The organism is Streptomyces sp. NPDC048057 (assembly GCF_040653095.1).
Taxonomy (GTDB): domain Bacteria; phylum Actinomycetota; class Actinomycetes; order Streptomycetales; family Streptomycetaceae; genus Streptomyces.
The window spans coordinates 1-115,343 of the sequence record NZ_JBEZNF010000014.1; the positions used below are offsets into that span (position 1 = coordinate 1).

Here is a 115,343-nt window from a genome sequence, read left to right on the forward strand (position 1 = left end):
TGGATGAGGTCCTCGGCCTGTTCGGGGGTGAGGATGAACCCCTTCCCCAGCACGTTCGACCCCTGGAACGACCTGCCCTTGTTCGCTACCAGACGATTGCCGGTTGCCAAGAGCGCAGGTCAGGACGATTTAGGGGCGGATCTCGCCAAACTCATCGCGTCACGGTAAGCGCTCCACGACCAGGCACATGACGTTCCCCATGACACTCGACAAGTTCACTGAGGCTCAGCGAGCGGACGGCTACTCGACCAACACCATCGGAGCCCGAGTACGTTGCATCAAGGCCATAGCCCGCTCTGCCGGCGTAACCGCAGGCCAGCTCAAGGTCGATCATGTCATCGCGTACTTCGCTGCACGCCCTTTACGCCCATGGTCGCGCAGAACCTACCTGAACCATCTCCAGGCGTTTGGAAAGTGGCTGGGAGTGGACCTCATAGAGGGCATACGCAAGCCCGCAGCACCCCGGTCAACACCTCATCCGCTCCCAGAAGATGAACTCAAGCGGCTTACCGCAGTCACACGTGGAGCGCACAAGACCTGGGTCCTGCTAGGGGCCTTCTGTGGCCTCCGCGCGCACGAAACGGCCAAACTTGCCAGGGAAGACCTATCAACTCTCGATGACGGCACAGCGATACTCCGCGTGACAGGCAAGGGTGGACGTACGGATACCATCCCGGTGCCACCGGTCGTCATGAAGACACTCGACCTGACGGGAAGCGGCAGATTTTGGGAAGGAACGCGTGCCGAATCCGTCTCCCGAACTGTCGCCGGGATCGCTGCAAAGATCGGCATCCGCATGCGCTACCACCAGCTGAGACACCGATACGGAACGATGGTCTACCGCTCTTCCGGCAGAGACCTGCTCATGACGCAACGCCTGATGCGCCACGCGTCTCCAGCGACCACAGCTGGGTACGCAGCCGTCGCGGACGACCGTGTTCACGTGGTCGTGCTTGATCTTCCAGGAGCTGACCCGGGCGCATCACGGCCAAAGGGGCGGAGAACAAGCTCGCACCAATGCCTGTCGTGCCGCCATGAAGCCCGAGTCTGAAGTGGTGTCCCACCGCTGGGCTTGCGGTAGCTCTGCGAGTCCACGAAACCAGCTGGGCCCTCGAGGCGGCTTTGAGTCGTTGCCGAACCGGCACGGCCCTGTGCGGCTCACCGGGACCCCACCAATGTCAGTGGGTCCCCCTATCGTTGTTCGCGGGTGCTGGTTCGCGCCCAGGGAGGGATACGCGCATGCCGTCGTCACCACAGAACGCCCCCGTTCCGGAGCCGGGCGTTCCCCACCCCGTGGACGAGGTCCCGCAGACCTTTCGGTCCGGGACGTCGTACGACGTCAGGGAGGAGCTCGGCGATCTGATCTCACGGGATCTGCTGGGGCCGTGGGCGGACGAGACCGAGGCGCTGGCGCCGCATAGTGCGGGGCCCCGTGACCGCTACCTCGTTGGGCTCCTTGGGCCCCGGCCCGCACCGACCGACGCGCCCGTGAACGTCGCGGCGGGCCAGGCGGAGACCGAGGTCAGCGCTGAGGGGGTCGGGCGGGACCCTGAGCTCGCGGAGCGACTCACCCCGCAGGCCGCCGGACGACTGTGGGCGTCGTCCATGGGGCTGAGCTTCCTGGTGCCGGCCGATGTTGGCATTCTCAGCGTCGTCGCGTCCTGGGGCCGATACCGGCAGAGCGACAGTAAGACCGACGACGGCCGGGCTGTGCGCGCGTGGTCGCGCGAGCCCGTCCGGTACGCGGTGGACATTCACGTCGACTCGCCGGGCACCGTCCGCAAGGTTCTGGAGGGCGTCGACGACACCGACCCGGACCTCCCCTGTATCCGGCTCGACGTGCACGTGCGGGAGCGCCCCGGCACGGTCGACGGCGCGGACAACCTGCGCTTCGTCGACGTATCGCTGATCAACGCGCTGGAGGAGTCCCGTGAACTGCGGGACGGGCAGTGGCTGTTCCAGACGAAGCTGGAAGTCACCTCCTTCGACGGGCAGTCCAGCGTCTTCCTGCCGATCGACGACCCGTTGTCCGACGAGCCTGGCCACATCCTGGAGAACCCCGAAGAACAGCATCTGCGGCTGCTGTACCGGCAGGAGTTGAAGCACGCGCACGGGCGGAACGTCGCCGCGCATGCGAGTGTCCTGCCGAAGGGGCGGCGCGCGGTCAAGTTGGAGACGACCTGGCTGCCGGTGAAGGACGTACCGGCCACGGTCGCGCCGAACACGGCTCGGCAGCCGCTGCTCGCCGGTCTTGAGGTGAGCATGGACAAGCTCGCCGAGCTGGCCGTCTGGGAGCGGCGCGACGAGCTGCTGAAGGCTCTGCAGCCGCTGGCCGACGGCTACGACGGCTGGTTGCAACAGCAGGCCGCCAAGGCGGAGTCGCTGTCGGGCGAACTGCGGACCACCGCGCTGCGGGCGGTCGACGAGGCCCGCGATGCGTGCGGCCGGATCGCCCTCGGCATCGAGTTGCTGCACACCGACCGAGACGCGCTGCGGGCGTTCCGGTTCGCCAACCGGGCCATGGCCATGCAGCGGCGGGCCACGGCGACGGCCGCGCTGCGGGCCGAGGGCGGCGAGAAGCCGCCCACGTACGCGGCGGCCTACGCCGAGGTCGATGCACGCGGACCCGTGGCCGCGAGCTGGTACCCCTTCCAGCTGGCGTTCGTGCTGCTCAACCTGTGCTCCCTTACCGACCCCGCGCACAAGGAGCGCAGGGCGGACAGCACCGCCACGGTTGACCTCCTGTTCTTCCCGACCGGTGGCGGCAAGACGGAGGCGTATCTCGGTCTCACGGCCTACACATTCGCTATCCGGCGGCTACAGAAGGCCGTCGGGGAGGGCGAGGACGCCCGCGAGGGACGGGACGGCGTCGCCGTACTGATGCGTTACACGCTGCGGTTGCTGACGGCCCAGCAGTTTCAGCGAGCATCCGCCCTGGTGTGCGCCACGGAGGTGCTCCGCAGGGAAGACGAGGAGGTTTGGGGCAGCAGGCCGTTCCGCATCGGGCTGTGGGTCGGTGCCGGTGTCTCGCCGAACTGGTACGGGGACGCGGCGCAGCAGATCGCCGAGGCCAACGAGTCCGCCTCGGGACGGCACGCGAACGTCCTCCAGGTGCTGTCCTGCCCGTGGTGCGGCGAGGAACTGCGCGCGTGGCGGGATGTGGCGCCTGATGACGTACGGCGGCGCGTCATCGTGTACTGCCCGCGCGGCGAGGACGCGGAGCCGTGTCCGTTCTCCCGGATACGAGCGCGGGGCGAGGGGCTGCCGATCCTCACGGTCGACGAGGAGATCTACCGGCTGGTGCCGAGCCTGCTGATCGCGACTGTGGACAAGCTCGCCCAGTTGCCGTGGCGCGGCTATGCGGGAATGTTGTTCGGGCGCGTGAGTGCCTACTGTGATCGGCATGGCTACCGCCACGACGACCTCGACGAGGAGATCGGATGCGGGTCCCGGCATAACGCCAAGGACCGGCACAAGGCCGTGACCAGCCGGCCTATGCCGCGGCGGTTGCGGCCCCCGGATCTCATTATCCAGGACGAGCTGCACCTGATCTCCGGGGCGTTGGGCACCACAGTGGGGCTGTTCGAGTCGGCCGTCGACCAGCTGTGCACCTGGCGGGCGAAGGACTCCCACGGGCAGCTCCGGGACACCGGGCCGAAGATCGTCGCGTCGACGGCCACCACCCGCAACGCCCGTGCGCAGGTGCTTGGCGTGTTCGCCCGGGACCTGGCGATCTTCCCGCCACAGGTGGTCGACGTCAGCGACACCTTCTTCTCCCAGCAGGTCGACGTCACCCGTGACAACCCTGGGCGGCGCTACTACGGCGTCTGCGCGCACGGGGTGCGCATGAAGGCCGCCGAGATCCGTGTCGCGGAGATCCTGTTGCTCGCCGGGCAGCATATGTTCGACCTCTACGGTGCTCCCGCCGATCCGTACATGACGGTGGTCGGGTACTTCAACGCGACCAAGGAACTCGCCGGTATGCGGCGCGTCCTGGACGACGACGTGCCTAGCCGACTCCGGGCCAACGGACGCCGCCGGGGAATCGCCAACCGGCTGCTGCGCGACACCGACATGCTCAACCTCCAGGAGCTGACCTCCCGTATCTCGTCGGCGGAGATCAGCGCCACCCTCAAGCGGCTGGAGATCGGGTTCAATCCGGAGCACGACACATCGGAGCGCAAGAAGGCGATCGTCGACGAGCTCCGGGACGCCGGAAGGGCCCGTCAGCCCCGGGTCCTGCCCGCCCCACTGCACCGCAGGCCGGTCGACCACGTACTGGCCACGTCGATGCTCCAGGTGGGCGTGGACGTTTCCCGCTTCGGCCTGATGGTCGTCACCGGGCAGCCGAAGAACACCGCCGAATACATTCAGGCATCCTCCCGTGTCGGACGTCAGGCCAAGCGGCCCGGCATCGTGATCACGCTCTACAACTGGGCGCGGCCCCGGGATCTCGCCCACTTCGAGGACTTCGAGCACTACCACGCGACGTTCTACCGGCAGGTCGAGGCGCTGTCGGTGACCCCGTTCACGCGGCGGGCGCTCGACCGGGGCACCACCGCCACGTATGTCTCCGCCGTACGGCAGGCGTGCGATGAGTTCTCCGACAACGCGGACGCGGAGGGGGTGGATCTCGACGATCCGCGTGTGCGGGACGTCGAGCGGCGACTGCTGGAGCGCGCGGAGGCCGTGGACGGGGACCGGGCGCGCGGCTACCTCGCCGAGCGCATCGACGCCCTGCGTGATGCCTGGACGGTCAAGAAGGGTGAGCAGGGCCGGCTCGGCTACCGCGGCCAGACCCGGCAGAAGCAGACGGTGCTGGGCCTGCTGCGCAACGCGGACGGCAGCGGATGGGACGTGCTCACCGTCCCTCAGTCGATGCGCGAAACGGAGAATGAGATCAACATGCTGTTGTCCGCCGACACCGTGCTGTCGGCCCCGGCCGGCACTGCTTGGGAGTTCGGACCACCCACGGAGAACGGCGACGGCCCGGATACGGCGAGCGGCGACGAACTCGGCGAGGTGCCGGACTCGGACGGGAACGGCGACGACAACGGCACGGCCAGGGGGCGGCGGTCATGAGCGGCGGCGGATACTTCAGGCGGGTGGGGGCGGTACGGCCGAGCCACCTCATGTTCACCGGCGGCGTCGGCGCCCTCGTCGACCTGCCCAACTTCTCCGTCATGGTCAAGGGCCTCGACCACTGGAGTTACGCCGGTGTGCCCGATCCGGTAATCGAGGAGCCCCGGCTCCGCGGGGCCGTCAACCGGGCCCTGCGACGCTACGGCCCGAACCAGGTGGGCGAACTGCGCGCCGCCCCGTGGATCCCCGGCACGGACACCGACCCGAAGGGGAACGCGGCACGGATCGGCGTGCCCGTAACCCCCTTCCCGCAGTGGCTGCGCTGCACGGCTTGCAATGAGCTTGCCTCCCTGGGCTCAGGCAAGTGGGGATTCGAGAACAACAACGCCCGCCGCCCCGACGAGGCGCGCTTCTACCACGAGAACTGCTACCGGAAGAAGAAGGGCCGCAAGCCCCTCGCCGTGGCCGCCCGCTTCGCGCTCGCCTGCACCAAGGGCCACCTCGACGAGTTCCCCTACACGGAGTTCGTGCACGAGGGTCGCGCCTGCCCCGACACGACGTACCCGACTCTGCGGATGCGCGACAACGGCGGCAACCTTGCGGCCAACGTCTCCCTCGAATGCCTCGTGTGCAAGAAGGCCAAACGCAACATCCGGGACGCGATGGGCGACAAGGGCCGCGAGAACCTGCCCCGATGCCGTGGCCGGCACCCTCAGTTCGACGGCGTCTACGACACCTGTGACGAGACGCCGTATCTGCTGGTCGTGGGCGCGTCTAACCAGTGGTTCCCCGTGACGCTCAGCGCACTGGCACTGCCCGATACCGGCGCCGACTCGCTGCGCAAGCTCGTCGAGGAACGCTGGCCGGACCTGGAGGACTTCGAGGACGAGGCGGAGATCGCCATGTTCGCCAAGAAGTCAAAACACCACCGCTACCTTCGCGATTACGAGCCCGCACAGGTCTGGCAGGCCATCTCCGCCTACCGCTCGGCCCTGTCGGGTGATGCGGGCGAGACCGAGCAGCCGCCGGGCCCTCCGGACCTGCTGACCCCCGAGTGGCAGGTGTTGTCCGCGGCGAAGACCGCCGACCCGACCGAGGACTTCGCGCTCGTGGACGCCTCGCTCAGTGGGCCGCTGTCCACCGTCTTCTCCCAGGTGCGGCAGGTGGAGCGGCTACGCGAGGTGCGGGCCCTCATCGGCTTCACCCGGCTGGACGCCCCCGATCCCGAGGACCCCGGCCTGGTCACCCGCGTCGACCTGGGGCGGCGCGAACGCGACTGGGTGCCGGCCAGCGAGGTGCGTGGTGAAGGTCTGTTCCTGCGGGTGGACGATCACCTGATCGAGCAGTGGGAGCAGCGGATCGCGTCGAGCGACGCCCTCGCCGCACATGCCGCGGCTTTCGGCCGGTTCCGTGAGCACCGCAGGTCGGAGCGGATCCAGGACGGCTCCGACCTGATGCAAGGCTGGCCAGGCAGTCGCTACATCGCCCTTCACACGCTCTCCCATCTGCTCATCCGCACCATCGCGATGGAGTGCGGCTACAACTCGGCGAGTCTGGCCGAGCGGATCTACAGCGGCGACGCCGAGGAACGGCGGACCGGCATCCTCATCTACACGGCCGTCCCGGACTCGGAGGGCACGCTCGGCGGGCTGGTCTCCCTCGCCGATCAGGACCCGAGCACCGGTGGGAACCGGCTGGCCAGGATCGTACGGACGGCGCTGTACAAGGCGGGGCGGTGCTCCTCGGACCCGCTGTGCGGCGAGCGTCTTCCCAAGGCGCCCGAGGACTTCCTTCACGGTGCCGCCTGCCACTCCTGTCTGTTCGTGTCCGAGACGACGTGCGAGCGCGGCAACCGGTTCCTGGACCGGCGGTTCATCACTCACCTGGCAGGCGACCCGAAAACGCTGGCCCTCATCCCGGACTTCGGGTGAGCGGATCGACCCGGTGAGCCGCAGACGCTTCGAGGCGGCGGCAGCGATGGCCGCCGCCTCGCTCGGGCCCACACGGACTAAGGCGCTGGCCACGCTCCTCTCCCAGGGCCGCTCGCCCGCGTACATCCTCGGCAGGCTCCAGACGCCGGCCGCGCTGGAAGCCGTATCGGCGCTGCTGGCGTCGATGACGGAGGACGGTGTTCCTTCGGCGGAGACTGCGGCGTATCTGCGGGGTTACGCGGCGGCCTGGACCCGGCAGCGCGAGGACACCGAGGCCCGTGCGGTGTGGAGTGGCCCTTCCACGCCTGGGACACCCGGCCGCGCCACCGCCCAGGTGCTGACGGAGGTGGTCGGCGCCGCTGAGCACCGGCTCGTCGCCGTGACCTACTCGGCCCGCTCGTACGCACCGCTGACCGCAGCGCTGTCCGAGGCCGTGGCCCGGGGCGTCACAGTGGACATCGTCGTGGAGACGCTGGAAGGCGCGGGCGGGCTGCTCTCTGGGAACGAACCGGCCGACGCTTTCTCCCGTATACCGGGCTTGCGGCTCTGGCACTGGCCGAAAGGCCAACGCCCCGCTCCTGGCAGCCGGTTGCACGCAAAACTTGCGGTGGCCGACGACCGGATCCTCTTCCTCTCCAGCGCCAACCTCACGGCAGCCGGCGCCGAGCGCAACATCGAGGCGGGCGTCCTGCTGAATGGCGGTCCCATGCCAGGGCGAATGGCGGACCACATACGGGAGATGCAGCGTCGGGGGGTTCTCGCGCGGTGGCCAGGAGCTTCATGAGGTCCCGCCACCGTCGAATGATCGCCATTCACATGACCGATTGACAGCCACTGTGCCCGGACAGCCGGAAACTGACCAACAATTGAGCCTCCAAGTTTCGCGAAATGCAGGAGGTCGCTGATGGTCGCCGTCGCTCTAGTACACAGCACCGCGCTGATGACTGAGCGCCTCCCTGAGAAACCTCCGGCATGGCTGACCCGGGGTGAGCGGACCTTCGCGTACCCGTACAAGGACTGGAGGAAGCCGCGTGTGTGGTGCCTCGCCTTCTTCACGGACCGTCACGCCCGCTATGAGCAGCGCAGGATCATCGCGGTGGGCGGCGTCTTCCCGGGCAGGCGGTCGGGTACATACGAACGTGCTCTGCTCGCCCGTGACTTCACCGCACTCCAGGTTCCGCTGCCGCTCGTCGACCTTGAGGGCGCCATGGGGGCCAGCCGCCGGTTCCTCAAGGACGACGGTCGTTTGTCTCCCGCGGCCGGCGACAACCTGCTCGCCGCAATCCGGCATCTGCGGCCGGAACTGAACGAGACGCTGGATGGCCTGGAGAACAGCCTGGGGGCCAATCCTCCGACAGGTCGGGAGGGAGAACAGCGGAGCTTTGAGAAGGACGCGGTGGGCACCGTCATGGAGACATTCGGCGCGGACCGCGATCAGCTCGAAGCGTGGCAGCAGCCGCTCGGTGGCGACGATCCCCGCTCCCGGTCCGTCCCCTTCATCGAAGGGATGCCCGCCCTCCGGCAGATCGAGGACCAGCAGATCGTCCATGACTACCTGCGCTTCCCTGGCATGGAGGGCGAAGACGCCGTGCAGGTCGGCTGGCGGATCTACCGCCGCAGCTCCGAGTCCCGCCATCGGCTGTTCGTGTACAACGCCAACCGCACGAACGCCGAGACCGTCATGGGCGTCGACATGATCTACGTGAACGAGCACGCCCGCAGCGTGGCCATGGTCCAGTACAAGCGGATGCGTCAGAGCGGGCCCAGCTGGGTGTATTGGCACGACGCTACCGGCGAGCGGGAGTTGAAGCGGATGGAGACCGTCGACGAGGAGTGCAAAGCCGAGGACCGGTGGGCTCGGAGCAGCCAGGAGGGGCCGACGGCGCTCGGGGATCCACGCCTGGTACCCACGCCCAGCATGGTCAAACTGTGCCGAACTACTCCCTTCATGATGAACTCCGCCGCCCTCATCCCCGGCATGTATCTGACGCGGGAGCACTTTCAGGACCTGCTCCAACGCCCGGAGGCCGACGGGCCGTCCGGCGGGACACGCATCGTCGAGGAGTCGGTTCCCCGGTACCTCAACAACACCACCTTCACCACGCTGCTCAGGGACGGATGGATCGGCACGCGCGGCACAGGCTGGGACTACGTCATCGACCTGATACGCGAGAGCCTGTCCGCCAGCGGGCCGGGCTCCGTGGTTGTGGGGATGCACCGGAGCGAGGTTCCGCCCGGCAACCGCCGAGTTAACTGACCCGTGCCGCAGGCGGACGGAGATCGAGGCGATCCGGCTGCCCTGGCACGTACGGACCGGTCTCGCGAATCGGAGCCGGTCAGTAAGGTGATCGTAGTCTTCTGGAGGGGCACGGATGGCGACGCTGGGGATGCACCGGGACTTCCTGCTGGAGTTCGCGGCGTTGGAGAAACCCGTCCAGAAGCGGGTCTTCGAGGTGTTCGAGAAGTTCGCTGCAGCCACGCACACCGGGCTGCACCTGGAGAAGCTGACTCACCAGAAGGATCCACGGCTGCGGACCATCCGCATCACCGGCTTCTGGCGTGGCGTCGTCCTCAAGGGCGAGTCGGGCGACAGCTACCTGCTGCTCAAGGTGCTTCCCCATGACAAGGCCAACGACTGGGCCGCCAAGCACCGCGCGTCGGTGAACGAGGCGACGCAAGGCATCGAGATACGCAACGACGTGGCCCTGGAACGGGCCACGGCGGGGCTGCGTGCGCTGGCTGCCGAGGAACCGACCCGCCTGTTCCCTGCCTCCGACTATCCGGACAAGGCGCTGCGCAGCCTCGGTGTGGACGAGGATCATCTGGAGGCACTGCACAAGGTGCTGCCGGAGCATCAATACGACGTACTGCTGGGGCTCGCGACCGGCATGAAGCCCGAGGCGATCGACCGGGAACTGGTGCAGGCGTACGCCCGGACAGCCTCGCGGACCCCAGCGGCCGACGACGGTGACGAGCTGGGCACCGCGATGGCCCGTTCCCGCGGCCGGGTCGCGCTCGTGTCGGGCCCCGTCGAACTGCAGGGAATCCTGGAGCGGCCGTTCGACGCCTGGCGGGTCTTCCTGCACCCGAGCCAGTACCGGGTGGCGTACCACGAGGGCTACGCCGGTCCGGCCCGCGTTACCGGCGGGCCCGGCACGGGGAAGACGGTGGTCGCCCTGCACCGGGCGTACCACCTGGCGCGGCAACTGCCCGAAGGCGCCCCCGACGGGTGCGTCCTGCTCACCACTTTCACCAGGGATCTGGCGGCCGAACTGGAGCGCTGTCTGACGCTGCTGGTTGAGGAAGAGGAGGTCCGGGCGAGGATCCGGGTAGTCAACGTCGACGCCCTGGCCAACGAGATCGTACGGGCGGAGCGCGGCGGCGCCCCGCTGAAACTGGTCTTCGACCAGAAGGAGATCACCGCCCGCTGGACGCACATCGCGCGGCGGCTGGGGATCGACTTCACGGACGTGTTCCTCGACCAGGAGTGGCGCCAGATCGTCCTCGCGCAGGCCCTGACCGAACCGGAGGAGTACCTGAAGGCGCCGCGCACCGGCCGCGGTACCGCGCTCCCACCGCTGAAACGCCTTCAGGTGTGGCGGGCCGTCTCCGCTTTCGAGGAGCAGTTACGCCAGGCCGACGAGTGGACGTTCCTTCAGGTATGTGCGGAGGCGGCACGTGTCCTGGACGGCCGGGAGCAGCGGCCGTACCACCATGTCGTGATCGACGAGGCGCAAGACCTGCACCCCGCGCAGTGGCGGTTCCTGCGGGCCCTGGTCGCTCCCGGTCAGGACGATCTGTTTCTCGCCGGGGACACCTACCAGCGGATCTACGGGAACCGGGTGTCGCTGCGCTCGCTCGGCATCCAGGTCGTCGGCCGATCGCACCGACTGCGGATCAACTACCGCACCACACAGGAGATCCTGGCCTGGTCGGCCTCGCTGCTGACCGGTGAGGAGCCGGACGACATGGACGGCGGGAACGAGACGCTGGCTGGATACCGCTCCACCATGCACGGAGAGCAGCCGGAGACGGTCGGGTATGCCACCAAACCCGAGGAGATCGAGGCACTGGTGGCCCGGGTGCGGGACTGGACCAGCGCAGGGGTCCAGGCGGAGGACATCGGGGTGGCGGTGCGCTTCGTCCAACTGGGGCGGGACATCGCCCAGGCCCTGGAGCAGGCCGGCCTCGCCGCGTGCGTGCTCGGCGCCGGGCATGGTGGCCCCGGTGTCCGGATCGGCACCATGCACCGGATGAAGGGGCTGGAGTTCCGCTGCGTCGCCGTGGCCGGAGTGAACGACGGCACCATGCCGATGAAGTCGGCCGTCACCGCGGTCGACGTCGACGCTCAGCAGCATCAGGAGGACCTGAACGGCGAGCTGAACCTGCTCTTCGTGGCGTGCACACGGGCGCGCGAGGCGCTGCGGGTGTCCTGGCACGGGACGCCGAGTCCATTCCTGGCGCCGGTCGTCAACCCGCGCCCGTGATGTCCATGGGCTCCGCACGCCGTTGCTACAGGCCCCATGCGTGACGTGGCGTGGGGCCGCAGGATGCCGTCGCCCCACGCTCCACCAAAGGGGTCAAGGAGGGTGTCAGGGAGTGTCGGGGTCCTTGTCCACCATACGGCGGGCCTCCGCGAGAGCCACTGTATGCGCGAACCACTCCAACACCGCGCAGATCTCCTCGCTGTGCGCGGCGAAGACCTCCACCGCGAAGGACGGGCGCAGGTCCAGTTTTGCCTCGGCCAGGTCGATGCCCTCGATCTTGTTCAGGCGGTTCATCAGCTCGCGCCGCAGCGGCTCGTCATCGAACGGGGGACGCCTCTTCAGATACTGGAAGACGACCTCGACGGTGCCGGAGACCGGGTAGAGGGCCAGAGGCCACAGCTCTCGCGAGCCGGGGGCGTTGCCGAAACGCACTGTGGGGAAGCAGCTGGTCTCGCTCGCTCGGCCGTAGGCGAGATGACCGCCCTGCTGCTCCCAGAAGCGCAGGGCGTCCAGGACGCCGTCGATGGTCTGCTCTGTCTGGTTGTCACGTAGCTGCGTTTCGAACCGGCTGGCCGCCGACTGCTGCTCGTCGCCGTCGGCCCGCGGCGACGGCTCGGCCTCATCGGCGACATCCTTGCCCAGCAGGGCCGCCAGGTCGGAGGTGGTCAGCCGGTGGGATCGGCGGCCCCGGCCCGCGTCATCGAAGGAAACTCCCTCGGCCTCCAGACGGGTTTGCACATCACCGAGGTCCTGGCCGTCCGGCCACCTGAAGCCCGCCGAGACGCGGCCGTCCGTCGTCAGCACCCGGTAGGCGCCGTGCAGGCCCACCTTGGACGCCAGATGCTGGCCGACGGGGACGGCGTGGGTGCCGATGAGCGCGGCGACATCGCCGTACGTCGTCCAGGTCCCGGCCGGCATGGCGAGAAGCGCGGCCCGCAGCTCCTTCCATCCGGACCACTCGTCGTCCACCGGGACCGTGCCCGCGACGGGCCCGGGCCACAGCCGCACCACCCGGTCGGCGAGGGCGGCGCCGCGTTCGAGGATTTCCGCCTTCCCCCAACGTTCCCGCCCTGCGATCTCCTGGTTCATCCGCAGGGAGCTGAAGTCCAGGATCTCCTGCTTGCGGCGGAACGGATGGTTCGAGAGCTTCGCGTTGTCAGCGGAAAGAGTCAGGTTGCCAAGCGTGTGGACGAGTAGGGCGTGGAGTTCCTCGGCGCCCTGTCCGTCCTCGGTCTCCTCGGCCAGCAGGTCCAGCCACTGGTGTGCGGGGCTCTGTGGCAGCACGTGCTCGACGGTCAGGCGTGCCTTGGCGAAGTCGACCGGTTCGCTCGCTCCGTAGCTCTCCTCCAGCCTCCGCAGCACCTGGAACCGCTGGTTGCTGCGGCCCGCCTTGTAGAATGGCCGGGTGCGGATCGCCTCGCGGACGGCGTCGTCGTCGGGCCAGACACGGGCACCCGTCTTGCTCTTCGACAGGAAGCGGCTTACGGCCTCGGCCGGGTCGTCGTCCTTCTCCATCTCCTTGGCCATCTCCATGAACACCCGGTTGCTGCCCGTGGTGGAGTGTCCGGTGAACAGGCGCCGCACCATGTAACTCTCGGCGTACGCCAGTGCCCGGGCGGCCTGGTGAGGTGTGGCCTGCCCGTCGTCCACGCGGTCGAGCAGATGGAGCGCCAGCGGGTAGTGGGTCTGACCGCCCCACCGGGAGAGCCTCTCCAGCACTTCGCGCAGCTCCGGGTCGGCCTCCCTCTCTGGTTCCAAGATCCGCATCAGACGTTCCGCCCGGCGGGCCAGGGAGGCGATCTCGGCCTCCAGGGCCGCTTCGTCGGAGCTCAGAGGCTCCAGGCGTTTCTTCTGGTCCCGGTAGATCTCGCTCTGCTTCGCCCGGCTGTTGCCGGCCACCACCAGGTCGAGCCAGACGAGGAGTTCGAGGTTGGCGGGGCCCAGCCGTTCCTGCATGGGCAGCCAGAGACTCTGGTAGACGGACTCACCCCGGGTCGGCAGGCACATGAAGAGGTAGTTGCGCAGCAGGTCGCTCTGGCTGAGTCCGACCCCAGTGTTGTTGATCGACTCGAAGATCCGGTAGACGTTGTCACCCTCCGACGCGGTGATCTCCACGATCGACAGCAGACCGCTCAGCACGGTCTCCACCGCGTCCGTCCACGTCTCACCAGCATTTTCCTCGCCCTCTGCGAGGGCGCCCAGGAAGAACCGGTAGGCGGCGCCCACGTTGCCGGGGCCACCGGCCCTTGGCGAACTCTCGACACAGGCGGTGAAGGCGTCGCGGTCCGCCTGCGTGGGCAGGAGCCGGTAGTGGTCGTCGCCGCTTCGGTACTTGTTGACGAGCACAAGGTCGTGGATGCGCTCGGCCTTCTGCTCCGCGCCGCGTTCCCGGTGGCGGTCGCGCAACGCCGTGAAGGCGAGCATGAGAGTGGTGAGCCGCTGCTGGCCGTCGACAACGAGCCAGCGCTGCATGCCGCCGGCGGTGATCCGGCCCGGGGCCAGCACCACGGAGCCGAGGAAGTGCGCCGCGGGGGGCCGTCCTTCCAACTGCTCCTCGACCAACTCCTGAACGTCGTCCCAGAGTTGCCGCAGCTCGTCCCGCTGCCAGCTGTAAGTGCGCTGATAGAGCGGCACTTGGTACTGCTTCTCGCCCTGGACGAGTTCGTTGAACGTGGTCTCCTGAGCGTGCACGCGCGTCTTTCCCCCTGCCGAGTCCCGGACGACCCATATTCCACCATCGGGGCGGGGGTGTCCTCGTCCTCGACTGGATCAGTAGCGGCGACGTGTCTTTCGGGGGCCGGGCCTCCCGGCTACACGAGGGCGCGCTGCCCTACACATTTTCGGTTCCAGCATCGTGACGGTGCTCCAGAAGGACACCGGCGGTGAGTTGCCGACGCCCCACTTTCGGTAGCCCGAGGCGAAGGTACGGGCCATCGCGTGGTCACTGATGGCGCAGAGGTCGGTACTCAGTCCGAGGATGCGGAAGTCGCCCATCGCCCGTGAGTCGTCGGAAAGATGGGCCCACCGGCTGCCGGTAGGGCGGCACTCGAAACTGCCGCCGTGTATCTGCTCTCACTCGCGGACCATCCCGATCAGGACGGCATCCGTCTTACGGCCGTCCGTGAGCCGTCTCTGCTCAGCGGGCGCCTTGGGCCAGGATGCGGCTGATCGTGTCTTCGGCCTTCTCGGTGTTCTGCGAACCGGAGCCTGCCCTCGGGTGCGATGAAACCAAGCAACACACCTCTCACAACGGCGCACGCAATGCCGGGCAACCGAGGGCATTGTCTCGCCCCTCGCTGCCGGGAAACCACGCGCCGACGCAGAAGGCTCATTTCAATTCCATGTGGAAACAGGGGAATTCGCGTGGTTACGGGCCGAGGAGCGTCTGGTCAAGCCCGTGTTTCTGGTGACACCCCATGTTCCAGATAGGCGGTCAGGCCGTCTGTGCGCGCCTGGATGCCAGCGGTGATTCGTCGTACGAGGCGGGGAATCGTGAGCTCTGGCAGTCGCTCGGCGTGATGGAAGTCGTAGCTGCGGAGCTCGTCGGCTTGCAGCGCGATCTGCTGGCGCTGTTCCGCACTGAGACGGCCGCCGTCGAAAAGGTAGAGGACCTTGTCTCCCTCTCCCGGATTCGGTGCCCAGTCCACGACGAGCAGGCGGCCGATGTCCGGCTTGATGCCCAGTTCCTCCTGGACTTCGCGCACACACGCTTGTCGGGGAGACTCCCCGTGCTCGACGTATCCGCCAGGGACGTCGCGGTAGTCCTTGTAAGAGGGTTCGACGAGCAGGACTCGATCAGCGTCGTCGAAGAACAGCGCGCCGGCTGCCATGCGCGGGTGGGCCATCTTCGCTTCGTGCTCGTTCTCGCTCACGGGACGGACTCTAACCGCCGACGACGCCGAGCCTGCGCGCCAGGTCTGCCACGGGCTGGGACGGGCGGCCTCGGGTGCCCCGGATCCAGCCGATGACCAGTTCTCGGCTCAGGTAGTGGTGGCGCACCTGCTCGGGGGCGGCTTGCTCGGCGTCCAGCAGGGTGGCCAGGGCTTCGTCGGTCCGGTTCCAGGCGCTCAGTGCTCGGGCGACTTCCAGGTTGTGCCTCACGCGCCGTTCCACGGGTAGGTCGCTGGTGTCAATGCGTTGCCCGAGGTCGGCGGCTATCTGGATGTCTCCGAGCTCTCCGGCGGTGGCGACGCAGTGGATGGCCACGTTGGTGGGGCCGAAGGCAGTCCACAGGTGGTTGGCGTCGGCGCCCAACCGCTGCGCGGCTTCGTCGGCTTCGCGAAGGAAGGTCTGTGTCGTCGCCCGGTCCTCCGCTCGGGCGGCCGCCATGGCGCCGGCGAGGAAGAGGGTGCCGTAGACCGAGAGGTACTCGTCGTTCGCGGTGGCCAAGCCGGGCTGCATCACGGCCGCCGCATCGTTCACCAGCTGGACCGCCGGGACGAAGCGCCCGGTGGCCAGTAGGCAGTGTGCGACCGCCCGGAAGAGCGAGCCCGTCACCGCGCTCTGGCCGCTGTGCTGTGCGGCCGCCAGGCCGCGGTCGGCTGCGATCCATGCCAACTCCGACTCCCCGACCTTGCCGAGCACCATGGCCGCGCCTTGATAGGTCAGGGCGAGCAGGGCATGAGCTTCTTCCCCCTTGCGCCCCGAGTACGCGCGGGCTGCGGCGAGGGCATCGGACAGTACGAGGGGAAGGCGTCGCGTGGCGAAGCCGTAGCGGGACGCCTGATAGGCGTCGAGGATCTCCTCCACGTTGGCCCGGAGGTCTATCAGGGCGGGTGGTTCATCATTGGTCGCAGGCCCCAGTAGCGGTGTGAGCTGCTTGTAGTCCATGAGGGCTTCACGCAGGGCGGGGACCGTGCGGCGGCCGCTGTCGTTCGACCACTCCATGAGGGTCGGTTCGGCAAGCAGGTCTCCGAGGGAGACGTCGAGGGCCCCGGCGAGTGAAGTGATCACTGAGAGCCGGTCGAGCTCGATCCGATTGTTCTCCGCTTTGCTCAGCCAGTCCGTGGTCCGGCCGACAAGGCCGGCCAGGACCTCTTGGGAAAGGCCGCGTCGGCGCCGGTACCAGGCGACGCGCTCGCCGATGGTCAGGTTCTCTGTCATCCCTCGCATGTCCTGAGCATCACCTCGTGGCCGGAATCGACCCCGGAAGGATTTTCCGGGGTGCTGCGGGGTGCCGTACCTACTGTCGCAGTAGATCGAAAAAGCCGCCGGGCAATGTGGTCAACTCCCGCCGCCTCGGGTGGCTTTGGCGATCGGTCCTGCTTCTTGCATGGGAGTAGGGCACGGCTCGCTGATACGGACTGGAGGTGTGGAGGGTGCGCAGCACGAAGACAGCGGAGCCATGGATCGAGCAGGGTCTTGGCCCGTTCGGCCCGGCAGCTCTCAAGCCGTACTCCAGAACGAGCTTCGCCACGGACGGCAGTACCTTGCTGAAGATCTACGTGGGCATCGACCCCGAGGGCCGGCGCCGACGTGAGGTTGCGACGGTCGAGCGCGCTGCCCTGTGGGGTATCTCGGTCCCGGCCGTCCTGGCCACGGGAAACGATGAGCCCGGCTCTTGGACCGCATTCCGGGCCGTGGATGGGACGCCGTGCTCGGTGGGCACGCACACAGCGCTTGAGGAGTACATCGGTCATGTCGTGGCTGTGGGCGGCAGGCTGCACCGGCCTGTTGCCGGCGTTACTCCCGGCTCTGGCTGGGAAGCCCGGCGAGCCAGTGGCGTTTCCGCACGCCAGTTCCTGCTGGATCAGTTCTCTCCTCGCTGCTGGTGGCTGCCCTGGTGGGTGGTACTGAGCGAGGCTCTCCAACCCATCGATTCCCATCCGGTCGTTCACCTGCATGGTGACCTCAAGCCCGAGCACCTCCTCCTCGACGGCGATCGCCTGCACGTCGTGGACTGGGAGGCGAGTGCCTGCGGACCGGCCGTCGTCGACTACACCGACGTGGTCTTCCACCTCGTACGCGACCTGCTGCACGGGGGCGTGCCGCCCGGACGCATCCCGGTCGATCTCCTGACCCGGTTGCCGTTCAGCGGTCCGGTCCTGGCCTGGCGCCTGCTCCTCTGGCTCGATCGCCGTGGGACGCAGGACATAGACCTCATCACCGCCCACGACATCTATCGACTCGCTACCGAGGAACAGGCTGCTTCCGCGTACCGGTCACTCGCTCAGACGGTCGCGCTCCTCCGCGCTGCCGGCGTGCCTCGCTGAATCCTCCGCTCCACCGCTGGTCCAGGCGTGCTGACGCCTGCGCTCATCCCCTTTTCTATCCACCCCTGAACGGGAGTTCGTGATGCCTCGTACGAGTACGACCATCGACAACAGTCACATCGTCATCGACACCGGCATGGCCCAGCCGGACGCGACGACCATCGTGGAACGCAAGGGCCTCGGCCATCCGGACACCCTGGCCGACCATCTCGCCGAGCGGTTGTCCCGCGCCTACAGCTGCTACACCGTTCAGCGCTTCGGTGCCGTACTGCACCACAACTTCGACAAGCTCGCCCTCCTCGGTGGAGCCAGCGAGGTGCGGTACGGGGCCGGCCGGATGACGTCGCCGGTGCGGGTCCTGGTCAATGGGAGGGCCGCGCCGTTGTGCGGCGGCGAGTCGATTCCGGTCGAGGACATCGTGGAGGCCGAGGTCCGGGCGTTCTTCGCCGAGCGACTGCCCGAGGCCTCGGCCCACCTCGACATCGTCTTCAACATCACCAGCAATTCGAGCCCGGGTGCCGTCCTCACCGGCGACGGGGTGCCCGACCGCACCCGCTGGTTCAACCCGCGCTCCGTCGAAGATCTCCGCGAGCGGCGGGTACGGCTCTCCAACGACACGTCCCTCGGCACCGGCTGGGCGCCGGAGAACCCGTTCGAGTCGTTCGTACGGGAGCTGGTGGACCACTTCTCCGGGAAGAACGAGTTCACGCTCGCCCACGCCTGGTGTGGCTCTGACGTGAAACTCATGGGCTACTGGGACGGAGCCCAGGCCGACATCGTGTTGTGCGTCCCCCAGAAATCGCGTCACGTCGCCAGCCGGGCGGAGTACGTCCGCAACGCGGAGACCGTCCTCGCCGAGTGCCACCGCATCGCTGGCCTCCGGCTGCCTGGAGCGGAGGCGCGCTTCCGGCTGAATGCTCGCGACGTTCCGGAGAAGGACGAGCTGTACCTCACCTACACCGGCAGTTCGATCGAGTCGGGTGACGAAGGCGTCGTGGGGCGAGGAAACCGGGTCAACGGGCTGATTACACCGTTGCGGCCGATGAACCTTGAGGGCGCCAACGGCAAGAACCCCGTTTACCACGTCGGCAAGCTGTACAACGTCGCCGCGCAGCGACTCGCCACCCGGCTCCACGAGGCGACCGAGGGGCACGCCGAGGTTCACCTGGTGAGCACGACCGGGCAGCGACTCGATCAGCCCTGGCGCGTCCTCGTCCGCCTGTCCTCTCCTGACGTTGAGGTGGACAAGGTGCAGGCCCTGGTCACCGAGGCGCTCGGCGAGTTCCCGGCCCTGACAGACGAGCTGGTCTCCGACGGGATCGTGCTGAGCTGATGGTGATGCGGACGCTCGGAGAGGTTCCCGCAGAGTGCCGACAGCGGCTGCTCGCGCACTACGGGCCGGAAGCCCAGGCGTGGCTGGACGCAGCACCGGACCTGCTGGAACAGGCCGCCGAACGCTGGCAGTTGTCCCTCGGCGACTACCACGACGCCGGACACGCCTCGGTGATCGCGACAGCGACCACCCTCGACGGGCGTCCGCTACTCCTCAAGGCATGGGCCGACCCCACCCGGTATCGCCACGAAGTGAGTGCACTGAGGCTGTGGGTGGGCGGGCCGACGGCGGACGTCATCGAGGCCGCTGACGACCTGGCGGTAGCCGCCCTGGAGCTGGTGGGAGGACGCCCTGGTGGCGCCGAGCGGCCAGAGCGCGAGGTTCAGATGGTGGCGGCTGCCCTTCAGGGGCTGCACACCCTCGGCCAGCGCCGAAGGCGACCGTACAGCTTCCCGCTGCTCACCGACCACCTCGGCACGGAGATGCTGCCGCGGATCCGGCGACGGATGGAGACGCTCGACCTCGACGCATGGCATATCCTCGTCGACGCCGCGCTCCCAGCGCTCGCCGGACTGCAGGAAGACCCAGGCAGGACGACTGTCCTGCACGCGGACCTGTATCGGGAGAACGTGCCATTCGACTGGCTGGGACACCCGCGCCTGCTCGATCCACTGCCCATGCTGGGCGACGCGGCATTCGACTGGGCCTTCTGGACCATCTACTACAACCTTGGGCACGGGACCGACGGGCGGCTGGCCGCGGCCGCCCGGATCTCGCGGATCCCCATTCCCGTACTCGCGCCGTGGTGCAGAGCGCTGGCCCTCGACGGACTCCTCTACTACCTGGAGGCCGGGGACCCGAGAGCACCGCAGATGGCGGAAGTGCTCGCCGACCTTTCCGCGTCGACCCCGAGGAGGGGCTCGTGACCACCTACGTCCTCCGCCACGGCCAGACGAACTACAGCAAGCGATACCTCGTCAACGGTGACCCGTCCCAACCCATCCACCTGACCGAGGAGGGTCGGCAATCGCTGAGCCTGGGCTGGTCCACCCTCCCTCTCCACACAGTGCGGACATGGCTGACCAGCGAGTTCCCGCGTGCCCAGCAGACGGCTTCGCGGCTGATGGGTGTGCCGGCTGGGGAGCTGGTCATCGACCCTCGTCTGAACGAACTCGACTACGGGGAGTTCGAGGGCCGCCCGTTCCTGGAGTACGCGGTCTGGCTAGACGGCCAGGGTCCGAACAAGCGGCCTGCGGGTGGCACCGAGTCCCAGCGCGACGGCATCCGGAGGATGCTGACCGGATTGCTCGCCACCCTGGAGCGACCCGGACCCCGCGTTCTCGTAGGCCACGGCCTTTTGGCCTCAGTGCTCCTCTGGCATCAGAACCGATCTCTGAAGGAGGCCATGCCGCTCTTCTTCCCGGAGGCGCCGTACGTCGAGCCGATCGCCATACCCGACGACGAGCTGCCGAACTGGGTCACGGCGCTGATGAGTGATCTCGACAGGGACGTTCTCGGAGGTCGCGCCGACCGCGGTGGCGCGGACATATTTCGGATCGGTGAGTGCTCGGCGGTTGCTACCGTCGATTCCGTATCCCACCAGCCGGATCAAAAGGATCTTCCTCATGCATGATGCCCGCGCCCTAATCGAAATGGGTGCCGAAGCGGTTCGTCGGCTTGCTCGTCGCGGTTACTCTCTGGACCTGTCCGAGCTGGAGTCCCTCCAGTCCCGGCGCAACCAGAACATCCGCTCGGCCGACGAGCTGCGGGCTGAGTCCAAGCGGGTGGCGAGTGAGGTCCAGCAGACGGCCAAGCAGGGCGGCGACATCTCCAAGCTGAAGGAGCGCGCCCGCGAGCTGAAGGACCAGATCCGGGACATCGAGGCCGGGCAGGTGCAGGTCGAGGAGCAGCTCCGCGACCTCCTCCTCAGCATCCCGAACCTGCCGGACGACGCGGCCCCGGACGGCGACTCCGAGGACTTCGCGGTCGAGATCCGACGGGTCGGCACTCCGCCAGCCCTCCCGTTCGAGCCGAAGGACCACGTCGACCTCGGTGAAGCCATCGGCATTCTCGACTTCGCTCGGGCGACGAAGCTGTCCGGCCCGCGCTTCGCGGTCTCGCGCGGCGCCGGAGCGGCGCTGGAGCGCGGCCTGGCCACGCTCTTCCTCGACCTGCACACCCGTCGGCACGGGTACGTCGAGCACGCGGTCCCGTACCTGGTCACCCGCAAGACGATGACCGGCACGGGGCAGCTGCCGAAGTTCGAGGAGGACCTGTTCAAGACCGGCGTCGCCGACCGCGAGCTGTTCCTCATCCCGACGGCCGAGGTGCCGCTGACCAACCTCTACGCCGACGAGATCATCCCTCCGGCAGAGCTGCCACTGGCGCTCACCGCGCACACGCCGTGCTTCCGATCCGAAGCCGGGTCGTACGGCCGCGACACCCGGGGCCTGATCCGTCAGCACCAGTTCGCCAAGGTCGAGATCGTCCAGATGGTCGACCCGGCGGACGCGGACGCCACGCTGGAGACGATGGTCGGCCACGCCGAGGCATGCCTGAAGGAACTCGGCCTCGCCTACCGCGTCGTCAAGCTGGCCGCCGGCGACACGGGCTTCTCTGCCCAGCTCACATACGACATCGAGGTCTGGTTCCCGAGCCAGAACACGTACCGAGAGATCTCCTCGGTCTCCAACTTCGGCACTTTCCAGGCCCGTCGGGCGAACATTCGGACCCGTGGCGAGGACGGCAAGCCCAAGCTCGTCGCCACGCTCAACGGCTCCGGTCTGCCTATCGGCCGCACTCTGGCCGCTCTCCTTGAGCAGTGCCAGCAGCAGGACGGTTCCATCCTCCTGCCCGAATCTCTCGTCCCGTACCTCGGCTTCCGCCGTATCTCGGCGGACGGAACACCGGAGGCATAGTGCTCGTCGGCGTCTGCGACTTCCCCGGTAGCTACGCATTTCCACCTGCCGGATACGGCGGAATCGAACGATGGCTATGGGCGGTCGCCACAGGCGCCCGGGCCGCAGGCGCCGACGTACACCTCCTCGGGCCGGGCTGGCTCACGGACCTGGAACACGACTGGGTCCGCAAGCCGGTCCGCCTGGAGGACATCCAGCCGGGAACCCTCGCCGAGCGCGAGCTGCGGGACAGCGGCTACGACCTCCTGGTCGTCGGCCACGAGTACCCGTCGCTTCCCGCCTGGACCCGCGCATGGAGCGAGCTGGACTGCGACGTCGCCACGTTCCAGCACTCGCCGGTCTTCCAACACACCGCCACCGCCTTCGACGGCCAGCGGTCGCGGCTCTACTGCTACTCGCCCGAGATGACCGAGCGCTACGCCGACCACCGGCCGATACCCGAACTCGCTGTTCACCTGGGCCTCCACGAGGAGGAACCTCCAGCCACCGCCGGTACCGACCTCATCTGGCTCGGCCGGATCGACGAGGACAAGGCCCCACACATCGCGGCGCGGGCGGCACAGATCCTCGGCCGCCGGATCCGAATCGTCGGCCCGGTCTTCGACAAGGAATATGTGCGCCGCCACGAGGACCTCCTTGGCGCCGAGCACGTGGAGTGGGTCGGGGAACTCGGCGGCACCGCCAAGACTGCCGCGATCGCCGAGGCGTCCGTCTTCGTCTACACGTACGCCCGTGCGTACGTGGAAGCCGGTGCCGCTGTCTTCGGTGAATCCCTTCGCGCCGGCACCCCCATGGCGGCTCTGACCTGGCGGGAAGGGACATGCGCCCAGGCGGCCCTGTGCGACGAGACCGGTGGGGTCGCCGTTGCTGACCCGCTGGAGGACGACGAGACGGCAGCGCGAAGGCTCGCCGATTCGATTCAGCAGGCGGAAGACCTCGACCACCGCCGAGTCCAGGCGATCGGGATGCAGCGCTTCGACCCGGTCCGCCACTTCCAGGCGATGGCGACGCGATCGTGCTGACCCGCGCGAACACCGTGCTCGGGGCTGATCTGGCCCAACAGATACCCGGTGTATTGGGTGCTGCGTTAGGGCCTCACTGGGAGTTCACGGTCGACCGCCGTCACATCCAGGTCCGCCACCCGAACCGCGATACCCCCTACAGGCCGCCGCGCAGACCGCCATCATGGAGGGAGCTGCTCAATTCCCTGGAGACTGGCTTCGCGCGAGTTGGGGCCCCACGCGATGCCTGCCTTCCCCTCCGCTGGGGGCGGGAGACCGAACTGACCATCTCCGCGGTCCAGGCACTTGACCCACTCCTCAAGGACGGCCAACTCCGCACGCACCGAAGCGGGTTCCTTCCCCAGCCAGTCGTCCGCGTCACAGGCCAGCGTGATGCCACAGGCCAATTGAAGGACGGCTTCCTGACCTCCTTCGTCAACGTGTCCCGGGTCCAACCCATAGGCGGCCTGGACGAGTACGGCGTAATTCTCGACGGCTGGCTGACAGTCCTATCCCAACTTGGCTTCCACGCGCGGCACCTGAGCATCGATGGCGACCTGACCTCGTGGCGCCGGCGTCAGGTCGAGGGCATCACACTGCGCTTCCGCCATCTGGGCCACACCTTTGGCGACATCGTCCTCCTGTGGAACACCGAACACCCCGGCCGGATGGCCGTAGACCTCGGTAGCGGCCTGGAACGCCTGGCATGGGCTCGCACCCAAGAGCGCTGGTACCAGCTGATCTACGGCAACTTCGCCGGGACTGCGCCGCCGCCCACGCTGGATGCCATCCGCACGGCCACGCTCCTCCTCGGACACGGGATCACCCCAGCTGCCCGAGGAGCGGGAGGAATCACCCGACGTGTCATAGGCACCATCGACCGAGGTGCCGCACGTCTTGGCGTTGGGGCTCTGGTCCGGGACATGTACGCCTACTGGTCGCTCGTTGGTGCGTTGCGCGCACCGTGGCCAGAGATCGCCCGTGCCATCGAGGAAGAGATGCGTCTGTAGGTGCGAATCCCGTTGCCTGTCAGCCTGATGATCGAGAAGTACGAAGGCGCGCATTCTCCGCCTCCAAGGCGGCCACACGACGTTCGAGCTCTGCTCGTGTTGGCTTTCTCGAAGGCGGAGGCGATGACGGTGTTGGTGGCGAGGATGGCTCGGCGACGAGGCCGATGGGCTCGAACGCGACAATGGCCGATGGGTCCTGCCCACACTCTGGGCACCGCATCTTGGAAGATCCATGGAGCGTGGGCTGGGCGTTCTCCGCGTGGCGTGTGGTTTCGGTGATGTGACCGCAGTAGAGGCGTACCCGCCAGCGCATGATCAGGTGGTCAGGTGTCCTGCACGAAAGGATCTCCTGCAGGACTCGTGTCCGAGCCTCCTGATCGCGCGCTGCCATTTCCGGGTCCTCGCGCAGCTGGGCGAAGTGTTGTTCGACTTGCCGTCGTGCTGCCCGGCAGATGGCCTCCAAGTCCTTCTGCCAGCGGTGATCCCGCCGAGTGAGCTGGTAGTCCTCCAACGGCACACCGCGGCTCTCGTATTCGACCTCGCGCACCCGCCGCACGGTAGTCCCGACGATGCGGCACCTGGTCCGAAGACCGGTCTTGTTCCCGGGAGGAGCAGACGTGTCCCCGGCACACTCGTGGCTGAACGGGCTGCGTCGACATTTGTTCGCGCATGAGGCGGCCATGGAGTTCCGCGACGTCGCGGAACAAGCCTGCGGCTTCCGCGTTTGGCTTCAAGCCGGGCTCTCTCAGAGCGGCGACCAAGCCCGCCGTGAGCCACCTGACCGCAGCGTCTCGACTCGCTTCTCGATTTCTTCGGCGGCGCGTGGATCGGCGCTGGCGTTCCGCGCGAGCCAGGTGACCATCAGCAGTTCGCGGACGCTCCGGAGCACGGTGGACCCGGACCACTGCTCCCGTGCACAGGCAGAGTGAACGCGATCCACCCCCGCATACGAGGGTAAATGCGTCCCGCTTCTTTTCAGTTCGCCCGGGGCAGACAGGAAAGCCCAGGAAAGGCCTGTTGCCCGGCCGCAAGCCATGTCAACGTACAACGCCCTGCCCGAACACCCACCCCCGAACCCACGGAGGCGCCCCTGTACCCGCACCACCCCAGCGATCCCCTCCGCCCCGACTCGCAGGAGCCGTTGTACTGGGTCACCCCGCGCCACTTGGCCGGTGACGACAGCGCTCTAGCCGAGCAGATCGGGACCACCCTGACCGGCCTCGGCTGGCGCATGTGGCCCACCTCCCGCAGCACCTTGCTGTACGTGAGCCCGGACGGGCTGTGCGGCGCCGAGTGGATCCTCTCGGCCTACCCGTCCGAACTCGGCGGACTGCCCGTGGCCTGGCAACTGAGCGCCCGCCCGCATGCCGACTCCGCCATGACGGAGTGGAACGCCTACTTCACCGCCAGCATCCCGTACGAGGCACTCGCCGACCTCCTCGTGGCGATCGACGCCCGCGAGGCACCCGACATCGGCTTCGAAGGCCCCGAGACGGTCCTCAACGCGCTCAGTGCCCAAGGCTGGGTCCGTGACCCGGACAGCCCCCACACCACCGCTATGGACCCCGGGTTCTCCGCCACCGTCTCCCTGGGGCTGCAGCCGCCACTGGTCCAGGACGCGGATCCACGCCCTGATTTGATGGGGTGGCAGGCGTGGGCGGAACCCGTTCTCGGCGCCCCATATCTGTGGTGCGCCAGCTTCAGCGCCAGCGTCCCCCATGACCTGGTCGCCGCCTTCGCCTCCTCTCTGGCCTCGCCGGCCCTGGTGGCCCGCCGGACCCTGCCCAAGGACGCCGAGAGCCGGCTCATGGTCGTCCGTCGCAGCTGACGACCCGCGTTCCGGCAGTGGCTGCTGTGCCGCTCCCGCCGCCCGCCATTTCCCTGGGCGGACCGACCCCCGAACTCGCCAGATGGCAGAGATGGAGACCCATATGCTCCGAATCTTCCAGCGACGTGCCCGCGCCGACCGTAGGTTCCGGGATGCGCAGCGTGCGGGCCAAGCGCTGCTGCAGATGCACGCCGAAATGCCCTGGCCCGATACGCCCGACTCGGTCGCCACTACCGCTGAGGCTGCTACGGAGGCTGCGAGGGAACCCGACTTCCTACCGCCGGAATTCAAGGCGCCGTCCCGCCAGGACGTCGCCGGGTTCATGATGCGCTGGGACCAGCCGCTCGTCATTGACGGTGAGGTCCGCGAGTGTTCCGAGTGCGGCGAGTACCGGAACTGGGCTGTCCTCCGCATGCGCGACGACTCGGTGTGGCTGCGATGCCGTGCTGGCCATACGACGAGGGAATTGGGCTTGGACGCGGCCTGGTACAACCGCCATTCCGGTCCGGCCGACCGCTGGCACCCCACCCTTGAGGACGGGCTGCGCCACCTCGGCCACTGAACCAAGAAGCCCACTTGGCCCCGCTTCCCGCCCGGCGCTGGAGAGCCGGCCTGGTCAACCTGTCCGCTCCGCAGATCACCAAGGGGTTCGCATGCGCCTTCGCACCACGACCGTCCTCAGCCTCACAGCCCTTGCCCTGACAGGGGGTTCGACCAGCAGGGCTGATTCCATCGGCCCCACTCCCTCGACGGCCCTCTCGGCGAGCGCAGAAGATGGGAGGGCCTCGGTGTCCGTTCCACTGTCGTCGTCGGCTCTGACGAAGCGGCTCCTGGACGAGAGGGATCTGGGTGAGGGCTACGTCCGCCAGCCGCAGCGCGCAGAGCGGCACGATGACGTGTCCGTGATCGGCTGTCCGGCGCTGGAGGAGCTCGATGGCGAGGCTGCGGTTGGCGGCAGCCTCGACTTCTCCCACAGGGCGAAGGTGTCCTTCACTACATCGGTGACGAGGGTTCCGAGGTGTCCGAGGAGCTGTACAGCGACGCCGAGACCAGGCTCTCGAGGGGCGTGGCCTGGATATTCGAGGCGATGACCTCCTGCCCCACGTACCGGGTCCTCGGCGGCAGTACCTCCGTCACGGTCACGGCTCAGAAGGCGCTTGCCGACCGTTTGGGCGATGAGCAGTGGAGCCAGTGGCTGACGTTCTCCTTTGGCGGGCGCAGCAGCGTGGTGAAGCAGACGGCCGTCTGCATCGGGACAGTGGTCGTGGTCGTTTCCGGAAGCCCTGGCTTGGTCGACGCCCACCTGGCGAAGGCCGTGGACAAGGGCCAACGCGGGCGCTGACCTCAGCAGTGCGAAGGGGGCGGTGGCAGGGATGAATCCCTGCCACCGCCCCCTTCGTCATATCGGTGTGCGGACTACGCCGCTGTCTGTCAGAAGGTGTACGGGGTGAATGGGCGCAGCGGTTCAGCCACCGCATCGACCAGTTGCTGGAACTTCGCTAGCTCGTCCACATTCATGATGTCGATGGCGTGACCGAAGGGCTTCTCGTCGAGCTGGTCCAGGAACGGTTCGAGGAACCGGTCTAGAGCCTCGGGTGCTTCGAGCCACCTGAGCCGGTACTTGTAGTAGCGAAATGTCTGCGCGTCAGCCTCACGGATCTCTTCGAGTGTGGCCTCGTGAGCGATGTTGTACTCCTCCTCGGTGATGGGCCTTCCGTCGAGGTGGAACCAGTCACCAGAGCCGTAGTCCTGGTACAGGTCGCACAGCAGGGTGACGACTTGGGGGAGGGGTTCTTTGGCGGGAATGCGAGGTGCTCCTTGCCAGCGGTTGGTGGGGGTGGGCCATACAGAGGGTCCGGAGAATCCCCGGTTTCGGTAACCGGGGGCGTACGGCTACGATCCGTCGCCCTCCTACCGGGACCGGTCTGTGCGGGATGACGGCGGCGTGTACGCCTTTGGGATCCCAGCGCCGGTCTGTGAGGCGGCCTGAGCACGAGCGCTGCGGGCCTGCGCGGCTCGGGCACTCGGACCGGGGGTGTGCCGCTCACTGAGGCGTTGGATGCGCCAGACGAGGACTTCGGAGATCGACTTGGCGTCGTCCAAAGGGCGTTGCTGGGCGGCTTGTTGGAGGACGGTGGCGGGGTCGTGGCCGACGGCTTCGGCGGCGGCGAGGGCGGTGGTGAGGGCTGGCCAGGCGTTCTCGGTGAGGATCTGCTCGGCGTGGGCGGGCAGGACCTCGTGCAGGGTGCGGACGTGCTGGTGGACGGTTCCGTCGGTGGGGCGGTGCCGGGCGAGTGCGGCGAGGCTGATGGGGGCGATCTGGTCGTAGGCGGCCTGGAGATGGATGAGCGACTGGCGGGCGGCGGGCCACCTGCCGGTCATGGTGGCGCAGGGTGCTACGGCGCTGGGTGGCCAGGACGACGAGGATGGCGGCGTCCAGGAGCATGGCCAGGGCGGTGTGGTCGGCGGGCTGGTAGAGCATGCCCTTCAGAGCGCCGCGCAGGGCGCGAGCGTGCTGGTGGTCGACCTGGGCACGGCTGTGAGCGGCGTGCTCAAAGGCGAGTGCGGCCCGTTGGAGTTCGGCCTTCAGGTGGGCGGGGGCGTGGGCTGGCAGGGCGTAGAGGACTTCGCCGAAGACCGTCAGGTGGGCCTGGGCGATGTCCTCGTCGGCGTGGTCGAGGTGGTGCGGGATGCGCTCCGCGGCGGCGGTGGCCTGGTGCCATGCGTTGGGGCGGCGGTGCCCGGCCGGTGAGTCCGCGGGCGCGGCGGGCGCTTCGGTGGCGGCCAGGCGCTGTCGGATCTGGGGAAGGGAGAGGTCAGTCGCGAGTTTGGAGCCGGAGTACCAGACGGGCTCGCCCTCACTGTTGGTGTCGCCGGGCAGGGCGACCTTGTAGCCGGCCAGGTCGCCGGAGGGCAGGGTGCGGGTTTCGACCTGGAGGCCGGCGTCGGCGAGCAGGTTGAAGAAGTCGTCCAGGTCCTGGGCGATGGAGAGCGCGGCGCGCGCGGTGTGCCGCAGCCACTCGCGCGTCGTCATGCCACTGCCTTGCCGCTTGGCCTTCTCCTGCTCGGCGCGGGTGGGGCGCTTCGCGGCCGGGGTGTCGGCGGCTGCTTCGGTGCCACGCGGTACCTGGGTGAGTCCGAAGTCCTTCTCGATCGCCGTGAGTTCGGTCATGGCGTGGTGGTAGTCGTTCCAGTTCCGCGGTGGGCGCAGGTCGCCTCGGACCTTGGTGGCGACGATGTGGATGTGGTCGTCCGCGTGGCGCACAGCGACCCAACGGCAGCCGTCCGGATCGCCTTCTGGGGCGATGCCGGTCGCGTGGAGAATGCGGCGGGCGATCGTCGCCCACTCGGCGTCGTTCAGGGCGCGGTCCTGGGGTGCGGCACGCACCGAGCAGTGCCACACATGCCCGTCCGGAGCCTTGTCGCCGGCCTGCTTGACCCGCAGATCCAGGGCCCTGGTGAGCTGGTCGAGGCGTTGCTCGTGTCCGGGGCTGTCCCAGGGGCCGGGGTCGGGGATGAAGTCGTCCCAGGAGGCGACGATGTGCTGGTTGGTGTGCTCGTTGGCGCGGCCCTTGTCGAAGAGGTAGGCCAGTACACCGTACGTGTTGCTGCCCGGCTTGACGATGTTCGCGATCACTCAGGCCGCTGCCTTCTGCTCGGCTGCCCGGAAGGCGGCGTCGTCGATCGCCCGGACCGTGTCGTGGGCGGTGGCGAGCAGCCGGTCGGTCCGTTGGAGGATCGCGGCGTCCACAGGGTGGGGATTGCCGTCGATGTTGAGACGGCGGGCGATCTGGTTGACGTTGTTGCCCATCCGGGCGATCTGCGCGCGCAGGGAGACGAGTTCGTCGATCGCGTCGTCGTAGACCGTGCGCACGGGGGCGACGGTGATCTCACCTCGTACGCGGGCCATGGTGGCGTCGGCGATGTAGGTGGCCATGGTCACGTGCTCGGTGTCCGCCGCCGCCTGGATGTCGTGCTTCTCGTGCGGGGCGAAGCGGACGGTGACGGGCTTGGCGCGCCGCGTTTCGAGGTTCGCGCGGCGGTGCGGCCGATGCTGCTTGGCCCCCACCGGGGTGGGGGCCGACAGTTCGCCGACGCCCACCCCCTCCTGCTCCGGCGCGCCCTCGCGCCGGAGCAGCTCCTCCGCCACCCCCGTGGCGGAGGAGTCCGCGATGGACCGGCCCGTGGACGGTCCATCGCCATTGCTTGCTGCGCTGTCAAGGCCGGTGATCATCTCCTCCTGGCAGGTGGGGAGTTCGTGGTGCGATTCGTGCATTGAGGGGTTTTCCTTGGGCGTTGGGGGTGGTCTCAGTTGGGGGTGGCCGACGGGTGCCGTAGGCAGCTCGGCCTTGACGGTGCGGACCACCTCGCCTGCGGTGTCGCTGGCCACGCTGTAGCCGTCCTTGCGTACGGCCTCCTCCAGCAGGTCGCGGGAGAGACGTCCGTGCTCGCGGAAGAGGTCACGGGCGTATTTGTTGAGGAAGTCCCGTGTCGCGCGCGGTTTGGAGCTCGGGCGCTTCGACTCCGCCCGCGGGGCGGTGTGTGGGTCGTTGCCCGGCGGTTCCTCGCCCGGTTTTGGTTCCGGGTCGACGGTGGTGCGGACGGGCTGTTGCGGGCGGTTTTCGGGCAGGGGGCGGGCTGCCAGGTCGGCGGCGTCATCGCCCGCGACTTTGGAGGGTGAGGCGCCCGAAATTTCTGCCCGCTCTCTTGCCGTAGCCCGCGGGCGAGCCGTCGCGGAGCCGCCCCTTGTGCGTGCGGCGGTGTCCGGCCAGCGGGCGGGCAGCGGGACGGTGGTCAGGGCGAGGACCTGTTGGCGGGTGGCGAGCTTGCGCAGCAGCAGCTCGTCCTGGCGTTCGTCGCGGTCGACGTCAGCCTGCTCCAGGGCCTGGTGCAGGTGCCGGGTGAGGCGTCGGCCTCGCCACTTGGTGCGTTTGTCGGGTGTCATGGTCTCTGCCCGGAGGATCAGGGTGACGGCCCGATCGAGGGCGCGGTCGCGGATGATTCGGGCGGCATCCGCGTCCCGGTCGGCAATCCCCAGACGAGCCAGCAGCCGTTCGCGTGCCTGGCGGGTGAGGAGGGCGGTCAGGCTGCGGGAGTCGGCGTCCGGGCTGCGGTGGCGCAGTTCGATGCCCATGGCCAGGTGCCAGAGCACTGCCGCCAGGACCGGGCCGACGATGGCCCGCACAGTTCCGCCGACCAGCCCGGACTCGGCGTAGGCGGGCACGATCTGCACGCAGGTGATCACCCAGGTGAGAGTGCCGGGCACCCCGGGCGCCTGCTTGGGGCCGTTGAGGTTCGCCCGCGCCATCAGCGCGGTGGCGAACAGCGCCAGTTCGGCGGCGGCGAACATCGCGGCGCGCTCGACGGCGCTGCCCATGTCGAGGTAGTCGGCGGCGAAGCGCCAGCTGGTGTCCGCGCTGTAGGCGGTGCAGCCGATCGCGGCGACGGCGGCGACTGGGATCGCGGCGGTGCTACGGCGCTGTCCAGCGCTCGGCTTCCGTTGGTATTTCCGCAGGAACCATGTGGCGGACAATGCGGCGACGAGCAGAGCCGCGATGGCAGCAGGCGCAGGGGACCAGTGCGGCAGGGCGGGCATGCCGACGTCGTTGGCGCTGATGGGCGTGGTGGTGCCAGGGGGCATGCAGAGGCTTTCCAAGGGACCCGCGTGTTCGAGGGCAGGCGGAAGCCCACGCGGGTGAGGTGGTGGGACGGGGAGGGACCGCGGGCCGTTCAGGCAGTGGGCGCGGTGCGGCGTCGGTCGGGGCCGGTGAGGATGACGCGTTCGGTCATCTCGGCGAGGCGGGAGGCGACGCGGTCGCCGAGTGCGGTGCGCAGCTCGGCGGTGGGGAGGTTGGTGGTGATGAGGGTGGGGAGCATGCGCTCGTACCGGTGGTTGATCAGCCGGTAGGTGAGCTCCTCGGTCCACTCGCTGGTCTTGGCCGCGCCGAGGTCGTCCAGGAGCAGTAGCGGGCATCGGGCGAGCGTCTGCAGTTCCCGTTCGCCGTCGTGGCCAGCGCGGGGGCGGAGCCGTGCGTGGAGGTCGGCGGAGGTGGTGGCTTCCCAACGCAGTCGGACGCCGCGGGTGAGGAGGGCGCGTACGGCGCCGTACGCCTGGTGGGTCTTGCCGGTGCCGGTGGGGCCGGCGATGAGCAGCGACGAGCCCTCGGCGATACCGGGTCCGGTCGGGCCGGGGCGTCCGGCGCGGGCGATCTGGTCGGCCCAGGCGGTGATCTGGGGGTGGTCGGCCAGGGCGCGGCGATAGCGGGCGGGGATACGGGCGTCGGCGAGTTCCAGGGCGGTGACGGTCTCGGGCGCCGGCTCGTGGGCGGCAGCGGTGGTCGGGTCGATGCCGCGGTTGGCGAGGATCGTGTTGAGCCGGTCGGCGATCTGGCCGACGGGCTGGGGTGCGCGGGTGAGGGTGGCGGTCAGAGCTCATCTCCGTAGGCGGCGACGACGTCGGTGGGGTTCGTCCACGTCCGGTGGGCGGTGGTCGTGGCGAGGGCGGAGGCGTTCATGACCTCGTGGACGAGGCTGGGCAGGACGCCCGGGGACAGGCCCTTGGCCCGGTGGCGCTCGAGGGCGGCCCGGAGGTGGGCGGGGGCGATGCCCTCGTCGAGCAGCTTGCGCACCTGTTTGCCGAGATGGCCCAGGAAAGCATCTGGCGGGCGGTGGTTGCACGCGGCGATGTACTCGCCGAGGAGTTGCTTGGCCGAGACGGTGTCGGGCGCGTGGGCGCTTGCGCCCCCCGAAGGGATATCTCCTAGATCCACGGTCCTAGGTCTTAGATCCGGACCGTGAGACGTCACTGCTGCCTCACCGACCGCTCCCTGATCCCTCACGGAGGACTCCGTGAAGCGCTCCTGAACTGCGACTTCGCTCTCAAGGCCCGGATTCAGTGCAGACTCCCGGACCTCGCCGGAGCACTCAGTGAGGACTGCGTGAGGCGGCAGTGAGTACTCCGTGACACCGGTGCTCACCGCAGGAGCGGCAGCGACCGAAGCCTCGTGGACCGGGCAGCCCGGGAGCCGGCTCTTGCTCGGCCGGTTGATCTTCTGATGCTGATGCCAGGTCACGACGTGCAGGTACCGCTTGTGATCCGGCGCCTTGTACCGGCAGATCAGTCCGGCGTCGGCGAGCTGGGCGAGGTCCGTCTCGACGTCGGACGGGGTGTGCTCCGGACGTAGCGCCCACAACTGCCCGGCGATGATCGCGGCGTGGTCCCGGTGGCGGCCCTGGTCGTCGGCCTGGGTGAGCAGGCCGAGGAAGGTGCGCTCGGCGGTCAGGGAGACGACGGCCAGAGACTCGGAGACGAAGGCTTCGGGCTTGATGGTGCGGATTCGTGCCAAGTGCGGGGCGGTCCTCACTCGGTGGCCTGTGCGTGGACAACGCGGCGCACCGTCGGTCGGGGCGGAATTCGAGGGGGTGTTGGCGCGGACGCGCGCCGGGAAGCGATTGCGTTTCCGGCGGTGTCGTCAACATAGCCACACCCCAGTCGCGCAAGTCCAGCCCGATCCGGCGCAATCTCTCACGGCAGAAAGGCCGCGAGAAATGGGGCTCGGTGGCGGGCGGGAGGAAAACCGTAAGGCACGATCCGCTGTTGACCAAATAGTTGCCCGGACCGCAGAGCCAGAACCATCACATCGGCAAGCCGTTGACGAGCCGCAGGCGGGGAAGCTACAACACAACACCGCACGTCAGAACCATGATCGGTGCGCTGTTCCGTGCCTCTTCCCGACTCCCGGGAACCCCATCCCGGCGAACGACGCGAGCGCAACATAGACCACGATCGCCGGTTACCGAAACCGGCGAATGCACCTTTCAATTGGAGCCATGCCCCCACGCCCACTGGAAGTCGGACCCGCAGGAATGCAGGCGGCCCGCGCCATCGAAATTCTCCGAACCGAACGCGGCCTGTCACAACGCCAGTTGGCCGGCCGCGTGACCTCCCTCGGCCACCCGATGTCCAACACCATGCTGTCCCGCATCGAACGCGCCCAACGCCGATGCGATACCGACGACCTCGTCGCGATCGCCCAAGCCCTCCTGGTCTCGCCTCTCGTGCTGCTGCAGGGGCCGACCGCCACGTGACGAGGACCGCTCAGCACCGTTGACCGAGCACGCCCCCACCCAGTAAGGACCCGCCCTTCTTGCACCACTCCGACATACCCCCTGCCCTCGTACGACGCCTTCCCGGTACCGAGGGCGGAGCCCCCTTGTCCCGTCTCTACCGCCCCGAAGAAATCGCCGAAGCCCTCGGCTGTTCCGCCTGGTGGGTCAAGGACCGGGCTCGACGCGGAGTCATCCCGCACACCCGCGTCGGCCGCGCCTACCGCTTTACCGCCGCGCACCTCGCCGAGATCGTCCGCCTTTACGAAGAGCGCCCGAAGCGATCCGTCAGCAGCGAGCCGGCGAGTCGGGCAACGACAAGTCCTCTCGCGGTACGAACTCGTGCCCCGCGGTCTCCTGAGCCGACTACAGCCTCGACGCCAGGGCGTCTGCGGGCTCGACCGCCGCACCGTACCCAGTACGAGACCGTCGCGTAGCACGCCCGCACCCAGTCACAAGCCGAGAGCAGGGGAGGAAGACGGAAGTTGGGTTTCGCGGAGAAGCGCGGAAACTACTGGCGCGGCCGGTACAAGACCGCGCCCGGCAAGCACCTCACGGTGGTCGACGACAACGGCAAAGCGATCCGCTTCGCCACCAAGGGCGAGGCCCAGCGCGCCGCGAGCGAGGCCGAGAACAAGTACCGGCGCGGCGACTGGCGCGACCCGGCACTCGGCCAGGAGACCTTCGGCGAGTACGCGAACCGCTGGTACGAGGCCCAGGACCTGGCCGCCTCGACCATGCAGAACTACAAGCGCCACATCGAGGAGCACCTGCTCCCCAACTTCGAGGACAAGGCGCTCGCCGGCATCCTGCGCACGGACGTCGACCTGTGGGAGAAGAAGGAGAAGGCCGTCTACGCGGCCTCCAGCGTCAAGACCTGGCGCTCGACGCTCCACCTGATCTTCGAGGACGCGATCGACGAGGGCCTGATCACCTCGAACCCGGCCGCCCGACGGCGAGGACGCGGCAAGCGCGCCGGCCGCTCCCGCGACCGCGGTCCGGAGAAGGTTGTCACCGATCCGCTCGGCATCCTGCTGACTGCCGAACGGGCTGCCCTGCTCTCCGGCCGCGACGACGAGTTCGTCGCCGTCGTCCTCAAGGGGTACACCGGCATGCGCTGGGGCGAAATCGTCGGCTTGGAGACGGAGTTCGCCCGCCCCGGGGCCGTCCGCGTCGAGTGGCAGCTGTACGAACTCGACACCGGCGAGCTGGTGCGCTGTCCGCCCAAGGACGACAGTTACCGCACCATCGACGCGACGGACTGGCTGTCGGCCCTGGTCACCAACCACGTCGCCCGTACGAAGCCGAAACCCTGCTCGTGTCACGGCAAGACCTACGTCTTCCGGGGCCAGGGCACGGCCCGCACCGGCGGCCACCACGGCGCGAAACTCGTCGACGTCGCACGCCGAGCCGAAGTCTCCACCGGCACGGTGTCCAACGTCCTCAACCACCCCGACCGCGTCACCGAAGCCAAGCGGATCAGGGTGGAACAGGCCATCGCAGACCTGGGGTTCGTGCGCGGCGGCGCGGTCTCGCAGCACGCAGCCCACTGGCGCCGAAACGGCTTCGCCACCTGGCTGTTCACCCCGGCGGTCTCTGGCTGGTACCCGAGGAAGGCACCGCAGGAGGCCCGCCCCGTACCGCTCCTCGGCGACCCGTGGCCCGGCGTCCCAGCCCGAGGGCGTGGCGCCAGCGACCGGGCCGATGCCTGCTGGCTCCCGATCGCCAAGGGCCTCACACCCCACGGCCTCCGCCACACCCACCGAACGGTGATGGAGGACCTCGGCACCGAGAAGGTCCTCATGGACGACCGCATGGGCCACATCGACAGCTCGGTCTCAGCACGCTACGCCCACGTCACGCCCGGAATGCGCAAGCGCCTCATGCTCGGACTGACCGAGCAGTGGGAGGCGGCACTCGACACCCGCCTGGCGATGAGCCCCACGTCACCCGTGCGCGTACTCGATGATCTCCTACGTGCGCGCAGGGAATCACGTAAGCCTGCGGAGTCCCAGCGATGACTGCTGCTGCACCTCTGATGGTCACCACCAGAGGCACAGCCGCCTCCGGCGACACCTTGCAGGGGCAGCGTCAACCTCGTGGAGGTCACCTCGCTCCGGAGGTTATGGCAAACGACCGGTGAGAGGGCCAAGAGACCTGGCTCAATAGGCACATGGAGATTGGCGAGCACTGGGCGTACCGCGCGAGGCCGAAGGACCTGGGTAGCGAGGTCCGCCAGGTCGAGGTCGTACGCGTGGGCAGCTCCGGCAGGTCTGGCTGGATCCACGTGCGGTTTCTCGAAGGCGATGCCGCTGGCCTGCAGGAGTGGGTCAGTTCCGGCTCTCTCGTAGCGCCGTGGGCGGATGTTGATACGTTCCGCGCGGATGACGCGGCGGAGCTGGCGCTGGCGGAGTCCTCTCGCCACGTCCGGGGCAGCACGGATTTCGAGGCCGCCCGCATGATCCTCGGCTTCGTCCGTCCGAAGAACAGGCTCCGCCTGCGCCGAACAGTGGCCGACGCCGGGGTCCTGGAGCTGAGCCGCCTCGATGAGACGGCACCGCTCATCGGCATGGACGCAGCCGAACTCCGCAGCGACGCCATGGTCTATGAGAACCGCCACGGCATGTGCCTGGCCGGGTGGCCGGTCACCGAGCGCGTCGCCCGCCAGGTCGCCGGCCGCCTCGCTGACGAGATCCTTCCGGAGGTGGACCGCAAGCAGCAGGGCATCGAGCAGGAGCGCGCCCAGTCCTCCTGGTACTCCTACAGCCGACGGGACGACCGGAAGCTGGACGCGGAGGCAGCTGTCTTGCGAGCCGTCCGGGCCTGGTGTGGCGAAGACAAGGCCGACCGCTACGACGAGTTGGTCGCCCTGCGCGCCGAGGTCATCCGGCTCGGAGAACTCGTCGACAAGGCGGTCAAGGCCCTACGCGACCGAGGTCACGGCGTCATCGCCTCCACCATTGAGCGCGACCTTGGCGTCCATATCGCCACCCTTGATCCTGATGTGCGTCGATGACGCCGCGCCACGGGTCTGGCTCCGACTTCGGAGGCGTTGGCTGAGACGGAGGCTCCTTCTCCGGCCGGTCCGGCCGCCAGCCGTCGAGGAACGGTCGCAGCTGCTCCTTCGTCGGCTCCGCGTTGAAGTCGCGGATGGCCAGGCCCTGGCCGTTCGTGGTGGGGTCGAGCTGATCGGCCTCCGCGTTCCCCCAAGCCGACCACTCACGCAGCCGCTCAGCTTCGGGGGCATCTTCCGACGCAGCGGCGACTTCATCCAACGCGGCGCAGAATGCCCGGATCTCACCCGCGGCCCGCCACTGCTCTAGGGCCGTGCCGAAGTGATCGGCCCGTACCGCGTGAACCGCTTTGACCAAAGCCGCACTTACCGCGGCCTCCCACTCCCGCCGCTCGCGCTCCTCCCGCTCCTCCGCCAGTCGTCGGCGCTCGGCCTCCTGGCGCTCCCGCTCCTCGCGCAGACGCCGTTGCTCCGCCTCTCGTTCTAGCCGGGCCTGCTCCTGTTCCTCCGCGCGTGCCTTCAACGCCCGGAAGATCGAGGCGATCTGCTCCTCCAACGGCCTCGTGGCCGTGTCGGCCCATTCCTTCTTCCAGCCGTAGTTGTAGCTGTAGCCCGAGTTCTCGCTGACCAACAGCTCCAGTTCGCCGGACGGCTCGAACTTGTGGGCCGGCGTGACCCGCTGCCAGTCGTACGTGCGCCGACCCGGCTGCTTGGGGACGTAGCGGACCTGCTTCTGCCGCTCACGGAAGCCGACCTCGTACGTCCTGCCGTGGACCGTCAGCAGCGGCCTCGGCTGCTTACGCTTCTTGGAGACCGCGATCTCGCCGTACCGCGCAAGCGCCTGCTCGGCGAGCAGCCGGATCAGGGCGAGCACCCTCGGCAGGACCTCTTCGGAGATCTCGAAGGCACTGTGGTCCTTGGTGACCGCGGCGAGCACGTCCTCGACGTCGGTGATCACACGGCTGCGCGCCAGACGGATCCGGTTCCACTCGGTGTCGTCCTCGCCGGACACCCTTAGCAGACCGAGGAAGAAGTCCCCCTTCGCCCGCCCGCTGTATTTCAGGTGGTACCCATCCGGAGCGCACTGCCGTGCTGCGTCGAACGCCCTGCGATACCGCGCCCGTTCCTCCGCGCTGGGGTCCGGGATCCGAAGGAATCGTCCGGCCTCTTGTACCTGCGCGATGAGCGCTGGCCCGACTGCCGCTGGCGACGGGCGCGGAGGTTTCACGGCCCGTTTCGGGGCGGGCTTCGTCTCGGTCGGAGGATCGGCATCCTGCGACGGACCAGCTGCAACCGGCGCCCGGGCTTCAGACGCCGCCACGCGAGGCTGGCGTGGAGCCAACTCCGGACGGTCGGGATGATGCCCGTGCTCCAGATAGAAGCGCCCCGCGTCAGTGATCTCCGCCTGCCACCTCCCCTTCTTCCGGGGCATGGTCACCAAGCCCCGGTCCCTGAGCGCGCGAGCCGTGACGGCGAGCTCGGGGCTGTCCGACGTGACAGGGTCGGTTCCGCCCCCGATACGGGTGAGGAGTGCGAGTTGCCGGTCATTTAACGGAGACCAAGGGTGCATGGCGATGGTCGTACCGTCTCAGGTCTGCTCGGCACAAGCCGTGGAGTGACTCATTCGGGGCTCGATGCGTATGCCCGCGCCGAGAGGGGGCAGAAGGCCGCTCCTCGGGGGAGCCGCCGGGAGCCGGATCTCGAAGATCACACCCAGTTGGCTCCCAAATGGCTCCCAAAACAGGGTTGCAAAGCAAATCAGGCCCGGCGCTGATCTCTCAGCACCGGGCCTGACCTGGTGTTTCTCTGTCGGGGTGGCGGGATTTGAACCCACGACCTCTTCGTCCCGAACGAAGCGCGCTGCCAAGCTGCGCTACACCCCGATGCCGCCACTGTAGCGGCGACATCGATTACTTTAGCCCACCCGCGCGCTCACGCGAAATCCGCTTTTCGCGAGGGTGGGCGCGGTCGGCTACGGGCGTTCCGTCAAGGTCAGGAGGGTGGCCTCCGGGGGGCAGGCGAAGCGGACCGGGGTGTAGCGGTTGGCGCCGCAGCCTGCGGAGACGTGGAGGTAGGAGGTGCGGCCGGCGGAGTCGTGGGTGGAGAGGCCCTTGACGCGGTCCGTGTCCAGGTCGCAGTTGGTGACGAGGGCGCCGTAGAAGGGGATGCAGATCTGGCCGCCGTGGGTGTGGCCCGCCAGGATCAGGGGGTAGCCGTCGGCGGTGAAGGCGTCCAGGCAGCGCAGGTAGGGGGCGTGGACGACGGCCAGGGAGAGGTCGGCGTCGGGGTCCGGGCCGCCGGCGACCTCGGGGTAGCGGTCGCGCTTGATGTGGGGGTCGTCCAGGCCGGTGAAGGCGATCTCGCCGGCGTCGAGCTTCAGGCGCCCGCGGGTGTTGTTGAGGCCGACCCAGCCCGCCGCGTCGAAGGCGTCGCGGATGTCCGTCCAGGGGTTGTGGATCGCGCCGACGACGGGGGCGTTGCCGTTGAGGCCGTGGCGGCCCTGGACCTTTTCGAGCAGGTAGCGGGCGGGGTTGCGCGGCTTGGGGCCGTAGTAGTCGTTGGAGCCGAAGACGTAGACGCCGGGGAACTCCATCAGCGGGCCCAGGGCGTCCAGGACCTCGGGGACGGCCTCGGGGTCGGAGAGGTTGTCGCCGGTGTTGACGACGAAGTCGGGGCGCAGGCCGGCCAGGGACTGGAGCCAGGCCCGCTTCTTGCCCTGGCCGCTGACCATGTGGATGTCGGAGACCTGGAGGACGCGCAGGGGGCGCATGCCCTTCGGGAGCACGGGGGCGGTGAGTCGTCGGAGGCGGAAGAAGCGGGATTCGAACGCCGCTGCGTAGACGATGCCGGCCGCGCCGACTGCCGTGACTGCCAGGGGGACTCCGTACCGTGCGCGCATGCGCCCATCGTCGCAGACACGACATGCCCCTTCCGACCGCGGGCAGGGCCGCCCGGAGCAGCGATGTCACGGAGAGTGGCGCGAAGGGTGCCGGGGGTAGTCGTACGGGAACGGCGGCGTCCGAAATGGGCGGGCGGGACCCGACCCGTACCTGTCACACTTTCCCCATGACGCTCAAGGCCAAGCTCAAGGACGACCTCACCGAAGCGATCAGGGCGCGTGACGAGCTGCGCTCGGCGACTCTTCGACTGACCCTCGCCGCCATCGCCAAGGAAGAGGTGGCGGGCAAGACCGCCCGTGAGCTCTCCGACGACGAGGTGCAGAAGGTGATCGCCCACGAGGCGAAGAAGCGGCGGGAGGCCGCCGAAGCCTTCGCCAAGGGCGGGCGGGACGAGCAGGCCGAGCGGGAGAAGGCGGAGGGCGTGGTGCTCGGCGAGTACCTGCCGAAGCAGCTCGGTGACGACGAGCTCCGGCAGATCGTGGCCGAGGCCGTCGCGGAGGCGAAGGCCGGTGGGGCCGAGGGGCCGCGGGCCATGGGGGCCGTCATGAAGATCGTGAACCCGAAGATCGCCGGACGGGCGGAGGGCGGTCGCGTCGCCGCGGCCGTGAAGCAGCTCCTCGCGGGGTGACGTGACACGCTGCTCACGCCTCCCTGAAGCAGCTGCGCCGGGTGAGGTGACACGTGGCCCACGCCGCAGTGGAGCGCCTCCCCGCCTCGTACGAACAAGAACAGGGCCCGGGTCGGATGACCCGGGCCCTGCTCGTACCGCTCGACTACGACGCGGCTAGAAGCCGCCGCCTTCTCCCTCTCCGCCGCCGTTGCTCGTCCGGCCCCGGCTGTCGCCGCTGCCGCCGATCACGCCCGGCGGGATGGTGATCCCGGGGATGGAGTCCTCGCCGCCGTTGGCACCGCCGTCGCCACCGCCATTGGCGTTGTTCCAGCCGCCGCCGCTGTCGCCGCCGTCACCCCGGCTGTCGCCCTCCCCGTCACCGTCGCCGTTGTCGCCGTTGTCGCCGTCGTCACGGCGCCCGTCGCCGCGGTCGCGGTCGCGGTCGGCGTCGCCGTCCTGGTCCGGCTTCTGCGCGTCGGGGATGGGCACCCGGTTGAAGCTCGGGGCGTTCTTGCCGTCCAGCGCGCCGGTCATCGCCATGCGCCAGATGGAGCCGGGGACCTCACCGCCGAAGACCTTGGGCTTGAACCGGCCGCCGATGTTGATGTTGAACATCTTCACCTGCTGCGTCGGGCTGCCGACCCAGACCGCTCCGGCGAGGTTCGGTGTGTAGCCGACGAACCAGGCGTTCTTCCGCTCGTCCGTCGTACCCGTCTTGCCCGCGTTGTCACGGCCGCTGAGTCCGGCCTTCGCGCCCGTGCCCTCGTCGGACACCACACCGCTCAGCAGCGAGCTGATCGTGTCGGCGGTCTTCTCGCTCATCGCCCGCTGGCAGTCGGTCTTGGGCACGTCGAGGTTCTTGCCGTCCGCCGTGCGGATCGACTCGATGGCGACGGGGGTGCAGTACGTGCCCCGGTTGGCGAAGGCCGCGTACGCGCTCGCCATCGTCAGCGGGGACATGCCCTCCGAGCCGAGCGTGAGGGAGGAGGGCGCGGCGCGCAGCTTCTCGCCGTTGCCCACGACCAGGCCCAGCTTGTCGGTCATCTCCTTCACCGGGCAGAGGCCGATGTCGGCGATCATCTGGACGAAGTAGGTGTTGACCGACTTCTCCATCGCCTCCTTGAGGTTGTACGGGCCGACCTCCGACTCCATCTCGTTCGTGAGCTTGGCGCCCTCGGTGTTCACCCACGGCTTGCCGCTGGAGCAGCCCTGGATCGGGCTCGGGTACGCCATCTCGTACGGCGCCGCGTACGACTGCGAGGCCGGCCGTCCCTGCTCTATGGCCGCCGCCGCCACGAACGGCTTGAAGGTCGAGCCGACCGGGAAGCCGAAGTTGGAGCCGTCCATCTTCTTGTCGACGGAGTAGTTGATCTGGGTCTCGTTCTTCCCGAAGCCGTACGGCTTCGACTGGCCCATGCCCAGGACCTTGCCCGTGCCCGGCTCGACGAGGGTCACCGCGGTGGCGACCTTGTCGGACTGGTAGACGTACTCCTTTATCGACTTCTGGACGGACGCCTGCGCCTTCGGGTCGAGCGTCGTCTTGACCGTGAGGCCGCCGCGGTTCCAGAGCTTGGCCCGGTCCTCCTTGGTCTTGCCGAAGACGGGGTCGGTCAGGAAGACGTTGCGCACGTAGTCGCAGAAGAAGCCCGCGCCCTTCACGGCGGTGATGCAGCCGTTCTGGGGCTTGCTGACCTTGAGTTCGATCGGGGTCGCCTTGGCCTGGTCCGCCTCGGCCTGGGTGATGTCGCGGACGTCGGCCATCCGCTGGAGGACGATGTTCCGGCGCTTGCGCGCCTCCTCCGTGTCGTTGACCGGGTCGTACCGGCTGGGGGACTGCACGATGCCGGCGAGCATCGCCGACTCCTGGAGGTTCAGGTCCTTGGCGGGCTTGGAGAAGTAGCGCTGCGACGCGGCCTCGATGCCGTACGCCTGCTGCCCGAAGAACGTGATGTTGAGGTAGTTCTCCAGGATCTTCTTCTTGCCCAGCTCCTCCTCGACCTGGATCGCGTACTTCAGCTCCTGGATCTTGCGGCCGAGCGTCTGCTGAGTGGCCTGGGCGACCTTGTCGGGGTCGTCGCCGGCCTCCTCCACGAAGACGTTCTTCACGTACTGCTGGGTCAGCGTCGACGCGCCCTGCGCCACCCCGCCCGACTGGGCGTTGCGGTTGAGTGCGCGCAGCACGCCCTTGAGGTCGATCGCGCCGTGCTCGTAGAAGCGCGAGTCCTCGATGGCGACGATCGCCTTCTGCATGTACGGGGAGATGTCCGCCAGCGGGACCACCGTGCGGTCGCGGGAGTACACCGAGGCGATCAGGTCGCCCTTGGAGTCCAGGATCTTGGTGCGCTGGCTGAGCGGTGGCGTCTTCAGGTTGGCCGGGATCTCGTCGAACCCCTTCACCGTGCCCTTGGCCGCCAGGCCCAGCGCGCCGGCGGCCGGGAGGGCGATGCCGGCCAACACCGCTCCGGAGAGCACGCTGACACCGAGGAACTTGGCGGCTTGCTGGGTCGCTGACAGACCCCCGCCGGAGCGCGTCTTTGGCATGGAAACAGCCTACGTTCTCATTCGCCGGACACGGGTGCATCCCTTGGCCTAAGCTGCTCCCAACTGTCACAGCAGTACGGTTGTGCATCAAGCCATTCCCGGAATTCGTCGAAAGTCATTCCTCGCGGTGTGGCGTGTCCCGTAGTCATCGGGGCCCGACGAAGGCCAAAGTGGAATCCGGCATTCCGCACCTTGTTCATGTACTGCGGTGCCCGATTTCGCACCAAATTTGCACTATGTTCCGCCCGATGTGCATCGTGAACTGTCCGATGTGTCTGACTCCGTCGGGTTCGTTTCGCATGTCCCCAGGTCACTCCCCTGGGTGATCTGCCGCGTACGCATAGTCCGTTCGGGCCATTCGAGATTGGGCCCGCAGGGGGTGTTGCACCGCGCCCGCCTTCCGTAACGTCCTCAACTGGCAGCGGTGAATATGCCGCTACCGCCGTGGGGGAGCCTCGATTCGGGAGAGGACGGCAGCCGGGATGGGCTGGGTAACCGACTGGAGTGCGCAGGCAGCCTGCCGCACTACCGATCCGGATGAACTGTTCGTACAAGGGGCCGCGCAGAACAGGGCAAAGGCGGTGTGCACCGGATGTCCGGTGCGGACCGAGTGCCTGGCGGACGCCCTCGACAACCGCGTGGAGTTCGGCGTGTGGGGAGGGATGACCGAGCGGGAACGACGTGCGCTGTTGCGCAGGCGACCCACAGTCACCTCCTGGCGCAGACTCCTCGAAACCGCACGCACGGAGTACGAGCGCGGGGCGGGCGTCCTGCCCGTCGGGCTCGACGACGACGAGACGTACGCGGCCTTCGCGGCCGTGGGGTAGGTCACTCCTGCGGGGTGGGTCGCCCCGCAGGCGCGATCGAGTCCGCCGGCTCCCGCGGGAGTCCGTCGGGCGGGTACGGAGCTGGCCCGGCCACGACTGCGGGTCGGCTGCGGAACGGGCCGGAGCGCGGCCTGCCGTGCCCGGTGCAAGGGGCCGGTGCGTGCCTGCGGCGCGCCCTGCGTCACGCCTCCGGGTCGCCGGCCGCCGCCAACTGGTCGCCGATGGCGCGCAGACCGGCCAGGTCGTGCACGTCACCGGGTAGTGCGGTCACCTGTGCCACCGCGACCTCGGGATGGAGCGCGGTGAAACGGTCCCGTGTGCGCTGCTCGCGCGAGAGCACCTGCATGCGCTCGGCGTGCAGGCGCAGCAGACCGGCCGTCAGCTGCGCCGTGGTGTGCTCGCTGTCGGCTTCGGGGCGTGCGTCCTCGGCGAAGACGTCACGGGGGGAGACGTCTTCGTACTCGGGTGGTGCGGAGTGCTCGGGGGGGCTGGGCGAGCGGTCCACGGGCGGGGTTTCGGGAGAGACGTCCGTGGCCTCACGAACACCAGTCTTCCCGTCTCCATGATCCACAATGCCGGCCGCGGCAAGATTTTCTGAGGATTCGGATTCCACATCAGTCTGACTGGTCGGCTCGGCCGGATCGCCCAGGTCGGCGGGGGCGTCAGGGCCGGAAGGGCCTACGGAGTCGACCGGGTCGGCCTGGGCGGCCGGGTCCAGGACGTCGTTCAGCTCGGACTCCAGGGTCTCCGCCGCCGTCAGCGCCCGCTCGGCCGTCAGCCGGGCCGCCCCGCTGTCGTGGACCCGGTTGAGGACCAGCCCCGCCAGCGGCATGTCCTCCTCCGCCAGCCGTTCGACGAAGTACGCCGCCTCCCGCAGCGCGTCCCGCTCCGGCGCCGCCACCACCAAGAAGGCCGTGCCGGGGGCCTGGAGCAGCCGGTACGTGGCGTCCGCCCGGGTGCGGAAGCCGCCGAACATGGTGTCCATGGCCGTCACGAACGTCTGCACGTCCCGCAGCAACTGCCCGCCCAGCAGCTTGCCCAGCGTCCCCGTCATCATCGACATGCCGACGTTCAGGAACTTCATCCCGGCCCGGCCGCCCATCTTCGCCGGGGTCATCAGCAGCTTGATGAACGTCCCGTCCAGGAACGACCCCAGCCGCTTCGGCGCGTCCAGGAAGTCCAGCGCGCTGCGCGACGGCGGGGTGTCGACGACGATCAGGTCCCACTCGTCCCGGGCCCGCAGCTGCCCCAGCTTCTCCATCGCCATGTACTCCTGCGTGCCCGCGAAGCCGGCCGACAGGGACTGGTAAAAGGGGTTCTCCAAGATGGCGCGGGCCCGCTCGGGGTCCGCGTGCGCCTCGACGATCTCGTCGAAGGTGCGCTTCATGTCGAGCATCATGGCGTGCAGTTCGCCGGCCGGTCCGTCGCCGTCGGGCTCTATACCCTTGACCCGGCGCGGGGTGTTGTCGAGGGAGTCGATGCCGAGCGACTGGGCGAGCCGGCGGGCCGGGTCGATGGTGAGGACGACCACCCGCCGCCCGCGCTCCGCCGCCCGTACGCCGAGCGCCGCGGCCGTGGTCGTCTTGCCCACGCCGCCGGAGCCGCAGCACACGATGATGCGGGTGGCCGGGTCGTCGATGAGCGTGTCGACGCGGAGGGGAGTGGCCGACGCGTCCAGGGTCATGAATCGGTCCCTTGCTTGGCACGTTGCTGCTGTTGGTCCGTCCGCTGTTCCGCCTGTTGCTCCGGCTGCTGTCCCTTGCGCTGTTCCGTCTGGGCGCGCAGTTCCTTCGACAGCCGGTAGAGCCCCGCCAGGTCCACGCCCTCGCTCAACAGCGGCAGTTCGTACGACGGCAGTTCCAGGCGGCCGAGCGTCGCCCGCTGCTCGCGCTCCAGCTCGACCCGGCGCGCGTGGTCCGACGCCTGGTCCAGCAGCGGGGTGACCAGCTCCGCCGCCCCGCCGACGCCGGCCGCGGCGAGCGCCCGCACGATGTCGGCGCGCTTGCCGTTCGCCGCGAGGTGCAGCGCCTCCTCGTCGAGGATGTGCGGCCGGACCATGTTCACGATGACCCGGCCCACGGGCAGGCCCGCGGCGTGCAGTTCCGCGACGCCGTCGGCGGTCTCCTGGACCGGCATCTCCTCCAGCAGCGTCACCAGGTGGACCGCGGTCTGCGGCGACTTGAGCACCCGCATCACGGCCTGTGCCTGGTTGTGTATCGGGCCGAACTTCGCGAGCCCGGCGACCTCGTCGTTCACGTTCAGGAAGCGGGTGATGCGCCCGGTGGGGGGCGCGTCCATCACCACGTAGTCGTACGCGTACGAGCCCTGCTTCGTCCGGCGCCGCACGGCCTCGCACGCCTTGCCCGTCAGCAGCACGTCCCGTACGCCGGGGGCGATGGTGGTCGCGAAGTCGATCGCGCCGATCTTCTTCAGCGCGCGCCCGGCGCTGCCGAGCTTGTAGAACATCTGGAGGTAGTCGAGGAGGGCCCGCTCGGCGTCGATGGCGAGTGCGTACACCTCGCCGCCGGCGGACGAGACGGCGATCTTCCGCTCCTCGTAGGGGAGCGCCTCCGTCTCGAAGAGTTGTGCGATGCCCTGCCTGCCCTCGACCTCGACGAGGAGGGTCCGCTTTCCCTCGGTCGCGAGGGCGAGCGCGAGTGCGGCGGCGACCGTGGTCTTACCGGTGCCGCCCTTGCCGCTGACGACCTGGAGCCTGCTCACGCTTTCGAGACTAACCAGTCGGGCCGCGGGCTACGCACGAGGCCGTGTGCGGGCTGCGTCACGTGTGCCCCGACACGTGCGGATACAGTCGGCCCATGACGAAGTGGGAATACGTGACCGTGCCGCTCCTCGTGCACGCGACCAAGCAGATCCTCGACACCTGGGGCGAGGACGGGTGGGAACTTGTCCAGGTCGTGCCCGGGCCGAACCCCGAGCAGCTCGTGGCGTACCTGAAGCGCGAGAAGTCGTCGTGAGCGGCGCCGTCGAGGCGCGCCTGGCCGAGTTGGGGCTGACGTTGCCGGAGGTCGTGCCGCCGATCGCCGCGTACCAGCCGGCCGTGGTGTCCGGGCCGTACGTCTACACGGCCGGCCAACTGCCGATGGTGGAGGGCAAACTTCCGATCACCGGCAAGGTGGGCGCGGAGGTGACCGCCGAAGAGGCCAAGGAGCTGGCGCGCACCTGTGCGCTCAACGGCCTGGCCGCCGTGAAGTCGGTCGTCGGCGACCTGGACCGGATCGCCCGGGTCGTGAAGGTGGTCGGCTTCGTGGCTTCGGCGAGCGACTTCACCGGGCAGCCGGCCGTGATCAACGGCGCCAGCGAGCTGCTGGGCGAGGTCCTGGGGGAGAAGGGCGTGCACGCGCGCAGCGCGGTGGGCGTCGCGGTCCTCCCGCTGGACGCACCGGTCGAGGTCGAGTTCCAGATCGAGCTCGCGCCGGACGCGTAAGGCGTACGGGGCGCAGGGCTCCTTCTTCGTGGCCTTCGCCACGGCTCCCGCCGGCACGGCTCGTTCCGCTACGGCTCCTTCCGCCATGGACGGGAACACCGGTCGGTGCGTTGGGCGCCGCCGATGGCCTGACGCCGCGATCGGCACTGGAGCGCCGGTCAGCACTCGCGAGGCCCCGTGCCTGCCGGAGGAATCGGCAGGCACGGGGCCTCGTGCGTCTGCGGCAATCCGTGCTCTCGCTGCCCGAAGGGCTGGGGTCGGGCTGCGCGGCCCCGGTCTCGGTCGCGCAGGCGCAGCCGGTCAAGCCGATGTAGGGGCCACCTTCGTTCCACGTGAAACACCGCATTCGACCGCGGCACTGTGATCCGGCACTCTCGAACATCCCGCTGGATGCGCATAGCATCCGGCCATGTCCCAAGGTCAGTGGTATCCCCCGGAGTGGCCCGACCGGATCCGTGCGCTCGCAGCCGGTGAACTGACCCCCGCGCCGCCGAAGCGCGCCGCAACCGTCATGCTGCTGCGCGATGCGCAGGACGGCCCCACCGTGCACATGCTGCGCCGCCGCGCCTCCATGGTCTTCGCCGGCGGTGCGTACGCCTATCCCGGCGGCAAGGTGGACGCCCGCGACTCCGGACCGGTCCGGTGGGCCGGTCCCTCGCCCGCCGAGTGGGCCGAACGCCTCGGCGTGGACGAGGCGTCAGCCCGGGCCATCATCTGTGCGGCGGTCCGGGAGACGTACGAGGAGTCCGGCGTCCTGCTCGCCGGTCTCACCCCCGACACGGTCGTGGGAGCGGCGGACGGCGACTGGGAGAGCGATCGACAGGCGCTGGTCGACGGCGACGCGGCCTTCGCGGACTTCCTGGAACGGCACGGGCTCGTCCTGCGCTCGGACCTGCTGGGCGCCTGGGCCCGCTGGATCACCCCCGAGTTCGAACCCCGCCGCTACGACACCTGGTTCTTCGTCGCGGCCCTCCCCAGTGGCCAGTCCACCCGCAACGACTCCACCGAAGCCGACCGCACGGTGTGGATCAGACCCGCCGACGCGGCGGCCGGCTACGACCGGGGCGAACTGTTGATGATGCCGCCGACCATCGCCACCCTGCGGGCCCTGAGCGGGTACGAGACGGCCGCCGCCGCGCTCGCCGCGGCCCACGAGCAGGACCTGACGCCCGTCCTGGCCGAGGCGCGGCTGGACCAGGGCACCCTGGTGCTGAGCTGGCCTGGACACGATGAATTCACCAAACGCATCCCCACCGGGGGGACCCGATGACCGACGCCGCGGCCCTTCCGGGCCAACCGCGCGGAGGCGTCCACTCCGGACCCGCCACCGCCCGCGCGGTCAACGTCCTCGCGCCCAACCCGTCCGCGATGACCCTGGACGGCACGAACACCTGGATCCTCGCCGAACCGGACTCCGACCTGGCGGTCGTGGTCGACCCCGGCCCGTTGGACGACGCCCATCTGCGCCGGGTCATCAGCACCGCCGAGCAGGCCGGCCAGCGGATCGCCCTCACCCTGCTCACTCACGGCCATCCGGACCACGCCGAAGGCGCCGGCCGGTTCGCCGAACTGACCCGCACCAAGGTGCGAGCCCTCGACCCCGCGCTGCGGCTCGGCGAGGAAGGGCTCGAAGCGGGCGAGACCATCGCCGTCGGCGGGTTGGAGCTACGGGTGGTGCCCACCCCCGGGCACACCTCGGACTCGCTCTCCTTCCACCTGCCCGCGGACGCCGCCGTCCTGACCGGCGACACCGTCCTGGGACGCGGCACCACGGTCGTCGCCCACCCCGACGGCCGGCTCGGCGACTACCTGGACTCGCTGCGGCGGCTGCGCTCGCTCACGGTCGACGACGGGGTCCACACCGTCCTGCCCGGTCACGGGCCCGTCCTGGAGGACGCGCAGGGCGCCGTCGAGTACTACCTGGCGCACCGCGCCCACCGGCTGGCCCAGGTGGAGACGGCGGTTGAGAACGGCTACCGCTCGGCGCCGGAGGTGGTCGCCCAGGTGTACGCGGACGTCGACCGGTCGTTGTGGCCGGCGGCGGAGCTGTCCGTACGGGCGCAGTTGGAGTACCTGAGCGACCACGGGCTGATCTGACCCCGGCCTGCCTCGGGGACGGGCCGTACGTACGCGGAAGGGCGCCCCGGATCGTTCTCCGGGGCGCCCTTCCGTACGTCTCGACGCAGGACGCCGCTATGCGAGGGGGCTCAGCGCGAGCGCTTCGCCAGCCGCTCCACGTCCAGCAGGATCACCGCACGCGCCTCCAGCCGCAGCCAGCCGCGCTGTGCGAAGTCCGCCAGGGCCTTGTTCACCGTCTCGCGGGAGGCGCCGACCAGCTGGGCCAGCTCCTCCTGGGTGAGGTCGTGGACGACGTGGATGCCCTCGTCCGACTGCACGCCGAAGCGGCGCGACAGGTCGAGCAGGGCGCGGGCGACCCGGCCCGGCACGTCGGAGAAGACCAGGTCGGACATCTGGTCGTTGGTCTTGCGCAGCCGACGGGCGACGGCGCGCAGCAGCGCCGATGCCACCTCGGGCCGGGCGTTCAGCCACGGCTGGAGGTCGCCGTGGCCCAGGCCGAGGAGCTTGACCTCGGTCAGCGCGGTCGCGGTGGCGGTGCGCGGGCCCGGGTCGAAGAGGGACAGCTCGCCGATCAGCTCGCCGGGGCCGAGCACCGCGAGCATGTTCTCGCGGCCGTCGGGGGATGTGCGGTGCAGTTTGACCTTGCCCTCGGTGACCACGTAGAGGCGGTCGCCGGGGTCGCCCTCGTGAAAGAGCGCGTCACCCCGGGCGAGCGTCACCTCACTCATCGAGCCGCGCAGCTCCGCCGCCTGCTCGTCATCGAGCGCCGCGAAGAGCGGGGCGCGCCGCAGAACGTCGTCCACGAGTTCTCTCCTTGTCGACCTGCTCAGGGACCGTGGCCCCCATGATGCCGGACCGTACAGTGCCCGTCCGGGGACACCGCGCACGAGACGCGAAGGACAGCTTCGCTGCGTCGGACCTGGCAAGTAAATATTCGTGCGATCAATCACAACAAGTTTGACGCACCGAAGCGCGTGTTCGTGCGTGAGGGGCCCGATTGGGTCCGGATCAGCGGTGACCGGGGCGGATGTCAGTGGTGGACCGTAGGCTGGCCGGGTGTCCAATTCGCCGGTGAGAACGCAGGCCGAGGGGGCCGAAAGAGTGTCCGGTAAGCAGAATTCCGCTGTGGGCGAACACGCTCCCGCGAGTGCCCGAAATGTCGCACATGTCGAAAATTCCGGCAGTGTGGCGGGCTCGGTCGTGGCCGGAAAGCGGAGGGGCGCGAAGGGTTCCGAGGAGTCGGTGACGGGGGAGGTCGTGGCAGAGGTGAAGGCTCCGACGGGCGCCAAGCGGACGCAGGAGAGCGTCACGACCCAGCAGGCCGCAAAGTCGACCAAGCAGATGAAACCGACCAGGCGGGCCGCAGTGAAGCCGGCCGGGACGGCGAAGGTCGCACCGGTGAAGAAGGCGACGGCGAAGAAGGCGACGACGAAGAAGGCGACGGTGAAGAAGGCTGCGGCGAAGGCCACGAAGCCGGCCACGAAAGCCGCGACGGTCCAGCGGGCCAGGACCGTCAAGTCCGCCAAGCCCGAGTCACGGCTCGCCATGGTCCGCCGCGCCCGCCGCATCAACCGGGAACTCGCGGACGTCTATTCGTACGCCCACCCGGAGCTGGACTTCCGCAACCCCTTCGAGCTGCTGGTGGCCACGGTCCTGTCTGCCCAGACGACCGACCTGAGGGTGAACCAGACCACCCCCGCACTCTTCTCGAAGTACCCCACCCCCGAGGACATGGCCGCCGCCGTGCCCGAGGAGATGGAGGAGGTCATCCGTCCCACCGGCTTCTTCCGGGCCAAGACCAAGTCCCTGCTCGGCCTCTCCGCCGCGCTGCGCGACGACTTCGGCGGTGAGGTCCCCGGCCGGCTGGAGGACCTGGTGAAGCTGCCCGGAGTCGGCCGCAAGACGGCCTTCGTCGTCCTCGGCAACGCCTTCGGAGTCCCCGGCATCACCGTCGACACCCACTTCGGCCGGCTCGTCCGCCGCTGGAAGTGGACCGAGCAGGAGGACCCGGAGAAGGTCGAGGCGGAGATCGCCGCGATCTTCCCGAAGTCGGAGTGGACCATGCTCTCCCACCGGGTGATCTTCCACGGCCGCCGGATCTGCCACGCCCGCAAGCCCGCCTGCGGCGCCTGCCCCATCACCCACCTCTGCCCGTCGTACGGCGAGGGCGAGACGGACCCGGAGAAGGCGAAGAAGCTCCTGAAGTACGAGATGGGGGGCCAGCCCGGGCAGCGGCTGAACCCGCCCGCGGACTACCCGGGCCGCCCCGCCCCGCCTCTGGGGGCCGCCTGAGCCACCGGGGCCGCCTGATCATCGGCGGAACGATCTGAGCACCCCGGTGCGTTGTCGGACGAGGGGGTGCCATGCGCGCAGGTGAAGAGACATCCAGCAGGCTCTGCGAGGCCGATGTGCACGACGGTCAGGCGTACGACGCGGACGCGTCGGGACGCGCTCCCAGCGGCGGGACGCCCCCGGGGACGTACCCGGCGGCGCCCACGGGAGTCCCCGCGGGCCCGCTCCCGCCCCCGGCCCCCGGCGGCCCGCCGAGCCCCGAGGTGACGCTCTCCACCGCGGGCCTGCCGTCCTGGCTCGACCCCGTCGTGAAGGTGCTGGACACCGTCCAGGGACGCCAGCTCAGCCGCTTCCTCCCGCCCGAGGGCGGCAGCGGCCGGCAGTCCGCCGTGCTGATCCTCTTCGGCGAAGGCGCCACCGGGCCCGAGCTGCTGCTCATGGAGCGCGCCGGCAGCCTGCGCTCGCACGCGGGACAGCCCGCCTTCCCCGGCGGCGCGCTCGACCCCGAGGACGGCGACCCGAACACCACCGGACCCCTGCGCGCCGCCCTGCGGGAGGCCCAGGAGGAGACCGGACTCGACCCCGCCGGCGTCCAGCTCTTCGGCGCCCTCCCCCGGCTCTACATCCCGGTCAGTCGCTACGTCGTGACGCCCGTGCTGGGCTGGTGGCGCACCCCCAGCCCCGTCGGCGCGGTCGACCCCGCCGAGACCGCCCGCGTCTTCACCGTCCCCGTGGCCGATCTCACGGACCCGGCCAACCGCGCCACCGCCGTCCACCCCCTCGGCCACAACGGCCCCGCCTTCCTGGTGGAATCCGTCCTGGTCTGGGGTTTCACCGCCGGAGTGATCGACCGCATCCTCCACTTCGCCGGCTGGGAGCGGCCCTGGGACCACACCCGGCAGGTCCCGCTGGACCGTCACGCATGACAGGCTGGCCCTGCTCCGGAGCGCCCGCCGTGCCCCGCCACGGCGCGCCGCCCGGCGTCGTGACCGCCGCCACCGACTCCCCGTACGGCCGGATCGCGCTTCCGGGGCCGAAGCCGGGACCCCCACTGCGACTGCGAGGCAAACGACGGTGAACGTGCTCGACATCCTGTTGCTGCTCGCGGCCGTGTGGTTCGCGATCGTCGGCTACCGACAGGGCTTCGTCGTCGGCATCCTGTCGGTGATCGGCTTCCTGGGCGGCGGTCTGCTGGCGGTCTATCTGCTCCCGATCCTCTGGGACGAACTGACGGACGAGTCGCAGGTGTCCACCGGCGCCATCGTCGCCTTCGTCGTCGTGGTCATCGTCTGCGCCTCGATCGGCCAGGCGTTCACCACCCACCTCGGCAGCAGACTCCGCCGGCACATCACCTGGACCCCGGCGCGCGCCCTGGACGCCACCGGCGGCGCGCTGGTCAACGTGGTCGCGATGCTGCTGGTCGCCTGGCTGATCGGCTCCGCGCTCGCCGGCACCACCCTGCCCACCCTCGGCAAGGAGGTCCGCAGCTCCAAAGTGCTGCTGGGGGTGTCCCGCGTGATGCCCGAGCAGGCGTCGACCGTCTTCGACGACTTCTCCAACGTCCTCGCGCAGAACGGCTTCCCGCAGGTCTTCAGCCCCTTCTCCAACGAACCGATCAACGACGTCGCAGCGCCCGACCCGACACTCGTCGGCAGCCCGGTGGCCGCAGCCGCGAAGAAGTCCATCGTCAAGGTCGTCGGCACGGCCAACAGCTGCGGCAAGGTCCTCGAAGGCACCGGCTTCGTCTTCGCCAAGGGCCGCGTGATGACGAACGCGCACGTCGTGGGCGGCGTCGACGAGCCGACCGTCCAAATAGGCGGTGAGGGCAGGCTGTACGACGCCGAGGTCGTCCTCTACGACTGGCGCCGGGACGTCGCCGTCCTGGAGGTGCCCGGGCTGAACGCCAAGCCGTTGAAGTTCGCCGACGCCGACGCCCGCACCGGGGACAGCGCGATCGTCGCCGGCTTCCCGGAGAACGGCGCGTACGACGTCCGCTCCGCGCGCGTCCGGGGCCGCATCGACGCCAACGGACCCGACATCTACCGCCGCGACACGGTCCGCCGCGACGTCTACTCGCTGTACACGATGGTCCGCCAGGGGAACTCGGGCGGACCGCTGCTCACGCCCGAGGGCGAGGTGTACGGAGTGATCTTCGCCCGCTCGCTCGACGACAAGAACACCGGCTACGCCCTGACCGTGGACGAGATCGCCGACGACATCTCGGCGGGCCGTACGGCGAACCGTCAGGTCGACACGGACAGCTGCGCGCTCTGAGGGCCCCGGGGCGGGGCCTCACGGCCTCCGCCCCGGGGCGCGGTCAGTCGCGCGGATGCCGCAGCCGGGCGGACATCCACCGCGCCCGGCGCCGCAGGATCCGGGGAATCCCCATGTCCTGCGCCCCGTGCTGATGGGTCCGGCCCTGCGGACCGTCACCGTCGGGAGAGCCCGGCCCACCGGCCGGGCGGCGGTTGCGTGCGGCGTCACCGTAGTCGTACGTCCAGCCCATACCGGGACGTCTGCCCGGGCCCCAAGGTCGGTAACCGCTTTGGGTGCGGTCAATCGCGGTCAATTGTCCTATGCATCAGGCAATTGGCCGTTCGACGCACATCTGTGCGTCACCGGTCCGGCTCGGGGTCCTTCAACCAGTTGACCAACTCCGCGGAGAACGCCATCGGGTCCTCCTCGTGCGGGAAGTGCCCGAGGCCGTCGAAGAGCCGCCAGCGGTACGGCGCCTCCACGTACTCACCCGAGCCCGCGGCGCTGCGCGTGCGCATCGCCGGGTCGAGCGAGCCGTGCAGATGGAGCGTCGGGACCCGCACCGGCCGCTTCATGCGGCGGTTGAACTGGATCCCGTCGGGGCGCGCCAGCGAACGCACCATCCACCGGTACGGCTCGATCGAGCAGTGCGCGGTCGACGGGATGCACATCGCCCGGCGGTAGGTGTCCAGCACCGCGTCGTCCGGCGGCTTCGGCCCCGACCAACTGCTGATCAACTCGCCCACCAGCGCCCCGTCGTCCGCGACGAGCCGACGCTCCGGCAGCCAGGGGCGCTGGAAGCCCCACACGTACGAGCCGGCGCGGGTCTGCGCGAAGTCCGAGAGCATCGCCGAGCGCCACCGCCGCGGGTGCGGCATCGAGACGACGGCCAGCCGGCGCACCAGCTTCGGCCGCATCACCGCGGCCGTCCACGCCAAGTAGCCGCCCAGGTCGTGCCCGACGAGCGCCGCGTCCGGCTCCCCGAGGGAGCGCACCACGCCCGTGATGTCGAGCGCCAGGTTCGCCGGGTCGTAGCCGCGGGGCGTGCGGTCGCTGCCGCCGACGCCCCGCAGGTCCATCGCCACCGCACGGAAACCGGCGTCGGCGAGCGCCGGCAGTTGGTGCCGCCAGGCCCACCAGAACTGCGGGAAGCCGTGCAGCAGCAACACCAGCGGCCCGTCGCCCATCTCCGCGATGTGGAAGCGCGCGCCGTTGGCCGCCACGTGGCGATGGGTCCAGGGGCCGTCGATGCGCACGGGGCTGCCGGGACCGGAGTCAGGGGCCGTCATGCCCCGAGCGTGCCACACCGGGGCGCCCGACGCGGCGTCGACAAGGGCGCGACGCCGACCCGGGGCCGGTTCGACACCCGATTCAGCGCCGGCTGAGCTCGCGCTCCGTTGCCGCCGGCAGCGCCGGCTTCCGGTCCAGCTCCGGCCGGGGGTGCGGCTTGACGTTCTGGAGCACGGCCGCCGTCTGCTTGGCCGAAGCGATGGACTTCTCCGGCGGCTTGACCTTCTTGAACTTGGCGACGGCCAGCAGCGCCAGCACCACGGCGAGCAGCACGAACGCGCCGCCCACGATCAGGAACGACCAGGCCAGGCCGAGCCCCAGGTTGTGGATGCCGTACGCCGCCGCGAAGCTGAACACCGGCAGCGAGAAGAGCAGGAACACGCCCGCGATGCTGATCGCGATCGCACCGGTGGCACCCCGCTTGACGTCCTGTCGCAGTTCCGCCTTCGCCAGGGCGATCTCGTCGTGCACCAGTGCGGACATCTCGGCGGTCGCCGTGGCGACCAGCTGTCCGATGCTGCGCTCGGCACTGCTGCCGGGGTCGCTCATCGCTGCTCCCTCTCTCTCCTGCGGCTTCCGGGACGCCCCCTCCGTACGGCGCCCACCTGCATCATGCCGGACGGTCGCTGCCCGTGCGCGGTGCCCCTGCGCCCGTGCCGTCGAGGAGTGCGGCCTCCTCCGCCAGGCGCCGGTGCTCGGCCGCCTTCTTCTCGTAGATCTCCGCCATGCGCGCGTGGTACGCGGGGTCGCCCTCCTCGTACACGTCGGGGATGCCGTCCTGGTCCTCGTCGCGCTCCTCCGCCTCGTACAGCGCCTGGTACTTGCGTACGCGCAGCTTGAGCAGGACCGCCGCCATCACCGCCGCTATCAACGAGCCGATCAGCACCGCGGCCTTCACCTCGTCGGTGAGCGCCGGGTCGCCGGCGAAGGCGAGTTCGCCGATGAGGAGGGAGACCGTGAAGCCGATGCCGGCGAGCGTGGCGACGGCGAAGACGTCGGGCCAGGCGAGGTCCTCGTTCAGCTCCGCGCGGGTGAAGCGGGCCGCGAGCCAGGTGCCGCCGAAGACGCCGACCGCCTTGCCGAGCACCAGGCCGAGGACCACGCCCAGCGTCTCGGGCTGGGTGAAGACCCGGCCGATCGACGAACCGGAGACGAGGACTCCGGCGGAGAAGAGCGCGAACAGCGGCACGGCGAGGCCGGCGGAGACGGGGCGGACCAGGTGCTCGACGTGCTCACCGGGGGAGTGCTCCTCGCCCTCGCGGCGGGTGCAGCGCAGCATCAGGCCCATGGCGACGCCGGCGATGGTGGCGTGCACGCCGCTGTTGTACATCAGGCCCCAGATGACCAGGGCGAGGGGGACGTACACGTACCAGCCGCGGACGCCCTTGCGCAGCAGCACCCAGAAGACCGCGAGGCCGATCACGGCACCGCCCAGGGCCGCGAAGTCGAGGTCGCTGGTGAAGAAGACCGCGATGATGAGGATGGCGAAGAGGTCGTCGACGACGGCGAGGGTGAGCAGGAACGCGCGGAGTGCGGACGGCAGCGAGGTGCCGATGACCGCGAGGACGGCGAGGGCGAACGCGATGTCCGTGGCGGTCGGGACGGCCCAGCCCTTGGTGTCACCGCCGCCCACGGAGGCGGTGACGAAGTACACGAGCGCGGGGACCGCCATGCCGCAGATCGCGGCGACGACGGGGAGCACGGCGGCCTTGGGGTCACGCAGCTCACCGGCGACGAGTTCGCGCTTGAGCTCGATGCCGGCGACGAAGAAGAAGATGGCGAGGAGTCCGTCGGCCGCCCAGTGCTGGATGGAGAGGTCGAGACCGAGGGACTCCGGGCCTATGTGGAAGCTGCGCACCGACTCGTAGCTGTCGCCCAGCGGGGTGTTCGCCCAGATCAGCGCGGCTATCGCGGCCAGCAGGAGCAGTACGCCGCCGACGGTCTCGGTGCGCAGCGCGTTCACCACGAAGGTGCGCTCGGGCAGCGAGAGACGTCCGAGGAACTTACGGGGCGGGGTGGGGGTGGGCGCTGCGGCGGGCATGGTCGGAAGACCTCCGGTCAGTCGGGCAGGACAAAGCACATGCCGACCAGACTTCCCGGCGCACCTCAGGTATTTGTCGCGTTCTTGACGCAGTCCTTACTCTACCCAACGGGCGCAAGGGCGCATCCGGCGTGCTTCCCACTCTAGATCTTCGAGGAGTTTTCGCACGTCGGAGGGGTACTGGCGGGGTTTCGGAGGGGCGGAACAGCAGTGACGGGCGGTCGCCCGCGCGGCTGTGGCGCGGGCGACCGCCCGTCACTGGGACGGCGTACCGCGGTGCCGGAGGCGTACCGCGGTGCCGATCAGTCCTCTCAGCCCCCTCAGTCCTCGGAGGGCGAGCTGGGCAGCTTGGACTGGATGAGGTCCATCACCGACGAGTCGCTGAGCGTCGTCACGTCTCCGACCTGACGGTTCTCGGCGACGTCGCGCAGCAGCCGCCGCATGATCTTGCCGGAGCGGGTCTTCGGCAGCTCCGCCACCGGCAGGATCCGCTTCGGCTTGGCGATCGGGCCGAGGGTGGCGCCGACGTGGTTGCGCAGCTCGGAGACCAGGTTCTCGTCCTCCGTCGCGGTGCCGCGGAGGATCACGAAGGCGACGATGGCCTGACCGGTCGTCTCGTCGGCAGCACCGACGACCGCCGCCTCGGCGACCTTCGGGTGGGAGACCAGCGCCGACTCGACCTCGGTGGTCGAGATGTTGTGGCCGGAGACGAGCATGACGTCATCGACGCGGCCGAGCAGCCAGATGTCGCCGTCGTCGTCCTTCTTCGCGCCGTCACCCGCGAAGTACTTGCCCTCGAAGCGGGACCAGTACGTGTCGATGAAGCGCTGGTCGTCGCCCCAGATGGTGCGCAGCATCGAGGGCCACGGCTCGGTGAGGACGAGGTAGCCGCCACCGCCGTTCGGGACCTCGTTGGCATCGTCGTCCACGACGGTGGCCGAGATGCCGGGCAGCGCGCGCTGCGCGGAGCCGGGCTTGGTCTCCGTGACGCCCGGCAGCGGCGAGATCATCATCGCCCCGGTCTCGGTCTGCCACCAGGTGTCCACGATGGGCGCCCGGCCGCCGCCGATGTGCTCGCGGTACCAGATCCACGCCTCGGGGTTGATCGGCTCGCCGACCGAGCCGAGCACGCGCAGGCTGGAGAGGTCGAACTTGGCGGGGATGTCGTCGCCCCACTTCATGAACGTGCGGATCGCGGTCGGCGCGGTGTACAGGATCGTCACGCCGTACTTCTGCACGATCTCCCAGAACCGGCCCTGGTGGGGCGTGTCCGGGGTGCCCTCGTACATCACCTGGGTGGCGCCGTTGGCGAGCGGGCCGTACACGATGTACGAGTGGCCGGTCACCCAGCCGATGTCCGCGGTGCACCAGTAGACGTCGGTCTCCGGCTTGAGGTCGAAGACGGCGTGGTGGGTGTACGCGGCCTGGGTGAGGTAGCCGCCGGAGGTGTGCAGGATGCCCTTCGGCTTTCCGGTGGTGCCGGAGGTGTAGAGGATGAAGAGCGGGTGCTCGGCGTCGAACGCCTCGGGCGCGTGCTCGGCGGACTGGCGGTCCACGACGTCGTGCCACCACACGTCGCGGCCCTCGGTGAACGCCGTCTCCTCGCCCGTACGCCGTACCACCAGCACGTGCTCCACCTGCGGGCACTTGGTGACGGCCTCGTCGATGGCGGGCTTGAGCGCGCTCGGCTTGCCGCGGCGGTAGCCGCCGTCGGCGGTGATGACGACCTTGGCGTCGGCGTCCTGGATGCGGGAGGCGACCGCGTCGGCCGAGAAACCGCCGAAGACCACGGAGTGCGCGGCGCCGATGCGGGCGCAGGCCAGCATCGCCACGGCGGCCTCGGGGATCATCGGCAGATAGACCGCGACCCGGTCGCCCTTGCGGACGCCGAGTTCGGTCAGGGCGTTCGCCGCGCGGGACACCTCGTCCTTGAGCTGGGCGTACGTGATCGAGCGGCTGTCGCCGGGCTCGCCCTCGAAGTGGATGGCGACCCGGTCGCCGTGGCCCGCCTCGACGTGGCGGTCGACGCAGTTGTACGCCACGTTGAGCTTGCCGTCGGCGAACCACTTCGCGAAGGGCGGGTTGCTCCAGTCGAGGGTCTCGGTCGGCTCGGTGGCCCAGGTGAGCCTTCGCGCCTGCTCGGCCCAGAAGCCGAGCCGGTCTGCCTTGGCCTGCTCGTACGCCTCAGCCGTGACGTTGGCGTCCGCGCTGAGCGCGGCCGGCGGTGCGAACCGCCGCTCTTCACGCAGCAGGTTGGCCAGGCTTTCGTTGCTCACGACATCTCCCTTTCCCAGGGCGTCCTCAAATGGCTCTGTGTCCCGGGGGCTCTGTGGCCCGGGCCATAGCTCATCAGCCGAAGAGCCGGGTGACAAGAGCCTTCCGACAAATGGTTTAGACCTGTCCAGGCTTTTACCCGGTGTGGGCTCGGGCGCGCGCGGGATCCTCCGGTGTGCGTCCGGCGTGTCGTGTGGTGCCTCCTCTCCGGGCGGCGGAGAGGAGGCACCACACCCTTCCACGGATGCGAGCGCCGGTCGGTTCAACTGCGGGAGACGCAATTTTCGCGGCCGGGCCGGGGGAGCCCCGGGGCGGCTGCGGTCAGTTCCGTATCCATGTCCGCGCGGATGTCTGCGCGGACTCCCGGTCCGGCGCCGGTGCCGAGGTCGGTGGCGGTGTCTGCGCTTGCGCCTGTGCTGGCACCTGTGACGGGGTCTGCGCTGATGCGCGTACGAGCGCCTGCACGCGGGTCTGTACGCGCATCTGGGCTCGGGCCGGCACGCGGGTCTGTCCTCCTGTTTGCGCTCGGGTCTGCGCCGATGCCTGGACGGGCACCAGTGGGGAGCCGGAAGGCGCCACTCGGTCGAAGACCGGTGCGAACGCCCCGTCGTCGCCCTTTGCCAACAGATACGCCTGGGCCTCGCCGACGTGGAAGTACATGCCGTGCAGCCGCAAGGTGCCCTCGGCGAGCCGACGCGACACCGACTCGTGGGCGCGCAGGTGGTCGAGCTGCTGGACCACGTTGGTCAGACACAGCTGCTCCACCTCGTCACCGGGCAACTGGCCCGAGAGTCGGGCCACGGAGCTGTCACCGCGCGCCAACCGCGCCACGCTGGGCTGCCCGTGGCGCAGCCACCGCTGGAGCGGCGTCCGCGCGCCGTCGTGCGCCGCGCCCATCAGCGTCTGCATGGCGCTACAGCCCGAGTGCCCGCACACGGTGATGGAGTCCACGCCCAACACGTCGACGGCGTACTCGATCGCGGCGGCCACGGAGTCGTCCCCGCTCTCGTCGCCCGGCAGCGGGACCAGGTTCCCCATGTTGCGCACGGTGAAGAGGTCGCCCGGGCCGCTCGCCGTGATCATGCTGGTGACCAGCCGGGAGTCCGTACAGGTGAGGAAGAGCTGGGAGGGCCGCTGCCCCTCCCGGGCCAGCCGCGCCAACTCGCCGCGCACCAGCGGAGCCGTGTTGCGCTGGAAGGAGCCGATGCCGTCCGCGAGCCCGCGCCCGGCCGTGGCGGGCTGCGGGATGTCGTCGCAGTGGTGGTTGCGCCAGGGGGTCCAGGGGCGGCAGCACCCGTCGCTCTCGACGGCGGGTTCGCTGATCCGGCCGCCGGCCCGGCCGGTGAACTCCACCGTCCCGCCGCGGGCCTTGTGGGACGTCTGCCAGTCGTGCAGCGCTTCGTGCGCGGCGTGGTCCATGAAGGAGCCGTCCAACTCGACCACGCAGTCGGCACCTCGGGGCACCTGGCCAAGGGCCCGGGTCAGTCGCGGCACGGCGAGGAAGGTCAACTGGCCTCGCACGCTGATCCGGTGAACGTCATCGCAGGCGTCCTCGGTGATCCGGGTGCGGGTCAGCCGGTGCAGCGAAACCGCCACCGCCACCGCGATCCCGACGGCAACGCCCTCCAGCACCCCGGCGGCGACGACGGACGCCAACGTCACCACGTAGACCAGCATTTCGCGGTTCCGCCTGACGGCCCGCAGATGGGTGATGCTGACCATCTGGACGCCGACCACCATCACCAGCGCGGCGAGCGCGGCCAGCGGGATCAGGTCGAGCACGGGCACCAGCAGCAGGGCTGCGAGGACGATCCACAGGCCGTGCAGCATGGTGGAGCGCCGGCTGACCGCTCCCGCGGACACATTGGCCACGGTCCGCACCGCGACCCCGGCGACCGGCAGCCCGCCGAGTGCCCCGGAGACGATGTTCGCCGCGCCCTGGCCGGCCAGTTCGCGGTCCAGGTTCGACCGGGGGACGTGCGCTTGGGACGCGCCCTGAGCCGTCTGCGTCCGCTTGGCCAGGAGTTTGTCGACGGCGACGGCCGAGAGCAGCGACTGCACGCTGGTGACCAGCGTGATCGTGACGACGGCGGCGACGAGGCCCAGCACCGGCCCCTCGGGCAGTTGTGGAAGGGCGTGGCTGCTCCAGGAGGGCAGGTCGACGCGCGGCAGGCGCAGCCCGGCGACCATGCCGAGCGCGGTCGCCCCGGACACGGCGACGAGCGCCGCGGGGACCGTACGGGCGATGCGTCCCGCCCGTCCCGGGATGCGCGGCCAGAGCAGCAGGACCGCGATGGTGAGCGCGCTGACCGTGACGGCGTCGGTGTGCAGGTCGGCCAACTGGTCAGGGAGCGCGAGGACATTGCCGAGCGCGGAGCTCTCCGGGGTGCCGCCGAGCACGATGTGGAACTGCGCCAGGGCGATCGTGACGCCGATGCCGGCGAGCATGCCGTGCACGATCGAAGGGCTGACCGCGAGGGCCGAGCGGGCCACCCTTAGGGCTGCGAGGCCCAGTTGGGCCAGGCCGGCGAGAACGGTGATGGCACAGGTCATCCGCCATCCGTACTGATGGATCAGGTCGGCGGTGACCACGGTGAGGCCAGCTGCCGGACCGGCCACCTGGAGCGGTGAGCCGCCGAACCTACCGGCCACGATCCCGCCGACGGCGGCGGCGACCAACCCGGCCTGGAGGGGCGCGCCGGTGGCGAGCGCGATGCCGAGGGAGAGCGGCAGCGCGATCAGGAACACCGAGATGGACGCCGACAGGTCCGCTCCGGCGATCGTGAAGCGGTTCTTGAAGGTGGCGCGGTACTTGCGGGGGCCCCCGGGCGGGGGGTCGGTGCTGGCGGGGACGCAAGCAGGCATGGTTCCCGTCTCCTCCGGGCAGCGCGGTCGCGGAATGTGGGGGCGCGGCCGTGAGTCACGGCATTCAGTGGCGGGATATTCAACGCTCAGTAAATTGATCGTAATGGAGGGTAAAGAGCCTTGGCGAGGGGGCAAGGCAGATAGGTCAATCTTTCACCCGTTCCGGTGATTAGTGGGGTTAGTGCGGCCCGTCACGCCCTCTTTGTCGGCGCCTCGGTGCGACTTTGTCGACTCGGTTAGAGCCAGTCATAAAAACACAAAGTCATATGAAAGAGGTGGGCGGGATGAAGGCCGTCACACAGAGGGCCGCCGCGGGCGCGGCGGCCACCGCGCTGATCGCAGGGCTGGCCGGCTGCTCCCTCGTGGGTCAGGGCGACAAGGAGAAGACGCCACCGGCCAAGGAGGGCCCCGCGCCCAAGGCCGCCCCACGGATGATCGGCGACGGCTCGACCTCGTTCACCGGGGCCCAGCCCAAGCAGCTCAAGCCCAAGCGGTTGAAGCCCGGGCAGAAGCCGCCGCAATTCGTCGTGTTCTCGTGGGACGGTGCTGGCGAGGACAGTCAGAAACTCTTCTCCCACTTCCGCGACGTCGGCAGGAAGTACGACATGACGATGACGTACTTCCTGAGCGGGGTGTATCTCCTGCCTGAGGAGAAAGGTTCCCTCTATCTACCGCCGAAGCATGACGCGGGACGTTCCGACATCGGTTTCAATGACGTCCAGGGCATCAAGGACACCGTGCGGGAGCTGCGCGGCGCCTGGCTTGAGGGCAATGAGGTCGGCACCCACTTCAACGGGCACTTCTGCGGCCCGGAAGGGGGCGGCGACACGTGGTCGGTGGAGGAGTGGAAGAGCGAGATCAAACAGGCCAAGGCGTTCGTGAAGAACTGGAAGACGAACTCCGGCCTCAGCGATGTCGAGGCGCTCCCCTTCGACTACGACAAGGAACTCATCGGCGCCCGCACCCCCTGCCTTGAGGGCCGCAAGAACTTCGTGAAGGCCGCCAGCGAGCTGGGCTTCCGCTACGACACCAGCGGCATCAACGACCAGATCTGGCCGGAGAAGGAGCTGGGCGTCTGGGACCTCGGCCTCCAGATGGTGCCCTTCCCCGGGCGCGGCTTCGAGACCCTGTCCATGGACTACAACTTCATGGTCAACCAGTCCGGGACGGTCAAGGGCGACCCCGCCCAGCACGAGTACTGGGGCCGGCAGATGCGCGACGGCCTCGTCCAGGCGTTCGACCGTGCGTACAACGGCAACCGCGCCCCGCTGATCATCGGCAACCACTTCGAGTCCTGGAACGGCGGCACGTACATGCGCGCCATCGAGGACACCATCGCCACCGTGTGCGTGAAGAAGGACGTGCAGTGCCTGTCCTTCAAGCAGCTCGTCGACTGGCTCGACGCGCAGGACCCGAAGGTGGTCGCGAAGCTGCGGAACCTCAAGGTCGGCGAGGCGCCGGCGGAGGGGTGGCCGGCTTTCTTGGCCGCGCAGCCGGCGGGTTCGAAGGCGAGCCCCGCCGGAACGGGCGGCGCAGCGGCCGGTCCGGCGCAGGACGCGAAGGCGGGCGGGAGCGGGGAGGGCCCGGCGGACGGCGACGCGGCAGCCGGGGGAAGCGAAGCAGCGGTACGTGAGGACGAGGGCGGGGACGGGAGCGGCGGCGCGTGATGATCGCGGGGCGCCCCGGCACCGAGGTCGTCGGTCGGGGCGCCGTCGGTCGGGGCGCCCCCGGTCGAAGACATTGGTACGGAAGGCGGCGGTCGCTTCGGCCGTGAGGGCTTGGGGTGTGAGGGCTTCGGTCGTGGGGGCGCCGGGCCCGCCGATCCGTTCGGCGGGCCCGTGGCCCCTGGCACCACATCCGCGGTCAGGCCGGCAGCGGCGAGCCCGCGCCCACCGCCTGTTCTCCGAGGACGAAGGCGGGGTCGACCTGGGCCGCCAGGTCGGCGCCCGTCTTCGCGTTCCCCCAACTCTCCGCGTTCTTCAGGTGGAAGTGCACCATCTGACTGGTGTAGCGGGCCCAGTCGCGCTGCGCGTACATCGCCGCGGCGGTGCGCTCCAGGACCTCCAGGGACGCGCGGTTGTCCGCCTCCAGCAGGTCGAAGCGCTGCGGGCGCCCCTTCTCCATCGCACGCACCCAGTCGGAGTGCCCGAACGTCACGAGCAGGTCGTCCCCGACCTCGGAGCGCAGGAAGTCGAGGTCGTCCTGACCCTGGACCTTGTTGCCGACGACCTTCAGCGCGACTCCGAAGTCCCGTGCGTACTCCTTGTACTGGCGGTACACGGAGACCCCCTTGCGCGTCGGCTCGGCCACCAGGAACGTCATGTCGAACCGGGTGAACATCCCGGAGGCGAACGAGTCCGAGCCCGCGGTCATGTCCACCACGACGTACTCGTCCGCCCCGTCGACCAGGTGGTTCAGACACAGCTCCACCGCGCCGACCTTGGAGTGGTAGCAGGCCACGCCCAGGTCCGACTCGGTGAAGGGGCCGGTCGCCATCAGTCGGACCTCTCCGCCGTCGAGCCGGACCGTACGGGCGCAGGCGTCGTAGACGGGGTTGTCCTCGCGCACGCGCAGCAGTCGTGAACCCTCGCCGGGAGGTGTGGTCTTGATCATGGTTTCGACCGAGGTGATCCGGGGGTTGGCGCCCCGCAGATGGTCCTTGATCAATGGCAGGTGCGCGCCCATCGCGGGTAGCGCGGCGGCCTGTTCGTCATCGAGCCCCAGCGCTGCGGCCAGGTGCTGATTGATGTCCGCGTCCACCGCGATGACGGCGGACTCGCCAGCGGCCAGATGGCGGATGAAGAGCGAGGACAGCGTGGTCTTCCCGCTGCCGCCCTTCCCTACGAAAGCGATCTTCATGTTCACCTAGGGTAGCCGCACGGTTGCCTGTTGTTGTCAAGCTGTATGGGGAAGACCACTCGAAGGAGGGGCGTGCGCCGTGGGCGCGTAGCCTCCATGTCTATGAGCACGAATGCCATGCCCGCCTCCTCGACCGACCCGCTGGCGGCCCTCGGTGCGCTGTCGGGCGTCGCCGGTTCCGTGGGTGCCGTGCGCACGTCGATCGACCGGGTCTACGGGCACCGGATCATGCGGCGGCGCAGCAACGAGGTCACGTCGGAGGCGGCGCTGCGCGGGGCGCGCGGCTCGGCCGCCCTCGCCGGCGCCGACTGGGCGCTGGAGGAGGTCCGCAGGCGCACCGACTTCGGTGCGGACCCGCAGGCCCTCGCGGTCGGTGCGGCCCTGCGGCTGACCGCCGAGGCGGGGCAACTGCTGTCCGTGTGGCGGCAGTCGCCGCTGCGGGTGTTGGCCCGGCTGCACCTGGTCGCGGCCAGCGGGGGCGCGGCCGACGAGACCGTGGGCCGTCCGCGGCTGGCGGGCGAATCGGTCGACGAGCCCCTGATCGACGCTCCGCTGCCGGACGCCGACGAGGTCAACGGTCGACTGGAGGGGCTGGCGGAGCTGATCGTGGCCGGCACTTCGGCCCCGGCGCTGGTGAGCGCGGCTGTCGTGCACGGCGAACTGCTCGCGCTGCGGCCCTTCGGCTCGTCCAACGGCCTGGTGGCGCGGGCCGCCGAACGGATCGTGCTGATCGGCAGCGGGCTGGACCCCAAGGCCATCTGCCCGGCCGAGGTCGGGCACGCGGAGCAGGGGGCGGACGCGTACGTCACCGCCTTCGACGGCTATCTGTCGGGGACGTCGGAGGGCATGGCGGCCTGGATCGCGTACTGCGGACGCTCGGTGGAACTGGGTGCGCGCGAGTCGACGGCGGTCTGCGAGGCGCTCCAGCGCGGTGCCGCCTGACGGCTCCTTCGCTTACGGGTCCCCTTCGGGGGCGCATACGCGGCACTCGGGAATTCCTGCCCGGAACAAGGTTGCGGCGGTACCGGTTCTGGTACCGCCGCTGGCATGTCCGCCGAGTTACCAAGCGTCCTCGATGATGTGCCCATCAGGCCGGGTACTGCTGCCCTCGCCTGGTGCGGCTGGCCCGTATTCGACGGGTCGACGTCGCGTGGGTGCCCGGTTTTCATGCTCGGTCCGTGGGGCCTTCATGCGTGTTGAGGTGATCCTTTCGGATGTCCTTGGTCTCGCGGGCCGTTGAATCCTTTGTACTCCAGCGCGGGGTGAAGCGGAACCCCTCGCCACACTTCTTTACTTTTGACTTCAAATACGGGCAAACCGGTCGAGGGCTTGGGTGGACTGGGTGATTACTTGGGCCGCGGCTGCCTGGGCCGCGCTCCTGCGGCGGCTGGCGTACCAGACGAGCCCGGCGGTCGCCGCCGCGGCGCCCACCGCGGCTGCCGCCACCAGCGCGGGGCGCGGCGGCATGGAGAACGCGGGCAACCGCTGCTTGAGTCGGACCGGTCGATTGAAGACCAGAATCGGCCAGTCCCGAGCGGTCGCTTCCCGGCGCAGCCCCCGGTCCGGATTCACCGCATAGGGGTGGCCGACGGACTCCAGCATCGGAACGTCGGTGACGGAGTCGCTGTAGGCGTAACAGCGGGAGAGGTCGTATCCCTCCGACTCGGCGAGTTCGCGGATGGCCTCCGCCTTCGTCGGGCCGTAGGCGTAGTACTCCACTTCGCCGGTGAAGCAGCCGTCGTCGCCGACCACCATCCGGGTCGCGACGACCCGGTCGGCCCCCAGCAGCTCGCCGATCGGCTCGACGACCTCGGCGCCCGAGGTGGACACGATGACGACGTCGCGGCCGGCGGTGTGGTGCTCCTCGATGAGGGAGGCCGCCTCGTCGTAGATGATGGGGTCGATCAAGTCGTGAAGGGTCTCGGCGACGATCTCCTTCACCTGCTGGACGTTCCAGCCCTTGCACAGGGCCGAGAGGTACTCGCGCATCCTCTCCATCTGGTCGTGGTCGGCGCCGCCCGCGAGAAAGACGAACTGGGCATAGGCGGTCCGCAGCACGGCCCGCCGGTTGATCAGGCCGCCTTGGTAGAAGGACTTGCTGAAGGTCAGCGTCGAAGACTTCGCAATGACCGTCTTGTCCAGGTCAAAGAACGCGGCTGTGCGAGGCAAGGAGTGGTTTTCCACGAGTTGAGCATAGGTGCCCGCCATTCGGCGTACTGCTCGGGCGTGTGGGTTTGCCTGAGAAGGCTCTCGGGTACACCATGGAAGTCACGGATCGTTCGCGACCGTGCTAACCCGGACCGGCTCCTCCCCCCCCGAGCCGGCCGGAGAGACGACCCCCGCTCTCCCCCCCGGCGGGGGTCGTCGCATGTCCGGGCGGGTGTTCCGCCCCGTGTCGAGATCCACTTCGCCCTCCCCCTCCCGAGCGACTTCGATCCGCGACCGCTCGATGCCACTCTGCATCGTCACCGTGCGTAGCGGAAGGGGTGCGTAGCGGGAGTCACTGGTATGGGGGACCGAGATATTCACAAGTGGTGAGTTGTCCACAGTTTTTCGGCATGATCCACACGATTTTCGGGGGTGCTGCACGGTGAATCCACCCGCGTAGTTCGCGGCGTCTGGAATCACCGATCTCGCTATCGAAGCGGGTCGCAGCAATCAAGGGGTGGACATCGTGGCTGGATCTATCACATCGCACCGGGACCCGGTCCTCGAAGGGCGGCGGGACGGCCCTCTGATCGTCACCGAGGACATGGAGCTGCTCGACGATCTGCTGCGGCTGTGCGCCGCCGCCGGAGCCGAGCCGGACGTGCACCACCGGATGCCCGAGCGCCGGGGAAGCTGGGAGGCCGCTCCCCTCGTCCTCGTCGGCGACGACGCGGCGGTGCACTGCCGGGGTGCCACGCGCCGGCGCGGGGTGCTGCTCGTCGGCCGGGAGCAGGACGACCCCGCCGTGTGGCGGTACGCGGTCGAGATCGGGGCCGATTCCGTGCTGCGCCTGCCCGATGCGGAGGGCTGGCTCGTCGACCGCATCGCCGACGTGGTCGAAGGGGTCGGGGAGCAGGCGCTGACCGTCGGAGTCATCGGCGGGCGGGGCGGTGCGGGCGCGTCCACCTTGGCCTGCGCCCTCGCCGTCACCGCCGCGCGGGGCGGCCGGCGCACCATGCTCGTCGACGGCGATCCCCTCGGCGGAGGCATCGACGTGCTGCTCGGTGGCGAGCGCGCCGAAGGACGGCGGTGGCCGGATTTCGTCGGTTCCAAGGGGCGGGTGGCCGGGGGCGCCCTGGAGGAGTCCCTGCCGGAGCTGCACCGGCTCCGGGTCCTCAGCTGGGACCGCGGTGACTCCGTTGTGGTCCCGCCGCCGGCCATGAAGTCCGTGCTGGCCGCGGCCCGTCGCCGCGGTGGAGTGGTCGTGGTCGATCTGCCGCGCCGCTTCGACGAGGGCGCGGTGGAGGTGCTGGCCCAGCTGGACCTCGGGCTGCTGGTCGTCCCCGGCGAGCTGCGCGCGGTCGCCGCGGCCAACCGGGTCGCCTCGCTGGCCGGGATGATCCTCAAGGACCTGCGGGTGATCACCCGCGGTCCGTACGCCACCGGGCTCGACGAGCAGTGGATCGCGACCTCCCTCGGGCTGCCCCTCGCCGGTGAGCTGCCCTGGGAGGCCGGGCTTCCGTACGTCTTGGACGCCGGAGCGCCCCCGGGTGGCACGGCCGGCCCCCTCGCCCGCTTCTGCACCGCCTTCTGGGACCGTGCGCTGGCAGAGGACGCGGTCTCATGAGCACGGGACTGCTGGAAGCCGTGCGACGGCGCCTCGCGGAGAGCGGGGCGGACCCGACCCCGGCCCGGGTCGCGGTCGCCCTGCGGGCGCAGGAGCGGCTGCTGGGCGATGCGGAGGTCCTCGGCGGCACGGAGTCCCTGCGGTGCGAGCTGGTGGGCACCGGCCCCCTGGAGCCGCTGCTGGCCGACCCCGATGTGACGGACGTGCTGGTGTCGTCGCCCGACCGGGTGTGGGTGGACCGGGGGCGAGGTCTGGAGCTGTCCGACGTCACCTTCGCCGACAAGGGATCGGTGCGCCGACTGGCCCAGCGTCTCGCCGCGGTGGCCGGCCGACGGCTGGACGACGCCCGGCCGTGGGTCGACGCCCGACTGCCCGACGGCACCCGGATGCACGCCGTGATCCCTCCGGTGGCCGTCGACTCGACCTTCCTGTCGCTGCGGGTGGTGCGGCCCCGGGCGTTCTCCGTCGCGGAACTGGTCGCGGCGGGCACCGTGCCGCCCGGCGGGGACCGGATCCTGCGGGCCCTGGTCGACGCCCGGCTGTCGTTCCTGATCAGCGGCGGCACCGGGACCGGCAAGACGACCCTCCTGTCGACACTGCTCGGCCTCGTGGGGCAGCACGAACGGATCGTCGTGGCGGAGGACTCCTCGGAGCTGAGGCCCGACCATCCGCACGTGGTGCGCCTGGAGTCCCGCCCGCCCAATCAGGAAGGCGCCGGCCGGGTCACCCTGCGGGACCTGGTGCGCCAGGCGCTGCGAATGCGCCCGGACCGGCTCGTCGTCGGCGAGGTCCGTGGCGAGGAGGTCGCGGACATGCTGGCAGCGCTCAACACCGGGCACGACGGCGGCTGCGGCACGGTCCATGCGAACGCCGCGGCGGACGTCCCGGCCCGGCTCGAAGCCCTCGGGACCGCCGCCGGGCTTGACCGCGCTGCCCTCCACAGCCAGTTGGCCGCGGCCCTCGCGATGGTGATTCATCTCGCCCGGGACCGGGACGGCCGGCGGCGCATCGCCGAGGTGCACGTCCTGGAGCGCGACCGGGCCGGGTTCGTGGTGACCGTGCCCGCGCTGCGCCGCAGCAAGGACGCCTTCACCCAGGAGCGGGGTTGGGCACGGCTGCGGTCGCTGATCGGGGACGGGTCATGAGGGCCCTGGAGCCGGCGCACGCGGCGGCCCTGTGCGCGGGGGCGGCAGCCCTGCTGCTGGCGGACGGTCGAAGCCGGGCCGCGGCGCGGGCGCGGCTGGTGCTCGCCGGCGGCGGTGCCGCGAAGACGCCGCCGAGGTGGTCGTGGCGGCGACTTGGGCTGGTGGCCCGGGTGGGGCGGGAGTGGTGGTGCGTCCCGGTGGCGGTGCTGCTCGCGGTCGTCGGCCGGTCCCTGCTGCCGCTGGTCGCGGGCGCGGTGGCGATCCCATTGGTGCGTCGGCGGCTGCGTGGGCGCGCTGAGGCACAGGCGCGGGACCGCCGTGCCGACGAGGTCATCGCCCTGTGCGGCTCGGTGGCCGCGGAGTTGCGGGCAGGTCTCCAGCCGGGGCAGGCGCTGGTGCATGCCGCGGGAGCGGGTCGGGCGCTGGGGGAGGCCGAGCCGGCGGTCGTGGCCGCGGCCCGCTTCGGGGGCGACGTCCCGGCCGCCCTGCGGTACGCGGCCGGGGAGCCGGGCGCGGAAGGACTTGCCGGCGTCGCAGCCTGCTGGAGCGTGGCCGTCGACGGAGGAGCGGGCCTGGCGGCCGGCCTGGACCGCCTGGAAGCCGCTCTGCGGGCCGAACGGGAGCAGGAGGAGGATCTGCGCGCCCAACTGGCCGGCGCGCGCTCCACGGCCGTCCTGCTGGCTCTCCTGCCGGTCGCGGCCCTGGGTATCGGCACAGCCGTCGGAGCCGATCCCTTACGCGTCCTGCTGCACACCCCCGCGGGCCTGTTGTGCCTCCTGGGTGGCGCCGCGCTGGAGACGGCCGGGATCTGTTGGGCCGCCCGGATCGTGCGGGGCGCGCGGAAGGGGCAGCCGTGAGCAGCACGGTGCGCCTGTGTTCCGTGGCCGTCCCGCTCCTGTTGGCCGCCCATGCCCTCGCCCTCCTCGTCGCCCACCGGAGGGAGCGCCGGGCGCGGCTGCGCATCGAGGAACTGCGGAAGGAGGCGCCCGTCCGACGCCGCCCGCGGCTTCCCCACCGGTCGTTGGCCGGGCGCTGGGCCCCGCCGCTGGGGGCGCTGCTCCTGGGGTACGTCCTCGTGGACGGAGCGCTCGGCTGTGTCATCGGGCTGGTAGCCGCCGGAGCCGTGCACCGCTGGCAACGCACCCGCGTGACGGCCGAAGTTCCCGAGCGCGACGCCGTGGCGGGCCGCCAGCTTCCGCTCGCCGCCGATCTGTTGGCGGCCTGTGCCTCGGCGGGGGCGGGGCCGCGCGAGGCGGCGGCAGCGGTCGGGGAGTCCCTGCCCGGGCCGGTCGGCGAGCGGCTGATACGGACGGCGGCCGAGCTCCGGCTCGGCGGCGAACCGTCCCAGGCGTGGGGTGGGTTCGCCACCGTCCCGGGCGCGACGGAGCTGGCCCGCTGCTTGGCGCGGGCGGACTCCACCGGCGCCCCCGCCGCGGAGTCGATCTCCCGGCTGGCGCACCGACTCCGTGCCGCGCGCACCCGAACGGCGGTCGCCGGTGCCCGCAAGGCCCAGGTCCTGATCACCGCGCCGGTGGGGCTGTGCTTCCTGCCCGCGTTCCTGGTGGTCGGCGTGGCCCCGGTCGTCCTCGGCCTGGCCACCGGCCTTCTGAACCGCGGCTGACCCCGCTCCCGTCCACAACCGACCCAGCTCACGTCAGGAGTTCGACATGATCAACGCAGTCCGTCGTCGGCTGTTCCCGCGCATGCGCGGCGACAGTGGCATGACGACGTCCGAGTACGCCATGGGGACCGTCGTTATCTTGGGTGCCTCAAGACCTTCTGTTACGTGAGGCAAGTACAGTAGATTCCAACTTGCCTTAACGATATCCAAGGGGTGTTAGGCACGTTGGTCACGTCTACTGTGCTGGACCGGAGCTTCCGGGCAGAGCGGGCAATCTCCGCCGATGGGACGGCCTACTGGGTCGTGGTGAACGAGTCCTTCGAACTCCATGTCGAGGGGTGCGCCTATCTGGCGGGCCTCCGGGGTGCGGGGCGCTCGTACAACACCGAGCGGACCTATTCGGGACGGATTGCCCTGTATCTGTCGTACTGCGCGGAGAAAGGCATCGACTGGTCCTGCCCGTCGTTCTCCCAGTTGCTGGCGATGATGCGGTGGCTGGTCGATGAGCCGTTGCCGTCGCGCCGCCGTCGGCCGGGGGGCGAGCCGAGGTACCGGAGCGAGGGCACGGCCAACGCGATCATGGGCACCATCGGCGAGTTCCTGGCCTGGTGTTCACTCCAGGGCTGGGTGCCGCCGACGATCGTGAGCCAGCTCGTCCAGCCGAAGTTCCTCCGGTTCACGCCGCCCGGGTTCGACGCGGGCGAGGAGGGCCAGCACCTGACGGTGCAGGCCAGGACGATCAAGTACCGCGTCGCGGTGCCGGGCTACGAGTGGCTGTCGGACGAGGAGATCGGGCACCTGCTCGATCTCACGGCCCATGCCCGTGACCGGTTCCTGATCGCGCTCCTGGCGGTGACCGGGATGCGGATCGGGGAGGCTCTGGGGCTGCGGCGGGAGGACATGCACTTCCTGCCCGACTCCTCCTCGCTCGGCTGCAAGGTCGCGGGGCCGCATGTGCATGTGCGGCGCCGCCGGAACACCAACGGCGCGTACGCCAAGTCGCCTTTCCCCCGGTGGATACCGGTCGCGGCCGACACGGTGGCCCTGTACGCGGACTACCAGTACGAGCGGGACGCGGTCGAGGCGGCGGCGGACTGCGACATGGTCTTCGTGAACCTCTTCCGGGCCCCGCTGGGCGAGGCGATGAAGTACCCGAGCACGTACGAGCTGTTCACCCGGCTCGCCAGGCGGGCGGGCTTCCACGCCCGGCCGCACATGCTCCGGCACTCCGCGATCACACGCTGGATTCGTGAGGGTACGGACCGGGACGTGGTGCAGAACATGGCGGGCCATCAGTCGCCCCACTCCATGGACCGGTACACCCACGCCACAGACCAGGAACTGCGCGACGCCGTGGAGAAGATGGCGGCTCTGAAGAAGGCGGACCGTCCGTGACGGCGAGGGGGAACATCGTCCCGCTGCACGCGGAGGGCACCGGCGCCCAGATGGCGCCCGCGGTGCGGGAGGAGTGGGCCGGATGGCTGGCCGAGCGCATCGATCCCGCCTGGCGGCCCGGGGAGTGGGACGGCGGAACGCGTCTGTTCACGGGGGACGTGGAACACCGGGGGACGGTGGTCTACCGGTGCCAGACGGCTGCCTGTGAGGGGCTGTGCCGGGCCCGGGGCCTGTGCGCGACCTGCGAGAAGGCGTGGCGGGTCAGCGATCTGCCCGCGAAGGAGTTCCGGGCCCTCTACGTGCCGGACCGCAACCGGGTCATCGACGGGGAACGCACCCGGTGCCGGGTGGGCGAGTGCCCGCGGGAGACGACCCTGTGGGGGCTGTGCAACGCGCATTCCTCGCTGTGGCGCGAGGCCATGGACCGCTCGCAGGAGTCCAGCCTGGAGGAGTGGATCGCACGCCAGGAGCCCTACAGCCCGGCTCCGGCGTGTCTGGTGCCGGCCTGCCGGTACGACGCGCGGGCGCCGAGAGGGCTGTGCTCGGTGCACACGAAGCGGTGGAAGCACCACCTGGAGGCACATCCCGGGACACCGGATACGGTTCCGCCGCAGTGGGCCGAGAGCCAGGCGCCGTTCCTCAACATCCACCAGTTCTCCCTCGCGCCCCTGCACCCGGTGGCGCGGGCGGAAGTCCTCTACGCGCTCCAGCAGCGGGACGCCCGGGGGCAGAAAATCGATCCGGTCGCGGTCCGGCAGGCGGTCGCCCATCTGGGCGAGGAGGTGGAGACCTTCACCGCGGACGGCGCCGGGCGGCTTCCGCGGCCGTCCCAGTCGAACGTGGACTCCCTGATCCGGGAGACCCGCCGCGTCGTGACGGCCGCGTTCGACCGGTTCAAGGGCATGGACCCCGCCGACCGGCTGGTCCTGGACCTGTCCGAACTCGGCGTGCGGGGCACTCACGGGAAGCCGACGCACCGGCCCATCGCGCTGGATGTCAGCGAGATCCGCCAGCCGTGGCTTCGGCAGCTCATGGTGAGCTGGATCACCGAAATGAAGCCGACGACGTCCGAGGTGAACCGGGGCAACCGGGCGTGCTCGGCTGCCGGGCGGGCGCTGGACATGCGGCCCGGGGGCGGCATGGACCCGGCCGCGCTGACCTTCGCCGACATGAACGCCGTAGTGGAAACGTTCCGCCATCTGCCCAAGCTCGACGGCGAGCCCATGTCGTCCACCCACCGCAGCGGCCTGCTGTCGTCCTTCTTCAAGGTCCTCGACTACGGGCGGGCCGCCGGCCATCTGGACGGGATGTCGGCCAGCTTCGCCCGGCACAGCACCCACACGATCAAGCGGGATGTGCCCGACGACGAAGACGCGGGCAAGGCCATCCCGGAGTCGGTGGTCGAACAGCTCAACGAGCACACCGACCTCCTCGGCGACGGCATCACCCACGGCCGGATGACCGTCGAACAGATCAAGGCCATGGCGGTGGCCGTGTACGAGCTGCTGCGGGACACCGGGCGGCGCCCGTACGAGATCGCCGAGCTGAAGCTCGACTGCCTGAAGAACAAGGGCGGGGACTGGTTCCTGATCTGGGACAACCGCAAGGCCCGCCGCAATCGGCGTCATCTGCCGGTCGACTCCGACGTGGTGGGCACGGTCCACGCCTGGCTGAAGGTGCGGGAGACGATCGACCTGCCCACCGGCAGTGAGCCGTACCTGTTTCCCCCGGCCGGGGAGAACGGCGCCGCCCGCCACATGGTCTCCGACCAGGTCTGGAACATCATCCGGACGTGGGCCGACGGCATCCCGGTGCTGCTGGCGGAGGAGTTCGGGCCGGACGGCGAGAGGCTGCCGTTCGACCGGTCACTGATCTTCCCGTACGCCTTCCGGCACTCCTACTGCCAGCGCCGCGCGGACGCCGGCATCCTCCCCCCTGTGCTGCGGGTTTTGATGGACCACCGGTCGGAGGCCACGACTCAGGTCTACTACCGGGTGACCGAGAAGCGGAAACGGGAGGCGGTCAACGTGATGCGCCTCTACTCGATGGACCGCAAGGGCAAGCGTACGCCGATGGCGTCGGCCACGACCTATCAGGCGCGTTCGGTGGCGGTGCCGTTCGGGAACTGCACCGAGCCGTCCAACGTCAAGGCGGGCGGCAAGGCGTGCCCGATCCGCTTCCAGTGTGCCGCCTGCCCCTCCTACCGGCCCGATCCGTCCTATCTGCCCGCCATCGATGATCATGTCCTGTCGCTGAAGGCGGACAAGGAGACGGCCGTCATGATGGACGCGGACCCGTTCGTGGTCCGTAATCTGGACGACCAGATCGCGGCCTTCAAGGGAGTGGCCACCACGATGCGGGAACAGATCGAGGACATGGACGAGGACGAGCGCTACGAGGTCGAGGAGGCCGCCAAGGTCCTGCGCAAGGTGCGGGCCGGCGCGGGCGGGCGGACGGTCGCGCTGCCCATGCCCTCCTTCCCGGCGCCCCGGGGCGGGGCCACGGCGTGAGCGAGGCCAGACGGAGCCCCGGCGACGTGCTGCGGGAGGCGAGGCAGCGCGACAGCCAGGCCAAACGCGCCAGGGTCCTGGCGGCCGTGGACGACCTGAAGGCCAAGGGCGAGAAGATCACCTTCCTCGCCGTGGCCCGCGCCGCCGGGGTGTCGAACTGGCTCGTCTACTCCGAGGGCGTCCGCGAGCACATCGAGAAGGCGATGAAGGGCCAGAGCGCCGCCGAGCGCCGCACCCGGCAGTCCGGGAAGACGGCGTCGGCGGCGAGTCTGGCCACCGACCTGGCGCTGGCCCGCGAGGAGAACAAGGCCCTGCGCCAGGAGCGGGACCGCCTCAAGGCGGCCGTCCAGCGCGGCCTGGGGGCCCAGCTCGACCAGTCCGGGACCAAGGAGCTCAACCAGCGGGTCAGCGAGCTTCTGGCGGCCTCCGAACGCCTCGCCGCGGAGCGGGACGAGGCCCGCGGCGAGCGGGACGCCCTGCGGGCGAAACTGGCGGAGACCGAGGAGGACCTGGCCGCGGCCCGGGAAGCGGGCAAGCGGATGCTCCGGCAGATCAACCGCCCCGGGAACCCGTGAGGTCGCCGGGACCGCCGAACGCGGCGGTCCCGGCGGCCCGGTTCAGATCACGGTGTACGGACCCTCGGGGGCGGACGCCTCGGCGAGCTGGGCCTCCAGTTCGGCGATCCGCCGGGACAGGTCGTTGTTCGCGCCCTGGAGACGGGTGACCTCCTGTCCGAGCTGGCCCACTCCGCTCACGGTCTGGATGCATCCGTCCACGGCCGAGGCCATCTCCTGGTATGCCTGCGGGGCGATGCCGTTGACGTTCTGGGCCTCGTAGGAGCACGAGCGCCGCATGTCGTCCATGGCGGAGATGGCGACCCGGGAGGAGTACATGGCGTCGCGGGCCCCGAACTCGTCGCCCTGGCCCTTGAGGCTGAACCGGGTGACGCTCGTCCCCCGGCGGCGGGGGTCCTGGGAGGGGAGGAACCGCTCCAGCCGGTGCCCCAGGTGGTCGGCGGCGACCCGGGCCTGGCGCACGGCCTTCTGGAGACGGCCGCCCCGGGGGATGCCGACGCCGTCCGAGATGTCCTGGTAGGAGACTTCGCGGCCCGCGTTGTGCTTCAGCCACAGCAGCACCTCGGCAGTGTCCTGCTCCAGCTGGCTCGGACTCCTGGGGTCGTTCTTCACACTCATCCCAGTTTCTCGCTCTCGTCCAGGAAGGCCCGCAGTGCGTCGTCGTTGAGGGCCGTGGACCCGGCCGTCGCCAGATCGCGGATGAACGCGATGGCCGCCTCCGACGCCTCGCACAGGCCGACCAGCGCCGAACTCCGGTCGGCGGAGAAGTTGACGGAGTGCTGCTGGAGCAGGGACAGGGCCTTGAGCGTCCCCAGGCGGACCGCGGTCAGCTCGGTGAAGACCTGCATGGCCACATCGCTCTCGGACCGGCGGCGGGACGTGCTGCGGACCGCTTCCTCGATCTCCGCCCGCTCGTCCCCCGCACCGGCCCCGGGGGCGTCGTCGTGGTCGTGTTCGCGTTCCTGCCCGGCCCGGCGGGCCGCGTACCGGTCGGCGTGGTCCGCCTCCTCCTGGCGGCGGTTGAACTCGTCGATGCCCTCCTGGGCGGCCGTGCGGGTGGTGGCGTCGACCACCACGGCCGTCTTGACCGCGGACGGGTGCTGGGCCACGTAGACCGGCCCGTTCGGGCTCACCCCCGCCCGCTCGGCCTCCGCCTCGATGGCCTGCCGCCGTTCGCCGGGACCCATGCGGGCCTCGTAGCTGCGGTAGTAGCCCTTCTCCCCGAAGAACGGCACCTCGTCCTCGTCCGGCAGCTCGACGTGTCCGCCCGGCGCCAGGTCGGCCGCGGAGTCCACGATGCCGTCGGCAGCCGCCCGCTCCCACGCCTGGTAGAAGGCCATGATCCGCTTGGCGCTGCTGTTCGACCGGCGGGCGAACTCGCGGGCGCTGATGCGGCGGAAAGTGTTTCGGTCGAAACGCTTCGTGGACTCCTGTTCGAAGCCGACTCCGCTGCCTTCGTGGGGCTCGACGCGGCGGGCGATGAGGAGGGCCCGTGCCCAGCCGCCCTTGCGGTCGTGGACCGCGAACTCCTCGATGTCGGCGGCCAGCCACTCCTCGCTGTCCGCCGTCCGGCCCGCGGTCATCAGACGGCCACCGTTTCCCGCAGGCCGGCACGGTCCTCGACGCCCGGCGGGTCCGTGAGGCCGAGCGAGACCCGGGTGAAGGTCGCCAGAATCTCCAGGGTCCCGGCCGCTTCCTCCGCGGCTTCCTGCTGGTCGGCGGCGAACTTGGGCGGCCGGGGATAGCGGTGCATGAAGCCGTTGGCCTGGTCCCGCAGGCGGATGATGTCCCGGACGAAGGCGGTGGCCTTGTCCGTCCGCGGGCGGTCCGGCCCCTTCCCGCTTCCGTCCCCGTCGCGGCGGCGGTTCTCGTTGATGGCCTTCTGCACCGCGTCCCTGAGCTGGGCGTCCTCGGCCACCAGGGCCTGGATGATCTTCTCCCGCTCCGGGGCGTTCTGCTTGAGGGCGTTGAGGTACTCGGACACCGAGGCGTCCCCGTCCCCGGAGGACCCCAGCAGTTCCTTGAGCGGCGGCGTGGTGCCCAGCACCCGCCGGTAGTGGGCCACCGTGAGACGCCCCCGCCCGGCCGCCTCGGCCTCCTCCAGGAGGGACCGGAGCTGGAACCACTCCTCGTCGTGGGGCTTGCCCGCGGCGCCGAGCCGGGCGCCCTCGCGGAGCACGCTGTAGCTGACGTGGACACTGCTGTGGTCCACCAGGTCCCGGACGCCCGGAGTGCACATACGGGCCGTGTGACGGTACTCGCGGGCGGTCTGCGGGCTGAGGCTGATCTCGTCGCAGAACAGGTCCAGCACCCCCTCCTGCCCGGGAGGCGCGACAGCCAGCAGCTTGTCGCCGAGGGCCAGCCGGTTCCTGCGGCCGTCGCCCATCAGCCGACGGCCCTCGCTCACGTCCTGCGTTTGGAAGCTCATCCCCACCTCATCAAGGCCAACTCGATGATCGCGGAGTGTAATCAGATGATCGGTCCGTCAACTTGACTCAACATCACGGCAGTTGGGGGCGGTCGGCGCTGATCAGGGGCCTTGCGCGGAAGCCCCCATAGAAGATCACTCGTTCGGGTGATCTTCCATGGGGCCTGGTCTGCGGGCGCCGGGCGTCCCGGGCCGCTATGCCTTCGGGCCGGCGATTCCGGCGAGGAAGGCGGTGTTGGCGGTGGTGTCGTGGCCGAGGGTGATGCCGTGCCGGGGCAGGGCGGACAGGCGGTGGGTGAGGTCGTCGCGCTGGGCCTTGCCGCCGTCGCCCGGGGCGGGGAGGAGGCCGAAGACATCCGGGTAGCGGTCCTCGGTGCCCTCGGTGAAGAAGTCGTCGGCGGTCAGCTCCCGGCCGTCGTCGACCGCGGCCGGTGCGGCACCGGGGCTGATACGGGGGAAGAGGACGCGGGCGGCCCGCCCTTCGGTGGCCAGGGGCATCCCGAGCCAGGTTTCGAGCTGGTCGGGGAAGAACTGGGGCTTGAGTTCCTTGCCCTTGTCGTTGAACAGCGGGGTGCGGGAGTCCTCGGCGAGGGCGTCGGTGACGCGCTGGTGCTGGGTGGGGTGGAGCTGCTGGCCGGCCAGGGTCCGGTTGCGGACGCCGTCGTAGAGGCCGAGGGCGTCCAGCAGCCCGAGGCCGATGGCGGCAGCCGCGGGCCAGGGCAGCACCCGCAGAGTGCCGTCCTCGGTGTCGGGGCGGATGAAGACGCGGTCGTTGGCCAGCAGGGACCAGCCCGCGCGGGCCAGCAGCAGGCCGGTGGTGGTCTTCCCGGCGCCCTTCCCGCCGAGGGTGAGGACCGTGTCGCCGTCCTTGACGGCGGCGGAGGCGTGGAGGATCTGCCATCCGTCGGCCAGGAGCCTGCCGCGCAGGAGTTCGCGGGCGAGGCGGGCGGCGGCGGTGGCCACCGGGGTGTCCCCGTCCCCGACAGCCCGCAGTCGTCCGGCGGCGGGCTCGTAGCGGAAGGCGAGGCTCTGTCCCGGCTGGGCGGCGGTCACCGTGCCGTCCACCTCGCGCCGGTGGGCCAGCGTCGATCCGGCGTACGGGATCTTCTCGTGCGGCTGGTCGAGGACGACCTCGGTGAGCTGGGCCAGCTCGGCCGGGGCGACATCCGCGGCCACGGCCGGCTCGCCCTGGCGGGCGGGGCCGGTGTCTGCGGTGGCGTTCCACCAGGGGCCGAAGTAGCGGGTGGACCAGCCGGTGACCGCGGACAGGCGGCTGGTGACGGTCACCGTGTGCCCGGCGGCGGTGATGCGGGTGGTGTACGGAGGCTGTTCGGTCATGAAGCGGAGTCCTCTTCGGGTTCGGTGTGATGGCGGATGGTGGTGTGGGCGGCGCGGATCTTGCGGTCCGCGTCGGCGAGGAGGCGTTGTTCGATCGGGTCGAGGCCGGGATCGACCACGGTGGGCACCCCGGCGGTGAACCGCAACGGCATTCCGCGGCAGGCGGTGCGGCCGGGGTTGACGACGGACAGCTCGGTGACGGCGTCTACCAGGCCGAGGGCGGCGGTCAGGGCGACGAGGACGCCCCCGGCCGGTCCGGAGCGGGCCCGGCCCAGGCCCTGGTTGATCCGGCGCGGGCGGGCGGCGAGTTCTTCGTGGACGGTCCGCAGCGGGATCGCGGCGGGGAGCCCGCCGACGCGGGTGGCCGCCGCGCAGACGACGGCGGCGTCCCCGTGCTCGCCGACCACCCGGCCCTCCACCGATTCGACGGGCACGGTGAGGAGGCGGGCGAGGGTGAGGCGGTAGCGGGCGCTGTCGGTCGCGGAGCCGACGCCGTAGACCCGCCCGGCGCCGGAGACGCTGGCGAACAGCCAGGTCATCACGTCGACGGGGTTGGTGACGACGATCACCGTGCCGGTGTATCCGGCGAAGGCGCGGCCGATCCCGGCGATCACGGGTGCGTTCGCCGCCAGCCCGGCCATCCGCACGTCGCGGACCGCGCCGTTGGTGAAGGAGGCCCGGGGACAGACCACCACGGCGTCGCAGCCGCGCAGGTCGGGCAGATCAGCGGCCTGGGGGCGGGCGGGTGAGGAGATGACCTGGGCCATGTCCTCGAGATCGGTGACGAGCGCGCGGGCGGACTCCTCGGTGCCGGAGGTGACCAGCAGCCGTTCGCACCAGCCGGCTGCCGTGAGCAGAGTGCCGACCGTGTGGCCGACGGCCCCGGCGCCGATGATCCCCACGGAGGGGACGCGGGCGGTCACCGGGACGCCGCCCTGACCACGTTCCCCAGGGCCATCTGCCACACCACCCGGCCGTCCTCCTGGGAGGCCAGGGCGGCGGAGGTCTCCTCCAGCAGCACGGCGACCGCCCCGGCCCGCTCCGTGACCGTTCGGGCGTGGTCGGGCAGAGGAAGCCCTTCCGGGGAGGTGAGGTAGGTGGTGAGGATGTTGACGGTGTCCATCAGCCACAGGGTCACGATCTGCCGCAACCACACCTTCCGGCCGTCCGGGCCGAGCCGCCGGATCACGGTCTCGGCGTAGGCGTCGATCCCGTCCGCCACCCGCCGCACCCCGGCCCCGTCCGGCGGCTGGGCGATCAGGTGGAGGACGAGCCGGGAGACCAGCTTGGCCATGTCGGTGGCCGGGTGCCCCAGCGACAGGCCCGGGTCGAGGAACACCGGACGGCCACCAGCCTCGTCGGGGAAGAGGGCGTGCTCGGGCTTGAGGTCCCCGAAGATCACCCGCCGGGCCGAGTGGGCGGCGTTCGGCCGCATCCGCCCCAGCCGGGCGACCACCCGCTCCAGCACCGGGGCGAGAGGCCCGCACAGGGCCAGATAGGAGGAGGCCGAAAGGCCGTTGAACTTCCGGCCGAACGTCGCGGCGACCGACCGCTCCGGGATCGCCGCCGCGGTGGCCAGCGCCCGCGCGTCCGGCTCCCCGAGCACCTCAAGTTCCCCGGTCACCGCGGCCAGGAGGTCGGCCGTCCGCTCAGGGCGCTTGACGATCAGGTCGGCCAGCGTCGGCCCGGTGACCGGCTCGGTGAACAGCACCCCGTCCGCGTAACCCGCGATCCTGGGCGCTTTGAGCCCGGCAGTGTGCAGGATGCCGTACTGGATCGTCTCCCGCTCCAGCAACCCGCCCGGGGTGGCGGTGTAGGCGGCCTGGCGGGCCTTGACCTGCGGCCAGTCGCCGCAGGCGCCCCGCAGGACGGAGACGAGGGAGACGCCGAGCACGGAGACCTTGGCGAACAGCGGGCGGCCGTCCACCTCGATCCTTCGGACGTACGCGGTCACGGACGGGACGTGCGGGCCGGGTCGGACGGGCGAGCCGGGCCACAGCCCGGCGGCGGTGTGCTCGATCCAGCCGCTGGCGTGTGCCAGGACCTCGGCGGGGGTCGGCAGGGATGAGTCCACGAGCGGGGCTCCCTTCAGCGAGACGGGACGGGGGGTGGGTCAGCCGGGATCACTCCCGGCGTCGGGCGCCGATATCGGCGCCGTCACCCCCGCTCCGAGCAGGTCGGCGGCCTCGCCCCGCAGAATCCACGCGGGTGCGGCCAGGCTGACCGCGGCGAGGAACGCGATCGGCCGTCCGATCCCCTCGCCCTTCTCGCGCCGGTGCCGTGCCCGGCCGCGGCGTTGTCCTTCCGGTTTCGTGCTCATATCGGCCTCCGGCTTCATGACCAGGAGTCAGGAGGCAGCCTTCCGCCGGATGGGTTCGGGGCTGCCGTGGCTGCCGACCGGTCCCCGCGGGGTCGTGTTCCGCGGGGCCACCGGTCGGCGTGAAAAACAGCCAACTACCTGGCACAGCCCCGGAAGAGGACCCACGATGTAACCCCGCGTAGCTCCGTGTAACCCAGCCGGAAGGCCCAACGGTCATGGACCACGACCAGAGCCGTATCGACCATCACGCCATCGCCGCCGCGTGCGCCGAACGCGGCTGGGGTCCCACCAAGCTGGCCCGGGAACTCGGTATCGCCGCAGGCCACGGCCCCGGCGGGATGAGCCGGCAGTACGCGCGCAAGCTCCTCAGCGGCGACCGCAGACCCGGACCTCACTGGATGCCCCACGTCAGCCGCGTCTTAGGACTCGATCAGAAGACCGGTTCCTCCGACCCCGGGGCCGGACACGTCGATACCGTGGAGTCGGTCCTGGCCCTCGGGAGGAGCGGAAACGTGAACCGTCGCGGCTTTCTGACTACCTCGGGCGGCGGAGCGCTCGCCTTCCTCGGTGTCCCCGATACCGAAGCCGTCACTCGCCGGGTCCGCTCCGCAAACGGCGGTGTCAAGGTCGGCCACGGGGAGGTGGCGGCCGTCTGGCAGATGGCCCAGGTTCTGGGCGCCAACTCCGCCGAGTACGGTGGCGGCTACGTCCGCCATCTCGCGGTCTCTTACCTCATCCACAACGTCGGTCCCTGGCTGAACGGCCGCTACACCGAAGCCACCGGCCGCGCCCTTTTCGCGGCCACCTCCCGACTCGCCCATCTCATCGGCTGGATGAGTCAGGACGAGGACGACGAAACTGCCGCCCGCGACTACTACGTCCACGCCTACCGACTCGCCGACGAGGCCGGAGATGCGGAACTCGCCTCGACCGCCCTGCGGGGGCTGACCGCTCAGGCTATGGAAGCCGGGCCCCGCTACCGCGGACGGGCCCTCGCTTTGGCGGAGGGGTGCGTCGCCCGGTCCATGGGGATCAGCGACCTGCGGGCGCGGGCCTACTACGAGGTCACCCTCGCCGAAGCCGCCGCCCTCGACGGCGACCACCGGCTCGCCACCCGCACCCTGGCCTCATCCCAGACCCATATCGAGCACAACCCCGGTGCCCCCTCGGGCACCTCCTGGGCGTCCCACTTCACCATCGGGCGCTGGTCCCACGTCTCCGGCATGATCCTTGCCCAGATGGGCGATCTGACCGGTGCCCAGACCCAGCTCCACCAGTCCCTCGCCGTCCACGGCCTCGACAGCCGCCGCAGCCGCGCCAACGTCCTCGGCCAGCTCGGCGCTCTCCACCTCCGCCAAGGCGACCTCAACGGAGCCCTCACCGTCTGGACCCGGTTCCTGGACGCGGCCGAAGGAGTCCAGTCTGCCCGTGTCCGCGACTCCGCCCAGGACCTGAGCGCCCGCCTCGCTCGGTACCCCAACGACACCGACGCCCGTAACCTCACTGACCGAGCAGCCGCCTACCTGGCTGGGAAACCCTGAAGAATCTTGATCACCAAGAAACTTCGGAGTACCAGCAGGATGTGCTTTTCCACTGGGGCTGCGGTGCATGCAGGGCATCGCTCTCGGCCCTGGTCGAAGGGGCACTGCGGCTACTGGCGTTCATGTCGCCCCTGTTGGCGACCACAACTTAGAAGGGAGGATCGTCACTGCTCTCCGCAGTGTTGAACAGATTGTCGCTCTCCCTCTCGTTTACTTCGGGCTCAGCCTCCGGAACGTGCTTCTTCAACATGATGAACTTGGGAGACTTGCCACCATCCTCGCGGGCAATCGAGGTCCACTGGCCCGGGTACAGCTGGTCAACGGCCTGCTTGACCAGGCTGTTTCCCCAAGCGAAGGCCGAACCGTCGCGCTGGGCGTACGCTGGCGCCTTCTCAGCCAAAAAGTACGCAACCCGGCCCCATTTGATGCCACGGGGAGTGTCGATCATCTTGTGAAACTCGCTTTTGTTGTCCCGCAGGTGGACGATCGCGATCGCGCTATCGTCCACCGCCAGATCTTCCCCTGCCACCTCGTTTGTAGCGCCCTGGGGGTGGGTGGCGGCGAGACTGGCGGATGCGGCCCGCGCTTCGGACCGCCGTTCTTCAACGGCGGTCCGGGACTGGGCGGCGAAGCTGTCAGGAGCTGAGAGCGAATAGTCGGGGTCGGCCATCGCGTAAGAGTCCTCGAAACTGAGGACACGTACAGAGACGGGGTAAGGGCGCGAATGGCGGTCGGTGCCGGGTGCGCTGGACCAGTAGATGCCGTTGCCGACAAGTGGCTCGTTGAGAAGAGTGGCTAGCAGGTCCTCGGAGAAATGGGCATTGGCCTTCTTCAGGGACATCAGGTCTCCCTGCGAAAGCAGGTGGAAGACGAAGAAGTTGTCGCCCTGGCTGAGGAGTTCCTGCGGAAGACTCCCCGGCTGTTGCGTGATGAGGAGGGCACCGAGGTCGTACTTACGGCCTTCCTTCACCCAGGAGACGAAGGGGCCGTCCTCGCTCTGACTGGAGCCACCGAGGACTGACTGAGCCTCCTCGATAACGGCAATGGTGGGGATGGACTTGGGGTCGGCCTCGGTGAACTGGTTCTGGTTGTGCTCGAAGATGTCGCCAAGGATCACGCCAGCGAGCTGAAGTCCCTGAGAGCCGCGCATCTGGGAGATGTCCACCACACAGAGCTTGCCCTGGGACAGGCAGTCCTTCAGAGCGCTCAGGAGCTGGCTGTCCGGGTCGTGGAGCGCGTTGACGACACGGGCCATGTTGCCGATGGCGGCGTTTGTCTCAGCCTCCTGGCCGGGGTCGAGATGAAGGATCTCCCGGACCTTGTCGCGGTCCGCGCCGTACTTGTCGCGGTAGATCAGGTCGACGAGCCGGCTCCACCGGGGTCCGTCGAGGGACTTGAGCTTGACGACGTTCTGCTGGTCCTGCTTCTCAGGCGGCAGTGCGATACCGAGCACACGTGATGCCTGCAGTTCCTTGATGTTGAGCTTGACGCCGTTGACGACGAACGACTGGTAGAAGTCGCTAGGGCCCTTGCGGTTGGTGAAGACCACCAGCTTGTCCCGCAAGTGCGGCACATCGCACAGGGCGGGGCGGCCCTTGAAGTCGGGCCAGAAGTACTCGCCGTCCGGGTCGAAGATGACAGTGCCGACAGGGGCTTCACCAGAGCGGCGTGGAACGGTGGGCTGGTTTTCGTACAGAGCGGAGAAGAGCAGCTTGACGAGGTTCGACTTGCCGAAGCCGGCCCGGGCGAAGACAAAGCTGCGGCGGGCGACGAGCTTGTCGATCTGGAAGGTCGGCATGATCGCAGGATGCTGGATCTGCATCCAGGAGGTGTCGCCCACGCGCTTGTCGTTGCCGGCATAGACGAATTCACCGAAGGCGAGGTAGCCGATGGGTACCGAGCCGTCGTCGGTGTCCTTGGCGTTGACGACCTCGGCGAGCAGGTCGTCACCCAGGAGGGCGACCTGGGCTCCGACATGCGGGAGGCGTCGGTGGCTGGGTACGAAGATGTGCTTGTCGCCCTCCATGCGGAGAACGCCCAGGATGCGGATGTCGACCTTGTACTTCAGGTAGCGCTCGCGCAGCTCGTCGGGGATGGGGCGCTGGTCGCGCACGGCGCGGGTGGCGTAGTCCTCACCAATGGGGGAGACCAGACGCCCCTGGGAGGAGATGGTGGTGATTCGCCCGAGGATGGCCTCACGCTCGTGTTCGAGCTGGACAAGGACGAACTGGCCGTGCATGGCCATGGTCTGGAAGTCGTCGTGGTGCGGCAGGACGAGATCGGCGTGGAACTCCATGCCGCTTTCGGAGAAGCCGCGGAAGGTGCCGACGACTTTGTCGCGCTCGAACAGGCTCATGACGGGTTCTTGCTCCACAGTGCGCGGGGTGGACAGAAAGAGGTGTTACTCGTAGCGGCGCGCTGCCACGTCGGAGGCCAGCCGCAGGGCGTCGATGACTGGGGCCTTGTCTTCGCCGACCTGGTTGCGGACGGCGTCGACGAGCTGGTCTTCGATGATGTCCATGTCCAGATCGGCGACGCGGGAGAAGCTGTCGGCCTGCTGGATGCAGTTCGGATAGAGCGGGATCGGGAAGCCGGCCACCGCGTCGGCCTGTAGGTAGCCGAAGATCGCCTGGGCTTCCTTGTCCTGGCGGGCCATGACGTCCACGGTCCAGATGGGGTCGCCGGAGTATGGGCCGAAGCGGACGAAGTACATCGAGCCGATGTTGAACTTCGGCTTCTCGCCCTTGGATTCGTCGTCAATGCCCCTTGTGTACTCGTCCCACAAGTACACCTCGTCCAGCATCTCCGAAGGAACCTTGGCGAAGCAGGCGGCGCCGTTGTCGAACACTCCGGACAGTGAGATCGCCAGCCGGTAGTACTCCAGGACCTGCGTCTTCTTCGCCAGTCCCACCAGCCACACCTTGCGGCGGTCGATGCGCCGGATCCGCTCGATGGCCTCGTACATCAGCTCGCCCATCTTCACGAACAGCTCACCGTGGAAGATCTTGCTGCGCAGCAGGCCGTCGCGGACGATCAGGGTGTCGACCGCGTAGTCGCGGTGGCAGATCAGGTCGTACAAGGTGGCCCACTCGCACAGATCCCGGAAGACCTGTACCCAGCTGGGCGACTTGCCGGACATCATCGGCGACAAGTCCTGGAGACGTTCGACGCCAAGGCCGTGCATCATCCTGCCGAGGGCGGTGCTCGGGCTTCCGTCTTCGTGGAACTGGCGTCGGCTGAGGGCGTCGATGTCGGCGATCGGGGAGACGACCTCCATGCACAGCTCCTTGCCGCTGGAGTCGACGACCCGGACGACCTGGAGGTAGAAGGGGTTAAAGGCGACCTTGTTGTTGCCGCCGTCGGAGGCCATGAGCGCGACCGACGTAGCTGCCCGGGGCTTGATCACCCGGACCTCGGAGCGGATGGCGCGAGACTGTTCGACCAGCTTGTCCAGCTCCGCGCGTCCAGCTTCGACCTGGTCGCCGATCAATTGCTTGAGCTGCTTGATCTGGTCCGCGTCGAACATGATTCTCCCCACGCCACGCTCGTGCTGTCGCAGGCGAGTGGTTCACTCGTCTGGCCCTCCACAGCATGGCACGAGGCACTGACAACACGTTACGAGTTGGGGTAGGTAACCGGGCTACCGATCAGCGGGCAAGCCCGACGAGATCGGCGACAAGATCGATCTCCTCAATGGCGGAGCCAGCCTTGCCGAACTGCTCAGCTTGTCGGGTGCGCTTGGGCGGGGTGCCGGCCTTGCGGACCTCCTTGACGAGCCACCCGGCCTTCGCCTCCCTCACGGAGGCCAGCAGCATCTGCTCCGGGTCGGTACGGGCCGAAGGCAGCGCCCCGAAGCGGATCGCGAGTCGGGCACCCTTGCGGCACCTGCGAGCGGAAGCGGCCCACACCTCGGCCAGGGCCTGGATGAACGCCTCCTGATTCGGCTGGCGGGCGATCTGTCCATGCGTACCGTAGGGAACCTCCGGAGGGCCGCCGAGGAACCACGACCGCAGCCATTGGTCCGCCACGTAGGTACGCATGCCGTAGTACGGGGGCGAGGTGACCACTAGATCGAACTTCTGTCGCAGGCCGTTGAGGGTCTCGACGGAGTCGCCCAGATAGACCTTCCCGCCACGAGCGATCGGAGCCGCGTCCAGCAAGCGCTTCGCCCGACGCTCGATAACCTCCAGAGCCGGGATGCGCACCGGCTCCATTTCGCGCTTGGTCCAGAACTTCACCGCATAGGCGGGCTTAGACGCGTACGTACGCGGCATCTGGTTCGACAGGTACGACGGGAGGTTTTTATTGCGCGGGCCATGCAGGATGCCCAGCATGACCGCCCGCAGCATTGCCGCCGTTGGCGTACTCATCCCCAATAGGGCTTCGCGTAGCGTCACAAGCTCGCATAGCGTCTCGCGCTCGAAACACCACTGCCAGAACTCGCCCTCGGGCACCTGGCCGCGCATCCCGCCATTGAGGATCTGCCGGGCCAGCCGAACCACTGCGGCGGGCGTGACCTGAATTAGCTTCGCCTCGGCGATAGCGGCAGCCACCGGATTTATATCGATACCTACAGATGGCAACCCCGCCAGGCGGGCGGCGTACAGCGTGGTACCTCGCCCACAGAACGGGTCCAACACCCGGGTGGCCTCCGGGCGGGCGGCGAGCTGCTGGAGCGGAAAGTCCAGCGGAAACATCGTGTAGTACGGACAAACGGCATTCAATCGCAGCACATCTTCAGGCCAGCTGGGGGAAGGGGCCGCCACCGTCACCGTCATGGGTGTAACCATACAGGTATAGTTACACCCATGCCACGAAGGAGGCTCGATCCTGCCGCCCAGCACCGCGGGCAGGTGCTTGCCTCCCGCCTGACGCAAGCCCGCCGCACATCTGGGCGCTCGGCCGAGGCTGTTGCCCGCAGTGCGGGTATCTCCGTCGAGACCGTCCGCAGCATCGAGAAGGGCCGTACATCCACGCCGGAGTTCTTTACCGTCGCTGCTCTGGCTACCGAGTTGGGCTTGTCGCTCGATGAGCTGTATTCCTTCGTTCGCCATCCCCCCTGTAGCGATCTATCTGCATCCGGCGCTCCCGATGTTGACGGCTCCGGTTGAGCTGCCTTTGCTGCTGCAGCAGCAGGCTCGCTGCCCATGGCCCCGACCGAACCGAAACTGGGCAACGCCCGCGGGTGCCGCGAATCGGTCCACCTCCGCCAGAGTGGTCTAGACGGCTCCCTCGCCGCCTGGACCTAGTTCCTGGGCGTTGCCAGCAGTGTCCGCTCCGCTCGCGTCCGCGACTCCGCCCTCGACATGCACACCCGCCTCGCCCGCTACCCCGACGCCCGGCACCTCGCCGAACGGGTAGCCGACCTCCTCGCCCAACAGCCCTGATGCCTGTGGGCCTGCCCGTACACGGGCAGGCCCACAGGCATCAGGAACGCGAAGGTTGTCAGATATGGACGATCTGGACTGCCGTGACGACCAGGAGCGGCGGGCCGCTGATGTAGTAGCGGACGATCGCGCCCGCGACCGTGGCCAGCCTCCTCGTCGGCTCCTGCCCCGGGCTCGCCGGGGTCGAGCCGTGACCGTACGGGTCCTTCGCCAGGGTCCGTTCCATGGCCCGGTCGAACTGGGCTTTGAACTGCGGGTTCATCCCCCGGTAGACCTTTTCGGCCTCGCCCGCGTACTGGATGCGGTACTGGCTCATCGCCCCACCTCCCCACGGGCGGCCAGGCGGGCCTCTTCCGCCTTCAGCTCCGCGATCAGCGCGTCTTCCGCCAGCAGGTCCTCCGGCGGGGTCGCCCAGCGCAGCAGGGCGTAGACCAGCTCGTGGCCCGGGGTCCGGGCGATCTCCGCCTCGAACTCCGCCCGCCGGTCCTCTTCCAGCGCGGCCCGGATGTCCTCGATCGTGGCCGGGAACGTCTTCGACCCCACCGGGAAGCCCGCCGAGTACACCGTGGGCGCGCTCTCGCCCGCCGCCTCGTCCAGCGGCGGATGCGACGGGGCGACCGGCTTCCCGTCCCCGTCCACCACCCCGGCGAAGTCCCCGGCCCTCAGACGACGGACCACCGGCCCGTCCACGGCTCCCGCCACAGGCGGCAGGGCCCAGTCGAGCACTGCGTACACGAGATGCTTCGCCGAGGTCCGGGCCACCGCGGCGTCGAACTCCGCCGCCTTCTCCGGCTCCAGTCCCGCACGGACGCCCTCTATGCTCGACGGCACCTCCACCCGCCCGTGTTCCAGCGGGATGCTCCACACCGGCCCCATGCCCGGACCTCGCCTTCCTCCACAAGTCATCGGAGCCCCCCACCGTAGGCCCCGGCCCGGGGCCCGAAACGGCCCGGCAGGTCGCCTCAACACGAACGAGTGACCCGGCATCACGGATCTGAGGACCCGCTCCAGCAAACGAACTTGCCTCACATGCCAGAAAGGCATTCAGTTCGATTACCTGCGGGAAGACTTGACAGCCCTAGATAAGAACCGCGGCCTGTGGCTTCGCCGCCCTCCTCTACGAAGTCGTCACCAGCGGGTGGGCGGCGAACGCCCTGAAGTCGATGATCGGCAGGGCCCTCGATGGGTCGTTCTGACCCGCGGCGCGCGGCGCGGGACCGGGGCGCGGTCACCGCGGAGGCGGCGGTCGCCATCCCGGCGCTGGTCGCCCTCACCGCGGCCCTGATGTGGGGCCTGATGGCCGTGGCGACGCACATCAGATGCGTGGACGCCGCCTACGTGGGGGCCCGGGCCGCCGCCAGGTCCGAGCCCCGGGCCACCGTGCTCGACCTGGCGCGGGCCACCGCCCCGGCGAAGTCCCGCGTCACGGTGACCCGCTCCGGGGACTTCTGGCGCGTACGGGTGGAGGCCGAGGCGCCAGGCCCCGGAGGTCTCGGGCTCACCCTGCGCGCCGGCGCGGCAGCCCTCACGGAGGACGGAGAAGTGCCATGACGCGGCATGCGCCACAGGACCTGGGTCGGGGCGGGTGCTCGGGGCGGGACCGCGGGTCGGCGACCGTGTGGGTGGCCCTGGCGGCGACGGTGGTCGGCGTGCTGTTCGGCGCCGTCTTCGCCCTGGGACAGGTGGTGAGCGCCCGTCACCGGGCGGGTGGCGCCGCGGATCTGGCTGCCCTCGCGGCGGCGGACCGTGCGCTCGAAGGACGGGAGGCGGCCTGCGCCGGGGCGCGGGCGGTCGCGGACGCCCAAGGCGCGGACGTGGTGCGGTGCGCCCTGGTGGGGGAGTTCGCCGAGGTCACCGCGCGCACCCGTGTCGGGCCCTACGCGCCGACTGCCCGGGCGCGGGCGGGGCCCGCGGTTCCGTGGGGTGCGCCGGAGGTCGTGGGGTTGCCGGGCCGCGTTCCGTCAGGGCGTGTCGTCGGGGGCGGCGCGCAGGAGTTGGGTGAGCAGCCGGATCGCGCCGCGCTTGTGGAGGGGCTCGTTGCCGTTGCCGCACTTGGGCGACTGGATGCAGGACGGACAGCCCGATTCGCACTCGCACGCGGTGATCGCTTCGAGCGTCGCACCGAGCCAGGCACGGGCCGTGTGGAAGGCGCGCTCCGCGAAGCCCGCGCCGCCCGGGTGGCCGTCGTAGACGAAGACCGTCGGGAGCAGGGTGTCGGGGTGGAGCGGCACCGACACGCCGCCGATGTCCCAGCGGTCGCACGTCGCGAACAGCGGCAGCATGCCGATGGACGCGTGCTCGGCCGCGTGGAGGGCGCCGCCGAGTTGCTCGGGGCCGATGCGCGCGGCGTCCACCTGGTCGTCCGTGACGGTCCACCACACGGCCCGGGTGCGCAGGGTGCGCGGCGGCAGGTCCAGCTTCGTCTCGCCCAGGACCTCGCCCGTGATGAGCTTGCGGCGCAGGAAGGAGACGACCTGGTTGGTGACCTCGACCGAGCCGTAGCACAGGCGCCCGTCGCCCCAGGGGACTTCGACGTCGGTGTCGAGCACGGAGATCGAGGTGGTGTCGCGGGCCGTCGTGGAATACGGCGGGACGGCCTCCTCCACCAGGGCCACCGCGTCCTCCAGGTCCAGCCGGCGCACCAGGTACGTACGCCCCTGGTGGAGGTGGACCGCGCCCTCGTGGACGGACGCGTGCGCGGCCGACTCGTCGACGGTGCCCAGGAGCCGGCCGGTGCCCTCCTCCACGATCTGGACCGGCTGCCCGCCCCCGCCGCGGATGTCCGTGAGGTCGGCGGCGCGCTCGCGCCGCGTCCAGTGCCAGCCCGTGGCGCGACGCCGCAGCAGCCTCGCCGCTTCGAGTTGGGGCATCAGTTCGGCGGTGGCCGGGCCGAAGAGCGCCAGGTCGTCCTCGGTGAGGGGCAGTTCCGCGGCGGCGGCGCACAGGTGCGGGGCGAGGACGTACGGGTTGTCCGGGTCCAGCACGGTGGACTCCACCGGCTGCTGGAAGAGCGCCTCGGGATGGTGGACGAGGAAGGTGTCCAGGGGGTCGTCGCGGGCGATCAGGACGGCCAAGGCGCCCTCGCCCGAGCGGCCGGCGCGGCCCGCCTGCTGCCACAGCGAGGCCCGGGTGCCGGGGTATCCGGCGATGAGGACGGCGTCGAGCCCGGAGACGTCCACCCCGAGTTCCAGCGCGGTCGTGGCGGCGAGGCCGAGGAGTTCGCCGGAGTGCAGGGCGTGCTCCAGGGCCCGGCGCTCCTCGGGCAGATAGCCGCCCCGGTAGGCGGCGACCCGGCGCGGCAGCGAGCGGTCGACCTCCGCCAGGTGCTCCTTGCTGATCACGGAGATCAGCTCGGCGCCCCGCCGGGAGCGCACGAAGGCGACCGTGCGGACGCCCTGCACGGTCAGGTCGGTCAGCAGGTCCGCCGTCTCGGCGGTGGCGGTGCGGCGCACCGGGGCGCCCTTCTCGCCGTGGAGTTCGGTCAGCGGCGGCTCCCACAGGGCGAAGACGAGTTCGCCGCGCGGCGAGGCGTCGTCGGAGACCTCGCGCACGGGCACCCCGGTGAGCCTTTCGGCCGCGACGGCGGGGGTGGCCGCGGTGGCGGAGGCCAGCAGGAAGACGGGATCGGCCCCGTAGCGCGCGCATATCCGGCGCAGCCGGCGCAGCACTTGGGCGACGTGCGATCCGAAGACGCCCCGGTAGGTGTGGCATTCGTCGATGACGACGTACCGCAGGGAGCGCAGGAAGGAGGACCAGCGCGGGTGGGACGGCAGGATGCCCCGGTGGAGCATGTCCGGATTGGTCAGCACGTAGGTGGCGTACTGGCGGACCCACTCGCGTTCCTCGACGGGGGTGTCGCCGTCGTAGACGGCGGGCCGGACCCGGTGGCCCAGCGGGGCCGCGAGTTCCTTCACGGCGCGGCACTGGTCGGCGGCGAGGGCCTTGGTGGGGGCCAGGTAGAGGGCCGTGGCGCCGCGCCCGTTGGGGGCCTCGGAGCCGTCGAGGACGGTGGAGAGCACTGGCGCGAGATACGCCAGCGACTTGCCGGAGGCGGTGCCGGTGGCGATGACGACCGAGTCCCCGTCCAGGGCGTGCTCGGCGGCGGTCGCCTGGTGCGTCCACGGGTGGTCGATCCCGGCCCGCTGGATGGCGTCGATCACTTCCGGACGGATGCGGTCCGGCCAGACGGCATGGCGGCCGGCTCTGGGGGGCAAGTGCTCCGTATGAGTGATGCGCGCGGCTCGGTTCGCCCTCGCGGCGAGCCGGTCGAGGACCTCACCGGGGGAGGGGCGGGTCTGCCCGCTCTCGGGTGGTCGTCTGGGACGGAGATTCTTGGCCATCGGCACCGAGTGTGTCACTGGCGTGACGGACAATGGTCCCAAGGCGTCGTGCATGGCTGCAGGTAAGTGATTGAATGCCATCGCGGCTGGCGACCGTCCCCCGGCTCCGCCGGGGAGACCTGAAGAGGGGGCGGACGCTCGATAGCAAGGTGCTGGAGGATCCGTGGACCTGTCCCTGTCGACTCGCGTTGTGTCCGGTCCCGCCGGCGACCGTACGGTCGTCGAGGTCGGTGGCGAGATTGATGTGTATACCGCGCCCAAGCTGCGCGAGCAGTTGGTCGAGCTGGTGAACGACGGCAGTTATCACCTGGTCGTCGACATGGAAGGCGTGGACTTCCTCGACTCCACCGGGCTGGGCGTGCTGGTGGGTGGCCTCAAGCGCGTGCGCGCGCACGAGGGCTCGCTGCGCCTGGTCTGTAACCAGGAGCGCATTCTGAAGATCTTCCGGATCACGGGCCTGACGAAGGTGTTCCCGATCCACACCACGGTCGACGAGGCGGTCGCGGCCGCTGACTGAGGTCGGTCCGCGGCTGTTCGCGAACACTGGAAGACCGCCGGTGGCACACGGGGCCGCCGGCACCACCGGAAATCGGGGGAGCCGGGCAGCCAGTCCGGGTGCCCCCGATAGGCCCGCCCGTACGTCCGAGGGGGATCTCATGACCACCGTCGAGCTTCGCTTCAGTGCCCAACCCGAGCACGTCAGGACCGCCAGATTGGTGGCGGCTGCGGTGGCGCGCCGGGCCGGGGTCGACGAGGCAGTGCTGGACGAGGTCCGGCTCGCGGTCGGCGAGGCGTGCAGTCGCGCCGTCGGACTGCACCGCAGCCACGGCATCACGTCGCCGATCAAGGTCGTGCTCACCGAGGAGGACAAGACGTTCTCCATCGAGGTGGGGGACGAGGTCTCCGGCGGTCCGGGCGGTGACGGTGCCCAAGGCGGCGCCGCGGGCCCGTACGGCGGCGTGGACGACGAGACCGACGGCGAGGACGACATGGGCCTCGCGGTCATCAGCGGCCTCGTCGACGACGTGGAGGTCTCCTCCACGGAAGAGGGCGGCGTGATCAGGATGAGCTGGCCGACGACCCCCGTGTCCGTCGGACCCTGATCTTCGAGCACCGAGCCAGGCCCCGAGCCGGGCCCCAGCTCCGACCTCCGGGCTTCCAAGCCGCAGCCCGGCGGCTCAGAACTCGGGCCCGGCCCCGGGCCGGCTCTGTGCGCTCTGTGACGTCGGCCTCCGCGGTTCTGAGGGCCCTGTGCCGTCACGGACCGCGACCTTGAGGGCGCAGCGCCTTAGACCGCCGCGCCTCGAACAGTCATGCCCTGAACCCCTGTGCCCCGGCTGTCGTGCGGCCAAGCGCCGTGCGGCCAGCAGCCGTGCCTGCAGGCTCCGAGTCTTTCCGGGCGTACCGAAGTCGCGGCGCGCGCCCGGAGCCGGGCGGCGGATGGCGCGATCGCGTCGAACCGGGGCGCCGGGCAGGTCGGACACGTCCGGACACGCCCCCTTCGAAAAGACCCTGCTGAGCAGGGTCTTTTTTCTTTTTCTCAGATCATTTCATAGATCATTGATCATGCGTCAACGCTTTCGCCCCATTACCTCTTTCGGGCGCATTTACGGAACCTGATCTTTTGTCGAGCGGCGCCTGAAGGTCACTTGTCATTTCTTGCACTCTGTTTTGATCAGGTTCCGCTCCCTACAATCCGTCCACATCTTGAGCTCTGGACGACGTCAAGGAGGACGAATGGCGGGGCTCTCCAATCTGGAAATGATCGATCACTCCACCTCTCTCTCGGCCGCGGTGCTCACCGACGACAATCGGATCATCGTGATCGTCATCGCCGTGGTCGCGGTGGCGGCGCTCGTCGTGGCCCAGCTGCTGGTACGCCAGGTGCTGACGGCCGGCGAAGGCACCGAGTCCATGAAGAAGATCGCGGCGGCGGTGCAGGAAGGCGCAAATGCCTATCTCGCCCGGCAGCTACGCACACTCGGCATCTTTGCCGTCGTGGTGTTCTTTCTGTTGTTCCTCCTGCCGGCGGACGACTGGTCGCAGCGCACCGGCCGATCTTTGTTCTTCCTGGTGGGCGCGATCTTCTCGGCGGCCACCGGTTACATCGGCATGCGGCTGGCCGTACGAGCAAATGTGCGGGTGGCCGCCGCCGCTCGTGAAGCGACCCCCGGCCCGGGCGAGCCGGAAAAGGATCTGACGGCGGTATCCCACCGTGCAATGAAGATCGCATTCCGTACCGGCGGCGTGGTCGGCATGTTCACCGTCGGCCTCGGTCTGCTCGGCGCCTCCTGCGTCGTCCTCGTCTACGCGGCGGACGCCCCCAAGGTGCTGGAGGGCTTCGGACTCGGGGCCGCTCTGATCGCCATGTTCATGAGGGTCGGCGGCGGCATCTTCACCAAGGCCGCGGACGTCGGAGCCGACCTCGTGGGCAAGGTGGAGCAGGGCATCCCCGAGGACGACCCGCGCAACGCGGCGACCATCGCCGACAACGTGGGCGACAACGTCGGCGACTGTGCGGGCATGGCCGCCGACCTCTTCGAGTCGTACGCCGTGACCCTCGTCGCGGCCCTCATCCTGGGCAAGGCGGCCTTCGGCGACGCCGGACTCGCCTTTCCGTTGATCGTTCCGGCGATCGGCGTGGTCACCGCGATGATCGGCATCTTCGCGGTCGCCCCGCGGCGCGCCGACCGCAGCGGCATGACCGCCATCAACCGCGGCTTCTTCATCTCCGCCGTGATCTCCCTGGCGCTCGTCGCCACGGCGGTCTTCACCTATCTGCCCTCTTCCTACGCCGACCTGGACGGCGTCACCGAGGCGGCCATCAAGACGAACGACGGCGATCCGCGCGTGCTCGCGCTCGTCGCCGTCGCCATCGGCATCGTGCTCGCCGCCCTGATCCAACAGCTCACCGGCTACTTCACCGAGACCAGCCGGCGCCCGGTCAAGGACATCGGCAAGTCGTCCCTCACCGGTCCCGCCACCGTCATCCTCGCCGGCATCTCCGTCGGCCTGGAGTCCGCCGTCTACACGGCGCTGCTGATCGGCCTCGGCGTGTACGGCGCGTTCCTGCTCGGCGGCGCGACGATCACGCTGGCGCTCTTCGCGGTGGCGCTCGCCGGCACCGGCCTGCTGACCACCGTCGGCGTGATCGTCGCGATGGACACCTTCGGTCCGGTCTCCGACAACGCGCAGGGCATCGCCGAGATGTCCGGCGACGTCGAGGGCGCCGGCGCCCGGGTCCTCACCGACCTGGACGCCGTCGGCAACACCACCAAGGCCATCACCAAGGGGATCGCCATCGCCACCGCCGTACTGGCGGCAGCGGCGCTCTTCGGCTCGTACCGCGACGCCATCGCCACCGCCGCGCGGGACGTCGGCGAGAAACTGGGCGACGGGGCACCCGTCAACCTGGTGATGGACATCTCCCAGCCCAACAACCTCGTCGGGCTCGTCCTCGGCGCCGCGGTCGTCTTCCTCTTCTCCGGTCTGGCGATCAACGCGGTGGCGCGCTCGGCCGGTGCCGTGGTCTACGAGGTGCGGCGGCAGTTCCGCGAGCACCCCGGGATCATGGACTACACCGAGAAGCCGGAGTACGGCCGGGTCGTCGACATCTGCACCAAGGACGCCCTGCGCGAACTGGCCACCCCGGGGCTGCTCGCCGTGCTCACCCCCATCGCCGTCGGCTTCTCGCTCGGCGTCGGGGCGCTCGGCGCGTTCCTCGCGGGCGCCATCGGCACCGGCACGCTGATGGCCGTCTTCCTCGCCAACTCCGGTGGCGCGTGGGACAACGCCAAGAAGCTCGTCGAGGACGGCCACCACGGCGGCAAGGGCAGTGAGGCCCACGCCGCCACCGTCATCGGCGACACCGTCGGCGACCCGTTCAAGGACACGGCGGGCCCCGCGATCAACCCGCTGCTCAAGGTGATGAACCTGGTGGCGCTGCTGATCGCACCGGCGGTCGTCCAGTTCAGTTACGGCGAGGACGCCAGCGACGGCGTCCGAGCGCTGATCGCGGGCCTCGCCATCGCCGTCATCGTCGGTTCGGTGTACGTGTCCAAGCGGCGCGGCATCACCGTCGGCGACGACGAACCCAGCGTCAAGGGCGCGGAGCACGGGGCCAAGTCCGCCGACCCCGCGGCCGTGCAGACGTGACGTGAGATAGGCACCCGGGAAGGCCGGGACAGCCAGGAGACCCGGGGCACCCGGGGCACCCGGGACAGCCGGGACGCCCGACACGTGCCCGTTCGCCCGGTCCGTCCGTCCGCTCGTCCCCCCGAGGGACGGCGGGCGGACGGACCGGGCCGATTCACGCGGTGTGTCTTGTCTCTCCCTGTCACCCTTGGTGCAAATGGCTGCAATAGCACATGAACCTGACCTTCGGCTGGCGAATGTCGCCCACTTGGCGTGTAAGTTCCGGGGCGCAAGGAGCCTTGGAAGGGACCGATCCGGTGAACAAGAAGCTTGCAACTGCACTGTCCGGTGGCGCGGTACTGGTACTCGCACTGTCCGGCTGCGGCAGCAGCGAGGAAAAGAACACGGTCGACGACTGGGCCAAGAAGTACTGCGACCAGGCGAAGGCCCAGTTCAAGAGCAAGGCAGAGGCCGAGCAGCTCATCCGCTCGACCGCGACCGACGGCAAGCCGGCCGACATCCAGGCGGCCGACTCCAAGGCGTTCCAGGACCTGGCCGACGCGAACAAGGCGTTCGCCGCCGCCTTCAACGGCGCGGGCACCACTCCCGTCGAGAAGGACGCGGAACTCGTCAAGGCAGCCGTCGCCGAGCGCGACGCGAACGCCAAGTCGTACGTCGAGCTGAAGAAGCAGATGGACGGCCTCGACGTCCAGGACCAGCAGACCTTCGCGGACGGCCTCAAGGCCGTCGCGGACGGCCTCGCGAAGGTCGAGGAGAACGAGAACGCCTGGAACAAGCTCCGGGACAGCGAGACCGGCCGGGCGATGGCGAAGCAGCAGGGCTGCAAGCCGGTGAAGGTCGTCACCCCGCCGAAGTCGGGCGGTGCGTCGGGGTCCACCGCGCCGTGACGTCCTCCCGTGACGTCCCCGTGGCGGGTCCGTCGAGCTGACTCCGTCGGCCTGACGGGTCCGCCGCTTCGAAGGGTCCGTCAGCCTGACGGGCCGGTGGCGCGCGTCCTCGCGCGGACGATCCGGGGACAATGAGCGGGTGAGTACGACCGCAGTCATCCCCCGGATCCCCTCGCCCGACCACGCGCCCGGCCTCCGCGCCGCCCTGCTCGCCGCGGACTTCACCGCCGACGGCCTGTTGGAGCTGCTCGGAGCCCCCGCGTACGCCGCGCTCGCCCGCAGCGAGACCGTGCCCGCACTCCGGGCCACCCGTGGCGACGGCGCCCTGGACGCGCTCGTACGGCTCTTCCTGCTCCAGCAGCCCGTGGCGTACCAGCGGGCCGCGGCCGTCCTCCCGGTGGCCGAATGCCTCGCCGACGGCTGGCTCGTCGCGGACGACGGCGACGGCGACGCCGACGGCGGGGGTGGCGGGACGGGTGACGGCGGTGCAGCCGTGCGCGCGACCGTCGACGTACGGCCCTACGGCGGGCCCACCGGCGAGGACTGGTTCATCGTCTCCGACCTCGGGTGCGCCGTCGGTGGCGCGGCCGGCGCCGGCGGCCAGGGCGAAGGCGTCGTCCTCGGCGTCGGCGGTGCCTCCACCACGCTCGCCGGCATCACCGTGCGCACCCCCGTCGCCGCCGCGCTCGACCTCGGCACCGGCTCCGGCATCCAGGCGCTGCACGCCGCCCGCCACGCCACGCGCGTCACCGCGACCGACCTCAACCCGCGGGCCCTCGACTTCACCCGGCTCACGCTCGCCCTCTCCGGCGCCCCGGAGGCCGAGCTGCTGACCGGCTCCCTCTTCGAGCCCGTCGCGAACGGGACGTACGACCTCATCGTGTCGAACCCGCCGTTCGTGATCTCGCCCGGCGCCCGCCTCACGTACCGGGACGGCGGAATGGCCGGCGACGACCTGTGCCGCACCCTCGTCCAGCAGGCCGGCGAACGGCTGAACGACGGCGGGTACGCGCAGTTCCTGGCCAACTGGGAGCACGTGGACGGCGAGGACTGGCAGGACCGCGTACGGGCGTGGGTGCCGCGCGGCTGCGACGCGTGGATCGTCCAGCGCGAGGTGCAGGACGCCACGCAGTACGCCGAGCTGTGGCTGCGCGACAGCGGCGACCACCGGGGCGACCCCGCGCGGTACGCGGCGCGGTACGAGGAGTGGCTGGACGAGTTCGACGCGCGGCGCACCAAGGCGGTCGGCTTCGGCTGGATCACGCTGCGGAAGGCTGCGGCGGAGCAGCCGTCGATCGTGGTGGAGGAGTGGCCGCACCCGGTGGAACAGCCGCTGGGCGAGGCCGTCGTCGCGCACTTCGCCCGCCAGGACTACTTGCGCACGCACGACGACGCGGCGCTGCTCGCCGACCACTTCGTGCTCGCCGCGGACGTCGTCCAGGAGCAGGTCGGGGAGCCCGGCGAGGAGCACCCGGAGCACGTGGTGCTGCGGCAGGGGCGCGGGGTGCGGCGGGCGACGAAGGTCGACACGGTCGGAGCGGGGTTCGCCGGCGCGTGCGACGGGTCGTTGAGCGCGGGGCGCATCCTGGACGCGATCGCGCAGCTGCTGGGGGAGGACCCGGTGGGACTGCGGGACCGGACGCCGGGGGCGCTGCGGTTGTTGGTGGGCGAGGGCTTCTTGGTGCCGGTGTCCTTGCGGGGGTGAGGGGGTGCGCGAGGGGGCTCGCGCTCCTGGGCACCCCCGCCGTTTCCCGGCGGGACTTCTTGGTCTCCGCGGCCCGGCGGTGGGCCTGGCGCGCAGTTCCGCCCCCTGTGCCCAGGGGCGTGGGGCCCAGTGCCCCTGGGCGTACGCGCCGCTTGCCCTCGTGGGGGCGTCGATCTCTGCGGACGGCGGGTGGTTGCTCGCGCAGTTCCCCGCGCCCCTGATGTGCCGGCCCCGCCGTTCGTCTGCGGGCCGTGGACGAGGGTTTTGGGGCGCTGGGGGTACCACCACCTACCCCCAGGGCACGGGGGGGGAGGAACTGCGCGCCAGGCCCACCACCGGGCCGCGGAGGCCAACGTACGGATGGGGCTATGGCGGGTGTGCCCGCGGCGGGCGCAGGCGCAGGGCGCGGGCGCTTCCGCGGGGCCGGGTGGGTGAAGTGGCGTGGCGTTCATGCGGAATTCGCGTGGGGGACGCTCCGGGGTGCCAGCCTCTGGGGTCTTGCTGGGCAGGACTCAAAGAAGGGCGGGGTGCGCACATGGAGAGCGGGCCGGCGATCTTCGCGGGAGCGGCGTTCGGGCTGTTCGGGGTCGGGCTGTTGGTGTGGACCGGGGTACGGGTCGCGCACCGCGCGCCCGTCGCGGCCGGGGTGAGTCCGGGCGCGGCCGTCGCCCTGACGGCGCTGTCGGGCGCGGCCTCCCTCGCCCTCGGGCTGTGGTGTCTGACCCGGATGTGACCGCGGGGCGGCCGGGCGCGTGACCTGCGGGACACCTCGCGCACTCGACGGCCGCCCCGCCGCTGCGCTTCGGCCTTCTTCCGCGCCCGCCGACCACGCCCCGACCGGGCCGGTGATCACCTCATCACGCAGGGCGCCACGCACCGCGCGCACCGCCCCGCCGGCGCACCCTCCCCGTACCCCGCACCGCACCCGAGCGGCCCCTTTCGCACCCGGCGGCGATGCCGTCGCGGCAGCCGTCGGAACCCCGCGACCCGGACTTCCCGCCCCACCGGCGTGTCGGTCCGGGCGGCAGGAACGGTCGGACTCGGGTTACCGTTCGAGTGGCCGTTGTGGGCTTTCGCCGTTTGACACGGGGGCGGGTTGTACCGTCACACTCCGCAGCGGCGGCAGCAGCACGCCGCGCCACCCGGCCGCACGCGACCCCACCCGGGGCCGCCGAACCGAACACCGAGCCTCGACCGGAGAGAAGAGCGAAGTTGTCCCCGACCAGCGAGACCGCGCGAGGCGGTCGCCGACTCGTGATCGTCGAGTCGCCTGCCAAGGCGAAGACGATCAAGGGCTACCTCGGCCCCGGCTATGTCGTCGAGGCGAGCGTCGGGCACATCCGCGACCTCCCCAACGGCGCCGCCGAGGTGCCGGAGAAGTACACGGGCGAGGTCCGTCGCCTCGGCGTCGACGTCGAGCACGACTTCCAGCCCGTCTACGTCGTCAACGCCGACAAGCGGGCGCAGGTCAAGAAGCTCAAGGAGCAGCTGGCCCAGTCCGACGAGCTCTACCTCGCCACCGATGAGGACCGCGAGGGCGAGGCCATCGCCTGGCACCTCCTGGAGGTCCTCAAGCCCAAGGTCCCCGTCCACCGGATGGTCTTCCACGAGATCACCAAGGACGCGATCCGCGACGCCGTCGCCAATCCGCGCGAGCTGAACCAGCGGATGGTCGAGGCCCAGGAGACCCGCCGGATCCTCGACCGCCTGTACGGCTACGAGGTCTCGCCGGTCCTGTGGAAGAAGGTCATGCCGCGGCTGTCGGCCGGTCGCGTGCAGTCCGTCGCGACCCGGCTCGTCGTCGAGCGCGAGCGCGAGCGCATCGCGTTCCGCTCCGCCGAGTACTGGGACCTGACCGGCACCTTCTCCACCGGCCGCGCCGGCGATCCGTCCGACCCGTCCACCCTGACCGCCCGGCTCGCCGCGGTCGACGGCCGGCGCGTCGCCCAGGGCCGTGACTTCGGCTCCGACGGGCAGCTCAAGTCCGGTTCCGGCCAGGTGCTGCACCTCGACGAGGCGAACGCCCGCGCGCTCGCCGCCGCGCTCGCCGACACCTCCTTCTCGGTCCGCTCGGTCGAGTCCAAGCCGTACCGCCGCTCCCCGTACGCGCCCTTCCGCACCACGACGATGCAGCAGGAAGCCTCCCGGAAGCTCGGCTTCGGCGCGAAGGCCACCATGCAGGTCGCGCAGAAGCTGTACGAGAACGGCTTCATCACCTACATGCGTACGGACTCCACCACGCTCTCCGAGACCGCGGTCGCCGCGGCGCGGGCGCAGGTGACGCAGTTGTACGGACGGGACTACCTGCCCGAGAAGCCCCGGACGTACGCGGGCAAGGTGAAGAACGCGCAGGAGGCACACGAGGCGATTCGCCCTTCGGGTGATCGTTTCCGCACCCCCGCCGAGACCGGGCTGACCGGTGACCAGTTCCGGCTGTACGAGCTGATCTGGAAGCGGACCGTCGCCTCCCAGATGAAGGACGCCGTCGGGGACTCCGTCACCGTCAAGATCGCGGGGACGGCGTCGGACGGCCGGGACGCCGAGTTCACCGCGTCCGGCAAGACGATCACCTTCCACGGCTTCATGAAGGCGTACGTCGAGGGCGCGGACGACCCGAACGCCGAGCTGGACGACCGCGAGCGCCGGCTGCCGCAGGTCGGCGAGGGCGACCGGCTGTCCGCCGAGGAGATCACGGTCGACGGGCACGCCACCAAGCCGCCCGCCCGCTACACCGAGGCGTCGCTGGTCAAGGAGCTGGAGGAGCGCGAGATCGGTCGCCCCTCCACGTACGCGTCGATCATCGGCACGATCCTCGACCGCGGTTACGTCTTCAAGAAGGGCACGGCCCTGGTGCCGTCCTTCCTGAGCTTCGCCGTGGTCAACCTGCTGGAGAAGCACTTCGGCCGGCTCGTCGACTACGACTTCACCGCCAAGATGGAGGACGACCTCGACTGCATCGCGCGGGGCGAGGCGCAGGCGGTGCCGTGGCTGAAGCGCTTCTACTTCGGCGTGGACACCGACGCCAGCGGCGGCTCGGCGGCCGACGCGGGCAACGGCGACGGCGACCACCTCGGCGGACTGAAGGCCCTGGTCACCGACCTGGGCGCGATCGACGCCCGGGAGATCTCCAGCTTCCCCGTCGGCAACGACATCGTGCTGCGCGTGGGCCGGTTCGGCCCGTACGTCGAGCGCGGCGAGAAGGGCGCGGAGGAGCACCAGCGGGCCGACGTGCCCGAAGACCTCGCGCCCGACGAGCTGACCGTGGAGTACGCGGAGGAGCTGCTGGCCAAGCCGAGCGGCGACTTCGCGCTGGGCAAGGACCCGGTCTCGGGGAACGAGATCGTGGCGAAGGCCGGGCGCTACGGCCCGTACGTCACCGAGGTCCTGCCCGAGGGCACCCCGAAGACCGGCAAGAACGCGGTGAAGGCGCGGACCGCGTCGCTCTTCAAGACCATGTCGCTGGACACCGTCACGCTGGAGGACGCGCTGCGGTTGATGTCGCTGCCGCGCGTCGTGGGCGCCGACGCCGAGGGCGTGGAGATCACCGCACAGAACGGCCGCTACGGCCCGTACCTGAAGAAGGGCACCGACTCGCGCTCGCTGGAGAGCGAGGACCAGCTCTTCACGATCACGCTGGAGCAGGCGCTGGCGATCTACGCCCAGCCCAAGCAGCGCGGTCGGGCCGCGGCCAAGCCGCCGCTGAAGGAGCTGGGGACGGACCCCGTCAGCGAGCGGCCGGTGGTCGTCAAGGACGGGCGGTTCGGTCCGTACGTCACGGACGGCGAGACGAACGCGACCCTGCGGACCGCCGACAGCGTCGAGACGATCACGCCGGAGCGCGGTTACGAGCTGCTGGCCGAGAAGCGCGCGAAGGGCCCCGCCAAGAAGACGGCGAAGAAGGCCGTGAAGAAGGCGCCGGCCAAGAAGGCGCCGGCCAAGAAGGCGACGGCGAAGAAGGCCGCCCCGGCCAAGAAGGCCGCGGCGAAGAAGACGGCGGCGGCGGCGAAGAAGGCCGCTCCCGCGAAGAAGACGGCGGCGAAGAAGACCGCGGCGCGAGCCACGGACGAGTAGCGCAGCTTGATGCGAAGGGCGCCCCGGCGTGTGTCGGGGCGCCCTTCGCATGTCGCGCGCCCCGGGTGCGCCGCTGTGCCCCGTACGGCCGGATCCGGACCCTGGGTGACCGGTTCCGTACGTGCCGTATACGCCGTACGCACCGCGACTCGCCGACCCGCGCACATGTTCGGACGGGCCTTCGGGGAGCACGGCGCTCCGGATAGGCTGGGCGGATGACGCGAGCCGAGCAGCCACCCGAGCAGAAGGCGGTCGTGGGCACCGTCTCAGAGACGGCCTCAGACTCCGGCACACCTGCACCCGCATCCGCACCTGCATCCGCCGCCGCACCGGAACCCGCGGCCGTGGACGACCTCCTCGCGGCCGACAGCCGCGAGCGCGCCCTGCGGTCCCTGCTGCGCGTGCCGTCGCTGCGGCGGCTGTGGCACGCACAGGTCGTCGGGGGCGTCGGGGACGCCCTCGTGGTCCTCGTGCTGGTGCTGCTGACCCTTCAGGCGGCCGTCAGCGAAGGCACCTTCGGCGACGGGTACCGGGGCGCGGCGCTCGCCGTGGCCGCCGTGCTCGGCGTCCGGGTCTTCGCCACGTTGCTGTTCGGCGCCGTACTGCTCGGCCCGCTGACCACGCTCACCGCGGACAAGGGACCGCTCGACCGCCGCTGGACGATGATCGGCGCGGACGGGGTACGGCTCGGGCTGCTGGTCGTCGCCCCGCTGTGGATCGACTGGACGCCGGCGAACGCCCCCCTCTTCCTGCTGGGCACCGTCCTCGTCACGGGTGCCGCGGAACGCTTCTGGACCGTCGCGCGCGACGGCGCCGCACCCGCGCTGCTGCCCGCGCCGCCGCCGGAGGGCGCCGCCGTGCGCCCGCTGCCGGACCACCTCGACGCGCTGCGCCGGCTGTGGCTGCGCACGTCCTTCGTGGTGATCCCGGCCGCGGCGGTCGTCCTGCTCGTGGCCTCCCTCCTCGGGGAGTTGCTGGGCCAGGGCGTGGAGTGGTTCGCCACGCACCAGGCCGCCCTCGGCTCGTACGTCGCGGCCGGACTCTTCGCCGCGTCCGTCTCGGTGCTGTACTTCGTCACCCTGCCCGGTGGGCAGACGCCGCGCCCGCGCTCCCCGCTGGAGGGGCTGCGCCGGCCCGTGGCAGCCGGCACCGCCGACGGCGGTCGGGTCACGGACAAGGGCCGGACCGGCGCCGTACCGCTGCTCGTGCTGGGCTGCGGGGCGGTGGCCGCGGCGATCTCCGCCGCCGTCGCCGTCTCCGTGCTGCACGCCTTCGACCTCGGCGGCGGGCCCGCCGCGTACGCCCTGCTCGTCCTCGCCCTGACCGGCGGCACCGGGCTCGGCATCCGGAGCGCCCCGTCCGTGCTGCCGGCCCTGTCGCGCCGGCGGCTGCTGGCCCTCGCGCTCGCCGTCACCGGTGTCGCGCTGCTGGCGGCCGGGCTGGTCCCGGACACCGCGACCGTGCTGTTCATCGCCGCGGTGGCCGGCTTCGCGGCCGGTGTCGCCGCGCACACCGGGCACGCGCTCATCGACCAGGAGACGGAGGAGTCCCGGCGCGGCCGGATGACCGAGCACCTCCAGGCGGTCGTGCGCGTGGCCATGGCCGGCGGCGCCCTGGCGGCGCCGCTGCTCGCCGCGGTCATCGGTCCCCACCGGCTGGCCGGCGGCGACGTCGTCTTCGCGCACGGCGGCGCGGCCTTCACGCTGATGCTGGTCGGCGCGCTGCTGCTGCCGGTCGCCGCGGTCGTCCTGGCGAAGACCGACGACCGGTCCGGCGTACCGCTGCGGCGTGACCTCGGGGACGCGCTGCGGCGCGGCGCCGACCCGCAGCAGGCCCCCGCCGACACCGGCTTCTTCATCGCCCTGGAGGGCGGCGACGGCGCCGGGAAGTCCACCCAGGTCGAGGCGCTCGCCGAGTGGATCCGCGGCAAGGGCCACGAGGTCGTCGTCACGCGCGAGCCGGGGGCCACCCCGGTCGGCAAGCGGCTCCGCTCGATCCTGCTGGACGTGTCGTCCGCGGGGCTGTCGAACCGCGCCGAGGCGCTGCTGTACGCCGCCGACCGCGCCGAACACGTCGGTTCCGTGATCCGGCCCGCGCTGGAGCGCGGCGCCGTGGTGATCTCGGACCGCTACATCGACTCGTCCGTCGCGTACCAGGGCGCGGGCCGCGACCTGTCCCCGACGGAGATCGCCCGGATCTCGCGCTGGGCCACGGACGGACTCGTTCCGCATCTGACGGTGCTGTTGGACGTCTCGCCGGAGGCCGCGCGCGAACGCTTCACGGAGGCGCCGGACCGGTTGGAGTCGGAGCCGGTGGAGTTCCACCAGCGGGTGCGCGCCGGCTTCCTCACGCTGGCCGCCGCGGACCCGGGGCGCTACCTGGTGGTGGACGCCGGGCTGGAGCCCGAGTCCGTCACCACCGCGGTGCGCCACCGCCTGGACCGCATGCTGCCGCTCTCCGCCGCCGAGGTGAAGGCGCAGGAGGAGGCCCGCAGGGCGGCCGAGGAGGAGGCCCGGCGCAAGGTGGAGGAAGAGGCCGCGCGCAAGGCCGAGGAGGAGCGCCTGGAGCGGGAGCGCCAGGAACAGTTGGCCCGGCTGCGCGCGGAGGAAGAGGCGCGCCGGAAGGCGGAGGAGGAGGCCGCGCGGCAGCGCGAGGCCGAACGCCAGGCGGAGGAGGCGCGTCAGCGCGCCGAGGAGGCCAGGCGCCTCGCCGAGGAGGAGCGCCGCAAGCGGGAGGCCGAGGAGAAGGCCCGGCTTGAGGAGCAGGAGCGGCTGCGCCAGCTGGCGGAGGAGCAGAAGCGGCTGCGCGAGGAGGCCGAGGCGCGGCGGCTGGAGAAGCAGCGCAAGGCGGAGGAGGCGCTGCTGCGGGCCGAGGAGGCGCGCAGGGCCGCGGAGGAAGAGGCGCGGCGCAAGGCGGAGGAAGAAGCGCGCCGGAAGGCGGAGGAAGAGGCGCGGCGGGCGGCCGAGGAGGCCGAAGAGGAAGCCCGGCGGAAGGCGGCGGCGGAGGCCGAGGCGGCTGAGGCTGCGGCTGCCGCGGCGGTTGCGGCCGAGGAATCCGCGAACGAGGTCACCGTGCCGACGCCGATCGTCCGTCCGGACGATGTGACGCAGGAGGTTCCGCGGGTCGCGTCGGAGGCGACCGAGCGGGGTGCGCGTGACAAGCGTGCTGCGCGTGACTCGCGTGACGAACGGGACGTCGAGGAGACGGCGGTGCTGCCGCCGGTGCGGGATCCGCGGGACGCACGTGGCTCGCGTGACTCGCGTGATTCAGGTGATGAGCGCGATGTCGAGAAGACGGCCGTGCTGCCGGCCGTCGGCGACGAGGCGCCGGCGGACCGGGTGCCGCAGGGCTTCTTCCGCGACGAGCTGGACGGACGTGACGAGCGAGACGGACGCGACGAGCGGGACGAGCGGGACGAGCAGGGCGGCGACGACGCCGTCGGGCCCAACGACCGCACGCGCGAACTGCCGCAGGTCGACCCGGACGCCGTGGGAGCCGACGGCTCCCGGCGCCGTTCCGACTGGGCGGAGGAGACCCCGCTCGACGACCTGCCGTCGCTCGCGGACGAACTCCTCGGCCCGCACGACGACGGGGACGGCCGCCGCAGGCGCCGCCGCTGACGCGTGACCCGCACCCGTACCCGTATGCAGGACGTATGCGTACGGGTACGGGCGTGTCGGAAGGACGTTCTCGTACGCTCCGGGCCCGCGCTGTCACACCCAGCGTCCACAATGGAACCCGGTCGGTACGCGATGCAGGAGAGCAAGAAGGAAGGGTGACGGCGCATGGCCGTGTGGGACGACCTCGTCGGTCAGGAGCGGGTGCAGGAGCAGCTCGCGGCAGCCGCGCGGGACGCCGACGCGCTCGTCACCGCCGCCGCCGAGGGCACCCCGCCCCCCGAGGCGTCCAAGATGACGCACGCGTGGCTGTTCACCGGCCCGCCCGGCGCCGGCCGGGACACCGCGGCGCGCGCCTTCGCCGCCGCGCTCCAGTGCGTCAGCCCCGATCGCGCGCTGGGCGGCGCGCCCGGCTGCGGGTTCTGCGACGGCTGCCACACCGCGCTCGTGGGGACGCACGCGGACGTGGAGGTGGTCCGCACCGACCTGCTCTCCATCGGCGTCAAGGAGACCCGCGACCTGGTCCGTCGCGCCCAGCTCTCCCCGGCCATCGGCCGCTGGCAGGTGATCATCCTGGAGGACGCCGACCGTCTCACGGAGGGCGCCGGCAACGTGCTGCTGAAGGCCGTCGAGGAGCCCGCGCCGCGCACCGTGTGGCTGCTGTGCGCGCCGTCCCTGGAGGACGTGCTGCCGACGATCCGTTCGCGCTGCCGCCATCTGACGCTGCGTACGCCCCCGGTCGCGGCCGTCGCGGACGTCCTGATCAGGCGGGACGGCATCGAGCCCGACGCCGCGGCTGCCGCGGCCCGGGCCACCCAGGGCCACATCGACCGCGCCCGCCGGCTGGCCACCGACGAGCGGGCCCGGGCGCGCCGGGCCACCGTGCTGAAGCTGCCGCTGCGCGTGGACGACGTCGGCGGCTGCCTCAAGGCGGCCCAGGAGCTGATCGACGCGGCGGCGGACGACGCGAAGCAGGTCGCGGAGGAGCTGGACGTCCGGGAGGCGGAGGAGCTGAAGACCGCGCTCGGCGCCGCGCAGGGCGGCCGGATGCCGCGGGGCACCGCCGGTGCGATGAAGGAGCTGGAGGACCGCCAGAAGCGCCGCCGTACGCGTACCCAGCGGGACAGCCTCGACCTGGCGCTCAGCGACCTGACCGGTTTCTACCGGGACGTGCTCGCCCTCCAGCTCGGCAGCGAGATCGCCCTCGCCAACACCGACGTGCGCGACGCCCTCGACCGGATCGCCCGCGCGTCCACGCCCGAGCGCACCCTGCGCCGGATACAGGCGGTCGTCTCCTGCCGGGAGGCCCTGGAGGCGAACGTCGCCCCGCTGCTGGCGGTGGAGGCGATGACGATGGCGCTGCGCACCGGCTGAGCCGCGCAGCCCCGCGGCCGTCCTCGTACGGGTGAGGCAGGGGCACGGGCGGCGGCCTCCTCGCCTACGCTCCGGGGATGGACCCACGGCGTTTCCTCCGCAGCTCCGCCCTCGCCCTGGCCGCGACGGGCGCCCTGCTCTCCGGCTGCACCACCGGGGACTCCTCGCCCTCCACCGCCACCTCGGGCGGCCCGGGCGCGGGTGCCGGCGACGCCCGCACCGCCCCCTCCGCAGCGCTGAAGCCGTACTACGCGCAGAAGCTGTCGTGGCGGGACTGCGGGGCGGAGGGCTTCCAGTGCGCCACGCTGAAGGCCCCCCTGGACTACGCCAAGCCCACCGGTGACTCCGTGAAGCTGGCCGTCGCCCGCAAGAAGGCCACCGGCCCCGGCGACCGCATCGGCTCGCTCCACGTGAACCCGGGCGGCCCGGGCGGCTCCGCGGTCGAATACCTCCAGGCGTACGCGGGCATCGGCTACCCCGCCCCCGTCCGTGCCCGCTACGACGTGGTCGCCATGGACCCGCGCGGCGTGGCCCGCAGCGAGCCGATCGAGTGCCTCGACGGCAAGGGCATGGACCAGCACACCCAGGTCGACCAGACCCCGGACACCCCGCTGGAGGCGGCCCGGCTGACCGACTCGCTGAAGGGCTTCGCCGAGGGGTGCAAGAAGCGCTCCGGCCGGGTCCTCCCGCACGTCTCCACCGCGGACGCGGCCCGCGACATGGACGTGCTGCGCGCCGTGCTCGGCGACGCGAAGCTCTCGTACGTCGGCGCCTCCTACGGCACCTTCCTCGGCGCGACGTACGCCGAACTCTTCCCCGCCCGCACCGGCCGGCTGGTGCTCGACGGCGCGATGGACCCCTCCCTGTCGGCCCGCGAGCTGAACCGCGACCAGACGGCGGGCTTCGAGACCGCGTTCCGGTCGTTCGCGCAGGACTGCGTCAAGCGCGAGGACTGCCCGCTGGGCACCACGTCGGCGGCGGACGCCTCCGACCGCCTCGCCGAGTTCTTCGCCGACGTGGACGCCGAGCCCGTCCCCACCGGCACCGACCGCGCACTCGGCGAGTCGCTGGCCACCACGGGCGTGCTCACCGCGATGTACGACGAGGCCGCCTGGCCCCAGCTCCGCACCGCCCTCACCAGCGCGGTGGCCGGCGACGGCGCCGCGCTCCTCGGCCTCGCCGACACGTACTACGAGCGCGACCCGGACGGCAGCTACGCGAACCTGATGTTCGCCAACGCCGCCGTGAACTGCCTCGACTCCCCGCCCGCCTTCACCGACGTCGCCCAGGTGGAGGCCGCGGTCCCGGACTTCCAACAGGCGTCCCCCGTCTTCGGCCGGAACTTCGCCTGGTCGGCCCTGAACTGCTCCTACTGGCCCAGCCCGGCCACCGGCACCCCCCACCGCATCGAGGCCAAGGGCGCCGCCCCCCTCCTCGTCGTCGGCACCACCCGCGACCCGGCGACCCCCTACAAGTGGTCGCAGTCCCTGGCGTCCCAGCTCTCCTCCGGCACCCTGCTGACGTACGACGGCGACGGCCACACGGCGTACGGCCGCGGCAGCGACTGCATCGACACCGCGATCAACACCTACCTCCTCGAAGGCACGGTCCCCCCGGACGGCAAACGCTGCCGCTGACCCCCGGCGCGCGCCGCCGCTGAGGTGCAGGGTCGCCCCGCGGAGGTGGTCGGGGGCACCCGGAAGAACCCTGTAGACTGAGCGCCGCTGCTGATGCGAACGTATCCCCCTAGGGATCTTCGATCCGTAGCGTGCCGCCTTAGCTCAGTTGGCCAGAGCAACGCACTCGTAATGCGTAGGTCTCGGGTTCGAATCCCGAAGGCGGCTCCACTGAAACCTCAGGTCACATAGCCCGTGACCTGGGGTTTTCTGTTGCTCGGGGCATAGTGGGTCACACGGCCGGGTTGCCGTGATGTTGCTTGCGTGAGTGGTGCGTGAGCGGAGCCGCTCGGGACCTACTTTGTGGGCTTGCGGCGTGTGGCCTTCTTGGCTGCCTTGGCCTGAGCTTTGGCCTTGTCCCTCTTCGGCTTGCCGCCGCCCTTGCTGCCCTTGCCGACGTCGGCCGCCTTGGCCGCAGCCTTCCTGGCCTTCTCCTTCTTCGCGGCCTTGCGCGCGGCCTTCTCGGCCTCGGCCTTGCGCTGGAGGGGGACGAGCTTCGCGGTGGCCTCGGCGGCGCTCTTGCCGACGTGGGGGAGGACGCTCTGGTAGATGTCCCGCGTGATGCGGGTGTCGCTGTGCCCAAGGGTGTCCGACACGATCTTGATGTCGATGTCGGCGGCGAGCATGAGGGTGGCGGAGGTCGTGGAGGCGGATGGGCGGGAGCCCGGATGCGGTGACGAGGCGTTCGAGAAGGAATACGGCCTCCACCGTGTCATCTGCGGAGACCACACTGCCGCCAAACACCCCACCCGCGCCGAACAGGAGAAGGCCCGCCGCCGCGGCCGGGGAAGGACCGCGCGGGAACAACTGCGCACCACCGTCCGCACCGCTGTGGCCGTCGCTTCAAGCAGCGAGGAGTTCGTTCACCTGCTCAGCCAAATCGACAGCGTGCTCACCCAGGTCGTCTACTTCCCATCCGGGGACGTACGCGGCTACAAGGTTGCCCTCCGGGGCGACACCAACGCCCAAGGCGATCCCGTCTGGTTCTCCGGCTCCGAACTCGCCCCGGACCTGTCCTTCCCCAAGGTCCGGGAACGCCTGGACACCATCGATTCGGACGCCGACGAGCGACTGAGCCGGCCCACGCCCAACCCGTGGCATCAGGCCGCCGCCGAGATCGAACGCATCCCCCACCATCTCGACCAAGCCGACGACGAAGCCTCCCAGGCCCAGATCAGTGCCCTCGGTGAAGCCCTCGACGTCCTCCCTCTCCTTGCGCCCGAAGCGCTGCGGCCTCACCTCCATGACGCAGCCGCCGCGTTCGAACGCGCTACCCGTTCCCGTATCCAGGTCGAACACCACCAGGCTCGCACCCTGCGCGGCGCCGTACGGGCGATACTCCGACAGCCCGCACCCAAGGACGGAGCCGCTCTGGCGATGGTCCTTGATGCAGTCGTTCTCGCCGTCATCGTCGTGACCCGATGGCACCAGCTCCGCCACCATGACCAGCAGGTCACAGCCGCCCGCCAGGCTCTGTTTCACCTCCAGATCGCCTACGACCAGGCTGCTGCCGCGCCGCTGGCTGCTCTGGCCCAGGGGCGGCCACCGCAACCTGCTGTGGATCGATACACCCGCTGTGTACGCCGTACTGTCTCCGGTCTCGCGGAGCAGGTGATCGCGGACCCCGCCTTCGACGCCTTGGCCGCCGCTCTCTCCGAAGCCGAGACCGCTGGTCATGATCCGGATCACTTGCTGCGACAGGTGGTGGATAGGCGTGCCCTGGAAGACGCCCGCCACCCCGCCCGAGTGCTGACGTGGCGTATCCAGCGCATCAGCGCAAGTCAGAAGCTCGGCAGTCGAGGGCCGGCCCGCAGTAAGGGCCGACCGGCCACCGCCGCCGCGACGCGCGCAACTGTGTTCACACCACCTCAGTCGACAGCACAGGGCCGTCGACGCTGATCACCGATGCGCGAGGCTGTCCCGGATCACCTTGTCGCTGGCGCGTAGGGCTGCGGCCAGCGCACTGCGCAGGCCTTCCGGGATGGTCCCCGCTCCCAGGGCGCAGGCTTTGACCAGCTCGTGGCATTCCTGGACCCCTCGCTCTGTGGCGAGAGTGAGAAAGAGCGGATGGGCCAGGACCGCGCGGGCGGCGTAGCCGTCCTCGGCCTCCGTCGTCCTGCGGTGGAGGTCTTCCACGACGCGGTGCGCGGCAGGCGGCTCGGAGGAGCCGATGCTGTCGAGGACGGTGAGGCCGAGCCGGATGTCGAAGACGGTCATTCCGGGCTCGGCCTGCCGGTGAAGGTAGGCCATGGTCAGTTCCGACAGATGGCCGCCGAACGGTTGTTGGGCCTCGCGGCGGCACAGGGCGGTCAGGCAAGCCGTGACGGTCTCTTCCCACGGGTCGCCGGGGGCCGTGTCGCGGAGGAGAGCCGCTGCTGATCCCGGGTCGCTAGAAACGAGTGCGGCGAGTACGGCGACCTGGCGGCCGTCGAGCATTCGGCTGCCCACGCCTCGGTGGGATTCGATGTGCTTCAGTGCCTCGGCCCAGCGTCCGGCGGTGGTGAGGGTGCGCGTGCCATCGGCGAGGAGGACGCGCCAGAGCCACGCACGGACCTCTTGGCGGTCCTGGTCGGTCGCGGCGAGATCCGCCGGCACCTCGACGCCGTCGAACCGAGCGGTTGCACCGGTCTCGACGGCGTCGTGGAGGTCGAGCAGCCGCTGGCGGCCTTCGTCGGGGTGGCCGGCGCGGATCTGGAGGCGGGCGAGGTTGACGACGGGTTCGAGTCCTCGGATCGCGCTTGTTCCGGGCAGTGGGCAGGAATCGAGATAGGCGGCGGCGTGCTGGTGGCACATCTCGCGGGCGAGATCGGGAAGGTCCAGGTCGGAGGCGATGAGGGCGGCCTGGTTGTAGACGGCTGACGCCAGTCCCTGCTCAGCCTTCCGCACCGCGGTGTCGGTCAGGTCGACGAGTGCGTGGACGCGCTGGGGCAGAGGCAGACAGGCGGGTCGGAATCGGGCGACGAGCGGGAATCGCTGGGCTATGGGACCGTGCGGGTCCATGGGTCCCCCGGGGTGTGAGTCACAACTGAGGGCGGCGGTGCCCGCCCGCCGTATGCCGACGGGCACCATTCGATGGGCGTCACTGCCAGTCGACGACGATCCGGTTCAGCGGGGTGTCGAGGGTGAAGAGACCGGGGCGTTCTTCGACGGGTGCGGCGTCGAGAGGCTGGATCTCGAAGGTGGCCTCACGGCCGCGATAGTTCCGGTCCCAGGTACGGATCGCGTCCGCGACCCTCGCGGCCAGTTCGTCGCTGCCGGGGCCATGGCCGATGACGCCGAACTCCCAGAGCTTGCCGCCTTCCGGGGTCCGCTTCTCCAGCAGTCGCCGGGCCAGATAGGTGACGGCCCCCTTCTCCACGGCCGCGGTGGACGAGGGGTACGGGTCCTCGGTGAGCAGCCCGCCCTTGGCACTCCGGGGAAACAGCATCCGGATCAGGCCGGAGGGCAGGGAGCAGGTGAGGAACAGCTCCATCCACTCCGGCGACTCCATGGCGCGAACGGTCATGCCCGTCCATTCCTCGGTGCGCGGCTGTTCCAGAACACGGGCGAGGGCGTCGGCGTCGATGTCCTGGCCGGCGGGGGCCTGGAGCCGGACGGTGCCGTCGGCGCTGAGCGGGATGACACGGCGGTCGTCGTCGGCGATACCGCGCCGGAGCGGCATGAAGGTGTTCATCTCGCTGCCGAGGGATACCCACCGGCCGTCGCGCTGTTCGTACGCGATCGAGCGGGCGACGCTGCCCTTGAGGCGCTGGGGCACGAGCAGCCGTCCGCCGGGGGCAAGTTGTTCCAGCCAGGCGCGCGGCACGCCGTGTGCGCCGACGGTGGCGATGATCCGGTCGTACGGTGCTCCCTCCGCGTACCCGAGGGCTCCGTCCCTGGTCACGGCCTTGACGTTGGTGATCCCGGCGGCGGCGAGATGGGCGCGGGCGCCTTCCACGAGGTCGTCGTCGACGTCCAGGGTCGTGACGTGACCGGTCTCGCCCACCAGGTGCGTGAGGAGAGCGGCGTTGTAGCCGCTGCCAGCGCCGAGTTCGAGAATGCGCTCGCCGGGCCGGACGTCGAGCTGGTCCAGCATGAGGGCGACGACGCCCGGCTGGGAGGCGCAGGAGATGGAGGTGCCTTCGGTGTCGTACTTGATGTGCACCGGGGCGTTGGCATAGGCGTCTTCGAGAGATGCTTCGGGAACGAACACATGGCGGGGAACGGCCCGCAGAGCGTTCTCGACGGCGGGGGTTCGGGCGTGACCGTTCTCCCGGATCCGGTCGACCAGGGCGTTGCGAAGG

91 protein-coding genes, 2 tRNA genes and 2 pseudogenes (1 of these 95 running past the window's edge) are annotated in these 115,343 nt (G+C 70.1%); 56 read left to right on the forward strand and 39 right to left on the reverse strand.

What is annotated here, in order from left to right:
- Window positions 1-199 precede the first annotated feature (199 nt).
- The 6 genes from AB0E05_RS17860 (at window position 200) to AB0E05_RS17885 (ending at window position 11,500) form a co-directional block, all read left to right on the forward strand.
- The gene (locus AB0E05_RS17860) at window positions 200-1,051 is read left to right on the forward strand and encodes a tyrosine-type recombinase/integrase (protein WP_361964350.1); all 852 of its coding nucleotides are present in this window, start codon (window positions 200-202) and stop codon (window positions 1,049-1,051) included.
- 188 nt (window positions 1,052-1,239) lie between these two features.
- On the forward strand, window positions 1,240-5,082 hold the full coding sequence (gene drmA, locus AB0E05_RS17865) for a DISARM system helicase DrmA (RefSeq protein WP_361964352.1): 3,843 nt from the start codon (window positions 1,240-1,242) through the stop codon (window positions 5,080-5,082).
- A complete protein-coding gene (locus AB0E05_RS17870) occupies window positions 5,079-7,013 on the forward strand; it encodes a DUF1998 domain-containing protein (protein ID WP_361964354.1) in 1,935 nt (644 codons plus the stop codon). Before drmA ends, AB0E05_RS17870 begins: the two co-directional genes overlap by 4 nt.
- A 13-nt stretch (window positions 7,014-7,026) precedes the next feature.
- The gene (gene drmC, locus AB0E05_RS17875; RefSeq protein ID WP_361964357.1) at window positions 7,027-7,797 is read left to right on the forward strand and encodes a DISARM system phospholipase D-like protein DrmC; all 771 of its coding nucleotides are present in this window, start codon (window positions 7,027-7,029) and stop codon (window positions 7,795-7,797) included.
- Between the two features lie 120 nt (window positions 7,798-7,917).
- Window positions 7,918-9,270 carry a hypothetical protein gene (locus AB0E05_RS17880; protein WP_361964359.1) on the forward strand — a complete coding sequence of 451 codons (1,353 nt, stop codon included), beginning with the start codon at window positions 7,918-7,920 and terminating at the stop codon, window positions 9,268-9,270.
- 115 nt (window positions 9,271-9,385) lie between these two features.
- Window positions 9,386-11,500, forward strand: a complete 2,115-nt coding sequence (locus tag AB0E05_RS17885) for a UvrD-helicase domain-containing protein (RefSeq protein WP_361964361.1) — start codon at window positions 9,386-9,388, stop codon at window positions 11,498-11,500.
- A gap of 105 nt (window positions 11,501-11,605) precedes the next feature.
- Here the strand turns inward: AB0E05_RS17885 and AB0E05_RS17890 are convergent, their stop codons facing one another.
- From AB0E05_RS17890 to AB0E05_RS17900, 3 genes are all read right to left on the reverse strand, one after another.
- Window positions 11,606-14,191, reverse strand: a complete 2,586-nt coding sequence (locus AB0E05_RS17890; RefSeq protein ID WP_361964363.1) for a DUF262 domain-containing protein — start codon at window positions 14,189-14,191, stop codon at window positions 11,606-11,608.
- A 698-nt stretch (window positions 14,192-14,889) separates the two neighbouring features.
- A complete protein-coding gene (locus AB0E05_RS17895; protein ID WP_361964365.1) occupies window positions 14,890-15,372 on the reverse strand; it encodes an NUDIX hydrolase in 483 nt (160 codons plus the stop codon).
- A gap of 10 nt (window positions 15,373-15,382) precedes the next feature.
- The gene (locus tag AB0E05_RS17900; RefSeq protein ID WP_361964367.1) at window positions 15,383-16,603 is read right to left on the reverse strand and encodes a helix-turn-helix transcriptional regulator; all 1,221 of its coding nucleotides are present in this window, start codon (window positions 16,601-16,603) and stop codon (window positions 15,383-15,385) included.
- A gap of 215 nt (window positions 16,604-16,818) precedes the next feature.
- On the opposite strand from AB0E05_RS17900, the gene AB0E05_RS17905 reads away from it, so the two are divergent.
- The 7 genes from AB0E05_RS17905 to AB0E05_RS17935 all read left to right on the forward strand — a co-directional run bounded on the left by AB0E05_RS17905 (window position 16,819) and on the right by AB0E05_RS17935 (window position 23,974).
- Window positions 16,819-17,712, forward strand: a complete 894-nt coding sequence (locus AB0E05_RS17905) for a phosphotransferase (protein WP_361964369.1) — start codon at window positions 16,819-16,821, stop codon at window positions 17,710-17,712.
- A gap of 82 nt (window positions 17,713-17,794) precedes the next feature.
- A complete protein-coding gene (locus AB0E05_RS17910) occupies window positions 17,795-19,045 on the forward strand; it encodes a methionine adenosyltransferase (RefSeq protein ID WP_361964371.1) in 1,251 nt (416 codons plus the stop codon).
- Window positions 19,045-19,971, forward strand: coding sequence for a phosphotransferase (locus tag AB0E05_RS17915; protein ID WP_361964374.1), 927 nt, complete (start codon window positions 19,045-19,047; stop codon window positions 19,969-19,971). Before AB0E05_RS17910 ends, AB0E05_RS17915 begins: the two co-directional genes overlap by 1 nt.
- Complete coding sequence (locus tag AB0E05_RS17920; protein ID WP_361964376.1) at window positions 19,968-20,678, forward strand: histidine phosphatase family protein; 711 nt, start codon at window positions 19,968-19,970, stop codon at window positions 20,676-20,678. The genes AB0E05_RS17915 and AB0E05_RS17920 overlap by 4 nt, the downstream gene beginning before the upstream one ends.
- Window positions 20,671-21,963 (forward strand): serine--tRNA ligase, encoded by a 1,293-nt coding sequence (gene serS, locus AB0E05_RS17925; RefSeq protein ID WP_361964378.1) that lies wholly within the window; start codon window positions 20,671-20,673, stop codon window positions 21,961-21,963. Before AB0E05_RS17920 ends, serS begins: the two co-directional genes overlap by 8 nt.
- Window positions 21,963-22,985, forward strand: coding sequence for a glycosyltransferase (locus AB0E05_RS17930; RefSeq protein WP_361964380.1), 1,023 nt, complete (start codon window positions 21,963-21,965; stop codon window positions 22,983-22,985). Before serS ends, AB0E05_RS17930 begins: the two co-directional genes overlap by 1 nt.
- A gap of 386 nt (window positions 22,986-23,371) precedes the next feature.
- Complete coding sequence (locus AB0E05_RS17935; protein WP_361964382.1) at window positions 23,372-23,974, forward strand: hypothetical protein; 603 nt, start codon at window positions 23,372-23,374, stop codon at window positions 23,972-23,974.
- Between the two features lie 19 nt (window positions 23,975-23,993).
- Here the strand turns inward: AB0E05_RS17935 and AB0E05_RS17940 are convergent, their stop codons facing one another.
- Window positions 23,994-24,521 (reverse strand): hypothetical protein, encoded by a 528-nt coding sequence (locus tag AB0E05_RS17940; protein ID WP_361964384.1) that lies wholly within the window; start codon window positions 24,519-24,521, stop codon window positions 23,994-23,996.
- Between the two features lie 594 nt (window positions 24,522-25,115).
- On the opposite strand from AB0E05_RS17940, the gene AB0E05_RS17945 reads away from it, so the two are divergent.
- The 3 genes from AB0E05_RS17945 to AB0E05_RS17955 all read left to right on the forward strand — a co-directional run bounded on the left by AB0E05_RS17945 (window position 25,116) and on the right by AB0E05_RS17955 (window position 27,144).
- Complete coding sequence (locus AB0E05_RS17945; protein ID WP_361964386.1) at window positions 25,116-25,802, forward strand: DUF317 domain-containing protein; 687 nt, start codon at window positions 25,116-25,118, stop codon at window positions 25,800-25,802.
- 82 nt (window positions 25,803-25,884) lie between these two features.
- Window positions 25,885-26,364 (forward strand): hypothetical protein, encoded by a 480-nt coding sequence (locus AB0E05_RS17950; RefSeq protein ID WP_361964388.1) that lies wholly within the window; start codon window positions 25,885-25,887, stop codon window positions 26,362-26,364.
- 456 nt (window positions 26,365-26,820) lie between these two features.
- Entirely contained in the window at window positions 26,821-27,144 is a 324-nt protein-coding gene (locus tag AB0E05_RS17955) for a hypothetical protein (RefSeq protein WP_361964390.1), read from the forward strand.
- A 702-nt stretch (window positions 27,145-27,846) separates the two neighbouring features.
- Here the strand turns inward: AB0E05_RS17955 and AB0E05_RS17960 are convergent.
- The 4 genes from AB0E05_RS17960 to AB0E05_RS17975 all read right to left on the reverse strand — a co-directional run bounded on the left by AB0E05_RS17960 (window position 27,847) and on the right by AB0E05_RS17975 (window position 33,148).
- Entirely contained in the window at window positions 27,847-29,439 is a 1,593-nt protein-coding gene (locus tag AB0E05_RS17960) for a mobilization protein (protein ID WP_361964392.1), read from the reverse strand.
- Window positions 29,440-31,443 carry a plasmid mobilization relaxosome protein MobC gene (mobC, locus tag AB0E05_RS17965; protein ID WP_361964394.1) on the reverse strand — a complete coding sequence of 668 codons (2,004 nt, stop codon included), beginning with the start codon at window positions 31,441-31,443 and terminating at the stop codon, window positions 29,440-29,442. It abuts the gene before it with no gap.
- 89 nt (window positions 31,444-31,532) lie between these two features.
- Window positions 31,533-32,231: an ATP-binding protein gene (locus tag AB0E05_RS17970; protein WP_361964708.1), complete on the reverse strand. Its 699-nt coding sequence runs from the start codon at window positions 32,229-32,231 to the stop codon at window positions 31,533-31,535.
- Complete coding sequence (locus AB0E05_RS17975) at window positions 32,228-33,148, reverse strand: hypothetical protein (RefSeq protein WP_361964396.1); 921 nt, start codon at window positions 33,146-33,148, stop codon at window positions 32,228-32,230. Before AB0E05_RS17975 ends, AB0E05_RS17970 begins: the two co-directional genes overlap by 4 nt.
- 484 nt (window positions 33,149-33,632) lie before the next feature.
- Between AB0E05_RS17975 and AB0E05_RS17980 the strand changes: the two genes are divergently transcribed.
- From AB0E05_RS17980 to AB0E05_RS17995, 4 genes are all read left to right on the forward strand, one after another.
- Window positions 33,633-33,890, forward strand: a complete 258-nt coding sequence (locus AB0E05_RS17980) for a helix-turn-helix transcriptional regulator (RefSeq protein WP_361964398.1) — start codon at window positions 33,633-33,635, stop codon at window positions 33,888-33,890.
- A gap of 74 nt (window positions 33,891-33,964) precedes the next feature.
- Window positions 33,965-34,345, forward strand: coding sequence for a helix-turn-helix domain-containing protein (locus AB0E05_RS17985; RefSeq protein WP_361964710.1), 381 nt, complete (start codon window positions 33,965-33,967; stop codon window positions 34,343-34,345).
- 48 nt (window positions 34,346-34,393) lie between these two features.
- Window positions 34,394-35,929, forward strand: a complete 1,536-nt coding sequence (locus AB0E05_RS17990) for a LacI family DNA-binding transcriptional regulator (protein WP_361964400.1) — start codon at window positions 34,394-34,396, stop codon at window positions 35,927-35,929.
- 152 nt (window positions 35,930-36,081) lie between these two features.
- Entirely contained in the window at window positions 36,082-36,924 is an 843-nt protein-coding gene (locus tag AB0E05_RS17995; protein ID WP_361964402.1) for a PE-PGRS family protein, read from the forward strand.
- Here AB0E05_RS17995 and AB0E05_RS18000 read toward each other — a convergent pair.
- The 3 genes from AB0E05_RS18000 to AB0E05_RS18010 all read right to left on the reverse strand — a co-directional run bounded on the left by AB0E05_RS18000 (window position 36,854) and on the right by AB0E05_RS18010 (window position 39,820).
- On the reverse strand, window positions 36,854-38,353 hold the full coding sequence (locus AB0E05_RS18000; RefSeq protein ID WP_361964712.1) for a PE-PGRS family protein: 1,500 nt from the start codon (window positions 38,351-38,353) through the stop codon (window positions 36,854-36,856). The genes AB0E05_RS17995 and AB0E05_RS18000 overlap by 71 nt on opposite strands.
- A gap of 377 nt (window positions 38,354-38,730) precedes the next feature.
- Window positions 38,731-38,804, reverse strand: a tRNA-Pro gene (locus tag AB0E05_RS18005).
- An 89-nt stretch (window positions 38,805-38,893) separates the two neighbouring features.
- Window positions 38,894-39,820, reverse strand: a complete 927-nt coding sequence (locus AB0E05_RS18010; RefSeq protein WP_361964404.1) for a metallophosphoesterase — start codon at window positions 39,818-39,820, stop codon at window positions 38,894-38,896.
- A 167-nt stretch (window positions 39,821-39,987) separates the two neighbouring features.
- Here AB0E05_RS18010 and AB0E05_RS18015 point away from each other — a divergent pair, with 167 nt between their 5' ends.
- Entirely contained in the window at window positions 39,988-40,449 is a 462-nt protein-coding gene (locus AB0E05_RS18015) for a GatB/YqeY domain-containing protein (RefSeq protein WP_361964406.1), read from the forward strand.
- 156 nt (window positions 40,450-40,605) lie between these two features.
- Here AB0E05_RS18015 and AB0E05_RS18020 read toward each other — a convergent pair whose 3' ends face one another.
- The gene (locus tag AB0E05_RS18020) at window positions 40,606-42,972 is read right to left on the reverse strand and encodes a transglycosylase domain-containing protein (RefSeq protein WP_361964408.1); all 2,367 of its coding nucleotides are present in this window, start codon (window positions 42,970-42,972) and stop codon (window positions 40,606-40,608) included.
- A gap of 482 nt (window positions 42,973-43,454) precedes the next feature.
- Between AB0E05_RS18020 and AB0E05_RS18025 the strand changes: the two genes are divergently transcribed.
- Window positions 43,455-43,799: a WhiB family transcriptional regulator gene (locus AB0E05_RS18025; RefSeq protein WP_361964410.1), complete on the forward strand. Its 345-nt coding sequence runs from the start codon at window positions 43,455-43,457 to the stop codon at window positions 43,797-43,799.
- Window positions 43,800-43,980: 181 nt separating this feature from the next.
- On the opposite strand, the gene AB0E05_RS18030 is transcribed toward AB0E05_RS18025, so the two are convergent.
- Together AB0E05_RS18030 and AB0E05_RS18035 are read right to left on the reverse strand one after the other, a co-directional pair.
- On the reverse strand, window positions 43,981-45,483 hold the full coding sequence (locus tag AB0E05_RS18030) for an ArsA-related P-loop ATPase (RefSeq protein WP_361964412.1): 1,503 nt from the start codon (window positions 45,481-45,483) through the stop codon (window positions 43,981-43,983).
- Window positions 45,480-46,520 carry an ArsA-related P-loop ATPase gene (locus AB0E05_RS18035; protein ID WP_361964414.1) on the reverse strand — a complete coding sequence of 347 codons (1,041 nt, stop codon included), beginning with the start codon at window positions 46,518-46,520 and terminating at the stop codon, window positions 45,480-45,482. Before AB0E05_RS18035 ends, AB0E05_RS18030 begins: the two co-directional genes overlap by 4 nt.
- Window positions 46,521-46,615: 95 nt before the next feature.
- Here AB0E05_RS18035 and AB0E05_RS18040 point away from each other — a divergent pair, with 95 nt between their 5' ends.
- The 4 genes from AB0E05_RS18040 to AB0E05_RS18055 all read left to right on the forward strand — a co-directional run bounded on the left by AB0E05_RS18040 (window position 46,616) and on the right by AB0E05_RS18055 (window position 49,341).
- Window positions 46,616-46,774, forward strand: coding sequence for a hypothetical protein (locus AB0E05_RS18040; RefSeq protein WP_361964418.1), 159 nt, complete (start codon window positions 46,616-46,618; stop codon window positions 46,772-46,774).
- Entirely contained in the window at window positions 46,771-47,244 is a 474-nt protein-coding gene (locus AB0E05_RS18045; RefSeq protein ID WP_361964420.1) for a RidA family protein, read from the forward strand. The genes AB0E05_RS18040 and AB0E05_RS18045 overlap by 4 nt, the downstream gene beginning before the upstream one ends.
- Window positions 47,245-47,653: 409 nt before the next feature.
- Complete coding sequence (locus tag AB0E05_RS18050) at window positions 47,654-48,514, forward strand: NUDIX hydrolase (RefSeq protein ID WP_361964422.1); 861 nt, start codon at window positions 47,654-47,656, stop codon at window positions 48,512-48,514.
- Entirely contained in the window at window positions 48,511-49,341 is an 831-nt protein-coding gene (locus tag AB0E05_RS18055) for an MBL fold metallo-hydrolase (protein ID WP_361964424.1), read from the forward strand. The genes AB0E05_RS18050 and AB0E05_RS18055 overlap by 4 nt, the downstream gene beginning before the upstream one ends.
- Window positions 49,342-49,451: 110 nt before the next feature.
- Here the strand turns inward: AB0E05_RS18055 and AB0E05_RS18060 are convergent, their stop codons facing one another.
- Window positions 49,452-50,126 carry a Crp/Fnr family transcriptional regulator gene (locus tag AB0E05_RS18060; protein ID WP_006347667.1) on the reverse strand — a complete coding sequence of 225 codons (675 nt, stop codon included), beginning with the start codon at window positions 50,124-50,126 and terminating at the stop codon, window positions 49,452-49,454.
- Window positions 50,127-50,664: 538 nt separating this feature from the next.
- Here AB0E05_RS18060 and nth point away from each other — a divergent pair.
- From nth to AB0E05_RS18075, 3 genes are all read left to right on the forward strand, one after another.
- Window positions 50,665-51,615, forward strand: coding sequence for an endonuclease III (nth, locus tag AB0E05_RS18065; protein WP_361964714.1), 951 nt, complete (start codon window positions 50,665-50,667; stop codon window positions 51,613-51,615).
- Window positions 51,616-51,686: 71 nt separating this feature from the next.
- The gene (locus tag AB0E05_RS18070) at window positions 51,687-52,541 is read left to right on the forward strand and encodes a CoA pyrophosphatase (protein WP_361964426.1); all 855 of its coding nucleotides are present in this window, start codon (window positions 51,687-51,689) and stop codon (window positions 52,539-52,541) included.
- 148 nt (window positions 52,542-52,689) lie between these two features.
- Complete coding sequence (locus AB0E05_RS18075; RefSeq protein ID WP_361964428.1) at window positions 52,690-53,889, forward strand: MarP family serine protease; 1,200 nt, start codon at window positions 52,690-52,692, stop codon at window positions 53,887-53,889.
- Between the two features lie 43 nt (window positions 53,890-53,932).
- Here the strand turns inward: AB0E05_RS18075 and AB0E05_RS18080 are convergent, their stop codons facing one another.
- The 6 genes from AB0E05_RS18080 to AB0E05_RS18105 all read right to left on the reverse strand — a co-directional run bounded on the left by AB0E05_RS18080 (window position 53,933) and on the right by AB0E05_RS18105 (window position 62,341).
- Window positions 53,933-54,121: a hypothetical protein gene (locus AB0E05_RS18080; protein WP_361542695.1), complete on the reverse strand. Its 189-nt coding sequence runs from the start codon at window positions 54,119-54,121 to the stop codon at window positions 53,933-53,935.
- Window positions 54,122-54,230: 109 nt separating this feature from the next.
- Window positions 54,231-55,160 (reverse strand): alpha/beta hydrolase, encoded by a 930-nt coding sequence (locus AB0E05_RS18085; RefSeq protein ID WP_361964431.1) that lies wholly within the window; start codon window positions 55,158-55,160, stop codon window positions 54,231-54,233.
- Between the two features lie 82 nt (window positions 55,161-55,242).
- Window positions 55,243-55,710, reverse strand: a complete 468-nt coding sequence (locus AB0E05_RS18090; RefSeq protein WP_361964433.1) for a phage holin family protein — start codon at window positions 55,708-55,710, stop codon at window positions 55,243-55,245.
- 61 nt (window positions 55,711-55,771) lie between these two features.
- Entirely contained in the window at window positions 55,772-57,202 is a 1,431-nt protein-coding gene (gene nhaA, locus AB0E05_RS18095; RefSeq protein ID WP_361964435.1) for a Na+/H+ antiporter NhaA, read from the reverse strand.
- 320 nt (window positions 57,203-57,522) lie between these two features.
- Window positions 57,523-59,478, reverse strand: a complete 1,956-nt coding sequence (gene acs / locus AB0E05_RS18100; protein ID WP_361964437.1) for an acetate--CoA ligase — start codon at window positions 59,476-59,478, stop codon at window positions 57,523-57,525.
- Window positions 59,479-59,797: 319 nt separating this feature from the next.
- Window positions 59,798-62,341, reverse strand: a complete 2,544-nt coding sequence (locus AB0E05_RS18105; RefSeq protein WP_361964439.1) for a SulP family inorganic anion transporter — start codon at window positions 62,339-62,341, stop codon at window positions 59,798-59,800.
- Window positions 62,342-62,625: 284 nt separating this feature from the next.
- Between AB0E05_RS18105 and AB0E05_RS18110 the strand changes: the two genes are divergently transcribed.
- The gene (locus AB0E05_RS18110) at window positions 62,626-64,008 is read left to right on the forward strand and encodes a hypothetical protein (RefSeq protein ID WP_361964441.1); all 1,383 of its coding nucleotides are present in this window, start codon (window positions 62,626-62,628) and stop codon (window positions 64,006-64,008) included.
- 196 nt (window positions 64,009-64,204) lie between these two features.
- On the opposite strand, the gene AB0E05_RS18115 is transcribed toward AB0E05_RS18110, so the two are convergent.
- On the reverse strand, window positions 64,205-65,200 hold the full coding sequence (locus tag AB0E05_RS18115) for an ATP-binding protein (RefSeq protein ID WP_361964443.1): 996 nt from the start codon (window positions 65,198-65,200) through the stop codon (window positions 64,205-64,207).
- 102 nt (window positions 65,201-65,302) lie between these two features.
- Here AB0E05_RS18115 and AB0E05_RS18120 point away from each other — a divergent pair, with 102 nt between their 5' ends.
- Window positions 65,303-66,142, forward strand: coding sequence for an oxidoreductase (locus tag AB0E05_RS18120; RefSeq protein WP_361964445.1), 840 nt, complete (start codon window positions 65,303-65,305; stop codon window positions 66,140-66,142).
- Window positions 66,143-66,502: 360 nt separating this feature from the next.
- Here AB0E05_RS18120 and AB0E05_RS18125 read toward each other — a convergent pair whose 3' ends face one another.
- Entirely contained in the window at window positions 66,503-67,408 is a 906-nt protein-coding gene (locus tag AB0E05_RS18125) for an HAD-IB family hydrolase (RefSeq protein WP_361964447.1), read from the reverse strand.
- Between the two features lie 466 nt (window positions 67,409-67,874).
- On the opposite strand from AB0E05_RS18125, the gene ssd reads away from it, so the two are divergent.
- The 8 genes from ssd (at window position 67,875) to AB0E05_RS18165 (ending at window position 76,221) form a co-directional block, all read left to right on the forward strand.
- The gene (gene ssd, locus AB0E05_RS18130; protein WP_361964449.1) at window positions 67,875-68,975 is read left to right on the forward strand and encodes a septum site-determining protein Ssd; all 1,101 of its coding nucleotides are present in this window, start codon (window positions 67,875-67,877) and stop codon (window positions 68,973-68,975) included.
- On the forward strand, window positions 68,972-70,120 hold the full coding sequence (locus AB0E05_RS18135; protein ID WP_361964452.1) for a TadA family conjugal transfer-associated ATPase: 1,149 nt from the start codon (window positions 68,972-68,974) through the stop codon (window positions 70,118-70,120). Before ssd ends, AB0E05_RS18135 begins: the two co-directional genes overlap by 4 nt.
- Window positions 70,117-70,977 carry a type II secretion system F family protein gene (locus tag AB0E05_RS18140; protein WP_361964454.1) on the forward strand — a complete coding sequence of 287 codons (861 nt, stop codon included), beginning with the start codon at window positions 70,117-70,119 and terminating at the stop codon, window positions 70,975-70,977. Before AB0E05_RS18135 ends, AB0E05_RS18140 begins: the two co-directional genes overlap by 4 nt.
- Window positions 70,974-71,741, forward strand: coding sequence for a type II secretion system F family protein (locus AB0E05_RS18145; protein ID WP_361964456.1), 768 nt, complete (start codon window positions 70,974-70,976; stop codon window positions 71,739-71,741). Before AB0E05_RS18140 ends, AB0E05_RS18145 begins: the two co-directional genes overlap by 4 nt.
- Before the next feature lie 46 nt (window positions 71,742-71,787).
- Window positions 71,788-71,910: a DUF4244 domain-containing protein gene (locus AB0E05_RS18150; RefSeq protein WP_361964458.1), complete on the forward strand. Its 123-nt coding sequence runs from the start codon at window positions 71,788-71,790 to the stop codon at window positions 71,908-71,910.
- A gap of 137 nt (window positions 71,911-72,047) precedes the next feature.
- On the forward strand, window positions 72,048-73,136 hold the full coding sequence (locus AB0E05_RS18155) for a tyrosine-type recombinase/integrase (protein WP_361964460.1): 1,089 nt from the start codon (window positions 72,048-72,050) through the stop codon (window positions 73,134-73,136).
- A complete protein-coding gene (locus AB0E05_RS18160) occupies window positions 73,133-75,646 on the forward strand; it encodes a tyrosine-type recombinase/integrase (RefSeq protein WP_361964462.1) in 2,514 nt (837 codons plus the stop codon). The genes AB0E05_RS18155 and AB0E05_RS18160 overlap by 4 nt, the downstream gene beginning before the upstream one ends.
- A complete protein-coding gene (locus AB0E05_RS18165) occupies window positions 75,643-76,221 on the forward strand; it encodes a DUF6262 family protein (RefSeq protein ID WP_361964464.1) in 579 nt (192 codons plus the stop codon). The genes AB0E05_RS18160 and AB0E05_RS18165 overlap by 4 nt, the downstream gene beginning before the upstream one ends.
- Before the next feature lie 42 nt (window positions 76,222-76,263).
- On the opposite strand, the gene AB0E05_RS18170 is transcribed toward AB0E05_RS18165, so the two are convergent.
- The 7 genes from AB0E05_RS18170 to AB0E05_RS18200 form a co-directional block, all read right to left on the reverse strand.
- A complete protein-coding gene (locus tag AB0E05_RS18170; RefSeq protein WP_361964466.1) occupies window positions 76,264-76,839 on the reverse strand; it encodes a hypothetical protein in 576 nt (191 codons plus the stop codon).
- Entirely contained in the window at window positions 76,836-77,804 is a 969-nt protein-coding gene (locus tag AB0E05_RS18175) for a hypothetical protein (RefSeq protein WP_361964468.1), read from the reverse strand. Before AB0E05_RS18175 ends, AB0E05_RS18170 begins: the two co-directional genes overlap by 4 nt.
- Entirely contained in the window at window positions 77,804-78,649 is an 846-nt protein-coding gene (locus AB0E05_RS18180) for a hypothetical protein (protein ID WP_361964470.1), read from the reverse strand. The genes AB0E05_RS18175 and AB0E05_RS18180 overlap by 1 nt, the downstream gene beginning before the upstream one ends.
- Before the next feature lie 195 nt (window positions 78,650-78,844).
- Window positions 78,845-79,987, reverse strand: a complete 1,143-nt coding sequence (locus AB0E05_RS18185; protein ID WP_361964473.1) for a hypothetical protein — start codon at window positions 79,985-79,987, stop codon at window positions 78,845-78,847.
- The gene (locus AB0E05_RS18190; RefSeq protein ID WP_361964474.1) at window positions 79,984-80,910 is read right to left on the reverse strand and encodes a lactate dehydrogenase; all 927 of its coding nucleotides are present in this window, start codon (window positions 80,908-80,910) and stop codon (window positions 79,984-79,986) included. Before AB0E05_RS18190 ends, AB0E05_RS18185 begins: the two co-directional genes overlap by 4 nt.
- Complete coding sequence (locus AB0E05_RS18195; protein WP_361964476.1) at window positions 80,907-82,061, reverse strand: phosphotransferase; 1,155 nt, start codon at window positions 82,059-82,061, stop codon at window positions 80,907-80,909. Before AB0E05_RS18195 ends, AB0E05_RS18190 begins: the two co-directional genes overlap by 4 nt.
- Window positions 82,062-82,100: 39 nt before the next feature.
- Window positions 82,101-82,307 (reverse strand): hypothetical protein, encoded by a 207-nt coding sequence (locus AB0E05_RS18200; RefSeq protein ID WP_361964478.1) that lies wholly within the window; start codon window positions 82,305-82,307, stop codon window positions 82,101-82,103.
- A 215-nt stretch (window positions 82,308-82,522) separates the two neighbouring features.
- Between AB0E05_RS18200 and AB0E05_RS18205 the strand changes: the two genes are divergently transcribed.
- A complete protein-coding gene (locus tag AB0E05_RS18205) occupies window positions 82,523-83,848 on the forward strand; it encodes a tetratricopeptide repeat protein (RefSeq protein ID WP_361964480.1) in 1,326 nt (441 codons plus the stop codon).
- Window positions 83,849-83,996: 148 nt separating this feature from the next.
- Here AB0E05_RS18205 and AB0E05_RS18210 read toward each other — a convergent pair whose 3' ends face one another.
- From AB0E05_RS18210 to AB0E05_RS18220, 3 genes are all read right to left on the reverse strand, one after another.
- Window positions 83,997-86,204: an ATP-binding protein gene (locus AB0E05_RS18210; RefSeq protein ID WP_361964483.1), complete on the reverse strand. Its 2,208-nt coding sequence runs from the start codon at window positions 86,202-86,204 to the stop codon at window positions 83,997-83,999.
- Between the two features lie 45 nt (window positions 86,205-86,249).
- Entirely contained in the window at window positions 86,250-87,374 is a 1,125-nt protein-coding gene (locus AB0E05_RS18215) for a hypothetical protein (protein ID WP_361964485.1), read from the reverse strand.
- Window positions 87,375-87,495: 121 nt separating this feature from the next.
- Window positions 87,496-88,626 (reverse strand): site-specific DNA-methyltransferase, encoded by a 1,131-nt coding sequence (locus AB0E05_RS18220; protein ID WP_361964487.1) that lies wholly within the window; start codon window positions 88,624-88,626, stop codon window positions 87,496-87,498.
- Window positions 88,627-88,656: 30 nt separating this feature from the next.
- Here AB0E05_RS18220 and AB0E05_RS18225 point away from each other — a divergent pair, with 30 nt between their 5' ends.
- On the forward strand, window positions 88,657-88,959 hold the full coding sequence (locus AB0E05_RS18225; RefSeq protein ID WP_361964489.1) for a helix-turn-helix transcriptional regulator: 303 nt from the start codon (window positions 88,657-88,659) through the stop codon (window positions 88,957-88,959).
- 334 nt (window positions 88,960-89,293) lie between these two features.
- Here AB0E05_RS18225 and AB0E05_RS18230 read toward each other — a convergent pair whose 3' ends face one another.
- Both AB0E05_RS18230 and AB0E05_RS18235 read right to left on the reverse strand, forming a co-directional pair.
- Complete coding sequence (locus tag AB0E05_RS18230) at window positions 89,294-89,551, reverse strand: hypothetical protein (RefSeq protein ID WP_361964491.1); 258 nt, start codon at window positions 89,549-89,551, stop codon at window positions 89,294-89,296.
- Complete coding sequence (locus AB0E05_RS18235; protein ID WP_361964493.1) at window positions 89,548-90,111, reverse strand: hypothetical protein; 564 nt, start codon at window positions 90,109-90,111, stop codon at window positions 89,548-89,550. The genes AB0E05_RS18230 and AB0E05_RS18235 overlap by 4 nt, the downstream gene beginning before the upstream one ends.
- A gap of 206 nt (window positions 90,112-90,317) precedes the next feature.
- Here AB0E05_RS18235 and AB0E05_RS18240 point away from each other — a divergent pair, with 206 nt between their 5' ends.
- From AB0E05_RS18240 to AB0E05_RS18250, 3 genes and pseudogenes are all read left to right on the forward strand, one after another.
- On the forward strand, window positions 90,318-90,431 hold the full coding sequence (locus AB0E05_RS18240; RefSeq protein ID WP_361964716.1) for a DUF4244 domain-containing protein: 114 nt from the start codon (window positions 90,318-90,320) through the stop codon (window positions 90,429-90,431).
- On the forward strand, window positions 90,418-90,786 hold the full coding sequence (locus tag AB0E05_RS18245) for a TadE family type IV pilus minor pilin (RefSeq protein WP_361964495.1): 369 nt from the start codon (window positions 90,418-90,420) through the stop codon (window positions 90,784-90,786). Before AB0E05_RS18240 ends, AB0E05_RS18245 begins: the two co-directional genes overlap by 14 nt.
- Window positions 90,783-91,133: pseudogene (locus AB0E05_RS18250) on the forward strand (Rv3654c family TadE-like protein); the annotation flags it as partial. The gene AB0E05_RS18245 and the pseudogene AB0E05_RS18250, both read left to right, overlap by 4 nt.
- A gap of 63 nt (window positions 91,134-91,196) precedes the next feature.
- Here AB0E05_RS18250 and AB0E05_RS18255 read toward each other — a convergent pair.
- Window positions 91,197-93,656: a DEAD/DEAH box helicase gene (locus AB0E05_RS18255; protein WP_361964497.1), complete on the reverse strand. Its 2,460-nt coding sequence runs from the start codon at window positions 93,654-93,656 to the stop codon at window positions 91,197-91,199.
- A gap of 82 nt (window positions 93,657-93,738) precedes the next feature.
- On the opposite strand from AB0E05_RS18255, the gene AB0E05_RS18260 reads away from it, so the two are divergent.
- The 11 genes from AB0E05_RS18260 to AB0E05_RS18310 all read left to right on the forward strand — a co-directional run bounded on the left by AB0E05_RS18260 (window position 93,739) and on the right by AB0E05_RS18310 (window position 111,231).
- A complete protein-coding gene (locus tag AB0E05_RS18260) occupies window positions 93,739-94,092 on the forward strand; it encodes an STAS domain-containing protein (protein ID WP_361542645.1) in 354 nt (117 codons plus the stop codon).
- 139 nt (window positions 94,093-94,231) lie between these two features.
- On the forward strand, window positions 94,232-94,678 hold the full coding sequence (locus AB0E05_RS18265) for an ATP-binding protein (RefSeq protein ID WP_361964500.1): 447 nt from the start codon (window positions 94,232-94,234) through the stop codon (window positions 94,676-94,678).
- Window positions 94,679-95,312: 634 nt separating this feature from the next.
- Window positions 95,313-97,730 (forward strand): sodium-translocating pyrophosphatase, encoded by a 2,418-nt coding sequence (locus AB0E05_RS18270; RefSeq protein WP_361964502.1) that lies wholly within the window; start codon window positions 95,313-95,315, stop codon window positions 97,728-97,730.
- 296 nt (window positions 97,731-98,026) lie between these two features.
- Window positions 98,027-98,617 (forward strand): small secreted protein, encoded by a 591-nt coding sequence (locus AB0E05_RS18275; RefSeq protein ID WP_361964504.1) that lies wholly within the window; start codon window positions 98,027-98,029, stop codon window positions 98,615-98,617.
- A 139-nt stretch (window positions 98,618-98,756) separates the two neighbouring features.
- The gene (locus AB0E05_RS18280; protein ID WP_361964506.1) at window positions 98,757-100,322 is read left to right on the forward strand and encodes a class I SAM-dependent methyltransferase; all 1,566 of its coding nucleotides are present in this window, start codon (window positions 98,757-98,759) and stop codon (window positions 100,320-100,322) included.
- Between the two features lie 535 nt (window positions 100,323-100,857).
- A complete protein-coding gene (locus AB0E05_RS18285; RefSeq protein WP_361964508.1) occupies window positions 100,858-101,055 on the forward strand; it encodes a hypothetical protein in 198 nt (65 codons plus the stop codon).
- A 479-nt stretch (window positions 101,056-101,534) separates the two neighbouring features.
- On the forward strand, window positions 101,535-104,393 hold the full coding sequence (topA, locus tag AB0E05_RS18290; RefSeq protein ID WP_361964510.1) for a type I DNA topoisomerase: 2,859 nt from the start codon (window positions 101,535-101,537) through the stop codon (window positions 104,391-104,393).
- 215 nt (window positions 104,394-104,608) lie between these two features.
- Complete coding sequence (tmk, locus tag AB0E05_RS18295; protein ID WP_361964512.1) at window positions 104,609-108,013, forward strand: dTMP kinase; 3,405 nt, start codon at window positions 104,609-104,611, stop codon at window positions 108,011-108,013.
- 165 nt (window positions 108,014-108,178) lie between these two features.
- The gene (locus AB0E05_RS18300) at window positions 108,179-109,384 is read left to right on the forward strand and encodes a DNA polymerase III subunit delta' (RefSeq protein ID WP_361964514.1); all 1,206 of its coding nucleotides are present in this window, start codon (window positions 108,179-108,181) and stop codon (window positions 109,382-109,384) included.
- A gap of 77 nt (window positions 109,385-109,461) precedes the next feature.
- Entirely contained in the window at window positions 109,462-111,021 is a 1,560-nt protein-coding gene (locus AB0E05_RS18305; protein ID WP_361964516.1) for an alpha/beta hydrolase, read from the forward strand.
- A gap of 133 nt (window positions 111,022-111,154) precedes the next feature.
- Window positions 111,155-111,231: transfer RNA gene (locus AB0E05_RS18310), tRNA-Thr, on the forward strand.
- Between the two features lie 125 nt (window positions 111,232-111,356).
- Here AB0E05_RS18310 and AB0E05_RS18315 read toward each other — a convergent pair.
- Window positions 111,357-111,753: pseudogene (locus AB0E05_RS18315) on the reverse strand (site-specific integrase); the annotation flags it as partial.
- Here AB0E05_RS18315 and AB0E05_RS18320 point away from each other — a divergent pair.
- The gene (locus tag AB0E05_RS18320) at window positions 111,703-112,959 is read left to right on the forward strand and encodes a mobilization protein (protein ID WP_361964718.1); all 1,257 of its coding nucleotides are present in this window, start codon (window positions 111,703-111,705) and stop codon (window positions 112,957-112,959) included. The pseudogene AB0E05_RS18315 and the gene AB0E05_RS18320 sit on opposite strands and share 51 nt — an antisense overlap.
- On the opposite strand, the gene AB0E05_RS18325 is transcribed toward AB0E05_RS18320, so the two are convergent.
- Together AB0E05_RS18325 and fxlM are read right to left on the reverse strand one after the other, a co-directional pair.
- Complete coding sequence (locus tag AB0E05_RS18325) at window positions 112,960-114,060, reverse strand: hypothetical protein (RefSeq protein WP_361964518.1); 1,101 nt, start codon at window positions 114,058-114,060, stop codon at window positions 112,960-112,962. It lies immediately after the preceding gene.
- 79 nt (window positions 114,061-114,139) lie between these two features.
- Window positions 114,140-115,343: the 3' portion of a methyltransferase, FxLD system gene (gene fxlM, locus AB0E05_RS18330; RefSeq protein WP_361964520.1), read on the reverse strand. 878 nt of this gene lie beyond the right edge of the window; the window shows 1,204 of its 2,082 coding nt (coding positions 879-2,082); its start codon lies beyond the right edge, outside the window — the gene reads right to left on this strand; its stop codon occupies window positions 114,140-114,142.

What these genes read in the sequence shown, in the direction of transcription:
- AB0E05_RS17885 (WP_361964361.1), top strand. Translation starts at nt 9,386, where the DNA reads ATGGCGACGCTGGGGATGCACCGGGACTTCCTGCTGGAGTTCGCGGCG.
- AB0E05_RS17980 (WP_361964398.1), top strand. Translation starts at nt 33,633, where the DNA reads ATGCCCCCACGCCCACTGGAAGTCGGACCCGCAGGAATGCAGGCGGCC.
- AB0E05_RS18220 (WP_361964487.1), bottom strand. Translation starts at nt 88,626, where the DNA reads ATGACGGTGACGGTGGCGGCCCCTTCCCCCAGCTGGCCTGAAGATGTG.
- AB0E05_RS18140 (WP_361964454.1), top strand. Translation starts at nt 70,117, where the DNA reads ATGAGGGCCCTGGAGCCGGCGCACGCGGCGGCCCTGTGCGCGGGGGCG.
- AB0E05_RS18300 (WP_361964514.1), top strand. Translation starts at nt 108,179, where the DNA reads ATGGCCGTGTGGGACGACCTCGTCGGTCAGGAGCGGGTGCAGGAGCAG.
- AB0E05_RS18270 (WP_361964502.1), top strand. Translation starts at nt 95,313, where the DNA reads ATGGCGGGGCTCTCCAATCTGGAAATGATCGATCACTCCACCTCTCTC.
- AB0E05_RS17995 (WP_361964402.1), top strand. Translation starts at nt 36,082, where the DNA reads ATGGAGATTGGCGAGCACTGGGCGTACCGCGCGAGGCCGAAGGACCTG.
- AB0E05_RS18235 (WP_361964493.1), bottom strand. Translation starts at nt 90,111, where the DNA reads ATGGGGCCGGTGTGGAGCATCCCGCTGGAACACGGGCGGGTGGAGGTG.
- AB0E05_RS18090 (WP_361964433.1), bottom strand. Translation starts at nt 55,710, where the DNA reads ATGAGCGACCCCGGCAGCAGTGCCGAGCGCAGCATCGGACAGCTGGTC.
- AB0E05_RS17915 (WP_361964374.1), top strand. Translation starts at nt 19,045, where the DNA reads ATGGTGATGCGGACGCTCGGAGAGGTTCCCGCAGAGTGCCGACAGCGG.
- AB0E05_RS18115 (WP_361964443.1), bottom strand. Translation starts at nt 65,200, where the DNA reads ATGAAGATCGCTTTCGTAGGGAAGGGCGGCAGCGGGAAGACCACGCTG.
- AB0E05_RS18205 (WP_361964480.1), top strand. Translation starts at nt 82,523, where the DNA reads ATGGACCACGACCAGAGCCGTATCGACCATCACGCCATCGCCGCCGCG.
- nth (WP_361964714.1), top strand. Translation starts at nt 50,665, where the DNA reads ATGAAACCGACCAGGCGGGCCGCAGTGAAGCCGGCCGGGACGGCGAAG.
- AB0E05_RS18170 (WP_361964466.1), bottom strand. Translation starts at nt 76,839, where the DNA reads ATGAGTGTGAAGAACGACCCCAGGAGTCCGAGCCAGCTGGAGCAGGAC.
- AB0E05_RS18085 (WP_361964431.1), bottom strand. Translation starts at nt 55,160, where the DNA reads ATGACGGCCCCTGACTCCGGTCCCGGCAGCCCCGTGCGCATCGACGGC.
- AB0E05_RS18135 (WP_361964452.1), top strand. Translation starts at nt 68,972, where the DNA reads ATGAGCACGGGACTGCTGGAAGCCGTGCGACGGCGCCTCGCGGAGAGC.
- AB0E05_RS18125 (WP_361964447.1), bottom strand. Translation starts at nt 67,408, where the DNA reads ATGGCGGGCACCTATGCTCAACTCGTGGAAAACCACTCCTTGCCTCGC.
- AB0E05_RS18025 (WP_361964410.1), top strand. Translation starts at nt 43,455, where the DNA reads ATGGGCTGGGTAACCGACTGGAGTGCGCAGGCAGCCTGCCGCACTACC.
- mobC (WP_361964394.1), bottom strand. Translation starts at nt 31,443, where the DNA reads ATGCCCCCTGGCACCACCACGCCCATCAGCGCCAACGACGTCGGCATG.
- AB0E05_RS18080 (WP_361542695.1), bottom strand. Translation starts at nt 54,121, where the DNA reads ATGGGCTGGACGTACGACTACGGTGACGCCGCACGCAACCGCCGCCCG.
- AB0E05_RS18050 (WP_361964422.1), top strand. Translation starts at nt 47,654, where the DNA reads ATGTCCCAAGGTCAGTGGTATCCCCCGGAGTGGCCCGACCGGATCCGT.
- AB0E05_RS18175 (WP_361964468.1), bottom strand. Translation starts at nt 77,804, where the DNA reads ATGACCGCGGGCCGGACGGCGGACAGCGAGGAGTGGCTGGCCGCCGAC.
- AB0E05_RS18305 (WP_361964516.1), top strand. Translation starts at nt 109,462, where the DNA reads ATGGACCCACGGCGTTTCCTCCGCAGCTCCGCCCTCGCCCTGGCCGCG.
- AB0E05_RS18255 (WP_361964497.1), bottom strand. Translation starts at nt 93,656, where the DNA reads ATGGCATTCAATCACTTACCTGCAGCCATGCACGACGCCTTGGGACCA.
- AB0E05_RS17950 (WP_361964388.1), top strand. Translation starts at nt 25,885, where the DNA reads ATGGCAGAGATGGAGACCCATATGCTCCGAATCTTCCAGCGACGTGCC.
- AB0E05_RS18015 (WP_361964406.1), top strand. Translation starts at nt 39,988, where the DNA reads ATGACGCTCAAGGCCAAGCTCAAGGACGACCTCACCGAAGCGATCAGG.
- AB0E05_RS18150 (WP_361964458.1), top strand. Translation starts at nt 71,788, where the DNA reads ATGATCAACGCAGTCCGTCGTCGGCTGTTCCCGCGCATGCGCGGCGAC.
- AB0E05_RS18265 (WP_361964500.1), top strand. Translation starts at nt 94,232, where the DNA reads ATGACCACCGTCGAGCTTCGCTTCAGTGCCCAACCCGAGCACGTCAGG.
- AB0E05_RS17870 (WP_361964354.1), top strand. Translation starts at nt 5,079, where the DNA reads ATGAGCGGCGGCGGATACTTCAGGCGGGTGGGGGCGGTACGGCCGAGC.
- AB0E05_RS18000 (WP_361964712.1), bottom strand. Translation starts at nt 38,353, where the DNA reads ATGCCCCGGAAGAAGGGGAGGTGGCAGGCGGAGATCACTGACGCGGGG.
- AB0E05_RS18110 (WP_361964441.1), top strand. Translation starts at nt 62,626, where the DNA reads ATGAAGGCCGTCACACAGAGGGCCGCCGCGGGCGCGGCGGCCACCGCG.
- AB0E05_RS18215 (WP_361964485.1), bottom strand. Translation starts at nt 87,374, where the DNA reads ATGTTCGACGCGGACCAGATCAAGCAGCTCAAGCAATTGATCGGCGAC.
- AB0E05_RS17910 (WP_361964371.1), top strand. Translation starts at nt 17,795, where the DNA reads ATGCCTCGTACGAGTACGACCATCGACAACAGTCACATCGTCATCGAC.
- AB0E05_RS18325 (WP_361964518.1), bottom strand. Translation starts at nt 114,060, where the DNA reads ATGGACCCGCACGGTCCCATAGCCCAGCGATTCCCGCTCGTCGCCCGA.
- AB0E05_RS18185 (WP_361964473.1), bottom strand. Translation starts at nt 79,987, where the DNA reads ATGACCGAACAGCCTCCGTACACCACCCGCATCACCGCCGCCGGGCAC.
- tmk (WP_361964512.1), top strand. Translation starts at nt 104,609, where the DNA reads ATGACGCGAGCCGAGCAGCCACCCGAGCAGAAGGCGGTCGTGGGCACC.
- AB0E05_RS18245 (WP_361964495.1), top strand. Translation starts at nt 90,418, where the DNA reads ATGGGTCGTTCTGACCCGCGGCGCGCGGCGCGGGACCGGGGCGCGGTC.
- AB0E05_RS18055 (WP_361964424.1), top strand. Translation starts at nt 48,511, where the DNA reads ATGACCGACGCCGCGGCCCTTCCGGGCCAACCGCGCGGAGGCGTCCAC.
- AB0E05_RS18210 (WP_361964483.1), bottom strand. Translation starts at nt 86,204, where the DNA reads ATGAGCCTGTTCGAGCGCGACAAAGTCGTCGGCACCTTCCGCGGCTTC.
- AB0E05_RS18040 (WP_361964418.1), top strand. Translation starts at nt 46,616, where the DNA reads ATGACGAAGTGGGAATACGTGACCGTGCCGCTCCTCGTGCACGCGACC.
- AB0E05_RS18030 (WP_361964412.1), bottom strand. Translation starts at nt 45,483, where the DNA reads ATGACCCTGGACGCGTCGGCCACTCCCCTCCGCGTCGACACGCTCATC.
- AB0E05_RS18230 (WP_361964491.1), bottom strand. Translation starts at nt 89,551, where the DNA reads ATGAGCCAGTACCGCATCCAGTACGCGGGCGAGGCCGAAAAGGTCTAC.
- AB0E05_RS18105 (WP_361964439.1), bottom strand. Translation starts at nt 62,341, where the DNA reads ATGCCTGCTTGCGTCCCCGCCAGCACCGACCCCCCGCCCGGGGGCCCC.
- AB0E05_RS18200 (WP_361964478.1), bottom strand. Translation starts at nt 82,307, where the DNA reads ATGAGCACGAAACCGGAAGGACAACGCCGCGGCCGGGCACGGCACCGG.
- AB0E05_RS17880 (WP_361964359.1), top strand. Translation starts at nt 7,918, where the DNA reads ATGGTCGCCGTCGCTCTAGTACACAGCACCGCGCTGATGACTGAGCGC.
- AB0E05_RS18285 (WP_361964508.1), top strand. Translation starts at nt 100,858, where the DNA reads ATGGAGAGCGGGCCGGCGATCTTCGCGGGAGCGGCGTTCGGGCTGTTC.
- AB0E05_RS18120 (WP_361964445.1), top strand. Translation starts at nt 65,303, where the DNA reads ATGAGCACGAATGCCATGCCCGCCTCCTCGACCGACCCGCTGGCGGCC.
- nhaA (WP_361964435.1), bottom strand. Translation starts at nt 57,202, where the DNA reads ATGCCCGCCGCAGCGCCCACCCCCACCCCGCCCCGTAAGTTCCTCGGA.
- AB0E05_RS18225 (WP_361964489.1), top strand. Translation starts at nt 88,657, where the DNA reads ATGCCACGAAGGAGGCTCGATCCTGCCGCCCAGCACCGCGGGCAGGTG.
- AB0E05_RS17900 (WP_361964367.1), bottom strand. Translation starts at nt 16,603, where the DNA reads ATGACAGAGAACCTGACCATCGGCGAGCGCGTCGCCTGGTACCGGCGC.
- AB0E05_RS18070 (WP_361964426.1), top strand. Translation starts at nt 51,687, where the DNA reads ATGCGCGCAGGTGAAGAGACATCCAGCAGGCTCTGCGAGGCCGATGTG.
- serS (WP_361964378.1), top strand. Translation starts at nt 20,671, where the DNA reads ATGCATGATGCCCGCGCCCTAATCGAAATGGGTGCCGAAGCGGTTCGT.
- AB0E05_RS18180 (WP_361964470.1), bottom strand. Translation starts at nt 78,649, where the DNA reads ATGAGCTTCCAAACGCAGGACGTGAGCGAGGGCCGTCGGCTGATGGGC.
- AB0E05_RS17860 (WP_361964350.1), top strand. Translation starts at nt 200, where the DNA reads ATGACACTCGACAAGTTCACTGAGGCTCAGCGAGCGGACGGCTACTCG.
- drmA (WP_361964352.1), top strand. Translation starts at nt 1,240, where the DNA reads ATGCCGTCGTCACCACAGAACGCCCCCGTTCCGGAGCCGGGCGTTCCC.
- AB0E05_RS18010 (WP_361964404.1), bottom strand. Translation starts at nt 39,820, where the DNA reads ATGCGCGCACGGTACGGAGTCCCCCTGGCAGTCACGGCAGTCGGCGCG.
- AB0E05_RS18020 (WP_361964408.1), bottom strand. Translation starts at nt 42,972, where the DNA reads ATGCCAAAGACGCGCTCCGGCGGGGGTCTGTCAGCGACCCAGCAAGCC.